The following is a 115,343-nucleotide window of genomic DNA, read 5'->3' as shown; positions in this document are numbered from 1 at the left end:
ATGGGTATGGTTGAAGCGGGCTGGCTCTCTGCTGTGCCTTATCTGGCGGCGACTATTGCGATGATCGTGGTTTCCTGGGCCTCTGATCGCATGCAAAATCGTAAGCTGTTCGTCTGGCCTCTGTTGCTGATCGGCGCGCTGGCGTTTCTCGGTTCCTGGCTGGTGGGTTCCAGCAACTTCTGGCTCTCCTATAGCCTGCTGGTGATTGCCGGTGCGGCAATGTATGCGCCGTATGGCCCTTTCTTCGCGATTATTCCTGAAATGCTGCCGCGTAACGTGGCGGGTGGCGCAATGGCGTTAATCAACAGCATGGGCGCGCTCGGCTCGTTTGTGGGTTCCTGGATCGTCGGCTACCTTAACGGAGCGACCGGCAGCCCGGCAGCCTCCTATATCTTTATGGGCGCGGCGCTGCTGGTTGCGGTTTTCCTGACGCTGATTGTGAAACCAGCGGAGAACAAGCAGCCCCCCTCGCCCGGACGCACGGCCAGGCATGCCTGATTAACCGTGCGTAAAGGCCGGGTTCGCCCGGCCACAAATTTATCCTTTCGTTTTACCGCCTGACAGGCGGATGGAGCCTGATATGAAGCCTGAAGTGGTGTTGTACAAATCTTTGCCTGATGACTTACGTGCCCGCCTTGATGCGCATTTTAGCGTTACGACCCTGAAAGGTTTGACGGCGGAAAGCGTGGCAGAACATGCGGATAGCCTGGCACGTGCGGAAGGGATCATCGGTTCCAGCTGCAAAGTGGATGAGGCGCTGCTGGAAAAAATGCCAAAGCTGCGTGCCGCTTCAACCATTTCTGTGGGCTATGACAATTTTGATGTTGATGCGATGAGTCAACGCGGTATCGTGCTGATGCATACGCCGACCGTGCTGACTGAAACCGTGGCCGATACCATGATGGCGCTGGTATTAAGCAGCGCCCGCCGCGTAGTGGAAGTTGCTGAGCGGGTTAAAGCGGGAGAATGGCAGCGCAGCATTGGTCCGGACTGGTTTGGTATCGACGTCCATCATAAAAAGATGGGCATTCTTGGCATGGGCCGTATCGGCCTGGCGCTGGCGCAGCGCGCCCATCACGGTTTCGGCATGCCAATTCTGTATAACGCGCGTAAGCATCACGAAGAAGCGGAAACGCGCTTTAACGCGCAATATTGCGATCTCGATACGCTATTACAGGAATCTGATTTCCTGTGTATTAGCCTGCCACTTACAGAGCAAACGCACCATATGATCGGACGCGAGCAGCTGGCAAAAATGAAGCCGAGCGCCGTTTTAATCAATGCAGGTCGCGGCCCGGTAGTGGACGAGCAGGCGCTGATTGCGGCGCTGAAAGATAAAACCATTCATGCCGCCGGGCTGGATGTGTTTGAACAGGAGCCGCTGCCGGTTGATTCAGAATTGCTGAAGCTGCCTAACGTTGTGGCGTTACCGCATATTGGCTCTGCGACCCATGAAACGCGTTACGGCATGGCGCGCGATGCGGTAGAAAACCTGATTGCCGCGCTGGCGGGTAAGGTAGAAAAGAACTGCGTTAATCCGCAGGCGCTGCGCTAAGCAGCTGGCTATCGCCGCACTGCGGCGATAGCCCCGTTATCGACTGTTTAGCGGTGAAGCCAGGTAGGGCTAGCGGTATTGATAGTATTAACCGCTTTTACTCGCTGAAGCATCAAAATGATTAGACGGGGATCTGGCGTCAAATAAACAGCAGCGATTGCCTGAACCGGCATTCAGAATGATTTTCTGTTGATAATAATAAATACCTCCCTTAACTTATTCCTTTCTCGTTCTTTTACTCTCGCGCATAAAATTCCACGATCGCTATGTAGCCTCTTGATAAATCCTGACAACTAGTGATATATACTTTAATGCTTGTATGCCCGCATGGCTAACGCTCCCCGACATTATCGTCACTAAAATAACGTTAAATTAACATAAGATATAAACATGAAAATAAACAAAGTGAACGCTATTATTGCAAAGTGTGCATCAGTAAAACCCGCTGACATTCATCCGGATCTATCGCTGGTTTATGACTTGCATATGGATTCAATTATGTTTACTGAAATGATCTGCTTTTTGGAAGATGAGTTTTCAGTTACGGTTGCCGAAGAAGACATCATGAAATGGTATTGTGTCCAGGATGTCTATAACTACTTTAAAATAGCGCAATAACAATCTAAAAACTGTGCAAAGTAATCTTGTGGGCTGCTATATCATCTTTTTCCCAGCGTTATGCCTTCAGATTATTTATCCTGCTTTTTTTTTGATCTCCAGCAACCTATAAAGATACAACGTATATTTATAAAGCCAGAAAGGTTCATGTGATGGCTATGGTTTTACTGACAAGAGCAAACCTTAAATTGGCATTATTGATGGTTCTTCGTGTAGCGAGGAACTATCAATCTTAGGATAACTCACTACCATCAACGGAAGAAGGCTTCAAAACGCAGACGTCATTGGATATGGAGGCATTGTCTTAATGTATAATATTCGTTTATTTTTCACCTAAACTTTTGTGAACAATTACAACATTATCCCCAGGAAAAGAATTATTACGCGCCCCTAAACCAAGAATTACAATCTTATAAGAAAATGGAGCAAAAAAATCAACTCTATGATTATAAATGATTTTTTGTTTTATATGAATTTAGATTGATATTAAACACTTTTAATTAAGCCCAATCTATTGGAAATTACTTGTTTTCTGCATCATCCTTAGTTCATTATCGCGTTACTTAGAAGACAAGCGGTGGAGCTGTGTGTATGAATAAGTATGTTTTTGGGGGTTTTACGCTATGCCCCCGTAACGGACTATATTATAAAGAATCCCAGTCTGTTCACCTCGGTCCAAAAGAGTTAAAGGTTCTTGAAGTTCTGGTTAGCCGTCCGGGCGAAATAGTAACTAAAAGCGACATCATTGAAATGGTGTGGAGTAGAGGCATTGTTTCTGATGAATCTTTATGCCGATGCATCTATGTAATAAGAAAAGAACTTAAAAATCATAGCTCCATAAAATTTATCAAAACGGTTTATGGTCGTGGCTATCAGTTTATTAGCAATGTAACTATCGTTAAACCAGAAAGAGATAAAAACAGGCCTGGTTGCGCCACCAACTTCACGCCGCATTCGTGTGTGGTAGTGGGAGCCGATAACATAAGTTATAAATTCAAATATGTAGAATCATCAATAGAACAGGATTAGCACAAATCAGCTTATCAGCATGTACACTTAAAAAACCTGCTGAGGCTTTCATATTCCAGTACGCATTTCACATCCGGAAATGATCTATTTTTTCATCGAACGCGCATTCAATACCTCTAAGCATTTAACATCCCCATAGCACCTAAGCCAGTAAAATAACCAAAGCAGTTCTGACCCTTACTATCAGATTAATGAATAACTCAAACAATCTATAAAGACACATATATAATTAACATATCAGAAGTATACAAATAGTCAGGACTATGCGACGGCGATTTTACTACCGTCGCATAATTTTATTTACGCGATAATGTCGCTTTTTCTTGCGCTAGTTAAACTTTTTAGCTTTAACGTTTGGGATATTCATTCCCCGGTACGTAACTCCCGCTTCAGAGAGGCTTACCTTTACCCCCTGTCGTTCATTAGTCCACAATGTTTTGCCGTTTTTTATTACTTTTTGCCAGGGGCCATTCTGAACTTCCGCCCCTGAAGTGCTTTCTGAAAGCGGCTGAGTTGCATCCGCTGCTGCAGATTCGGTTTTAAGGCTGGCTGCTGCGGGATTACTGCCACGGGCGTTATCGGTCTGAACAACCTGCCTGGCAATACTTCCTGACGGCCTCTTTGCTGCATTTAACACTGCAGACCTGGCTTCACGGTTGCCTGTTGCAGGATTGCCGCCACGGGCACCGTCAGCCTGAACCGTCGATCCTGATAGACTTCCTGACGGCCTCTTTGCTGCATCCGTCACTGCAGACCTGGTTTCACGGTTGCCTGTTGCGGGATTGCTGCCAGGGGCGCCGTCAGTCTGAACTGACTGGCGCACGGTGGGTTTATCAGCCGTCGCACCTTGACGGGAAACAACCATGCCCCGGTATGACCGCCCGCCCTCAGACAGGAACAATGGCGGATTTTCCTGGCCGATTTTGACCCACGACGTTTTGCCGTTTTCTGTTATCTGCTGATAGCCACCCTTCTGGATTGCCTGTTGTGCAGTGCTGCCTGACGGCGACGGGGCTGTATTCGTCGTCGCAGATTTGGTTTCACTGTTGTTTGTTGCAGGATTGCTGCCTCGGGCGCCGTCAGTCTCAACCGTCGAGCCTGATAGACTTCCTGACGGCCTCTTTGCTGCATTTAACACTGCAGACCTGGCTTCACGGTTACCTGTTGCGGGATTGCCGCCTCGGGCACCGTCAGTCTCAACCGTCGATCCTGACATATTTCCTGACGGCCATTTTGCCGCATCCGTCATCGTGGACCTGGTTTCACGGTTGCCTGTTGCGGGATTGCTGCCAGGGGCGCCGTCAGTCTGAACCGTCGATCCTGATAGATTTCCTGACGGCCATTTTGCCGCATCCGTCACCGCAGACCTGGCTTCACGGTTACCTGTTGCGGGATTGCCGCCAGGGGCGCCGTCAGTATGAACCGTCGAGCCTGACATATTTCCTGACGGCCTCGTTGCTGCATCCGTCATCGTGGACCTGGCTTTACGGTTGTCTGTTACGGGATTGCCGCCACGGGCGCCGTCAGTCTCAACCGTCGATCCTGACATATTTCCTGACGGCCATTTTGCCGCATCCGTCATTGTGGACCTGGCTTTACGGTTGTCTGTTGCGGGATTGCTGCCACGGGCGCCGTCAGTCTGAAGCGTCGAGCCTGATAGACTTCCTGACGGCCTCTTTGCTGCATTTAACACTGCAGACCTGGCTTCACGGTCGCCTGTTGCAGGATTGCTGCCACGGGCGCCGTCAGTCTGAACCGTCGATCCTGACATATTTCCTGACGGCCTCTTTGCTGCATTTAACACTGCAGACCTGGTTTCACGGTTGTCTGTGACGGGATTGCCACCACGGGCGCCGTCAGTCTGAAGCGTCGATCCTGACATATTTCCTGACGGCCTCTTTGCTGCATTTAACACTGCAGACCTGGCTTCACGGTTGTCTGTTACGGGATTGCCGCCACGGGCACCGTCAGTCTGAACTGACTGATGTGCAGTGTTTACTGACGACTGTTGAGCAGCATCCCTCATTGTAGATCTGACTTCACTGTTGTCTGTTGCGGGATTGCCGCCACGGGCACCGTCAGTCTCAACCGTCGATCCTGATAGACTTCCTGACGGCCTCTTTGCTGCATCCGTCATCGTGGACCTGGCTTCACGGTTGCCTGTTGTGGGATTGCTGCCACGGACACCGTCAGTCTCAACCGTCGAGCCTGATAGACTTCCTGACGGCCTCTTTGCTGCATTTAACACTGCAGATCCGGTTTCACGGTTGTCTGTGACGGGATTGCCACCACGGACACCGTCAGTCTGAACCGTCGATCCTGATAGATTTCCTGACGGCCATTTTGCCGCATCCGTAGCTCCGGGGTATGAACCTGGTTGATCAGTCGCCGTGTTGTTATTAGGAATTATCATGCCCCGGTATGACCGTCCGCCATCAGACAGGAACAACGGCGGATTACCCTGACCAACCTTGACCCACGACGTTTTCCCGTTTTCTGTTACCTGCTGATAACCACCCTTCTGGATTGCCTGGCGTGCAGTGCTGCCTGACAGCGGCTGAGCCGCATTCGTCGTTGCAGATTTGGTTTCACTGTTGTTTGTTGCGGGATTGCTGCCACGGGCGCCGTCAGTCTGAACCGTCGAGCCTGACATGTTTCCTGACGGCCATTTTGCCGCATCCGTCATCGTGGACCTGGCTTCACGGTTACCTGTTGCAGGATTGCTGCCACGGGCGCCGTCAATCTGAACCGTCGAGCCTGATAGACTTCCTGACGGCCTCTTTGCTGCATTTAACACTGCAGACCTGGCTTCACGGTCGCCTGTTGCAGGATTGCCACCACGGACACCGTCAGTATGAACCGTCGAGCCTGACATATTTCCTGACGGCCATTTTGCCGCATCCGTCATTGTGGACCTGGCTTTACGGTTGTCTGTTGCGGGATTGCTGCCACGGACACCGTCAGTCTCAACCGTCGAGCCTGACATATTTCCTGACGGCCATTTTGCCGCATCCGTAGCTCCGGGGTATGAACCTGGTTGATCAGTCGCCGTGTTGTTATTAGGAATTATCATGCCCCGGTATGACCGTCCGCCATCAGACAGGAACAACGGCGGATTACCCTGATCAACCTTGACCCACGACGTTTTCCCGTTTTCTGTTACCTGCTGATAACCACCCTTCTGGATTGCCTGGCGTGCAGTGCTGCCTGACAGCGGCTGAGCCGCATCCGTCATCGTGGACCTGGCTTCACGGTTACCTGTTGCGGGATTGCCGCCACGGGCGCCGTCAGTCTCAACCGTCGAGCCTGACATGTTTCCTGACGGCCATTTTGCCGCATCCGTCACCGCAGACCTGGCTTCACGGTTACCTGTTGCGGGATTGCCGCCACGGGCGCCGTCAGTCTGAACCGTCGAGCCTGACATGTTTCCTGACGGCCATTTTGCTGCATCCGACATCGTGGACCTGGCTTCACGGTTGTCTGTTGCGGGATTGCCGCCACGGACACCATCAATTTGATCCCTCGACTCTGAAGCACTCACTGACGGCTGTTGAGCCGCGTCTGGCTCTGCTGGCACGTGAGCATCAGTTGATGCTATACGCTTATTAGCCTCCTCATTAAATGAACCTTTCCTATCTCTAAATGAATCAGACTGTTCGGTTTTCGAGGCTACGACAGGATTAAAAGTTGTGGTTTTAGGGACATCATCGTTTTCTTGCCTTACGACAAAATTATCCGCTACTGACAACCCATCAGGCTGATCAACTGAATCTGCATTACTCTCTGATAGAGGATGACCGGGCCCTACATCTACGTCAGTCACAGCTTTAAGATGACTAACTATATTTTTAGCGCCATCATTCTGCTCTCCCGAAGATGTAAGATTATCCGTAAGGTGCTGAGCAATCGTCTTTTGTGCAGGGTCATAACCAGCAACAAATACTTTTTCTGGCAGAAAGGTAGAATTTACGTCATTCGTGCTCGGCTCTGAAAAGTTAAAATTATTCTGATTATAGATTGGGTAATTATTAAATATACGGTTGTCATTGTTAATGTTATTAAATATATTTGTGGTATTTGGTGCTGTGCCCCTTGGATGAGGCGTATTTTCTTTATCGTCGAAAAAATTGTTGCTACTCGTTCCCGGTATAGAATGCGGATTATCATCGTGCGGTTTAATATCATCAGGATTCGGTAGCATCCCTTCGGATAACTGAGGACTAATTAAGGCATTGTCTTTCGGGCTTGTGGAAACAGGCGCACCATAGGGAACCTCTTCGCTGGAGACATAATTACTCCTCTCAGGTTTAACAAAAAGATATAGGTGTTCTCCAATGATATCAGATGTCACTTTGTCTTTAAGTAAAAAATCTACCAAGCCGATATTTAATTTAAAATCGCTTACAATATATTTATTATTAATAATATTTCTTGGATTACCAGTCAAGTCAGTTAAAACTCCATTCTCACGAAATTCATCGATAAACCTTATTGCACTTGATTTAAGCTTCTCACGTTGCTCCCGTCTTATAGCATTGTTTTTATTTTTTTTAACTTTCGAACTCTTCGAACCTTCAAGCATTAAACTTTTAGGTTCTGAACCCAATCCTTGCCGAACAAAATTTTGGAAATGTATAAACTGGCCTTCTGTTGACTCCGTCGTTGATTGAGGATCATTTACAGAGGTTGGCTGGAGTGCAGAATTTCTTACATTCGTCAAATTACCAGCGGCTCCCCCTCTGAGATCAGAGAATGTTTCTACAATTGGTTGCTGAATTGAAAGAAATCCTTGCGAAGAAGAAATTCCTGACATAATATTCCCTTAAATGAAAACAATCCTTCCTAAAACCACGAAGTATAAGATTATTTATACTCGCAAAAAGTTAAGCGCGACATCGGCCATTTGTTTAGAAAATTCAGATAGCCTCTCCTGTAATTGCGAGATTAATTTATTATAGTAATCCAGTTGGTTAACGATTTTATTCATTTTCCCCTGTTCTTTTTGCAAAAATGTATCCACTGAGGCCATGAGGTTATTGTAAACAGTTTGAGAAATTTTACGGACTGTGACAAAGTTTGCATCAATGGCTTTGTAATCTTCAAAAACTTTCAAAATATCTTCCAGCGGAGTTTTTTCAATAATCACTTTATATTTACCCGAGCCAGCATATTCCACTTTTCCAACCCCCATTTTTGCACACCAGTCTTGCGCTTCATCTTTACTGACCCCAAGGCCTGCCGTTGGATAAAGAGCGGAGCCTCCCCATTTTTTAAGGAAATCTTTTATGCCAATATAAATCGTTGAATTAATAACGAGCGTGCCTTTATTATCTTTATCATCCGGATCGGGTTTAATGTTACCGCTTAATAAATTACGTAAATTACTAATATCATTGTAATAATCAGTCATTTTTTGCGAAGCAGTCATAAACGGATCCATAAATTCCTTTTGTGTGCCATTTACAATGCTTTGAATCTGTTGCTGAATTTCTATATCTGACCTCTCTTCACTGTTCATGTAATTACTTACATAATGTTTTTTCTGTGCCAGTGAATAATTAAGATTTTCGGAAACCTCGTTATAATTTTCATCAGAAACCGGAATGCCACCCTGCTTTAATTCAACCAGAGCCTGTAACAGTCCAACTCGGTTTTGCAGCGTGGGCGATGAGCCATTATTTTTTTTGCCGTCATCCACCACTCTTTCTTTGGCTTGTTCTAACGGTTGCTGCAGATCGCTATCCTCTGAGTTAAAGGACATCGCATCTTTTTCTTTAGAGAGTGGGGCTAAACTCATTCCTTTGATTGCTGAGGTGTACCCTGGTAAGATTTGTGTCATAATAACCTCGTGATAAAGAGTTGGTTTATGAAAACCAACTCTACCGTTAAAAGAGATTTTATTTACTCATCAGATTTTGCTGGCTGTTTCTAATCTGTTGAATATAGTCCATAACCGCCTGAAAGTATTTCCTTAATGAAGCGGTAAACTGTTCGAGTGTTTTCTGCGCGACATCTCTCTGGAACTCGATATTTTTCCCTTCATTTTCCGTCAGCTTAGATTCTTTATTTCCTTCAGCTTCCTGCATCTTAATAGCAGAATCTGATACCATTTTACCCGTCTGATATTGTGTACTGCTCTTAGTAAACGTCATATCTTTTGCTTTAAGATATTTTGCGATTTCGTCAGCTTTTCTTTCAAGTTCGCTTGCAGTAAATTTAGCGGCCGTTCTGTTATTAGCTCCATTGCCATTAATGTCAAACTTAGGTGCCTTACCTTGCATTTCAACCAGGCTGGCCTGTTTTTTATAATCCAGCATCTCGTTATGCGCCTTTTCAGTTTTGTTAATATGCTTCGCTGTCTTAACGGTTAGTGCTCCGGTACCCCCAACTTCTTTAACAATACTTAATGCCGCCGCACTAATCGCAGCCTTACAGGCCTGTACAGCACTTTTCTCTGTTTTTTCACGCGCAACCTTATTTAGCATTTCATACAGCGTATTTAGCTGAACCATCATTGCAACTAAACTGTAAACGGCATCTTCAATTGCCTTGGTGGTGTCATTCAATATTTCTCTCAAAGCAGATGCTGCTGCGCCGAAATTAGCAAACTTCGCCAGTAACTCTCTGCCATCAGCCATCTCTTGCAGCGTTTTCTCCTGATTTCCAGGCGTTCCCTGCAACGCAAGCGCAGCATTTGATTGCTGGGTTTTATCCCCTAGCGACTTAATGAGAGTCTCGAAGGAACCCTGTAATTGCTGAAAAGCGCTATCCATGCTCCCAATATCACTCCGCTGGTTAACAACGTGAATAATGAGCTTTGTCAAAGCGGACCCATTAATACCGTTGCTATTCTCATTAACATTTCTTACCAGATCTTCAAATTTTAATTGTTCAGCTATTTTTTGCTGTGAGTCATTTTTTTTCTGACTGGCATTATTATTTATAGCGGAGTTATCTGTAGTAAACTCATTTTCCGACGTTATGTTCATACTGTCTAAATGAGTTCTACCTGCATTAGTGGCATTGAGACTATTTTTCATTTTAATTTCATCCTATAACATTTGATTTGAGCTGAAGAATTTTCTGTCCGGCAAGCATGTTGTCATTAATAATTTTCGCCAGCATCTCACTCAAGTTAGCAATAAACTTCTGCAAGCTTTCAAGAGATTCTTGTAAATTCTCTGTCATTTCATTTTGCTTTTCTCTGAGCTCCCATAACTGCGCCAGGTCGTTTTGTGATTTAGCAAAATCAACACGCGTCTCAGCGACATTAATTTTCGACACGCTGCTTTGCACAACATTTCCTACGCCCAATCCAGAAGTTGCCAACTGACCAGCTTTAAGTATGTTTTGATGATTTTGCAATGTTACTTTATTGCCAGCATTCGCTATTACATTACCTGCCTTACCTGCCATCTTTTTAAGGAGTTCAGGAATGTTTTTAGCGATCGTTTCCAGCATTTTTGACGCATGTTTCATTGTTGCATTTACAATTGCCTGGCCTATTTTGGTGTTTTTTATCAATCCACCGGCACTTTTCATTAAATAGCCAGCTGCAATGATGGCTGCAATCGCATTTACTACTTTCAGCACTTCTTTTAAAGTTTTGAAAATATTTTCAGGTAGGACGGTTTTAAGAAGTTTACCTAATGGTCCATGTTCAAACAGGAAATCCATTGCCTCAGAAATCATATTAAACAATGGCATAAACACATGGTTCATTAATGGTTCCAGCGCCTTGGCCATAAACGACTGTCCTGTAGCGGCAGTTACAGCCAGATCGGCCACGGTTAAAGCAAGCAGCGCAGCCGTAACAGGTGAGGCCAGCCCACCGGAAGCGACAGTAAGTACAATGCTCACGGCCGCAATAATGTAATTCAGAATTTTAGAGATACAATCGCTTTTCTTGGCTGCTTCCTGCGCTTTTTCATATTCTCTTTCTGATTTTTCTGCCTGTTTTGTGCGCTGCTCGCCCATCAGCTGGGTGTTTATAAGCGCTCTTTCTCTTTCAGCTTCAGCACGTTTTATCGCCTCTTCAGTACGATTTTTGATGCTTTCATTAAGCAGATAAATCAGCCGATGGCTGGCTTTCAGTTGCTCATCGCCGCGCAGCTGCATTTTATCCATATCTAATAACTTGCTGAATCGCGGATTATTCAACGCTTGCGCCATTTCGCTATTGAACTTACCCTGTAGCGAAGTGGCTTTCTCGGTCAGCGCCTCATAGCTGACTTTTGCTGCGTCAAGCTCAGTGCCCAGCTTGATTAAACGGTCTTCGGCATCTTTGATCTTTGCATTAATGGCTTGATAACGTGCATCATTCTTCGCTACGCCAGCATCTTTCAGCTTTTGCTTGTCGTCGTTCAGTGATCCCAGCGTTTTCTTTAGCGTTTCAGCCTGTGACTGCAAATCTTCCAAATCTTTCCCAGCGACTTCCATTTCATCCATAGCGCCAGTAAGCTGTTCTGCTAAAGCATCAAGTTTTTCTCCAAGCTTTTTGTTAAAGGCCTGATAGCTTGTTGCAAAAGTTTCCAGTGAACGCTGCATTGAGCTGAGAAAATCTACGCCCTGACGCAGCAGTATGTCTTTCATATTGTTAAAGATGGAATAAATATTATTTCTGTCGAGTTTTTTTGTCGGCTTGGGTAACTCCACGCCGTCATCCAGCATAGATTCTGCGAATATTTTGTCCTCTTCGGTCAGCACCATTCCTTGCATAGCAGCAATACTGCTATTAACATTCTGCTTATTTTCATTAGGCCGGTTTGGCGGGGAATAAATGCGGGCTGATTCAACCTTTTCATTTTCCATATCCGGCGTTTTAATTAGTGCTGGCGTAAGGTGATTATTAATGTCCATATGTTATCCCTACTAATATTTATATAGATTTTGAATGTTACAGGCGTTTTTCTTTAATCGCTTTCATGTAAAGTTGGGCTTTAGCGACCAGGCTTTGATCGCTACATTTTTTCACGACGGTATCAAAACACTGTAATGCCCGACCAGAGTTGCCCATTAGCAGCTGACACTGCCCTCCATACATCATTGGAAGAAAGTTATCATCTGCCATTACATAAGCCAGCGCATAAAAATCGCAGGCTTTTTGGTAATTTTTTCTGAACTGATGGACTGCCCCCAGGCCAATAACATAATTGGCGTTGGTTAAATCATACATGCACAGCAGTTTAAAGAGACTTTCCGCTTCGTCGAGCTTTCGCTCCTGATAAAAATGGTATGCACAGGCATACATCTCTTCCATTTGTTCATCAGAAATACCTTCAATATCCTTCAAAGTGATCCCTTTGTGGACATACTCCAGTAGCTGATAGGCCGCACTTTCTACATCATATTCATGTAAATTCTTCGTTTTTTGAGCCATGTCTGTCTTCCTTTCCCATGACGCGGGCTTTATTTAATCAAAAATGTTCTGTGGGTTCTCATAAAAAAAGCTCATTTCCCACTTATCTTACTTAAAAGCTTAACGATAATGATCCGGTACATCCGGCATCAGCGTTTCGGCTTTTCATCCTCCGGCGGCGGCGACAGGTTGGACTGTAGCCAACTCATTTCCACAATATCCAGCCAAAGGAGGATATCCATGATGGGTGGAAAACAATCAAGATCGACAAAAGTATTTACTTTATGTGTTGCATATAACTTCCTTGCCAATGCAACATCCTCAATCACAGGCACACCAACTTTCTTAGCATAGCGTCTGACTGCCAGTGCTTTATTCTCAACTTCTATCAATGAAATAAATGGAATAAATGTAACCTCTTTATTTATATAAATCCCGATAGTAATATGGGTTGGGTTGGCAATGATAGCACTGGATTTTTTGATTGTTTCCTTCGTTGCTTCTGAAAGCAGTTCCTGATGTAATTGCCGGCGGCGGCCCTTGATTTCAGGGTTACCGTTTAGTTCTTTATATTCGCGCTCAATTTCTTTCTTGTCCATTTTGAGCTCTTTTATATACAAAAAGTATTCGCAGATACAATCAAAAAGAATTATTATAAGAATACAACTAATAAAAATCGTCAATAAAGAATGCAGTAGCTTGCCCCACATAAAAAAAACAAACTTTGCCTCACCGTAAACCATCCTGATGATATCGGGGTGATTCAGCTCCCAGAATATCTTTGCCGCAACCAAAAAGGCCGAAAGAAAAAGCAACGCTTTAACCAGCTCTTTAATGGTTCGTAAATTGAATATTTTCTTTATACCTTTAACGGGGTTAAGTGAATCGAACTTGATTTTCATCGCTTTGAGTGCAAGCTGGCCGCCAGTTTGCATCATACCCGGTAGCACTGTTGCCATAATCCCCATGATCAGCACCGGAGCCAATATTTTAGCGCCTGCAATTATGCAAACTAATATATATTCGTGGGCAGGTATATCATAGTTGGCATTAACGACGTTATTAAATATATGGATAAGGCCATCTAATGATATGAAGTTAAGCATAATCTCGATGCCGATTAAAATCAGACAGGTAGCAATAAGATCTTTACTTTTAAACGTCTGCCCTTCTTTCGCCGCATCTCTCTTTTTTTTCGGCGTTGGTTTTTCTGTTTTGTTACCAGACATAGCATCAATTATTCCATAGCCGTTCAGGGAAGAAAGTAATGCTGCAGGTTAATTATCTCTGCGGGCAGAATGGGTGACATATAAAGCAATAAAACTCCAAATCCGACGGCACTCTTGACCGTAAGGGCAACAGAAAAAGCGTTAAGCTGTGGTGTATAACGCGCCAGTAGCCCAAGTAACATTTCGGTTGCCAGAAACATAGTGATAACCGGGCTGGCTATGCGAACAGCCTGAGCTACCATAGTGTCAATAAACCGCAGCACATCTAATAGCGGCGGAAAATCCCAGGTTGCTGAGGGCCATAACAGATAACTGCTCTGCATTACATTAAGTAAAACGGTAGCGCCTCCCGCTTCAAGAATTATGACTACCGCCATCAGGTTAAAGAAGTTGGCCAGTTCCGATGAGTCAATGCCGGTTAACGGGCTCAGCGAACTACTAATGGTGGCGCCACGCTGGTTATCGATAAAGCTTCCTACGGCATGGATAACCCAATAAGGAAAGCACAGGAATATAGCAATAATTAGTCCTGTAACCAGTTCTTTAACCAATAACCCCACATACTCAAGAATGGTTAATTGCTGAATAAAGGCACCAGATTGAGGCCAGAGCGTAGCACCCAATAAGAAAATTAACGGAAACTTAAACAGGCCCGATACGGTGGAATGGTTCAAAAATGGCAATAGCATAAATGCCGGAAACAACCGTGCAGACGCCAGCACTGTGCCATAAATCCAGTAATGAAACTCAGTAAAGAAATGGAAACCGGTATTCATGTCGGCCGTAATGCAAAATTAATAATTTCAGAAAAGTACTCCCGTAATGTATCACCGAACCAGCCTGATAGCAGAAACAAGCAAACGCATACACCCAATAGCTTGATACCAAAAGGTAATGTTTGTTCCTGTAGCTGCGTCACCGTCTGAAAAAGCCCTACTAACAGGCCAATAAGGGTGGCTACGACTATCGGTACCGCTGAAAGCATTAGCACTAACCAAATAGCTTTATTACTGGCATAAATAACTTCATTCATCGAATTATTATCCTGCCAGTGAGAGATATTGCTCTATTAATCCTTTGGAAATCAGGCTCCAACCATCCATTGCTACAAAGAGCAATAATTTTATCGGTACAGAAATGGTGATTGGGCTCATCATCATCATGCCCAACGTCAGCAAAATACTGGAAACCAAAAGATCGATCACGACAAAAGGTAAATAGATATAAAATCCTATCTTAAATGACTCTTTTATTTCACTTAATGCATAAGCGGGCAGTAAGGAGAACAGCGAAAGCGACTTTTCCTCATCGTCATTATATTGCTCAGCCGCTTCATCGTGCTGCCTTGCTTTTTGCGCGCGTTCAAAAAAGGCAGCGAGATCAGGATCGGTATAACGCTGTAGATACTCCCTGTAACTGATAAAACCATCGTCGACGAATTTGACAATATCGTCCGCTGAACTTACCTCGATATGGTTACTTTGATAATAATTATAACCATCCTTCATTATTGGCATCATCACAAAGACAGCCATAACAAAAGCTATGCCATTTAGTGTCATGTTCGAAGGGATTTGCTGTAAGCCAATGGCATTTCTAATCATGACAAAGACGATAGAAAATTTTACGTAACAGGTGCCGCAAGCGATGAGAAAAGGCGCCAGCGAAGCGCATGCCAGCACCGCAATAAGGGAAATATCATTTTCCATCTATGGCACCATCAATCAATGTCTGGATTTCAACACAAAGATTGTCATCAATCCATACCAGCTCGCCACGGCCGATCAACATTTTATTCGCACATATCGTCACGCTATTCTTGCCGTGCCCACCGGTTGCGATGACATCGCCAGGAGAAAGATGCCTGAGTTCAGAAAGCGTCACTTTTTTTTCATGAATAATGAAATCCAGCTTTACCGGTATTTTATTTAACCCGCTCTCTTGTTGTTCAATATAGGGTTCTTCTGTACCCAGCGAATCACTATTTTCTTCAAAATCGTCTAACTCTTCTTCAAACACAAATTGTTCCTCCTGACATTGAAATTTACCCAGCCGGTAATCACCAACCAGCACCTCTTCGCGAAACTGACTGATAATCAGCACATCGCCAGGCTTAAGTTTTTTAAGATAACGAAGCCTGAGATAGCTCTCTCCCAGCAGCAACCGCAGATGGAAAGTGAGATGTCTGGGTTCGAAGGTTGCCCAAACGGGTTTGATATCCGGTGCTACGGTGATAAGCCAGCCATTCCCCAGGCTGGTTGTTATATCGAGCATCAATGCGTAACTCTCATCGCTTCCTGTTTCAGGGGCACTACTGTCAAAACCCAAGCGCCCCCCGTCCGGCAAGTACATTTCGCAAGGGTTATCGCCGTAGCTAAAGAAATTGCGGAGATCCTTATCGGACATATACTCCAGAGCAAGCTGACTACACTCTGGATGGTGCTGAGCAAACCAGACGCGAAGATCGATGAGAATGCTGTAGCCGGATGCCGCCGAAAAACGGTGTAGTACCGCTCCCGGTGGCGGTACTGATTGAGTGACGTTCTGGCCGCATGATGTCATCCATGCTTTATATTTGCTGATCCCTCCTGCTCTGGGATCATAGCGACGAAGCTTCTGGCGGATCATGTCTCTTCCTCATCATAAAATCGCCAGACGTTTCTGCGGTTGCTGTGCTGCTCTCCTTCCTCACGTAAAGAGAAAACGGGCGCGCCGGGTGTATCCCTTGCAATGTCGATCCGTTCCCGAACCTCGCGCGTTGTTGGCGTCATGATTAAGGGCTGTGTCAGCTGATCTTTGGGTACGGTAAATTCAACGGCATGACGATTTGAGGCATCCCAGCGCCTGAACGTGTAAGTAATTTTGGTTTCACCATGCTCAGGCCGGGAGGAAGCCTCCGTCTTCAGCATTGATGACAAATCCTGATCTGCATGTCTTATTTGCTGCGTAAAGAGATTCTCTACCTTACTTTTTACGCTGGCATCCGACTGTGGCGAACCGCTGAGGCCCAGCGCACCATGAGGTAAAATGTTATTAATTTCGCTGCGAACATCTTTGACTTTTTTTTCAACCGCCGCTGTCATAAATGAGTCCGCAGCGATAATGCCGGGTTGCGGTAGTGCTGCTGCTGTTTTTGCGGGCGTTACTGCTGTTTTTGCTGACGTTGCTGTTGTTTTTGCTGGCGCTGGCGCAGCTGTTAACAAGGGTGTGTCAATCGCCCTTAGCTGACTTGCCGTTGACGCTGTGGAAGATTGCAGAGTAGTACTCTTGCCGCAGAAATCAGAGGAATCAGAAGCAGCAGACAGCATCGCTGCCGTTTTCACGTCTCCACTGCTCACAACTAAACGTGGACTCTCTGGCGATGTGTCAGAGACCAGCTGACGGAAAAACGTTAAATAAGGAACAAGGTCCACTTCATCAAATTCTTTTTCTTCGCGCATTTTTTCATCAAGTCTGCTGGCAGGTTCAGAAATAACGCTATTTTCGGCAGCAGGCAGTGAGCTTATTAGCTCCGCTTTTACATTTTCCATTGAAGCTGCTCCTCCAGTTCATTATCAAGCTGGTTCAATTGTTTTAGGGCGAGTTCTTTATTCAGTTCACGAATACGATTTGTAAACTTATCTGCCTTACGCAGTACTATTTTTCTCTTTTCCTGTGCGGCATTTAGCGCACTCTGACGCTCAGTTTTTTGCTGACTTAATTCTTTTTTATGCATTACCGCCATTGCAATTTTTCTTTTGATTACTGCCTGGCGAGTTTTAGACTCAAGTATTTCAGTCAGCGATGCCGCACCGATAATGCTGAAACTTAGCAGGTGTAGGTTTGCCTTAGTAATGATCTCATGACATTCGTTTATACGCGCATCGAGATCCTCTATCTCATTTTTTATCCCTGCAATTTCAGCTTCTATTGTCCGTATATTTACTGCAGTCCTTTTATTAATTATTTTTAAACTAATTAATAATCTCATGCATCATCCTGAGAGAATGATTAAGCTCTTCTCGCTCATGCATACCCTGGCAAAGAAAAGCCCGAACGTCAGGCATTGAGCGCCAGGTTTTATCGTTATCTTCATTGCTTCCCGGCTTGTACTCACCGAAATCGATAAGCATCTGCAGCTCGTCAATTTTAGCGATTAGATCCCTCACATTTCCGGCCACCGATAAATGCTCCTGAGTACAGACACGTGTACTTACACGGCTGAGACTTTTAAGTACATCAATTGCAGGATAATGATTCTTAGACGCCAGCTTGCGGCTTAAAATAATATGACCATCGAGTATTGAACGGATCTCTTCCGCTATCGGGTCGCTCTCATCTTCGCTTTCCAGAAGAATAGTGAAAAATGCCGTGATACTGCCATTATGGGTGACGCCAGGGCGTTCCAGAAGCGCAGGTAAACGCTCAAAAACGGATGCCGGATACCCTCTGCGTGCCGGAGGCTCTCCCGCCAGCAATGACACATCACGTAGCGCACGGGCGTAGCGAGTAATCGAATCCAGAAAGAGCACAACATTTTTCCCCCGATCGCGAAAATATTCTGCAATCGTCATCGCCACCGCCGCCGAGTTCATGCGGTCTGATGCTGAGAGATCGGAGGTCGCGTAAACCACCACGCAGCGATGTCCTTGCCCCGATAATTTTAGCTCCTCTACAAATTCAGTTACCTCACGCCCACGCTCACCAATAAGCGCCACGACAAAGAGATCGGCTTCCGCATTGTTAATAATCATCTGCATCAGCGTTGTTTTCCCGCAGCCAGCAGAAGCGAAGATCCCCATGCGCTGCCCCTGGCCAACGGTAATAAGAGCATCAATCGCTCGAATACCGGTAATGAATGCCGTTGAGATACTCGCTCGATCGTGATAGTCGGGCGGCGTCGCGTTAATGGTTCGCGTTTCCGTGACGCCTGAACCCTGCGGCTCGCAGAGCCGTTCGGTCACAACGCCAGAGGCATTGATCACACAGCCAGTAAGCTGTTCGGACAAAGGCAGAACAACATCCCGTCCGGTAGGGCTAATCACCACCTCACGTGTCAGCCCCTGTGCAGAACCAATCAGCGTAAGTAATGTCTTCTGATGGTGAAAACCAAGCACCATTGCGCGAGCAATCACTGTCCTGTCTTTCCAGCTACGGCGAATCTCACAGAGCTCGCCGATGCGGACACCTTTCAACGGCGCCTCAATCAGGGTACCGGTAATCCGCGTCGGATGAGCCTGATAACGCACCAGATCGGCAAATGACATTACTGGAGAACCTGCAAGAAATCCTCGATAGATTGATAAAATTCTTCCAGAGTGCGACCAAAATCGTCAGGATTCAGGCAGGAGGGATGCAATACCGCCTTCAACACCGTGTAGTCACTGTCTTCAGCTAGTTGCAGCTGGCCGGTGACAGAATAAAATACGGGCATCATAAGCATTGGCAGCAGGCGGTCAGCGCACTGTTCCAGCAAGCCAGGGTTATGCTCAAGCAGGCGACACCAGACAACAACCTGCTCGTCTACTAACGATACAAGAATGTCCGGGATGCCATTAAATTCCAGCGCGATAGTACTGTGCCCATCAAAACTCTCAAGCATGTCTGGGGCACATCCCTGAGAAAGAAGCGTATCACGGACTAAATCTCTAATATCGAAATTCATTTTATCTACCTTATTGAATAGTTTTAATTACATTGATGTTAATGCTTTCGGTTATTTCACCAAAAGAAAGGACCTCAAGGCTTTTAAACTTATTTTCCAGAAAACGTTTAACGAAACGGCGAATATCAACGGATACTAAAATCACATAGTCTTTTTGCGACATTAAAATATCGTTGAGCGCCAGTTCGAAACGATCCATCAACTCTTCAGATTCAGCCGGCTCAAGGTTCAGGAAAGAACCTGAAGACGTGCTGCGAATGCCCCTACGCAATGTATCTTCTATATCATTAGAGATGAGTACCACACGTAACGTCTGATGTGATGAAAATTTATGGCTTATATAACGCGACAGCGCGCCTCTTATATGCTCAACAAGCGAAATAACATCTTTTTCTTTATTTGCCCAGATCGCTAAGGTTTCAATAATAAGCTTAGTATTACGAACAGAAATCTTTTCATTAAGCAGACGCTGGAAAACTTCTGCGATGCGCTGAACGGTGGCATGACGGGTCACTTCTTTTACTAAATCCGGATAATCTTTTTCCAGCTTATCAAGATGCGTTTTCGTTTCCTGAACGCCAAAATATTCATTAACGTTACGTACCAGTGTCGTCGCCATGCAGTAATAGAGCTCATCTGTCGGTGTACGGGTAAAATAGCCCATCTCATTCAGCTGAGAGGCGTGCTCTGCATCAACCCATAGCACATTATCCTGATTTACTGTCTCAATGCCTAAATGCTCAAGCTCATCAGTACCATTGATAATGGTCAGCTTGTCAAAATAAATAATATACTCTTCAGCGCGAATTTCGTTGATCAATAAAGAGACAGTATTATCGAGCAAGCTTTTTGAAGATTTAATAATGATATCAGGCAAATGAATACCGTAATCCATAAAGAACTGACTACGGAAACGCTCCGCCGCCTGGACTCTATCCAGGATGGTTGCCACGTTGCTGCTGACCACTAACATCAGCGGGATGGTTACCGGAGTAACTTCATTCAAATTATCAATCAGCCCCAGCCTTGTTTCATTTCCATGACTATCGGTTTTTCTGCCGGGATCGGTCTCATCAGAATATTCATCGTTGAGGACATTATTATCATTAGCAGATGCAGACTTATTGCTTTTATTTTCAGCATAATATTTATAAATATAGAGCCCACCAGGGATCATTGCTAACAGCATGAAAATAAGCAATGGGAAGCCAGGTAAACTACCAATCAAAACGGCGATAATCGCGGCAATAAGCAGCACAAATTTATTGTTAAAGAGCTGGGACATCATGGTGGTCCCCATGTTATTCCCTTCGCCACTTACTCGCGTTACAATAAACCCGGCGCTAATAGCAATTAGCAGTGAAGGGATTTGTGCAACTAACCCATCACCAATTGTCAGCATGGTATAGGTTGACAATGCACTAGACATTGTCATGCCATGCTGACTAATACCTACGCTAATGCCACCGATAAAGTTAATGAAAATAACAATAATGCCTGCGATAGCATCGCCTTTAATAAATTTCATCGCCCCATCAAATGAGCCATAGAGCTGACTTTCTTTTTCCAGTATTGATCGACGTTCTTTCGCTTCTTCAGCTTCAATGATATTTGCCCGCAGATCCGCATCAATACTCATCTGCTTGCCTGGCATACCATCCAATGAGAAACGCGCAGCAACCTCGGCCACGCGCTCGGCCCCTTTGGTTACCACCATAAACTGCACAATAGTTACAATCGCAAAAATTACGAAACCAACAACCAGATTATCGCCTATAACAAATAGGCCAAATGTAGCGATGATATCTCCAGCATCAGCATCGTTAAGAATTAACCGCCTGGTACTGATAGAGAGTGCCAGCCTGAAAAGCGTCGTGATCAGCAGTACTGCCGGAAAAGTTGAGAAGTTTAGTATGCGATCAATATAAAATGATGATAAAAAAACCAGCGCTGAAATAATAATATTTAAACCAATCAAAAAATCCACCATAAACGTTGGTAATGGAATGATCAACATTGAGATGATCACCATAATCAGTATCAGAATGAATAATTCCGGATGGTTTTTGATTTTTATTAAATATTGGTTAATCACGACCCGTCCCTCGCCTTATTTTCTATAAGCATTTCCTGCTGCGATTTTTTCACCTCATGCAATGTGATATCGCTGATTAAAATGCGAAGGTTTTCCAGTAGTTTCTCCCTGTCGGCAGCTTCAAGAAAAATTGCTTCAGGAACTTTCGATAATGCTATAAATATTGACTGTAAAAACTCTACCTTTTCTTTTTCTGTGGCAGCCAGGAGATGATCCCCACCAACTTCTTCAATGCTTTGATAGATTTCATCAGGCTCATAGATAGCCGACAGCAGGAAAAACAACCATTTATCAACAGATTGATTCCATTGCGCTAACACAGAATTGGCATTAACCCCTTCGATAAACACAATGTCACCAGAACGAATCAGTTTTATATGTGATAGCCTGCTTAACAGATAACCAAACTCTGCGTCATTACAACTCGGATCGCTGGCTTCCAGATCGGTTAGGACAGCCTTCTCAATAAAATCAATCAGAATATGTCTGCGCTCAGCGCCATAAAAAGCCAGCCATTTTTCATAAATCACCAGTTCAGGGTCTTCGCTCTGGATAAAATCACGATATGCACGGCGAACCGATACCGGGGACATCTTTAATTTTTTACTGTAGAGCCGCGCTTTTAGCGCAATGTTGATGCCTGCTTTAGTAGGCTTAGGTTCCGCCTGCTCCTCTGCCAGTTCAAGTGCCAGTGAGATGGTTTCCACCTCATCCAGAATAAACTTACGTATACGTAACAGCACGCGTAATGCGGCGATAAGGCAGCTATCATCCGGAAAGGCTTCACGAGCATAGTGAAGCAGTATGCCAGGGTTATTTTTTGCTTCATTTTTCAGCAACGGAATTAGCGCATCTATCTTTTCATGCGCTTGCTCGTCAAGAACGTAATCCAGCCCAACATCGGTAAAAAAATCTGCGCGTTTTTCCAAATCCCGGCGATTACGAATTTGCGTAATAAATGCCGTCATTTCATCAACGGAGTTCAGAAACTTCTCTGCAGTCGCGATAATGACATCATTAGGCTCATCGGCCACGGGCTGATTGGCCGTCGAGTAAGCTGAGGCAGAGCTATCACTTTCGAGCCGCTTTTCTTGCGCTCCCGGCGGTGTATAGCGTGCTATTGGCGCCGCTCCGTTTGACTGGACAGTCATTCTTTTCCATCCAGAAAGTTTTCCATCCAGTCGAAAAGTGCGCCCGTCGCCGGCTTACCACGGATGTCATCAATAAATTGTGTGCTGTTGAAGGCATTTTTTGCAGAGATCTCTTTGGGCTGAATCAAAAATACGCGCACCATCTCAGACGTTCTCGCTGACTGGGTACGGAATAATCCACCGATCCACGGCAGATCTTTCAGGAAGGGAATGCCTGATTCAGTTTCACTATTTTCTACGCGCGTATAGCCGCCAATCAGCAAACTCTTTCCTTTTGGTACCCGCGCTATGGTATTAATATTCGTTCGCCCGACTTCAGGCAGATGATCGCCTGCCTGGCCATCGTTAAGCTGATTACCATCTTCAACGCTCAATAAAAGTTCGACTTCATTTTGTTCAGTAAAACGCGGAAGAACATTCAATGATGTTCCATACGTAACATGCTCAAGGTTAGAAGTGCGTTCGCCAATGAGACGAGTATAAAAAGTACGGTTGTTATCAAAAACTGCCGGAACATTTTCTTGAGTAAGAATCATTGGCCTGGAAACAATATTGGCTTTATTGTTTTGAACCAGCGCCATTACTGAGGCCATAAAAGATGCGCCGTCAACGGTACTGGTGCCTCCGCCGTTAAATGAAACGCCAACCTGGTTGCCCATATTAAACGTACCATTCCAGGACACGCCTAATTGGTCAAAAGCATCCTTTTGCAGATCAACAATCCAGACGGACATTTCTACATGCCTTCTGGGAATATCCAGCGCTGCAACAAGCTGGCGAACGTTGCTGACCTGACGAGGATTCCCTCTTACCAGTAAACTGTTATTTTGTGGACTGGCGATGATAACCACACGCTCTGTTTTGCTGTTTTGCCAGGTCTCAGACGTAGCAGGCGGCAGCAAAGGCCCAGGAATACCGAGAGCCTCAGGGAATACAGCCTGAAGCGGGTTACGTTGTACGCTAGTTTCGTTTACCGAATTATTATCCTGTTCTGTATATGCCAGGACGCCTTTAGCCGTTTTTTGCGCACGCTCCATCAACTGACGAATAATCGTCGCTATACCAGGAATAATTAATGTTTCATCCCGATAGCGATAGGTGCGATCGTCAACAAAAGTGTTATATAAAGGAATCACATTAAGTGTATTATCAGAGGATAAAACCTCTTCCTTGCCATCCAGTAACGCCGCTGTTTCATTCACTAATTTAATATAAACAGGCGGGCCCGACAGATAAAATGTTTTGCTGATACCATCTGAACGCATCGGATAGCGCGAGTCATAAAGGCCGGATGACTGCAAAAAATTTTTCAATGTCGCTGCTGAAATATTTTTCAGCGTTACCACAACGTTTTTCATTTCGCTGGCGTCATAAACATAAATGGCCTGCCCATCGTCATACCATATAAGACCAAGCTTTATGGCAACACGCCGCAGTAATGCTTGCGGATTGGCCATATCAAAATTACCCGTAATGCGCTTTTTAGACGCCAGCGGGCTAACGATGATTGACTTTTCAAGGTTAGCTGAAAGCGCATCAAAAAAGGTGCGCATATTGTCTTTTTCAGCAACATAACTCGGGTCATCTGATTTGACAGCTTTTCTTTTTTCAGCCGCGAATAACGGAGAAGAAAGCGTTGTCATAATAAAAAACAGAACAATGGCTTTAATGAAATTCGGTTCTTTTAAATTCATAATCTAAAAGCTTTTTGAGCTCGCGAGGAGGAAATCCCATAATATTTTTAAATTCACTGGAAAAATGGGAAACAGAAGCATAACCATTGTTCAGCGCAATAGCGGTAATGCTGTCATTCGTCTCTATTAAATCGAACAACGCTTTAGTTAAGCGCCAGCGGCACATCTCTCCTTTAGTGGTATTACCTAGCGCCAACTTAGTCAGTCGCCTAAAATGAGATTGTGAAAAACCATACTTTTCACCTAACTCTTTGAGTAGCGCCGTATTATCATAATTTAACAGATAGCTGACCAACCAATACCATTCTGTTGAACGTAAAATAGCAATAACTGTGTTTTTCTCTACTTCCCCGGTCACATTTTCCCTAATCAGCCAATTTTCCAGAACCTGGGCCGTGGGCACTGTTTCATCATCAAAAGGTAGAAAAACCGCTTGTCTTTTGGTCGGTATTTTAATATTAGGTTTTAGCGCCGTGTCAATAAAGGCCTGGATTTTAGCAAGGGCAATTAAATCCAGCGGATAAACTGTCATCGTCCCTGAGCGGATCTTCAGCTCAGCGTCCTTTATAGCTAAAATCCCTGCAGAAGATGATGCAATATCGATTACACCCTCATCATTCTGGCTATGAAAAAAAACAGCGCTGCCTTGTTCAGGATGCGGCATTACCCACCAACATACACTGGCCGTAGAGGAATATTTATCACCTGCTTCAAGAACAAAATTATCTTTTCTCGAATTCATATTGCCTCCCTTCCAGTTTAAATAAACTCACTGTTGCCAGGGTTGCTTATCAGTTTCACTTTGACAGGCCGGAGAAATTCTCTATTAACTCGCTAATAACAACTGGAGTTATCCTTTTCTGTCCCCAAATAACAATTAATTGATATTCGATCAGACCGCCATGATAGAAAATATTTATCAGGCAATCATGATAGAATTATCATTAAATTATAATTAAACCGGATTAAGTTTAATAATATTTATGCGTATTACGAAAAATGGGTAACCCGATCACTATGACAGTGTAAATATCCTTTCACCGCTTTGTTCCAGGCAATATCATCAAACACTTGGGTCTGCCGTCGAACCTCCGCAATCTGTTCCATATAACTACAGACTTCAGCTAAAGATTGTTTATTACGTAGCATTTGGCTAAAGCTTTCCCAGGCATCATTCTGTTCGCTTTTACTTAAACCAGATAGTGCTTGCTTCATCAAATCTTTATGTCTAACGATATTTTTCTCTACTGGCCGCACAACTGCATCATACCAGGTTGTAGTACCTGCAACGGCAAAATGGTTCAAGGCAAAACGTTTTTCGTTAGCTTTTAAACAAGTAACCATATTATTATAGCTGGCTTCTGGTGTCAGGGATGCTTCCTGCTGTGGGGTGCCAGTCGCGCAGCTCCCCGGAATAACTAACTTAATGACATCGAGATGTTTACAGCCTGATAGCATGAGTAATATTAAAGTCATTAAGGCTTTTTTCTTCATTGACTCACCACTCTTGGTCTTCTGGCTGCGACGTTAAAATGTCGTTTCGCCATTGAATAATTATATTATCCAGCATCATTTTTTTCATAATCTGCTGGTAATCTTCAGTGCTGTTGTTGAATGCTTCAAGCACATCCTGCTGCCTGTTATTCTGATCTACTGGAAAATTGCTATTCTTCAACGTCGTATAGGTTTGCAATTGAAAAACCGTATTGTCTTTTCTCCTTATACTTCTTACAGGCATTCCTTTGCCTCCGTTGTTAGTCTGATTTTAATTTTCTCACGCGTTTCTTCACTTAGATAACGTATCCGTTCGATAAAATCGTCTTGTGAATTTATGATATCCAGGGCCAGACGTTGCGAAAAAATATCAGTAGATAATTCCAGAACAAAGTCACCAGCCTTAATATGGCATCCTGGCTCGTCATCAATATGAACCTGAACATTGCATCCTTTCTCTTCAAGAAATTCCTTAACAGGATGCTCCAGTTTTTTATATGAATGATGTAACCTGACGCTTGCTGTGCTCACACTTTCTGTAATTTGCTCTTGCCACCACTGCGCGATAAGGTGATTAATAATTAGGTTATCGCTGAATAATTGCTCAATGTTATTGCGTAATGTATTCATACACGATGCCATTAGCGCCTGGCTACTGTCATTAACTGTGGTGACAAACTCTGAAAAGATATCCAGCAGAGCTAACAGACCCTCATCGCGACCTTCAGCCTGCGCATTTTCCCTTATTCTATCCGCTTCTTTTTCAGCAGCGCTTAAAATTTTCCTGGCCCTTTCTTTAGCATCTTCATAGATATTGAGTGCTCTTTTTCGCTGCAGTAGATGTTCCTTCGTTAAAAGTACGCCATCCAGTGGCCGAAGCGAAAACTCAGATTGGGTAATTTTTTGCATGTATCAGCGCCATAGAAAACAGATTAATATCAACGGATGGTATAAGTTCATCATCCTCTGCAAGATAATTAAACATCAATGCTACTCTCTTTTTAACTGATTCCGGTAACCCGGCGGCAAGCGTCATTACTTCACGACAGGCGAGAGCTTCGATATTAATTTGATACCGATGATTTATCTGTACAGCACCGTTCGCAGTTAAAGAGCATTGCATAAAAATCCTGGCCCCTGCGCTAAGCGAATGCCAGGTTATAGATTGCATAATTGCGCTACGATGGCGATAACAAGCCATGTAGTAAGCTGCCTGCCTAAGATAAAACCAGTTTTCACAAAACAAATTAACCTTTGGCAGCGAAAAATGCTCCTTTGTAATGACGTCTAAAGAATACTTTCGCATTAACGCCGAATTCAAAATAGCTTGTCTGATACCCGACTGCTGGCGAATGACATCCTGAACAAGCGATTGATGCAACCATAATAGCGGCCGGAAGTTGATTACATCATTGATTGATAACGGTTCCATTTATTTTTTTGTTTTTTTCCTGAAATAAATAAAAGCAGCGGCCGATAGCAGTAAAGCCACCAAACAAGCCATCAGGATAATAAATAGTGGTGTAACTACGCTATCTTTTCCCTTTATTGCTAATGGCGCCACCTGCTGTATCTCCGGCGCTGGCGTTAACACCACCGAGATATCTTCATATTCCAGTTTATTAAAACTATTACGCAGCAGCCGCTTTACATCCGCAATCAAATTGGTTTCTGAAAATGCTTCTCCCTTTACTTTCAGCAAAGCTGAAACATGCACCGGTTTGTTATCTTTATGAGCATCGGTATTGCTCATATCATAGCTAACATGTACACGAGACGAGACCACTTCAGCTATTTGATCCAGCGTCTGTTCAAGCCTTTGTTCAATAGCTGAATAGATGCGTGCAACTTCAGCCCGTGGGGAAGAAATTAATGCATCAGCGGGAAACATCTCGGCAATTTCCACGCGTGGCTTAGAGGGAAGATTATATATCTCGATTAAATCAACAGCGGTGGCAAAATCATTACGAGCAACACTGACGGAATACCCGACTTTCGCCACGCTATTTTTTTCCGCTTTAATATTATTTTTCTGTAATAATGCGACTACTTCATTGGCCTGAACCTGATCCAGACCAGTAAGCAGCAGCTCCATCCTGCACCCCGTCAAGAAAAACACAGAAAAAAACAGAAAAACTTTAACAATTTTCATAGTCAGGCTAGGCGCGAATAACGGTATCAATCGCAGTGACCGCTTTTCTGGTCAATGCTGAATAAAGAGAAACCGTAAGGTTGTATTCAGACGCTCGGCTTTGATAGACATAGAGATCTTCAGGCGTGATCGTGTTGCGGTAATCTTTAACACGCTCAAGCTCACCCAGCTTAACTGAATATTGCTCTTCGCTGGCTTCAGAAAGCGCCTTTTTCAGCATCCCTTCAAGCGAAAGGCCAAATTCTGGCTCCTGCTCTGGCATAGCTAACTTGCTGATATCTGAAATAGTAATACTCATAAAGACTCCTTTTAGCGGAAGTTTGAGATAATTGCAGAAGAGACGTCTTTATAAGTTTTTGTAATATTTGATTGTGCATTTCGATAAAGCGTATACTCAGACAATAATGCCTGATATTTAGACAGGGTAGCTGGGTTTGATGGATCGTCATGCACTTCCTGCAATGCCTGCTGCAAGTCAACATTCAGCTGCGAGACTTTATCATTAAATAAACCGGTTTGATCCGTCAGATAACCATCCCATGTTGGGTCAGTAACCGTTTTTAATTGCACTGCATATTGTTTCATTTTTTTACCTTTATATCATTTGAAAAATCCCAGTGTCGCGGGGTCAATTTTATATAACCACCGGAACCATACTGATATGATTTACCTTTAAGCCAGTCATTTTCTAATTCAATTTTAAAATGGACATAATGGCGCTGCCACTTTTTATTAAAAGAGACGATAAACCCTTTCAAATCATTCAGCTCGCTATCATTTAAATAGCCGCGAACGGTAAAAGAGACCAGATCACGTTGTTTATCTTTAGAATATACCTCGGCTATTTCACGCAGGCCCTGTTCAGCCTGGTTGACTATCACCGCATCGCTTATTATTGAGAAGTGAACATTCTTTGCGTATGGCAGTAAACTAAGTAAACCATTGCGAAATGCGTCAACTTTCGCCTTGTCCTTGAGATCTATCCCGCCTCGCTCTTTACTTAGCACGAGCTCTGGTTTCTCAGGATTATCAAACCGAATGAGGTGAAAACGTATTTGTGGCCAGCGACGGTAGATTTCATTCGCCAGCCGTGTTGCCTCACTGCGTTTGTTGATAATGACGCTCTGACTAAAATCAGCAGATTTTTGCAGCGCTCTTGCAGCCCAGTTACGCGCCTCTTCATCCTCTGCAAAAACGTACCATTGCGTATTCTTACCAAGAGATACGCTATAGGATTGCTCATCGCCCCCCAAAACCTGGATTAATGAAACCTTCCTTTTATCTTCTGAATCCAGATAATACCCAGCGAAAACCATTGCCAGAACAATAACTATCCCTAAACCTAACAAGCTAAAATAGAGTGTTTTTTTGTTGCTTTTGTTAACCGTATCCGGTTCATTCAACGTCGGTAGCTCAAAATTATCAACGTCATCATGCCATTCAGTATCTTTCGTTTCGCGCAGGGCGAAATAGAAGCCGCAGTAATGGCATACTTGCTGATAGTTTAATGTTATTTCTACAGGCTCTTTTTCTGCGATCGCTACGAGCCTGGGTTTCTCACCTTCTTCACCAACGATAATATCAAATGAAAGTGATAACGCTTCATCAGGCACAAAAATATTAGCAGGAGAAATCAATAGATCCTGCTGGCGTTTTAACTCATCTTGTTGTTGTATAAAATAGTGCGTTTCAGCTTCAGTTATACGATATTCACACCCTTTGAGCTGTGTATTTAAAAAACGTATAACATACAGCCCTTTTTCTTGCTCATCTTCTATATAAATAGACATGTTATTTATCTGGATCAGCTGGAACCAACATTAAGGTATAACGTTAACCGGCACCAATCATGATTAAATTTCGATGTTTTCATCATAATGATGAAGCAAAAGGCAGGCAAAACGGGGTTAATTTGCAGATGCTGTGTTGGGCAGCACGTCAATGAAAGCGATCGCCTGGACGATCGCTCGTTTCACGTTTATTCCACCGCCAGCGGTTTCTCTTCCAACTGCGGCGCATTATCACCCTGCAACGTTTTTACTCGTTGCTCAACTTTCTGTACCGCCTGTGCATCTTTTAGCAGCGTATAGGTCAGTGTAAAGGCCTGACTTTGTCCCGGCTGAAGCTGTTTCACGCGTCCCTGCTCTTTCTCAATGGTGACGGGATAAGCGTAATTCGTGCCTGGCTCAATGCCGGTAACATAGCCCTGCTTCAACGTATCGGTATTTTTCCACAGCGTCAGCAACGGCAGCTGCTGGATATCGAATTCAATGGCCGCCCCCTTATCGCCTTTACTGTTAATCACCGCCGCGACCGTTTTGCCCTGCGCATCCGCCAGCGGCATCAGGTTAAACACCATCTCATCAAAGCCTTTGGTCGGCGCATCGTAGCGGTTCCAGTTTTTCAGCCCCTGTTTTGCGTAATCATTAAAGGGAGAAACGCTTTTCACCGGCGCGATAAAGCGAGCATCTTTCTCCAGTATCGGCGTGCCGAAGTTGCTGTGATAGATGATTTGATAATCCTGCGGATAGTCGCTGTGATTGGTTAGCTCATCATGAACGGTAAAGCTTTCACTGCCCGGAATGTAGCGCAGCTCAGTCCAGGTGCTGAAGTTCGCTTTTTTAAAGGTATGCTCTTTCAACAGGCCGCGAATACGAATCTCATGCGGCGCCTGGTCATCAATCACAATCTCAACGCGCGACGCTGGCGTGTTCCCTGCCTTACCGTGCAGCGTGTAGAGCATGCCATCCTTGTTCACCGGATGGCCGGTCCATTCAAAGCCGCAACGCACCATCATTTCGTTAAAACCATCCAGCCAGCCCAGGCCGTTACGGCTCTCCAGATTGATATAAGCGGGATTGACCACCTCATCGACCGGCGAATCCCAGCCCATACGCACGCCGTGGCCATTAACATGCAACAGATCCATGCCGCGACTTGGGCTAAGGGCGATGGTCAACCCATTTTCGCTACGCAGCGTGATGACTTTTGAACCTTCCTGTTTGCCGCCGTGCAGAACTTTTTGTTCAATGCTGAAGGGCTGACCATCTAGCTTCAGCTGTTGACTGCTGATCGCCCAGTTGCCTTTCTCCATGCCGCTTTCAGAATCCGTCAGCAGCCAGGATTGCGCCAGCACGGGCGTGGAAAACAGCGTCGCGACCGTTATTGCCACCAGAGTTTTTTTCATTGTCTTGTCCTTTAGCTGAATTGATTTAGCCAAACAGCCAGCAGGTTACAAACCACAGCGATGGAAAACAGTGATGACAGTCACCCGCAGAATTTTTCGCCTTGTTTCCGCAAAGAAATGAGATTGTTAACGCATTTTTATAAAGCTTGTTACAGAGACTCGCAGTAAAAGTGTGATCAAAACCAATACTAGCTTGATACGTTTCAGCTACGGCTTAACGGGTTCAGCTGTGATACGGGTCAGGTAAGCTGTTTGCATCGGCATCCGCCTGACGGTAAGGTAGAACCAATCTTGCCCATCACAATTGATTTACAGCTATGAGCTTTTCTCTCTTCGGTGACAAATTTACCCGCCATACCGGCATTGCCCGTTTAATGGAAGATATGGATGAAGGATTACGTACGCCTGGGGCAGTGATGCTTGGCGGCGGCAATCCTGCGCAGATCCCGGCGATGGAGGATTATTTTCATCAGCTGCTGCTACAGATGCATCAGCAAGGAAAGCTAACCGAAGCGTTGTGCAATTACGATGGTCCGCGCGGCAAAGGCCTGCTGCTGGAGGCGTTGGCCACGCTGCTGCGTGAGGAGTTGGGCTGGCAGATTTCGCCAAAGAATATAGCCCTGACCAACGGCAGCCAGAGCGCCTTTTTTTACCTTTTCAATCTGTACGCCGGACGCCGCGCCGACGGCAGCAAAAAACGCGTACTGTTTCCGCTGACGCCAGAATATCTTGGCTATGCTGATGCCGGGCTGGATGACGACCTTTTTGTCGCAGCCCGACCGAATATTGAGCTGCTGCCGGAAGGCCAGTTTAAATATCATGTCGATTTTGATCATCTGTCGATTACCGATGAAATTGGTCTGATTTGCGTGTCACGCCCAACCAATCCTACCGGCAACGTGATTACCGATGAGGAGCTGCTGCATCTGGATATGCTGGCGCAGCAGCATGATATTCCGCTGTTAATCGATAATGCTTATGGCCTGCCTTTTCCCGGCATTATCTTCAGCGAGGCGCGTCCGCTGTGGAACCCTAATATTATTCTTTGTATGAGCCTGTCGAAACTGGGCCTGCCGGGGGCGCGCTGCGGAATAATTGTGGCGGATGAGAAGGTGATTGACGCCATCAGCAACATGAATGGCATTATCAGCCTGGCACCGGGCAGCATTGGCCCGGCTATCGCTACGGAAATGATTCAGCGCGGCGATCTGCTACGGTTGTCGGAAACGGTCATCAAACCCTTCTATCAACAACGCGTGCAGGAAACCATTAGCATTATTCGCCGCTATCTGCCGGAAGATCGCTGCCTGATTCATAAGCCAGAGGGCGCGATCTTCCTCTGGCTGTGGTTTAAAGAATTGCCTATTACCACCGAACTGCTTTATCAGCGCCTGAAACAACGCGGCGTGCTGATGGTGCCGGGTCACTTCTTTTTCCCAGGGCTGGTGCAGGACTGGCCGCATATGCACCAGTGTATGCGCATGAACTATGTACCGGATGGCGAAAAGATTGAGCGGGCGGTCGCTATCCTGGCGGAAGAAATTGACCGCGCCTGGGGCGAACGAGCATAACCGATACGCCAGGCAGCAGCACCGCCGATCGGAACGGCCAACCTGAAGGGGCTTCTGGCCCCTTACGTTTATCGATAACAGAACGGCCAGGCGCTTTGAAGGCAATATCCTTTTCCCTCTCGCCTTTGTCTGGAATAGCAGCCACCTTTCCTGAGCATTCACACTCTCCTTTTGTTCTCTCCATCAGATCTCTCGCTTATGGCTGCAAACTCTGTCTGGTCAACCGTCGGCGATGCGCGTAAGTTAATTAACAATTCGTTAACTATGAATGGCGGGAGAGGGGATGTCCGTAAAAGATCTGTTGCTGGCGCTTTGTGTCATTGTCGCCTGGGGCGTTAACTTTGTTGTGATTAAGGTCGGGCTGCACGATATGCCGCCCTTTCTGCTGGCCGCCCTGCGCTTTGCGCTGGTGGCGCTGCCCGCGATCTTTTTTGTGCGTCCTCCGAAGGTTCCGCTGCGCTGGCTGGCGCTTTATGGGCTCACTATCAGCTTCGGGCAGTTCGCCTTTCTGTTTTTAGCCATCAACCTGGGGATGCCCGCCGGGCTGGCGTCGCTGGTGCTACAGGCACAGGCCTTCTTTACGCTGCTTCTTGGCGCGCTGCTGCTGGCGGAAAAGCTGCGCTGGCACCATATCGCCGGGATTGTGATCGCTTCGGGCGGCATGTTTTTGTTGGCAACCACCGCCCATGGCGTACAGGCCGCCAGCGGCGTAACCATAACCACAATGCTGCTGACGCTGGCCGCCTCACTCTGCTGGGGCATGGGTAATATCACCAACAAAGTAATTATGCGTAACGGCAGCGTACCCGTTATGTCGCTGGTGGTCTGGAGCGCGCTGATCCCCGTCGGGCCATTTTTGCTTTGTTCATGGCTGTTTGAAGGCCAGGCGGCCATCGTTCACAGCCTGGTGCATATCCACCTGCAAACCATCCTGGCGCTGATTTACCTGGCCTTTATCGCCACCGTGCTCGGCTACGGTATCTGGGGATCGCTGCTGAGCCGGTATGAAACCTGGCGCGTGGCGCCGCTTTCGCTGTTGGTGCCGGTGGTGGGTATTCTTAGCGCTGCGCTGCTGCTGGGCGAAACGCTTTCAATGCGTCAGGTTGGCGGTGCCATCGTTATTGTGTTCGGGCTGGTAATTAATGTCTTTGGCGGGCATTTAAAGCGGCCGCGTACCGTACGCGCCTGACATGATTGCACTTAGCAAAACGCAGAGACAATAACGCCGCGTTTCCGCGGCGTCAGGTTTGCTTATTAGCTTAAGATTTCGATACGGCGGGGTTTCATCTCTTCCGGGACAATGCGTTCCAGATCGATATACAGCAGGCCATTTTCCAGACGCGCATCGCGCACGACGATATGGTCAGCCAGCTGGAATTTACGCTCGAAATTACGTTCGGCAATGCCCTGATAAAGATATTTGCGCTCATTCTGTTCTTCAGGATGTGCGCCACGCACGATTAACACATTGTCATGCGCGGTAATATCGAGTTCGCTCTGTGCAAAACCCGCAACGGCAATGGTGATACGGTAATGGTTTTCCGCCACCAGCTCAACGTTGTACGGAGGGTAACCGCCGTTGCTCTGATTCTGGTTAGATTCCAGCATATTAAATAAGCGATCGAAACCGATAGATGAACGATACAGCGGAGAAAGGTCAAAGTTACGCATAAAGCAAAGCTCCTGATTTTCAGCGAGTAATTTAATCGTCGCCTTCCACAATGGACAGGCTATTCGGTCGCGCTGGCAAACCCATTCGGCGGATGCCGCGCTGGCCGTAATAGGAAAATGGGGCTGGTTAAGAGGCTTTCAAGAGGGGTTTTGCGATTTTTTAAAGCAAACACCAGAGAATGTCATACACTCAGGGGAAAATGTCGTCATACATCAGACGTGAGTCACCACAGAGTGATCGGGATATTCCCCGTCGCAGATAATGAATCTCAGCAAGGCAATTCGCTATGGCTGAAGGGATAACAAGATGAAAGCGATAATGAAATACCGTTTGGCAGGGCTTTTGGCCTGTAGCGCATTACTGGGTACTTCTGGCTGCTCCAGCATGATGTCACACACCGGCGCCAGCCAGGGTTATTACCCCGGCACGCGCGCCAGCGCAGAAATGCTAACCGATGATCAAAGCAGCTGGGCGCTAAAGCCGCTGGCGCTGGTTGATCTGCCGTTTTCAGCCGTACTGGATACGCTCCTGCTACCCTGGGACTATATGCGTGCCGACGACAGTCCATCGATCGACTCGCCGCGCGCACGCGTCATAGAAGCAGAAAAGCTGGCGCATACTCAGGAGCACCTGGCGGAAGCCGCGCCGCTGGCAATTAACTCACCGCAACGGTAAAGATCTGCCGATAGCCGTCCAGGTCGCGCATAAAGGCCACCTGGCGGCCATCGGGCGAAAACACCACCGCGTCGCCTGAGGGCGGCGTTTCACTTCGCGGCGTAAGACGTCGCAGCTGCCCGCTTTGCCGTTCGCACAGCATCACGCTGTTATCGCAGATAAACGCCAGCCGATTGCCATCAGGATGCCAGCTAAACGCCGACTGGATATCATGCTCGCTATGCGTAATCTGACGCGGTTCGCCGCCGCAGGTTGGAATGCCCCACAGCTGTACCACACCTTGCTCGTCGCGCATCAGACAGGCAATTTCACTGCCATCCGGCGCGCTGCGCAACCAGTGACGCGGCGTTGTTGCCAGCCCTGGATAGCGGCGCTGGTGGGTAAAGGTCAGGCGGCGTTGCACCACGCCACGCGGCGGCGCAGGCAAACGGGTTTCGCTGCCTTCCAGCGGCGCATCGCCCGGCTGAGCATAATCCTTTAGCGTTTCCGGCAGATCGACAATAAAGACTTCCGGCACCGTGCTGCCATCCACTGCCTGCGTATCGCCAATAAACGCCAGCGCCCAGCGTTGGCGGCTGCCGTCCTCCCGCAGATAGCCCTGCTGACCGATCCAGCCCTCTTCATAGGCGCGATTGATCTCATCGCTGCCAGGCCGCGGTGCGGAGGTCGTATTGCTGACCAGCACGCAAAAATAACTGCCGTCATACTCACGCGGATGCTGTTTCACCGGGCAAACCGCATGCAGCGGTACGGCAACGCCCACGTTACGCAAATCTTCTCGGCGATCCCATTCATGCATCACGTGATCGTTATAGGTAAAGCTGAGACGGCTGCCGTCCGGACTAAAGACATGAACATGCGAGCCGCCGCGCAGCGCGCCCGGCGTAAAGGGCGGTGTGATATCGCAGGCATCAAGGTTTTCCGCTGTACCGTGCTGAATAATCACGCCACGCCGATGGTGAAAATCATAGCGCCAGCTGGCGTCTGGATGCTCCGGCCCATGGATACAAACATAGCGCGGCGGCATATCGGGACTAACGGTCACCACGCCAACGTGCGCGCCATCGCGTGCCTGATAAAGAATCTCCGTCGCGCCGCTTGCTGCGTTAACGCGCTCTATGGTCAGGCCGGTAAAAGAGGCGCCGGAAGGCCGCACATCATACGCCAGCCACTGGCTATCGGCAGTCCAGACGTTGATGTTAGTCAGCTGATGATTACGCGAGGCGAAGGTAAGCTGTTTCATAAGTAAAAAACCTGAAGCGACGAAGTATCGCCTCAGGGTAAAAGATTCGTGCGTAAAAACCTATTGGGAAACCGGGGTAATGAGCGGCTGACCGCTAAACCAGGCGTTAACATTCTCCAGCACCAGCCGCGACATCTCACGACGCGTCTCCCAGGTCGCGCTGGCCATATGCGGCGTAATGACAACGTTATCGCGCTGCTGCAATGCAGCGGGCACGTTCGGTTCGGCGGCAAATACATCCAGCCCCGCACCCGCAATGGCCGCTTTATCCAGCGCGTCGATAAGCGCCGCCTCATCGACCACACTGCCGCGTGAAATATTGATTAGCATGCCCTGCGGCCCCAGCGCGCTGAGAATCGCCTGGTCTATCTTTCCCTGCGTCTGTGCGCCGCCCGGCACGCAGATCATCAGGAAATCGCTCCATTCTGCCAGCGTGCGCAGGTCATCGATAAAACGCCACGGCAGGCTGCTATCCGGCCGCCGGCTGTGATAAGCGATATCCATTTCAAAGCCCTCGGCGCGGCGGGCAATCGCCTGACCGATGCGGCCCATACCGAAAATGCCGAGACGCGCGCCGGAAACCTTACGCGTCCACTGAAAGCCGCCGTCCCGCCACTTCTCCTGTTCGATAAACTTCTGTGCGGCGACAATTTGCCGTGACGTCGCCAGCAGCAGACCGATAGCGAGATCGGCAACGTCATCCGTCAGCACGCCTGGCGTGTGGGTCACGGCCACGCCGTGCTCACGCGCCGCCACCACATCCACGCCATCATAACCGACGCCAAATACGGCAATCAGCTTTAGCGCAGGCAGCGACGCGATGAATTCACGCGTCACGACCGCTTCGCCGTTGGTGATAACCACCGTCACCTCATCAGCGATAGCGGCAATATCGGCCAGTTCGTGCAGATCGTAACGTTCACTCAGCGCGGCGGTGAGCGCATCTGGCAGACTGGCCTGTTTTAATACTTTCTGTTTCATTTTCACTCCTGCGTTAAGAGAGGCGGGAAGCGGTTTGTCCAGCCGGACGCGTCGGACGCGATACCAGCACGCCAATAATGCCGCCGAGTATCAGCGCCACCGCCACAATCAGCAGCCCATAGTGATAGCTATTCGTCATATCTTTGATTTTGCCCAAAAGCGGCGGCAGGCCTAGCCCGACGAAGTTCGCCACCGTATTAATAAAGGCGATAGACGCAGCAGCGGCGACGCCTGCCAGCTTTTCGGTGGTAACGGCCCAGAAAATCGGAGTCAGCGCAAAGTTAAACCCAACGGTTAACACCAGCAGCAGCCAGGCCACCAGCAGATTGCTGGTGTAGATAGCCGCAGCCAGCGATAAACCGGAAAGGATCAGCGGCAGGCCAAGGTGCCAGCTGCGCTCGTTGGTGGTGTCAGAGTGGCGGCCGTTAAGATACATAAATAAACAGGCGGCGATAAAGGGCGCGGCAGAAAGCAGGCTCACGACCAGGTTGCTTTGCTCGCTCGCCATGCTTTTGATAATCAACGGCAAAAACAGCGTGATACCAATAGAGCCGAACGCCTGCAGAAACCAAACCAAACTCAGCAGCAGGACGGTTTTGTTTTTTAGCGCGCTGTACCAGCTATGGTTTTTATCGACTTCCACGCCGGCGTTATCGCGTTCAAGCTGTGCTTTCAGCCATTGTTTTTGGGCGCTGGAAAGCCATGCTGCGTGATCGGGCGTTTGCGGCAGGCGCCACAACACCAAAATCCCCAGCACCACCGCAGGCACGCCTTCAATGGCGAACAACCAGCGCCAGCCCGCGATATCGGCAATGCCGTGCATATTTAACAGCGTGCCGGAAAGCGGCAGGCCGATAATCGACGCCATCACAGAACCCATATAAAAGAAAGACATCGCGCGCGCGCGGTTGCTTTTCGGAAACCAGCAGGAGATGTAATAGATGATGCCCGGCGTAAAACCGGCCTCCGCCATGCCAAGTAAAAAACGCATCACGTAGAGCTGCGTTGGCGTCTGCACCAGGGACATCCCCGCGCTGACGATGCCCCAGGTAATCATGATGCGCGCAATCCAGACGCGCGCGCCTACCTTTGTCATGATCACATTGCTGGGAATTTCAAAAATAATGTAAGAGATATAAAACATCCCTACACCAAGGCCGTACATGCTGGCACTCAGGCCAAGATCGGCGTTCATTTGCAACGCCGCGATAGAGATGTTGGTTTTATCGAGGTTAGCGACGAAGTAGCAGATGATAATAAAAGGAATAATTTTCGCGTTTAGCTGTCGTAACGTTGTAGTGTACAGATCGGTATTCATAGCGGAACCCTCGCGATACCGTTTATAAGCAACTGATTAACGGTTAGTTTTTATCATATTAAGCCGTTACCGTCCGCTGATGCCGGACGGTAACGCACCTGATGCGCTCCGTCGCTTTTCTGTTTCCGGCGGGGCTTAACCCACGCGCTTCACCTCCCCGACCAGCAGGATATAAGAGAGCGCACCAATCAGCGCCACCACGGAGATATAAACCAGCGCCGGGCCGAAACCGTAATCCTGCGCCAGATAGCCAATCACCAGCGGCACGGTGATCCCGCCCAGACCGCCGACAAAATTAAACACGCCGCCGGTCAGGCCGATCAGGCGCATCGGTGCCAACGACGAAACCAGCGACCAGGTAATGGAAGCAAAGCCGTTGCCAAAGAAGGCCACAGCCATCAGCGTCATGATCCAAACCGGATCGTTGGTGTAGTTTGCCGCCATGATGCAGGTAGAGATCAGCAGCCCGCAGATAATCGGCGTTTTGCGCGCCACGCCGAGCGAGCGCCCTTGCCGCACCAGACGGTCTGCCACCCAGCCGGAGAGCAGCACGCCAACGAAGGCGGCGAGGAACGGCACGGTGGTCATAAAGCCCGCCTTGAGCGCGGTGATGCCTTTTTCCTGCGTCAGATAGTTTGGAAACCAGGTCAGGAAGAACCAGAGCGTGGAGGTTACGGCGAACTGGCCGAGGTAAACGCCGATCAGCTTGCGATGGAAAACCAGCTTCCAGTCAGCACGGGAGAGCGGCTGCCGCTCAGCCCTGGTTGCTGGCGCATCGCCATCCACCAGCCCGCCGCCGTCGCGAATGTACTCCAGCTCCGCCTTGCTGAGGCTTTTAGTCAGGCGCGGCGGCTGATAAACCTTCAGCCAGATCAGCGACCAGATAATGCCGATGCCGCCGGTGATGATAAACACCCAGTGCCAGCTGAGTATTTCCTGGATCCAGATCAGCAGAGGCGTAAGAAAGGCCAGCCCGACAAACTGTCCGGAGGTGTAAAAGCCTACCGCCGAAGCGCGCTCCTGCTCTGGAAACCAGCTGGTTACCATGCGGTTGTTGGTGGGAAACGCAGGGGCTTCAAAAATCCCGGTGATAGCACGCAGGCCAATAAGCGACATCAGCCCGCTGGCGAAACCCTGGAATAGCGTGGCAACCGACCAGCCGAAAATAGCGATGAAATAGGTCAGACGCGACCCGACCCGATCGAGGAACCAGCCGCCGGGGATCTGGCAAAGCGTATAAAGCCAGGCGAAGGCGGAAAACACATAGCCCATTTCCGCCTTGCTGATGCCGAACTCCTGCTGAATATGGGCCGAAGCCACCGCCAGATTAGCGCGATCAACGTAACAGATGACGACGGTAATAAAGATCATTACCAGCGTAAGATAGCGCCGACGCCCGCCCTTTGCCGTCGTTAAGGGTATATCCATAATAAACTTTCTCCAGATTTTGGCATGGCGAGGCCAGTCACCATGCCCTGTGGATTACAGAGGGTGTTCAGATATGAATTTTTTTATTTATTAAGCTCAGGCGTTAACTATGTCGCTAGCGTACGGCGACAAATAGATAGTAGCCTCGCTTTTATGCCGCTAAACAGGGTGCGACTTTACCATTCGGCAACCGAGCCATCATCGTGACGCCATAGCGGGTTACGCCAGTCGCTATTATTTTGGCTGCGGGCAATGACCTGCTCCTCGTCAATTTCCACGCCCAGACCCGGCTTCATTAACGGCAGGAAATAACCCCCTTCCATTTTGAAGTCCTCTTTGTTTTTTACAAAGTCGAGCAGCTCAGCGCCCTGGTTATAGTGGATGCCCATACTCTGTTCCTGGAATACGGCATTGCGTGAGACGAAATCAACGTGTAAACAGGCTGCCAGCGCAATCGGCCCCAGCGGACAGTGCGGCGCAAGCCCGACGTCATAGGCTTCCGCCATCGCCGCGATTTTATAGCACTCGGTGATACCGCCTGCATGCGACAAATCGGGCTGCAGAATAGCCAGGCCGCCCGCTTCCAGTACGCGCTTAAACTCGAAGCGCGAGAACATGCGCTCGCCCGCAGCGATAGGAATAGAGGTTTGCGCCGCCAGCCGTGGATAATATTCCGCCTGCTCCGCCAGCACCGGCTCTTCAATAAATAACGGACGATAGGGTTCCAGCTCTTTAATTAATATTTTTGCCATCGGCGCGCTGACGCGACCGTGAAAATCAAGCCCGAATTCGATATCCATGCCGAAGGCTTCACGAATCTGCGCAACGGTATTTACCGCCGCATCGACTTTGCGTGCGTTATCAATAACGCCCAGCTCTTCGCAGCCGTTTAATTTAAAGGTGTCGAAGCCAATCTTGCGCAGCGTCTGAATACCATCAATGACTTCTGCGGGGCGATCGCCGCCAACCCAGCTATACGCTTTGATTTTGTCTCGTACCAGGCCGCCCATTAACTGCCAGACCGGCGCATTTAATACTTTTCCTTTAATATCCCACAGCGCCTGATCGATACCGGCGATCGCGCTCATTAAGATCGGACCGCCGCGATAAAAGCCGCCGCGATACATCACCTGCCAGAGATCGTTGATGCGGGACGGGTCCTGACCAATCAGGTATTCGCTTAATTCGTGCACCGCCGCCTCAACCGTGCGGGCGCGTCCTTCGATCACCGGTTCGCCCCAGCCGACCACGCCCTCATCGGTTTCGATCTTGAGAAACATCCAGCGAGGAGGTAAACGCCAGGTGGTGATTTTGGTTATTTTCATTGCACGGCCTCTTGATATGCTTTAACGAATGCTTGCGCCTGTTCAACAGTGCGTTTTAACGGCTGCCCGGCACGGTATAAATCGCTACCCAGTCCGGCGCCGATACAGCCCGCCTTCAGCCACTGCGCCAGATTGTCAGGCGTCACGCCGCCCACGGCGAAAACCGGGATTTCCGGCGGCAACACCGCTTTCAGCGCCTTGATGTAATCGGGCCCAAAGGCGGAGGAAGGGAAGATTTTCAGCGCCTGCGCGCCCGCCTCAATGGCGTTAAACGCCTCTGTCGCCGTGGCGCAGCCGGGGCAAACGCTCATGCCGTAATTTACCGCGCGCCGGATAAGCTCCGGCTGGATATTCGGGGTGACGATAAGTTTGCAACCCATCTCCGCCAGCTCATCGACCTGTTCCGGTTTGAGCACAGTCCCTGCGCCAATCAACGCCTGGTTACCAAACGCCTTCACCATCGCCGGAATGCTGGTGCGCCATTCCGGCGAGTTAAGCGGGATTTCTACGGCTTCAAACCCGGCCGTAATTACCGCCTCGACGTGCTCGTACGCCTCTGCTGGCGTAATGCCGCGCAGGATAGCGATAAGCGGAAGTCTATTTTGCCACTGCATGAATGATGCTCCTTATACCTGCCTGAAATGCGGTATCGCCTTCCAGCACCTGTGCGCTGATGTTTAGTGCGCTGAGCGCCTGTTGGTAACGTTCAGCAAGCGCCTGGCTGGCGACAATGGTGATAGGTTGCTGTGCGTCTGGCCGCCACTGGCGCACCATGCTGGCCACTTCGTTGCCAATCAGCAGCCCGGAGAGATATTCACTGACCTGCTCGCGCGGTAGCTCGCCGAGTACGTGGGCGGCACGCACCTCAAACAACCGGGCCAGCGGCGCATCGGTTTCCAGCCCCTGCGTCAGTCCGGCGCGAAAAGCTTCAGCGCTTGCCTGCTGGGCGGGCAGTCCGGCACCGACTAATGAATGCGTCAACAGCAGATGATGCAGTTCACCGGTCATAACGGTACGGAAATCAGAGACCTGCTCACTATCGGCGCGTACCCATTTGCAGTGGGTGCCGGGCATGACATAGAGCGGCGCAGGCTTGAGCGCCCGCGCGCCAAGCAGCTGCGTCTCTTCGCCGCGCATCACGTTACGGTTGTTTTCCTGCTGTACGCAGAGGCCTGGGATAATAAAAACATTGGGTGCCGCCACAGTGAGCTGTTGACCAAAATCGCTGAAGCGAGCCGGACAGGGCAAATAAGGCGCGGTTTTCCAGCCAGCGTTGCTGCCAACCATCCCGGCCATCATCACCGGCGTCGCCGCGTTGCGCCAGCCCTGGGTAACCTCCGCTAACACCGCTTCGGGGGATCGGCCGTTAAGACGGGTGACGCCCGCCTCCGATTTCCGGCTCTCCTGACACTCGCCATCCTGAAAAAGCCAGGCGCGCAGATTGGTCGAACCCCAGTCGATAGCGATATAGCGTGATGTCATGTGATTTCCTTGAGTCTTTGGGTAGAGCTGGCGATCATCGTAAGCGCCGCCTGCTCCGCCGCCTGGCTGTCCTGGTGCCGTATCGCATCGTACAGCGCCTTATGTTCCCGCAGGGTTTTTGGCATATTGGCCTCGTCACCCATCCAGGTTCGTTCAAATACTGCGCGTTGCAAAGAGCTAATCGCCACGCTCAGCTGCTGCAGCAGAGGATTATGTACCGAGGCCAGCACCGCTTCGTGATAACGGATATCCGCTTCGTTGAAGGCCTCACGGTTCTGGTTGTTGGCGATCATGTCATTAAGCGCTAATTCAATCTGCGCAAGGTCGCTGGAGGTGGCGCGCTCCGCGGCCCAGCGCGCGATAGCTGGCTCAACCAGGTTACGCACTTCGCTCATGGCGGCGATAAGTCGCGGATCGTCGTCATGCTCCAGCACCCACTGCAACACCTCGGTATCCAGGTAATTCCACTGGTTACGCGGTGCGACAAAGGCCCCGCGATAACGCTTCATTTCAATCAACCGCTTCGCCATCAGCGAACGGAACACTTCACGAATGATATTGCGTGAGGTAGCGAACTCTTCGCACAGTTCAGCCTCCGCCGGAAGCGCCGCGCCAGGCACATATTTGCCGCTGATAATCTGGCGGCCCAGCGTAACGATAATGCGATCGGTTTTTGTGAGGGTCATGGTGCATCCTTATCCAAAGGGGTCATGCTCTCTACTTTACCGTGACTGTACTTTTTCGCCTCTGTTTTGCAGTACAAGCGCAATGCGTTACTGCGTGCAACGGGTGCTACTGTAGTACAATAAATATATGTTGTACTACAATCCTGATCACAAAAACGGCAGAAGATAAAAGAAGAGTGGTGATAGCAAAAAGGCGAGAAAAGGAGCAGTTAACGGAATTTGGCGCAGCAAAAAGGCCATCAGCGTGCAGACTGATGGCCTTTTTGCTACCGGGAGCGTAAGCGCGTTTAGCGCAGTACAAATTTCTCAATAGCGTGTGCTACGCCATCTTCTGCGTTGGTTTTGGTGACGAACTGACTGATGGCGATCACGGAATCAATGGCGTTACCCATCGCCACGCCGGTGCCCGCATACTCAATCATGGCCAGGTCGTTTTCCTGATCGCCAATCGCCATCACTTCATCTCGCGCCAGCTTGAGCTGCTGCGCCAGCGCATGCACGCCGGTGCCTTTATTGACCTGCGGATGAAGGATTTCGAGATAAAAAGGCGCGCTTTTCATCACGGTGTAATGCTGCTTCACTTCCTGCGGCAGGCGGGCAATCGCCGCGTCCAGCCGTTCGGGATGATCGATCATCATCAGTTTCGGGAAGGTCAGCGAACGATCCATCTCTTCTACCGCGCGATAGCGTACCGGGATGCCGGTCAGGTAAGCCTCATGAATGGTATATTCGCTGATGTCTTTGTTCGGGGTATAGAGCGACGATTTATCCAGCGCCTGAAAATGAACGCCCAGTTCGCGCGCCAGCAGTTCCAGTTTCAGATAATCATCAAACGCGAGGGTGGTTTCCGCCACGCAGTCGCCGTTGACTGCCCGCTGCACCAGCGCACCGTTGTTGGTAATGCAATACTGGCCTTCCTGTTGCAAATCCAGTTCCATCAGGTAACGTTCCACACCGATATAAGGACGTCCGGTGGTGAGTACGATATGCACGCCCTGGTCACGTGCCTGGCCAATGGCCTGCTTAACGCGCGGCGAAATCTGGTGTTGGGGATTAAGCAGCGTACCGTCCATATCAATCGCAATTAATTTTATCGCCATAACGTCCTCTTGGTTTCTGGTTTGTTTTCATGCTAGCGCGATCCCACCCGCAATGACCAGTATGACGCAAACTTATGGCAGTTCAGATAAAAAAAACGCCAGTCACGATGACTGGCGTTAGGCAGCAGATAAACCCTGAAGCGATTAGATATCGATATTGGCGGCTTTCAGGGCGTTCTCTTCGATAAAGGCGCGACGCGGTTCTACCGCATCGCCCATCAGCGTGGTAAACAGCTGATCGGCGGCAATCGCATCTTTAATGGTGACGCGCAGCATACGGCGGCTATCCGGATCCATCGTGGTTTCCCACAGCTGTTCCGGGTTCATCTCGCCCAGACCTTTATAGCGCTGTACCGCCAGGCCGCGACGTGACTCTTTCACCAGCCACTCCAGCGCCTGCTCGAAGCTTTCTACCGGCTGACGGCGTTCGCCGCGCTCGATATAAGCATCTTCTTCCAGCAGCCCGCGCAGTTTAACGCCCAGCGTACAAATTTTGCGGTATTCCGGCCCCTGAATAAATTCGCTATCCAGCGGATAGTTAGTATCCACGCCGTGCGTACGCACGCGCAGCACCGGCTCGAAAATATTCAGCTCGCGGTTTTCACGCACGCTGGCAACGTAGGTGCTGCCGTGCACCTCTTTTTCATTCAGCGAGGTAACCAGCGTCTCGATCCACTCGGTAACCGCCTGTTGGTTATCCAGGCTTTCCAGCGTCGGATGGTAAACCAGCGCCTTAAGCAGCGCCATCGGGAAGCGACGTTCCATACGCTTGATCATGCGCTGCGTGCTGTTGTACTCGGAAACCAGGCTTTCCAGCGGCTCGCCGCCCAGCGCCGGTGCGCTGGCATTGGTGTGCAGCGTCGCGCCATCCAGCGCGATAGCGATTTGATACTGATCCATCGCTTCATCATCTTTGATGTACTGCTCCTGCTTGCCTTTTTTCACCTTGTACAGCGGCGGCTGCGCGATATAGACGTGGCCGCGCTCGATGATTTCCGGCATCTGACGATAGAAGAAGGTCAACAGCAGCGTACGAATGTGCGAGCCGTCGACGTCCGCATCGGTCATGATGATGATGCTGTGATAACGCAGCTTGTCCGGGTTGTATTCGTCACGGCCAATGCCGCAGCCCAGCGCGGTGATCAGCGTGGCGACTTCCTGTGACGCGAGCATCTTATCGAAGCGCGCTTTCTCTACGTTGAGGATTTTACCCTTCAGCGGCAGAATCGCCTGATTCTTACGGTTACGCCCCTGCTTGGCGGAGCCGCCTGCGGAGTCACCCTCCACCAGGTAGATCTCAGAGTGGGCCGGATCGCGTTCCTGACAGTCAGCCAGTTTGCCCGGCAGGCCAGCGAGGTCCAGCGCGCCTTTACGGCGGGTCATCTCACGCGCACGACGTGCAGCTTCGCGCGCGCGCGCCGCGTCGATAATCTTGCCCACGACGATTTTCGCATCGGATGGGTTTTCCAGCAGGTATTCCGCCAGCAGTTCGTTCATCTGCGATTCAACCGCCGATTTCACCTCAGAAGAGACCAGTTTATCTTTGGTCTGTGAGGAGAATTTCGGATCCGGCACCTTCACGGAAACCACCGCAATCAGGCCTTCACGCGCATCGTCGCCGGTGGCGCTGACTTTCGCTTTTTTGCTGTAGCCTTCTTTATCCATATAGGCGTTCAGCGTACGCGTCATCGCCGCGCGGAAGCCCGCCAGGTGCGTGCCGCCGTCGCGCTGCGGAATGTTGTTGGTGAAGCAGTAGATGTTTTCCTGGAAACCATCGTTCCACTGCAGCGCCACTTCCACGCCAATGCCATCTTTCTCGGTAGAGAAGTAAAAGACGTTCGGATGGATCGGGGTTTTGTTCTTGTTCAGGTACTCAACGAACGCTTTGATGCCGCCTTCGTAATGGTAGTGATCGCTTTTGTCGGTGCGCTTATCTTCCAGGCGGATAGAAACGCCGGAGTTCAGGAACGACAGCTCGCGCAGACGCTTGGCGAGGATTTCATATTCGAAATCCACCACGTTGGTAAAGGTTTGATGGCTGGGCCAGAAACGCACGCGCGTACCGGTCAGATCGGTTTCGCCCGTGGTCGCCAGCGGCGACTGCGGCACGCCATGCACATAGGTCTGCTGATGCACTTTGCCTTCGCGACGGATCGTCAGCTCCAGCTTTTCAGACAGCGCATTCACCACCGAAACGCCCACGCCATGCAGGCCGCCGGAAACTTTGTAGGAGTTGTCATCAAACTTACCGCCTGCGTGCAGTACGGTCATGATCACTTCCGCCGCCGAAACGCCTTCCTCCGGGTGGATACCGGTAGGAATACCACGGCCATCATCCTGCACCGATACGGAATTATCAGCGTGGATGGTAACAACGATCTCTTTACAGTGGCCTGCGAGCGCTTCGTCGATGGCGTTATCCACGACCTCGAATACCATGTGATGCAGACCGGTGCCGTCATCCGTATCGCCGATATACATTCCCGGGCGTTTGCGTACCGCATCAAGCCCTTTCAGGACTTTGATACTTGAGGAGTCATAAGAATTCGACATCAACGTTTCTCGCTCATTTAATCTTCAGGTTGAACCGCTATTTTACCCTGTTCTACGCGGAACATCTTGCCCTTTTCGTCAGTCATATCGGTGACATGATCGGCACCAATGGCGCTGACAAAAACCTGGGCATGCGTGGCTTTAAGCCGGTCCGCCAGCAGGCGGCGACGGCTCTCATCCAGCTCGGAGGCAAAATCATCGATCAGGTAAAGGCAGCGGCGTCCGTTTTGCCGGGTAAGAAACTCACCCTGGGCCAGACGCAGCGCGCACATCAGTAGTTTCAGCTGTCCGCGAGACAGTAAATCTTCGACCGGCGTCCCTTCGGCGCGAATCCGAAAATCGGCTTTGTGGGGGCCGCTGGCGGTATAGGTCAGCGCCCGGTCGCGCTCAAACTGCCGCTTCAGCAGTTCGGCGTAGTCACTCTCTTTATCCCAGCCGCGCTGAAAAGAGAAATCCAGCGCGAACTCCGGTAAAAACTGGCTACAGGTGGCGGTAATATCCGCCGCGATGGCCGTGCTGTACTCCGCACGCCAGCGGCTAATCTGCTCCGCCAGCGGTGCCAGCTCACGATCCCAGGGTTCGATTTGCTGGTAACGCGATACCTGACGCAGCGCGGCGTTGCGCTGCTTTAACAGACGCTTCAGGTTACTCCACGCCAGGAAAAAGCCGGGCGTGTTGTGAAAGCAGCCCCAGTCAACATAGGCGCGGCGGTATTTCGGCCCGCCGTTCAGCAGCGTAAAGCCTTCCGGCGTAATCAGCTGCATCGGCAGTAGCTGCGCCAGCTCCGCGACCTTATGACCATCGCTGCCGTCAATGCGCACTTTGCTGTCGCCCACGCGATTTTTTGTCAGGCCCACCGCCGTTTCCCGCTCGCTGCCGTCAATCCGGCCATGCAGAACAAATGCCTCCTGCTCATGACGAATCACGCGGCCCGCCTGCAAGCTACGAAAGGCGCGTCCGTGGCCCAGCGTGTAGATGGCTTCCAGCACGCTGGTTTTACCGCTGCCGTTCGCGCCAATCAGAAAATTGAAGCCCGGCGCCAGCGCCAGGTCAGCTTGTTCGATATTACGGAAGTCTTTAATCAGCAGGCGGGTTAAAGCCATGAAATAATCCAAAGAGATGGAGTGACAGCAGGCGCCTTATTTCAAGGCTGACTTGTCATCAGAATATGGGGGTGAACCGGCATTTTACAAGGGCGGAACCCGCATTGGCAGCGGCAAAAACAGCGCCAGAGCCGATGAGCCCAGCCTGCTTTTGCTGTGCCTGAACCAACCTGATGCGCTGGAGCCACTGCGCCAGCGCATCAACTTGCTAGAGGCGCATCGGCATCACCACGTAAGCGGCGCTTTGGCTGGCCTCATCCTCAATCTGTACGCTGGAGACGGAATCCGTCAGCAGCAGACGCACGTTTTCGCATTTCAACGCGTTCAGCACGTCCAGTACATAGCTGACGTTAAAGCCGATTTCCAAATCGCTGCCGCCGTAGGTGACGTCCAGGATCTCTTCCGCTTCTTCCTGTTCCGGGTTGTTGGCCGTGATTTTCAGCTGGTTTTGGCTGATATAAAGGCGTACACCGCGGAATTTTTCATTGGATAAGATCGCGGCGCGGGCAAACGCCTGCTTCAGCAGATCGCAGCCCGCTTCCAGCGTTTTGTCCGGGTTCTTCGGCAGCACGCGGCGATAGTCCGGGAAACGACCATCCACCAGCTTGGAGGTAAAGATATAGTCGCCGACGTGCGCACGAATATTGCTGCTGCCGATCCGCACCTGCAGCGGCGTATCGCCACCGTCCAGCAGGCGTAACAGCTCAGACACCCCTTTACGCGGCACGATCACCGAATGGTTCGGCAACGACTGACCAACCGGCATTGAACAGACCGCCAGGCGGTGACCGTCGGTAGCCACGGTACGCAACTCTTCCCCTTCGGTTTCAAACAGCATGCCGTTAAGGTAGTAACGGACATCCTGATGCGCCATGGAGAACTGCGTTGCTTCGATCAGACGTTTCAGCGTCGCCTGCGGCAAGGTGAATTCAACGTCACTTTGCCAGTCATCAAGGTTCGGGAAGTCGCTGGCGGGCAGGGTAGAGAGCGAGAAACGGCTGCGTCCTGAGCGCACCAGCATCCTGTCGCCTTCCAGCACCACGCTGATTTCCGCGCCTTCCGGCAGGCCACGGCAAATATCCAAAAACTTACGCGCCGGTACGGTGGTCGCGCCCGGCTCGTGCGGCTGCGTTAAGGCTACGCGCGCCACCATTTCCATTTCTAAATCCGTTCCGGTCAGCGCCAGGCTGCCCTCATTCACCTGCAGCAGCAGGTTGCCAAGGATGGGCAGCGTCGGACGGCCGCCTAACGGACCGCTCACCTGCTGTAGCGGTTTAAGTAATTGCTCGCGTTCTACAATAAATTTCATAGCGTCAGGAAGATAATGTTCTGATTAAATTTGAGAAATCTTCTTTAATGTCGTGACTTTCTTCACGTAGCTGCTCGATTTTACGGCAGGCATGCAGCACGGTTGTATGGTCGCGACCCCCGAAAGCATCACCAATTTCCGGCAGGCTGTGGTTTGTCAGCTCTTTCGCCATCGCCATCGCCATCTGACGCGGGCGCGCTACCGAGCGCGAACGACGTTTAGAGAGCAGATCGGCCACCTTGATTTTGTAATATTCCGCTACCGTTTTCTGAATATTATCGATGGTGACCAGCTTTTCCTGCAACGCCAGCAGATCGCGCAGCGCTTCGCGCACAAAATCGATGGTAATGGCGCGGCCGGTAAAGTTGGCGTTAGCGATCACGCGGTTCAGCGCCCCTTCCAGCTCACGCACGTTAGAGCGCAGGCGCTTGGCAATAAAGAAGGCGACTTCACCCGGCAGACGTATATCGTTTTCATCCGCCTTTTTCATCAGAATCGCGACGCGCGTTTCTAACTCCGGCGGCTCAATGGCGACCGTCAGGCCCCAGCCAAAGCGCGATTTCAGGCGATCTTCCACGCCGTTGATCTCTTTAGGATAGCGGTCTGAGGTTAAAATAATTTGCTGATTGCCTTCCAACAGCGCATTGAAGGTGTGAAAAAACTCTTCCTGCGAGCGCTCTTTATTCGCAAAGAACTGAATATCATCGATCAGCAGCGCATCTACCGAACGGTAATAGCGTTTGAACTCTTCGATGGCGTTGTTCTGCAACGCTTTAACCATATCCTGTACAAAGCGCTCGGAATGCATGTAAACCACTTTTGCATTGGGTTTACGGGCGATGATGCCGTTGCCGACCGCATGTAACAGGTGCGTTTTACCCAGGCCAGTGCCGCCATACAGAAACAACGGGTTATAAGCGCCGCCGGGGTTATCGGCAACCTGACGCGCCGCCGCGCGCGCCAGCTGGTTCGATTTACCTTCGACGAAATTATCAAAGTTATGTTTGGCGTTAACGTTCGAGCGCCAGGAGCGCTCAGCCGGAGCGGGAACGCTGTCCCAGCTGGGACGCACCGCTGGCGTCACGGGCGGTATGCTCGCCATCACCGGCGCGGCCACGCTGGCGCTGGACATCGAAGCCTGCGGCATCGTCTGCACTACCGGCTTGCTGCCCACCTCAAAACGCAGCTGCGGCGCCTGGTTGCCGCAAAAGTCATTAAGCAGAGCGTTGATATTATGGAGATATTTATCTCTTACCCAGTCGAGTACGAACCGATTCGGGGCATATAAGGCCAGCGTATTGTCGTTCAGTTCAGCCTGTAGCGGACGGATCCACATGCTGAATTCAGTGGCAGGTAGCTCATCCTGCAAACGGGCAAGACACTGTTGCCAAAGCGAAAGTGACACGGCGGACTCCACTCGAACAAAATCGATAAGAAAATAGGCGCTGAAACAGATCAATCATCATTGTTGACGTATGCCAGTGACAGACATACGAACCGCTGTCCGCGGTTGCTCCGATCCCGATCGCAGAGAGGATCGTTAGCGGAAGGGCGGATCATAGCGCAAAGCGAGACAGAGATCTTCACTTTCTACACAGTTTTGATCCATTTTATCCACAGGCATTAAACGAGGCTAAGTTTACTCCAGGCTGGATGAAAGGCCTGGCGGGATCGCGTCTGATGATGCAAATTTTCGGCAGCCGTCACGTTATTAACGCAACGTTGCTGCAAACGATCGGCAGAAGATCCCGCGCGATCCTTGCGCTTTATTATGGACCCCGTATAATTCTCGTCCCGGCGTGATGCGCCTTGTCGATTTCGACAGGATTTGCAGGTCGATTCGGGCAGCCAGGCGCGCCAACAAGCGAAGTAAATTGACTCCGGACTGTACAATTATTACAATCCCGCCTCTTTATTAAAGATACACTGAGGCGTCGGCCAGTTTTACTGAACCGGGTACGCGTCACCACGTGAAATTTTTCAAGTTTAGGTAGAAATCGCCATGAAACGCACTTTTCAACCGTCCGTACTGAAGCGCAACCGTTCTCACGGCTTCCGTGCTCGTATGGCAACCAAAAATGGTCGTCAGGTTCTGGCACGTCGTCGTGCTAAAGGCCGTTCTCGTCTGACCGTTTCTAAGTAATAAAGCTAACCCATAGTGGTTAAGCTCGCATTTCCCAGGGAGTTACGTTTGCTAACTCCCACTCATTTCACTTTCGTCTTCCAGCAGCCACAACGGGCTGGCACGCCGCAAATCACCATACTCGGCCGCCTTAATTCGCTGGGGCATCCCCGTATCGGTCTTACCGTCGCGAAAAAAAATGTTAAGCGTGCGCATGAGCGTAACCGGATCAAGCGATTGACCCGCGAAAGCTTTCGCCTGCGCCAACACGAACTCCCTGCAATGGATTTTGTGGTCGTGGCCAAGAAAGGGGTCGCTGACCTCGATAACCGTGCGCTAATGGAAGCGTTGGAGAAATTATGGCGTCGTCACTGTCGCCTGGCGCGCGGCTCCTGATTGCGCTGATCCGCGTTTACCAACGCGTCATTAGCCCTCTCCTGGGTCCTCACTGCCGTTTTAACCCGACCTGCTCGCAATATGGAGTTGTATCATTGCGCAGGTTCGGAATGATAAAAGGCAGTTGGTTGACGCTCAAACGCGTATTAAAATGCCACCCCTTAAACCCGGGTGGCGATGATCCGGTGCCGCCAAAAACCGACGATAACAGAGAACATTAACGATGGATTCGCAACGCAATCTTTTTCTCATCGCTTTTCTGTTCGTGTCTTTCATGATCTGGCAAGCCTGGCAAACGGACCACGCTCCGCAGCCGCAGCAAACTCAGACCACGCAAAACACGACAGCAAGCGGTGATGCCGCTAATCAGGGTGTGCCTGCCAGCGGTCAGGGCAAAACGATCACCGTTAAGACTGATGTCCTGTCTTTACATATCAACACCCGTGGTGGCGATGTGGAGCAGGCGCAGCTGCTGACTTACCCGGATAAACTGGGTTCTTCTCAGCCTTTCCAGCTGCTGGAAACCTCCCCAGGCTTCCTGTATCAGGCACAGAGCGGCCTGACCGGCAGAAACGGGCCGGATAACCCGAATAACGGCGCGCGTCCGCTGTATAACACCACTCAGGATAGCTTCCAGCTGGCTGATGGTCAGAGCGAACTGCGTATTCCGATGACCTTCACCGCAGAAAACGGCGCGATCTATACCAAGACGTTTGTGCTGAAGCGCGGCGAATATGCCGTTAACGTTGAGTATCAGGTCAACAACACCACCCAGCAGCCGCTGGAAGTGGCGATGTTTGGTCAGCTGAAGCAGACGATCGATCTGCCGAAGCATCGCGATACCGGCAGCAATAACTTTGCTTTACATACTTTCCGTGGTGCGGCGTACTCCACCAGCGAAAGCAAATATGAGAAGTATAAGTTTGACACCATCGCTGATAACGAAAACCTGAGCACCACGACCACCAATGGCTGGGTAGCGATGCTGCAGCAATATTTCGCCACCGCATGGGTGCCGGGTACCGCGGGCAGCAATACGCTGTATACCAGCAACCTGGGCAATGGCCTGGCGGCAGTGGGCTATAAGTCTGCGCCGGTCGCCGTGGCACCGGGCGCGCAGCAGACGCTGGCCGCGACGCTGTGGGTTGGTCCGGAAATTCAGGACAAAATGGCGGCAATCGCGCCGCATCTTGACCTGACAGTGGATTACGGTTGGCTGTGGTTTATCTCTCAGCCGCTGTTTAAGCTGCTGAAATTCCTGCATAGCTTTATCGGTAACTGGGGCTTCTCAATTATCGTTATCACCTTTATCGTACGCGGCATCATGTACCCGCTGACCAAAGCGCAGTACACCTCGATGGCGAAGATGCGCATGCTGCAGCCGAAGATTCAGGCGATGCGTGAGCGTTTAGGTGATGATAAGCAGCGCATGAGCCAGGAAATGATGGCGCTGTATAAGTCAGAGAAGGTTAACCCGCTGGGCGGCTGTCTGCCTCTGGTTATTCAGATGCCGATCTTCCTTGCGCTTTACTACATGCTGATGGGTTCAGTAGAGCTGCGCCATGCGCCGTTCGCACTGTGGATTCACGACCTTTCTGCGCAGGATCCGTACTACATTCTGCCGATTCTGATGGGCGTGACGATGTTCTTTATTCAGAAGATGTCGCCGACCACCGTGACCGATCCGATGCAGCAGAAGATCATGACTTTTATGCCGGTTATTTTTACGGTGTTCTTCCTGTGGTTCCCGTCAGGTCTGGTGCTGTACTACATCGTCAGCAACCTGGTCACCATTATCCAGCAGCAGGTGATTTACCGCGGTCTGGAAAAACGTGGCCTGCATAGCCGCGACAAGAAGAAAGCGTAACGGCCTGAGTTTATTCAGTTTCAGGCATAACCTAACAGGGGCGGATTTTACCGCCCCTGTTTATTTGTTGCCGTCCGGTCATCATAATTGGTGCAACGAGCGAACAAACTCAAGGCGCGGGGAGTGCAGGCAGAAGAGTAAAGCGTCCTGCGCCAGGGATGGCGCAGGCCGAGCTGTCAGGGATGACGTTTTTTGCGTCTTTACGATCTGCCTGCACTCCCCGCGCAGGCACCTTTTTATCTGAGGCAGCGACCTGACCTCCTTTTTTATTACCGTATTGAGAGAGTTTCCATGAGCCACAGCGATACGATTGTCGCCCAGGCCACACCGCCAGGACGTGGCGGCGTGGGTATTCTGCGTATTTCCGGCAGCAAAGCCGCAGAGGTGGCCCAGCAGCTGTTGGGTAAACTGCCGAAGCCGCGTTACGCTGACTATCTGCCGTTTAAGGCCGCAGATGGCAGCACACTCGATCAGGGCATCGCGCTCTGGTTTCCCGGTCCGAACTCCTTTACCGGCGAAGACGTGCTGGAGCTACAGGGGCACGGCGGCCCGGTGATCCTCGATCTGCTGCTAAAACGTATTGCCGCATTGCCCGGCTTACGCATCGCCAACCCCGGTGAGTTCTCTGAACGCGCGTTTCTGAACGATAAGCTGGATCTGGCGCAGGCCGAAGCGATCGCCGACCTGATTGACGCCAGCTCAGAGCAGGCGGCGCGCTCGGCAGTGAACTCGTTACAGGGCGCTTTCTCTACCCGCGTTAATCATTTAGTGGAAGCACTTACTCACCTGCGGATCTACGTAGAAGCGGCTATCGACTTCCCCGATGAAGAAATCGACTTTCTTTCCGACGGTAAAATCGAGGCGCAGCTGAACGTGGTTATGCAGGATTTGAACGCAGTACGCGCAGAAGCGCGTCAGGGGAGCCTGCTACGTGAAGGAATGAAAGTGGTGATTGCCGGGCGGCCGAACGCCGGTAAATCGAGCCTGCTGAACGCATTGGCCGGACGCGAGGCCGCTATCGTCACCGATATCGCCGGTACCACGCGTGACGTCCTGCGTGAACATATCCACATTGATGGCATGCCGCTGCACATCATCGATACCGCCGGTTTACGCGATGCCAGCGATGAAGTTGAACGTATCGGCATTGAACGCGCCTGGCAGGAGATTGAGCAGGCGGATCGCGTTCTGTTTATGGTGGATGGCACCACCACCGACGCCACCGAACCTGCCGCCATCTGGCCAGACTTTATTGCCCGCCTGCCGGAATCCCTGCCGATTACCGTTGTGCGCAATAAGGCTGACGTTACCGGTGAGAACCTTGGTTTGACAGAAGTAAATGGTCACTCACTTATTCGTCTTTCCGCTCGTACCGGTGAAGGTATTGAAGTGCTGCGCGATCATCTCAAACAGAGCATGGGCTTTAACGACAACATGGAAGGCGGTTTCCTTGCGCGTCGCCGCCATTTGCAGGCTCTGGAGTTAGCGGATACTCACTTACAGCAGGGCAAAGCGCAGCTGTTAGGCGCCTGGGCCGGTGAACTGCTGGCTGAAGAACTGCGGCTGGCGCAGCAGGCGCTGAGTGAAATCACCGGCGAGTTTACCTCTGACGATCTGCTGGGCCGCATCTTCTCCAGCTTCTGTATCGGTAAATAAGCGCCTCGCTGACCATCGTTAAAAAGCTGAGCGCAAAAAAGAGGCCGCAGCAGCCACCTGCCCGGCCTCTTTTTATCTGACAACGCGCTCAGAAGCGGTATTTCGCGCCCAGCATCAGGCTGGCGTCCTGATAGTGGTCGCGTCCCTGCTGCAAGGCTATGCTACCGTTGAGCTGTAAGTTATCACTCACTTTCCCTTCAACACCGGTTTTGATTTCCGCTAAATTACGGCCGCTGTTTTGCTGCACTTTAAGCTGATTCAGGCTCACCCGATAAGGATCGCTGTTATGCAACCAGTTGAGTTCAACATAGGGCCTCAGATCGCTTTCGCCGGGCTGCTTCGATTCCGTAACCCAGCCACGAATCCCGACGCGGCTGATTAAGTTATTATTTTTATTTTCGATCTGCGTGCCGTTCTGCTCGGTTAAGCGCACGGTTTTCAGGCCGTTAAAAATAACTTGCGCATGCGGCTGCAGGTAAAAACCGTAGCGACGCTGATTCTTGCCCTGCCGCGCCAGCACCTGCCATGCATAACCGCCCTCCAGCGAAGCGCTGATCCCCTGCATATGATAACTTTCGCTGCGCAGCCCTTCCCCCGCTACGCTGCCGCTAAACCAGTTATATTGCAGCCAACTATCCAGCCACAGTCCGTTATCGCTGTTTTGCTGCGCAAACCAGCTGGCATACGCCCCCAAACTGTAACCGGAAATCGTACTGCTGGCGGTATAGCGGCTGAGCGTTGAACCGAGATTAGTCGCCTGTCGACCATAGCCCAGCATCGGGCCGATATGCAAACGTCCCTTGCCTGGCGTCAGCTGCCAGAGATCGCCGCCTAACTGTACGCTATAGCGATTGCCCTGCGCTTCCAGCGTATCCGCCATGCGGGAACGATGATGCCCCGCCGTTTGACGCAACCACACGCTGTTTCCCTGCGGACGCTCGCTATCGCTCAGGCTGCGGTTGCCCAGACGATCGTGCAGGCTGAGGTTAAATAGCGTGGCCGCCGCCGCGCTGTTAGCGATATAGCCACCCACTTCGGGACGAAATACCGGCGTGTTGTCAGCAGTATGGTTCATCAAATACCAGTTACCCGCGTTGGTGCCTGCGCCCCGGCTTAAGTGATACTCATAAGCGCCCGCAACTATCCTTCCCTGCTGGATAAACTCACCTTCAGACTTCCCGTTAACCTCGATCAGCTTAATGCCGTTAAGCGTTTTAGCACCGCTGCCACCGGCGTTAAGCACGTTCACCCAGGTAGAACCTGCGCTGTTGCCATTAACGATCAGGCGATTAGTCACTGAACTATCATCGCCCAGGCGCGTATTAAACATCAGCGTGCCGTCATCACCGGCGTAATCACCGGCGACGACCAAATCATCGCCAACGCTGCCTTGCTTAAAGGCCACCGTGCCCTGGTTGATAAGGTTATTTACCTGCGAGCCGCGCGGCATCTGCCACAGGCTATGAGAATAGAGGGCGATATCGGCTCGGTTAACCGCGCCGTGAAGCTGTGAATGGTTCTGCAACACCAGTGAGGCGCTGCTGCCTGCATCAACGTGCACATCTCCGTTTAACGAGGTGCTGTCGCTGGCTTTCAGCTCAACGTGAGAACCATAAACAGCGCCGCTATCGTTAACCGTTATCACATTCAACAGCTTCTGGTTGCCACCCTGCAAATAAGCGCCGTTGCTGACCTGCATGTTAAGGCTGGCCGCCGTGACGTTGATCGCTTCGCGCGTTGCGCTGGTGAGCTTGACGTTATTCAGGCGAACCTGGCTGGTGGCCGCTCCGCTTCGGACTGCCAGCGCGGGGGCATCTCCTGCGCTGGCTAACGCGCTGTTATCCAGCGTCACGTTACCGGCGCGCATAAACAAGGCGCTGGCATCCTTGCCGTGTGTGGTTACGTTTACCCCGTTGGCCTCTACGGTTGCCTGATGAAACGCCCCGATTCCAGCAGCCGCTGCGCCTTGGGTGGCGATCGTACTGTTATCCAGCTTAAGCTGCCCGTAGCCAGCGCTGATTGCCCCCCAGCTATTGTCGCCTTGAGTTTGCACGGTAAGATGCTTACCGGTGGCCTGATTTTGCGTATAGATGCCGTGGCTCGCTGAACCGGTGGTGGTTAACGTTACCTTTTCCGCCTGCGCCGTGCCATCCAGCACATTTAACGCATGGGATCGCTCGCCAAACGTCGCCAGCGCCGCGTTGTTAATGGTTAAGTGAGTATCGTGATTCGGCAGCCAGACCGCGTCGGCATCTTTACCGTAGGTAGTATAACTGCCGCCCTCCACCGCCACGCTGGCGTTCTGATTAATATCTAACGCCCTGACATAATCGCCGGTAGCGGTAACATCCACGTGGGTCAGATCCGAACGCGAATTGCGAATCAACAGAGCATATTCGTTTTCAACCTGAACCGTGCTGTTGGATAAGATCGTTCGGGTCATCCGGCCCCAGTCGCCAATACGTATACCGCCGCTCAGGCCTTTGGAAATAACGGTGATGCCGTCAGCGATCAAATTGCCAAGGTTTTGTTGAATGCCGTAGCTCACCGAAGCGCCGTTGAGATAAAACTGGCTATTAGTGATCCTGGCCGTGGTACCGGCACCGTTGAGCGTCACGCCCGCTGAAACTGACGTTCCCCTTACATCAACCTTTAAGCCATCGGCAACCAGAGACGAATTATCTTTTAGCTCAACGCCATAGCCTTGTGTGCCTGACAGGGTCATATCAGTGTTGTTGATTTTCACCACCGAATTGCCGCTGGCCTCGACCCCGCGAGCACTGCTTTGCCAGGTACGAATGCTGCTGTTATTAAGGTTTAAATAGCCCGATGAAACAGTAATCACCGGATAGGATTCCGCATTATTTTCCAGGCTTGCCCCGTTAATGGTTAGCGTCCCGCGGTTTTCGACCCAGGCTGCTGAATCTTTTTCGCTATAAAAATTCAGCGCGGGCTGAACCACCAGTTCGCTTCCTGCACCTGAGACATACAGCGGAATATCCCCATTCTCACTGCTGGCGTAACCGGCAGTAACCTCCGTGCGCTGTCCGCTGCTTTCATGCCAGGGCGAAGCGCTGCTGGCCGACAAAGGCAGCAGCGTGAGAAGCAGGCACGCGTTGCTCACGCCAGTATGAGAACAAGAAAAGTAACGTGGAAGTTTTCTGCTCATAATCATTCCTTTGCCTTTATATTTTCCATTAATAAAAAGCCAACAAACTCATCGGCTATTTACACATTCGCTATCTGACGCCTGAATATAATAAATGTCAAATATCTATTTTCACGCCTTTACATATAATCAATGGTATAAGTTACGCTACCTGTTAATTCCCCCGGCGTCACTTTTTCCTGCGTGCGGTAATAGGCCGCGCGTAAAGGAACCGTTAACATTGGATTTGCCGATGAGAAATCACCTATTTTAAACCACGCATTATTTTCCGTTTCAACAAATACGCCCGCGCTATTCTGATGCAATATCTGGAAGCCGATACCTTCAGCGATATTACCGAGGCGATCAAAAAAGGGATAAACACCACGACTTTCTAAACCGGCGACTGGCGTACCGCTAAGCGCCATATTAATAGAGAGCGTACTCCATACATTACCGTTACATTGCAACGAAATTGAGAAATCGGTAGTGTATTTATCCGCCCGCCCATGTTGTGGTAACGCCGAAACCTTCAGGCCCGGCAGCGTTTGATAGATATTGGGCGTGGTGGCGTTGCAGGTATATTCAGAGAAAGAGAGTTTTCTGACGTTAGTAGCGCGATAGCGCATATAGCCTAAGCCCGCGTCACCGATGGAAAATAGCCAGACATCGTTGCGAAACGGCGTGATCGCCTCCGTTTTTCCGGTTTTCACCAACTCGATGCGTACGGAAACGCTGACTTTTGTGTAGTAAGAGGTCGACAAGCCCTGTACAAAAATCGCATCCGTGGTGTAGCCGCTGTCGTAGCTTTTACTCACTGTATCTCTGTCGCCATTGATGGTGACAAAAAAGGATAATCCGCTTTTATTCCCTAACGAATTCTCCACCGTGTTGCGATTGATATAGATCTTTTCTTTGCCGGAATTAATGGTACTGCTATTCAGCTCCTTGGCGCACCAGAGATCAAGATTCATGGTAACGTCATAAATCGTCGTTCCTACAGGCAGGTTATTAGGGATTTGATTTGGCAGCTTATTAAAATCAAACGCGGTAATGCTATTAGAGATACTTGAATCAGGGCCGCAGCGGATGGTTGCGGCATAACTTATCTTGCCGACAAAACAGCAAAACAGCAGAAAAAGCGTTTTGCCGTAGCGGCAAAAATATATTTTCATCCGGTCATTCATTATTTTCTCCAAAAACCAGCGCTGATGTTATCGTACCGCTTTTGCTAGCATTTCTTGTCTGGCGGCCGGTGTAGGGTAACGACATGTGGTATTGAAACGCTGAAATTGGCGTTGCCTTTTATTACTCTTTTCCGGCAGGTTAATATCAAACAGGCAGGTATAGCGACTGTGCGGACCCCAGCTAACCTGTAACCGATTGATGCTCTGCTCAAGGCGGATATACATTTGACCGCCCTGGGCCACGACGCCCACATCACGTCCATCTTCGGTTTTCACACTGGCACCGAAAGGCAAGGCTTCGCCATCCGGTAGCTGTGCCCGAATTAATATCGCGCGGCCCTGTTTAGTTGGATAATCAACTTTGACTATCGCCCCGGCACGTGGCACGACCTGCTTAACGGTGGTTTCCAGTTCAACATCCAGCGGCATGCCGGTGGGATTAATGGCAATTTTATTGATGCGATAAGGCGTGAGCCAGGGAACCAGGGCATAGCCCGCATCGTTGAAAATCACCCCTGGATACCCGTCAATCGACGCACCGGCTGCGCCTTCAGCTTTAATCACCGCCTGCGTATCGCCGGTATAGGGGCTGGCGACCAGCGCATCCGGTAATATCAGCAGGCTGCCGTTCAATCCGGCGGTATAAGCGTGATAATTCTTACCCTGCGCATAGCTGGCTTTCAGCTGCGTATTCCTGAAACGATAAGAGCCCGCTATATTTCCCGAACTGTCGCCGTTATTTTCACGCGCAACGCCGACGTTGTAATCCATCTGATCTTTTTCTCCCAGCACGCCGCTTAACGCCAGTTGGGTAGCCACGCCTTCATCGCTGCGCGTGAGATAGCTGTTCATGTACGGCGCATGTGAGCCCTTGCCTAACGGCAGCGAGAAAGAGAGAAGATATTGCGTTTCGCTATAGAAAGCCGTTTTAGCGCGATGAATGCTGATGCCGTAATTAAACGACTTAAAACGATTGGTATAACCCAACTGATACTGCACATCGCTTCCCTGCCTGTCCCAGTAATTTTCAACATAACCGCTGGTATAAATACTGCCGCCGCGCTCGCCCAGCTGCTGGCTTAGCGTAACGGACAACCGGTTATGTGGCCGGTTTAACTGAAATTTCTGCGCCCGATCGTTTTTTTGGTGATGATTCACTAATTGCGTGGCGCTGGTTAAATCGAGATAACCTGAAGAGGAAAACCGGTAGGCGGCAACGGAAATGGTGCTGTTGGTGGTGGAAATAAATTTGCTATAGCTGCCGCGCACGCTTACCCCGCTTTGCGCGCTGATGCCGTCATCAAAGCTGGCACCGGTGATATCCAGAGCAAATGCCCCTGCCGAGGTGCCGATCGCGCCGCCGACCAGCCCGGCAAGGTAATCACCGGAACCCAGCAGGCCGCTATAACCCGTTAATCCGTTATTGATGCCGTATTGCACCGTCGTCTGAAATACTTTCGGGGTGTAGCTGACGCCTTGATTACGTAGCGTTCCCAACAGCAGGCTATAGCGGTAGCTGCCTGGGCGAATCATTTCCGAAACCGCCGCATAAGGCACGATAAACGTTGTTTCCCGCCCATCAGATTCTGTTACCGCCACATGAAGGTCGCCGCCATAGCCGGAGGGATAAATATCATTGATAACAAACTCACCCGGCGGCACCGTGGTTTCATAAATCAAAGCGGTATTTTGTCGGATCTGCACGCGCGCATTGCTTTGCGCAATACCGCGCACCACGGGAGCATAGCCGCGCTGCGAGTCAGGTAACATCTGTTCGGACGAGGCCAGCCGCACGCCTCGGAACATAAAGGAGTTAAACATTGAGCCTGAGCTGTTGGCATCGCCAATTAACACCCTGGCGCGTAATGGCGTGATATCGCGTTGCAGGTTATTACTCAAAACGGTATAGCGGCTGCCGTTACGTTGGTCCCACCGCCACGCGCCAGAATGACGAAACATCCAGCCGTGAAAATTAATGTTTCCACCCAGCTTGCTGTAAAAAGATTCGGAGCTTACCCTGCCTGAGCGTTGTTTAAAGTAACTATTGTCATAACTGACATACAGCGCATTACTTCCCGCGTCCCATCGTTCAGGATCCACATAGCCACGTACGGTTTGGTTAAGCCATGCCTGCGGTATGTGTAGATTCAGGCGCATATCGGCAAGCACCATCTGCGCTTTAGATGAGGGCTCGATCGATTCCAGTTGCGTGCAGCCTGTCTCATGAAGCAGGGCTTCCTGCTGCGCGGTGGTAAGCCGACTGATACGGAAACCCGCCAGGTTAGCCAGCACTGGACTAAAACAAATAACCGATTTCCCCTGTTTCTCCTGAACGGTGACATTTTCACGCCCCAGCAGCCGATCGTTTAAATAAATATCGCTGGCATAGGTGCCTGCCGGAACCTTAAATTCACCGTTAAATCGGGAAATATCGATCGTGTCCCCCGCTGCCTGGTCGAGAAATATAGGATCAAACGTAACCGCTGCCCATACCGGCACGGGTAAACACCAAAACAGCGCAGCGGTAAATGGCCATGAAGGCACCCTGATTTTTTTATGATAAAAGCAAGCATAAAGGGAGGAAAAAGATGACATAAGGATGCCCTTTTTTATAGTGAGTTATTTAAATGCATTAAATCTCTCTTTCTATCGGAACGCTGGCTCCATAATCATTAATATAAAAATATTTAAATTTACTCACGGAAATATTATTATCATCAAAAGCATAAGTCGCCTTAGAAAAAGGCGCGATCATTTTCCCTTCGGTGTTAACGGTTTTATTTCCTGACCTGGCTTCTACTGACGTAATTGAAACATAGAAAGGCGAGTGGTTCTCGGCTTCAAGCAAAGCCTTGTTATGATCTTTAACCCGCCGCCAAATAACCTTTTCCGCAGCATCGGAAGACGAGCCGCCTTTAAGCGCCTTTGGACGGAAAAAGAGTTTAATACGGGTACGGATCGCCATTTGCAAAAGGTTTTCCGCCTTGCCTGACGAACGGGGCGGAATATCCAGAACGTTTAACCAGAAAACAGATTCTCTGTCGGCGGGCAAAGTAAAACCCTCCCCCAAATAGTGAATGCGTAAGGTTTGCCCCTGGTGTGGTTCGATACGGGTAATCGGCGGCAGCAGAAGAAAAGGAACCTTGATTTTTTTAATGGATTGATCTTTATTTCCGCTATCAATCCATGACTGAACCAGCGAGGAATGATCATTCTCACTTTCCAGCCGTACCGTAACTTCACTTTTTTCCTCAGGATAAATGACGCGGGTGTTATTAATAACAATACCGGCCAAAACTGACGTTGCATTTAATAACAGACCGGAAAAGAGCAGTAAAAGAAGCTTTATATTCATTCCTGATGCTATTCCTGAGCTTAAATATATCGGATAAATAAATGCAAGAGCCTGGCTCCTGCATTTATTATCAACACACAGACGCGCTAATTACTGGTAATCAAGGGAATAGGTCACTGAGGTAGCGAGGTCACCCGCGGTTGCCGCACCGGTGGCATAATAGTATGCGCTGTACAGCAGGTTGGCATTACCCGCTGCCGAGATCGCAGTCGCTGGGTTCTTGCGCTGGCTGGTGTTGCCCACATACACATCATTTTCCTTCTCGTCCCTTAACTGAATCTGAACATTTTTCGCACCAGAGCTAATGGTGTTATTCAGGCGACCGGTTGCGGCATCAACCGTTGGGCCATGTTCAAAATAGGCGCGTACGCTACCCTTAGCTGGCGTACAGCCTGTCAGGTTCATGATAAAGGCCGTTCTGCCCGCGAGCTTACCCGCGGTATCCAGCGCCGAGGTAGAGAGTGAAGGCAGACTAACGGTGGCGTCAGCGCTGCCACCATCAATTTTTACGATACATGTCTGCTGGGTCAGTTTCCCGTTAATCGTAATTGTACCGTCCGCTGCGCTGGCCGGTAGTGCCATAGCAGAAACTGTTAAAGCAATCACGGTACCTAATAATGTTTTCTGCATCTTAAACTCCATTTTATTTTCAGTGAAAGATCGATTGCGAACAATAAAACCCGCAAATTTTTTCGCGATTAATTAAGCCAAATAAATAAAAACCAGCCCATAGCATTTTGTTTAATAACTTAATCATCAATAGTGAAATTATCTTCACAACGAAATTGGTTAGTTGGCTTGTTAGCGATACTCTGAAAGGAAACAGCAGCCTTTATATTAAATAAAAAACGCAGTTGTATATTAAATTCTATTTCATTAACTATTTTCCACCGCCCACTTGCGGCATATAGCACGCCGGCGCCTTAAGCGAGTTAACGAATTCATTTACAACAACCCTTAAAAATAAACAGCATCGCTATTTCAGATGCCATTTTTATTTAGGCAACGGCGCGATCAAATCAAACCATTGCTCAGCGGTTGCGTTAAACCATTCGCATGTTTTATCCCAGTTATTGACCATGCCATACATCGCGCCAAGCAATCCACCGGCCACACCGCCAACTATCACGCCGCCAAGATTGCCAATAATGCCGACGCCCAGTATCCCGCCGCTATTTCCTCCAACCGTAGCCGCTTTTAATATGCCGGATGAGGCGCCGGTAAAGGTGCCGATAACCATCGCGCCTATGGTTTCGAAAAAATTACCGCCGGACACCTGACTAATTTCATCTATTTGTAGCACTCTCATAATTAACGCCTTTCTCCCGGTAAAATAATAGAGTTAAACAAACCTGACGCTAAGCCAGAACTAAGCTTGATATATTATTTACAGCAAAGGAATGCAACAATAGTAAACAGTCCATTATCAATAATACGTAAATTCTGCGGCGGGCATTTTGAACAGTTGTAAATTTATATTTTCCAAACCCAGAAAACGCATTTATTCTCTTTGGCTAAATTAGCTGTTCTTTTTACAGGCTTGCATATATTGGTGCTTATCAATTTCTACGGCGCTTTTCTGATTCAATAGAATAATTCTGTCAGCACTACAGATGGTTTCAGGCCGATGAGCGATAATAATTCGTGTAACGTGCATATTCTTTATTGCCTCATTAATGCTACGTTCACGATCGATATCAAGGTGACTGGAAGCTTCATCGAGAATAAGCAGCGAAGGCTGACGATAAAGCGCGCGCGCTAACAGCACCCGTTGAATCTGGCCGCCGGAGAGAGAAGAGCCCATATCGCCCACCAGGCTATGGTAACCCATCGGCATAGCGGCAATCTCCTCATGGATTTGTGCGAGTTTTGCGGCGGCTTCGATCTGCTCTTGTGCGGGAGCGGCATCGAAAAAGCTGATGTTATCGGCAATGGAACCGGCAAACAGAATATCGTCCTGCATGACGCAGCCAAGACGATCGCGATAGTTACGCATGCCCAGCTTTTTAATGTCGATGCCGTTTATCTCTATGCAGCCTGATTCAGGTTTCAGCAAGCCCATCATCAATTTGGCCAGGGTAGTTTTGCCCTGTCCGGAAGGGCCAATAATCGCCACCGACTCGCCTGCGGCCACCGCGATATTGCAGTGCTGGATAACGTACGGCTCGGTTTCCGCATAGCGAAAACCGAGATCGCGCAGGGTTAACGCAGGCGGCGCATGGTCATCGCGTGTCACGGCGGGCAACAGCGTTTCCATATCGGCCTCCGGCTCGGTTAACACGATATCGGCCAGGCGTTCGCCATGCAGACGCAGCATAGAGAAATCAATCACGGCATCCACCAGACCTGACGCGCGCGCAATAAACTGATCGGAAAAGCTGATAAACGCAACCAGCATCCCGCTGGTAAAATTCCCTTCAAGCACCTGTAAAGCCGCCATCCATACCAAAACGATACGCCCGATACCGGAGATCAAACCCTGTAAGGTACTAAAACCGATCGACAGACGTTGAATCGCTATCCCTTTATTGGTGCTCTCAACCAGCGCGTTCGCATAGGCCGCAACGCGGATCTCCTGTTTGTTATTAAGCTTAACCGCCTTCACACCGCGAATTGATTCCAGCAGTTGGGTCTGCGCGCGGGCCGACGCGGTGATCTGATCTTCATTGGCTTGGCGGAAAGGACGAAATGAAATCCAGCGGATTGCGGTATAAGCCGTCAGCAAAGCGAGCACCAGCCAGGCCAGCTTAACGTTGTAAATAAACAGCATACCCAGCGTGATAATGGCCATTACGCCATCCAAAATCGAACTAATAAAACGTCCGGTGAGCGTACTTTGTATGGTGCCAATTGAGCCAAAGCGTGAAAGCACATCGCCCACGTGACGCGACTCAAAGTAAGTCAGCGGCAAACCAAGCAGATGCGAGCAAACGTTGGCCGTCCACTGCACGCTCAGCAAGCTTGAAAACCAGGTTGTTACCCAGGAGCGTAACGCCGTAATAGCAACGCTTAGCAGCGTCACGATAATAAAACCGCTGCCCAACAGGGTAAGAAGATCATGATCCGCCGAGACCAGAACCTGATCCATCACCCACTGCATATAAAAAGGCATCAAAATGCCAAACAGTTCCAGCGCCACCGACAGGATTAAAATCTGCGAAAAAGCTGAGCGGATACCGGTGACGTTACCGATCAGCTTCAGCATGGAGATAGATTGTTTTTCCTGTACTCGGGTAAAGGTGGCGCCAGGTAAGAGTTCCAGCGCAATACCGGTAAAGCAACGGGAAACCTCTTCCATAGGCACATCACGTCGGCCTCTGGCTGGGTCGTGAATGGTGATCTTATCTTTCGCCACGCTTTTCAATACCACAAAATGGTTCATTTCCCAGTGTAATATGCAGGGGCGCCGCAGCTTACCCAGCTCATCCAGCTCCAGGCGTAGCGCCCGGCCCGCCATGCCCAGCTGATGCGCAATCAACATGACATCCGCCAGCGTGGCGCCCTTTAGCGAAGTGGGAAACCGCTTGCGTAGCGTGACCATATCTATGCCGTGACCAAAATAGTTCGCAATCATGCCAACGCAGGTCAGGCCGCACTCGGTAGCCTGCGTTTGCTGCATCACCGGTAATTTCCGCTGCCAGCCAAAATTAAGTGCCGCTAAAAACTTCATAAACAATACCACTCCCTGTAGTAAGCCGATGGCGAATTGAATTAATTTCCTGAACGACGGCCAAGCGCGTAAAGCGGTTCCAGAACCCATTCATAAAGGCGTCGGTTATCAATCAGGAAATCCGCCTCCAGCGCACTGCCGGGACGCAGTTTTTCCTTATGCCCATACACATTGATATCTTGCTTATCCAGCGCCACCACTACGCGATAGTGCTGTTCCTGCACATTGTTATTACCGGTCAACGTAGCGACCTCCTGCGGCGACAGCGCAACGCGAGAGACATCAATGACGTTGCCGTATTGCTGACCAAATTTCTGGAAAGGAAACGCCTGATAGCGCAGCACCACTTTTTGACCGGGTTGAATAAAACCGATTGCCCGGCTGCTGACCATAATACGCGCCTGAAGCTCGCCATCGTCCGGCAACAGGGAAAACAGCGTTTGTCCGGCACTGACCATTTGCCCGGTTTTGACCATCACCGATCCCACCATGCCATCCGCTGGCGCCCGCAACACCACCGAGCGTCGCGATTCATTTTCTGCCAGAGACTGCTCGATTTCGGACAGGCGGCGTTCTATTTCGTTTTGTTTATTGCGCGCATTCATCGGCAGCTCGCGTAACTGCTGGCGCGTCTGGGCAAGCTGCTGCTGAATATCAAGCCGCTGCCGGGCAATGTCCTGTAAACGCGTTTCGGCATCAATAACCACTGCCTCCTGCTGTTCAACCTGGCTATTAGAGGCGTAACCCTGCTGGCGCATCAGGGTGATTTTCTCCTGCTGCCGGTGCGCCAGTTTGACCTGCCGGGAGCGCTGCCGCTGCTGAACATTGAGCTGTTCCAGCTGGGCGCTTAGCAGCCTTTCACGCTCTTTAAGCCCTTTTATCTCTTCGGCAAACAGCTTTTCCTGGTTTTCCGCATCCGCTTTCAGGCGAGCCCGCTGGATATCCAACTGCTGCGCGACCCTTTCCCGCGTCAGTCCCAGCGCCGTATAAACCTCCGAAGAGATAGCGGCGATGGTCTCGCCTTTTTTTACCTGCTGGCCTTCTTCCACGCTAATATCTACTACGGTGCCGGTAGCGATTGCCGCAATATTCATAATGCCTTTCGCTGGCAACAACTGCCCCAGGGCGGTTTCACGCTTGGTATAACTGCCAAAAATAAAGAAAGCCGCTATCACCAGCGTGATTACACCCACCAAAGAGACAATTAGCCAGCGCCAGGGCGGGCAATAAAGCGCCACGGTGCCGATCGCGGTGGTTTTATTCGCCTCCAGTGCTTCCTGACGAAATAAGGATTCACTCATGCAATTAACGTCCTTGTTTAGTTAACGGAGAACTTTATTATCCGCAGCGCAGTGGTAGCGATCTAATTGAGAATAATCCAGCTCGCCCAATTCCATAGAAAGTTTTAATCGGGCGTTTAAATAGTCATATTGTAATTTCGCCAGCATCTGCAGAGATTTATAATATTCCTGCTCTGCGTTTAATTCGTCGATAATGGTTCTTAAACCTACTCTTCTGCCATAGGCGGTGGAATCCGCTTTATTTCTGGCAGAGGCCAGCGCCTTTTTTTCCGCCAGATATTGGCTGCGTCCATTTTTTAATTTAAGCCAGGCGGACTGCGTTTCCTGACGCGCCTTACGCCGCGTGTCCTCCAGCAAATCCTTGCCTCGATCGCGGCGGCGAACAGCTTCAATCGACTGCGAAATTTGCGATCCGCCAGCAAATAAAGGGATGGAAACATTAATACCGATATTGCTGGAGCGCGTTCTTGAGGTGGTGCCAAACACCACATCAAGCACATTCGACTGCTCCGCCTTGCTCCAGTTGGTGCCATAACCCGCCTGTAAGGTGATGACCGGCAGATGTGCGCCATGCGCGGCCAGCAAATCCGCCTGGGTTTGCTCCAGTTGGAAAAGCGCAGCGCGAACCTGAAGATTATTTTGCGCTGCCCGCTGCTGTAAGGCTTTGAAATCATCAGAAACGGGAAAACGCATCACACAGGATAACGTAACCGGCTCTATTTCTTCTGGCGGGTGTCCGGTAAGGCGCGAGAAAACCATCCCAGCCTCCTCCAGATCGTTTTTAGCGGCGATCGCATCCGCCATTGCCCGGTCGTAATTAGCCTGCGCTTCATCGCGTTCAAGACGCGTGCCTTCACCCACCTGTAACGCAACCTGCGTTTGACTCAGCTGTTTACCGTAGGCGGCTTTGGCAGTGATTGCGCTCTTTAAAACATCCCGTTGATAGATTACCCGGAAATAGGCTTCCGCAACGCGGGTAATCAGCGTTTGCTCCGCCTGCATCAGTACTACGTCAGCATTGTCAGCGATGGCGTCGCCGCGCTTCCATGCCGCATATTTTGCTATATCAAATAGCGGCTGCGTCAGGTTAACGCTGTAGTTATGCCGCGTGACGCCTGCGGCATAGGTCGCACCGGGCTGATCCTGCTTACTATAAGCGCCGTTTAAACTAACAACCGGTAACAGGCTGGCAAAACCCTGGAGCCTTTTTTGGCTATCTGCCCGCTGCGCGTTGCGCGCCGCGCTGATTTCACTGTCATAAACGCTGCCTGCCAGTACCGCTTCCTGTAGCGTCAGGCTATGTGCGCTGCCTGGTATGATGATCAAGGCTGAAAAAAACGCTGTGATAACAGCGTTTACCCTCCTGAAGTACATGACCAAAATCCTTTTTTTATCGCCGGGATCAATCAAATAATATTATTTATGCAGGCATATTGAATAAGCTCGCTATTCGTATTGACATTAAGCTTTTTCATCGCATTATATTTTTGCGTGGCAACGGTACTGACCGCGCGGTTTTGCTTTTTAGCAATACTGGACAGCGATAACCCCATGGAGTAAAGCTGAATAATTTCCCACTCCTTTGCCGTTAAGCGGCTGGTTTTTTCAATACCGCTTTCGGTGATGGATTTTATTTCTTTTGAAACCCAGGCCACGCTGTGCTTCTTAATAAAAATTTCACAAAACGCCTTTTTTATTTCGCTCACTGCATCATACTTGCTGACAATAGCATCCACGCCATAATTAAGCGCCTTTTTCAAAATGGATACATTATTGAACTCCGTATAAAGAATGATTTTAGCCGTCGGGAAGCGTTGTTTTATTGCTCTGATTTTTGCTACGCCATAAAGATGGCCGCCATCGCTATAGTAAGCCAGATCGGTGATTATCGCGTCTACGGGCGTGCGGCTTGCCGGTTGAAGCGTGCGCTCCTCGCTTAACGAAATGTCAGATATAATATTGCAACCCAGCTCTTCCTTAATATAATTGCACAGAAAATAGTGAACAGCAGGGTACTTATCTGATATAGCCACGTTAATTTTCAACATAATGATATATCCCTTATCTGTTTGCCCAGCTACAGCCGACTCCATACGTTTACTCTAATACATCATGTAAGCAGTAGCACCATATGGATTTATTAATGTCTTTTTGCTCAACTACTGTGAGAAAGGCTGGTGGTTCCCTGATTATCCACAAGCCAAAATCATGGTAGAGCTAAAAATAAAAAAGAGTAAATGAAATATATAAAATCTAATATTAATTATTAATTTTATAGCTAAATCGATAAAATCGTGAAATGCACCAGAGCGCGTTGTTTTTATTACCTACGCGTCAGTTAAAGAAAAAATGAAGCATGCCGTTTCGCCTGAAGCTTTCTCGGCGCGAGCCAATCCTCTTTGGTGCAGTTTTATAGCCCTTATTTAAACCTATTCCTAAAAGCATCGCGCAAACAGTAAAGCCGGGTGCAAAAGCATCGGAAAATTCTTACAATACCATTGATGATTATCCGACCATTTTCACGGAGCGACAGATGGCAAGTCATTTTGTACGCTGGACGCTTGCCCAAAACCGGGCAGATGTGCAGCGTATTCCGGCAGATATAGTGGAAAAAGCGCAATGTCTCAGCGACAAACGTCGTAGCCGTTATCTGGCAGCGCGTATGCTGCTGGCTGAACTCATGCTGCGTATTTACGGCATGTCGCAGCTTCCCGCCTTAACCACCACCAGCAGTGGCCGTCCTTGCTTTACCGATCCCGATCTACCTGATTTCAGCATCGCCTATGCTGGCAATATGGTTGGCGTGCTGCTGGCTGAAGAACAGAGCCGCGCCGGGCTGGATATGGAAATCGTACGCGCGCACAGCCGCCAGACGCTGGAACATCATCTGCAACATCTCTCTTCCGGCGAAAAAGCGTGGATTAATGCCCAACAGGATCCGCTGGAAGCAATAACGCAAATCTGGACGCTGCGGCAAAGCGTACTCAAGCTGACTGGAGAAGATAACGGCTGTGAGGGTTCCCTGCGTTTGCATCCCGCCTCGGGCCGCTTACGCTCGCACGTGTTTCCTGACGTTCAGGCAGTATGCGATGTTGAACCACTGCTTATCTGGTCTTGTGCGCTGTCACGCGCCAGCAGCCGTCTGCGTTTGTGGGAAATCGATGAGCAGCAGAACTGGAATGCGCTCAGGGATATTGAGCTGAATAAAGCGAATATGGGGCCGCACACGTTAAGGCTTACCAGTATGCCGACAGAAAGGCAGCTGCAGCCGTAAAGCTGCAGCGCCATTTGATTAATGTGAATCAATAAAAGCAATTTTCAGGACAAACAGCAGCGCCACCACAACCACGCAGGGGTTGATTTCGCGCCAGCGCCCGGTACCAGCTTTCATCACGCACCAGGAAATGAAACCCAGCGCGATGCCTTCGGTGATTGAGAAGCTGAACGGCATCATGGCGGCGGTAACAAAAGCAGGCACCGCCTCGGTCAGGTCGTCCCACTTTACGCGCGCCAGGCTTGAGGTCATCAGTACGCCAACATAAATCAACGCGCCTGCGGCAGCGTAGCCCGGCACCATCGACGCCAGCGGCGACAGGAACATCACCAGCAGGAACAGCACGCCGGTTACCACCGCCATCAGCCCGGTACGTCCGCCAATGGAAACGCCTGACGAACTTTCAATATAGGCGGTTACGGAGGAGGTACCGATGGCGGCACCCGCTACGGAGCTAACGCTATCCACCAGCAGCGCCTGCTTCATACGCGGGAATTTACCGTCTTTATCCGCCAGTCCGGCTTTGTCCGTTACGCCGATCAGCGTACCGGAGGAGTCAAACAGGTTAACCAGCATAAAAGAGAAAATCACACCGGCCATATTGAGCGTAAATGCGCCGCCTAAATCAACCTGGCCGATCACCGAGTTAATCGCGGGCGGAGCGGAGAAGATGCCGTTGTATTTAACGTCGCCTAATAACAGGCCCGCCAGCGTGGTAATGACAATGGAGATCAATACCGCAGCGTGAATATTGCGTGAAGCCAACACGGCGATAATAAAGAAGCCCAGCGCGCCCAGCAGCACGCTATGCGAGGACAAATCGCCAACCGTTACCAGCGTCGCTTCATTCGCCACGATGATACCGGCATTTTTCAGCCCCATCATGGCAATAAACAGGCCGATCCCGGCGGTAATGCCGGTACGCAGAGCAAGAGGAATATTGGCAATCATCCAGTAGCGCACGCGGAATAAGGTCAACAGCAGCAGCCCCGTCGCGCCCCAGAAAATAGCGCCCATGCCGACCTGCCATGAATACCCCATTGCGCCAACCACCACAAAGGCGAAAAAGGCGTTCAGGCCCATCGCAGGCGCCAGCGCCACCGGTAGGTTCGCGACGACGCCCATAAGTATGCTGCCCAACGCGGCAATCAAACAGGTCGTCACAAATACCGCCTGGGTATCCATGCCAGCGGCACCAAGAATCTGTGGGTTTACAAAGACGATATAAACCATGGTTAAAAAAGTCGTAAAACCGGCAATCACTTCGGTACGCACCGTCGTGCCATGCTCCTGTAGCCGGAACAGGCGCTGTAATAAGCCTTGTTTAGTCATCTGTTACATCCGAACGGAAAAGGGGTCGCCGCGTATGCTAGCGATTTTGGCGCAACAGTACACGGATTTTTCGCAATCGGTTGCGGTTTCCTGCGGGCGGCAGGGTCGCATTTTGTGTTGAGTGGGGTAAAGTGACCTTTTCCCCTGGTTAGGATGAGGCAGGATGACGATTGAATGTCTGTTTTTCGACTGTGACGGGACCCTGGTGGACAGCGAATTGCTCTGTACTCAGGCGTATGTTTCCACTTTTTCCCGCTACGGCGTGCAGTTGCCATTACAGGAGATGTTTGAAAAATATAAGGGCGTCAAACTCTACGATATTATCGCCGACGTTAACCAGCAGCATCCACTTGATGTTGCGGTAGAAACCTTCGAGCAAGAGTACCGCGCGGAAGTTGCACGTCTTTTCGAGGCGCAGCTGCAGCCGATTGCGGGTGCCCGTGCCCTGTTGGATCAAATCGCCGTACCGGCGTGCGTGGTCTCTAACGGCACGGTGAAAAAGATGCAGCATTCGCTGGGGCTAACCGGCCTGCTTCCTTTCTTCGGCGATCGCCTGTATAGCGGCTACGATATCGGTCACTGGAAACCGGATCCACAGCTGATGTTTCATGCCGCGGAGCAAATGCAGGTACCGATTGAGCGTTGCCTGCTGATCGATGACTCAGAGGCGGGCGCGCGGGCGGGCATCGCGGCGGGTATTCCGGTGTTCTATTATTGCGCCGATGCGCATAACGCGCCGCTCGATCACCCGCTGGTCACCCCATTTAACGATCTGGCTCAATTGCCCGCGATGTGGCACGCGCGCGGCTGGCGCCTCACCCGTTAAGTTGTTGCCGCCAATAAAAAACCCCGGCGCTGTTGCCAGAGCCGGGGCTTGATTACGTTAAAACTTATTTCTCGATCCACGCCATCTGCCAGGAGGAACCTACGCCAGGTTCAAACTGCCGTGCGGAAGGCGACCACTGGGAACAATAGCCGGAATAAGGCAGAGGCTTACACTGGTAAACCTTGCCGTTTTCAGGTTGCAACACCAGCGTGCCCGCTTTGTAGCTTGCTTTGTTATTCGGGAAGATGGCGTCATATTTGGCATTATCCGACGCCGGTTTGTCCGTTTCTGCGCCAGCAGCAGCCTGCAACGTAAACTGCTGCGGCGCTGGCTGGATCACTTTGCCTTCTGCGGTGCTGCCAATAACGCTTAACGTATAAGGTTCATTTGCTGATACGCCTTCCAGTTTAAAAGAAACGCGCTGATCGGCATTATCCACCGCCATTTTGGTGTATCCCTTCACCGTGCCGACGCGGTCATACACCTTCGCTTCCAGTGACATTTTACCGACGGTCCAGAGATTAAACGACAGGGTCGATGTCCCCTTTTGCACATCGCTGGTTGTCAGGCTGCTGATCTCAATGCGCTCATTGGTGTTTGAGACAACTTCTTCATAGGAAATCGCGATGGATTTCATCTTACGTATGGGATCCGGTGTGCCCGCTTTGGAGGAGATATAGATCTTATTCGCACCAAATGCCGGCTCGACTTCACCACGCGCATCTTTTACCCCGGCACGGAAACCCCATAACTCCGCATTGGCGTTTTCGTTTACTGCCGCCGCCAATGCTTTCGCCCAACGGTTTTTATCCGTTAATTCCTCAGTGATGGTCAGCGAGGTGGCAAAAGAGAGCACTTCTGATTTATCCTGGAAGAAACGTACTTTTACTTTGTCGCCCGGTCGCAAATCTTTGCCGTAAATCTGACCATCCAGGGTTTTGGCCCAGCTATCAGACGTCTCGACCTGCCCGGTATTTTCTCCGCCGAAGTCAACGTCGGCGACGTGATAGAAGCTGTTCACGGTATCGGCAATCTGCCACACGCTATAGATTAGCTGATAGCCGGTGCGCGCAGGAACATCACATTCATGTTCCACGCGTGTTCCCGGCATCGCGCCAAAACCATTAATTTCACAGAAGGGCGTTTTTTCAAACGCATCGCGGCTTAGAGGCGCGTTAGGATTCCAGTCCTGTTTAGTGATGTAGTACCGCCAGTTGGTGGTTTTATGGGGCGCGGTATGAAACCAGGCTAAGGTTTGTTTCCCAGCCTTCATGGGCGTTTTATACCAGCTATCAATGCTTTGGCGGTCAAGTTCATAATAGCCGGGCAATCCTGCGCTGGCTAATTTGCCGGTTTGCGTCGAGGCCTTATCAAAATATCCGGTCTTCTGTTCTAGGCTTTGTGGCTCATAGTTAGACTTGTCGCCGCATGACTGATTCTTGCCTTTCTGACATTGATGAGCACGACTTGGTGGATCGATTAAATAACCATGCGCCCATGCGCCACTCATGGTCAGTGTTGATACGGCTAATGCTATTAATTTTACTTTCATAAGTTTACTTCCCCTGTAATAAAACCAGAGGAAGTTATATATTTACCACCAATAGCTGGGAATCTTTTTACTTTTAATTAAGGGAAAGTCTTTATCAGGTCAGCCTTATTTTTATTGCGCATCTTTATGATATTTTATTAAATACGCAACAGACAGGCTTTAATGCTGAGGTAAAAGAGATATAAGCGCAGCTATATTTTATTGCGGCGTTTCTGCTATGTAAAATCCACTATAAAAGAGATATTGCACACTAAAATCCACAGGGAAAACGGCGTTAGCGTATGGCGATATCTTATTAACGCTCTTATTTTCATGCTATTTGGGCCGCCGGGGTGTCAAATAAGCGGCATTATCAGCACGATATGATGAAAATTACCCGCAGACCGTAACGATCTGCGGGTAACGACGATCAGGCGGGGCTGCTGCCGTTTTCTTCGCCAGCCAGCAGCTTGTCGAGACGGTCGCCGCCAACGTGACGGAAATCCTGCCCCTTAACGAAATAGAAAATAATTTCGCAGATGTTCTGGCAGCGATCGCCAATACGCTCAATGGCACGAGCACAGAACAGGGCGGTCAGCACGCTGGGAATGGTACGGGGATCTTCCATCATATAGGTCATCAGCTGACGCACGATGCCTTCATATTCCTGATCGACTTTTTTATCTTCCCGATAAATTTCCACCGCCGCGCTCAGATCCATGCGCGCAAAGGCGTCCAGGACATCATGCAGCATCTGAATCGTATGGCGACCCAGCGACTCCAGGCTTACCAGCAGCGGCTGATGCTGCTGGCTGAACTTCTCCAGCGCCGTGCGGCTGATTTTATCCGCCACATCGCCAATGCGCTCCAGCTCAGAAATGGTTTTGATGATCGCCATCACCAGGCGCAGATCGCTGGCGGTGGGCTGCCGCTTAGCGATAATACGCACGCAGGCTTCATCAATATCCACTTCCATCATGTTGACCTTCTGGTCACCATCAATGACCTGCTTCGCCAGCTCAGCGTCCTGATTATGCATCGCGGTAATCGCATCGGTAAGCTGCTGCTCTACCATGCCGCCCATGATCATGACCTGGGTGCGGATATGCTCAAGCTCAGCGTTAAACTGGCCGGAGATATGCTTGTTCAGGTTTAAATTGTCCATACCGATCTCCAGTTAACCATAGCGGCCAGTAATATAGTCTTCAGTTTGCTTTTGATGAGGTTTAGTAAACAGCGTGTCGGTATCGCTAAACTCGATCAGTTCACCCAGATACATGAATGCGGTGTGGTCGGAACAGCGTGCCGCCTGCTGCATATTATGCGTCACGATGACCACAGTATAATCCTGTTTCAGTTCGGTAATCAGTTCTTCGATACGGCCCGTTGAAATAGGATCCAGCGCCGAGCAAGGCTCATCCAGCAACAGCACTTCTGGACGAATAGCGATGCCGCGAGCAATGCACAGGCGCTGCTGCTGACCACCAGAAAGGCTATAGCCGCTCTGATGCAGTTTGTCTTTGGTTTCATTCCACAGCGCAGCTTTGCTCAATGCCCACTGTACGCGCTCATCCATTTCGGCGCGCGGCAGCTTTTCAAACAGGCGGACGCCAAAAGCGATGTTGTCGTAAATCGACATCGGGAAGGGCGTCGGCTTCTGAAATACCATGCCGATGCGCGCGCGTAACAGTGCGATATCCTGCGCCTCGGCGAGAATGTTATCGCCATCCAGCAGGATTTCGCCTTCGGCGCGCTGCTCCGGATAAAGCGAGTACATTTTGTTAAAGGTGCGCAACAGGGTCGATTTGCCGCAGCCAGATGGGCCGATAAAAGCGGTAACCTGATTACGGGCAATTTCCAGGTTAATGTTTTTCAGCGCATGGAATTTGCCGTAATAAAAGTTCAGATCGCGAACCTGCAGTTTGCCGGGAGTCTGATTAACCATAGTCTTCTCTTTCTCTTAACGCCGCGCCGTCGAAACCACGCGGTAATTAGTGTTTCGATTTGGCGAAAATCACACGCGCCAGAATATTCAGCACCAGCACACAGAGCGTAATCAACAGTACGCCCGCCCAGGCCAGGCTCTGCCATTCCGCAAACGGGCTCATGGCAAATTTAAAAATGGTGACCGGCAGGTTAGCCAGCGGCTGCATCATGTCGGTGCTCCAGAACTGGTTCGACAATGAGGTAAACAGCAGCGGGGCGGTTTCGCCGGCAATACGTGCCACGGCCAGCAGCACACCGGTGATGATGCCGGAAATGGAAGCCTTCAGCGTAATCGCGGAAATCATCTTCCATTTTGGCGTGCCCAGCGCATAAGCCGCTTCGCGCAGGCTATCCGGCACCAGCTTCATCATGTTTTCCGTCGTGCGGATCACGATAGGAATCTGCAACAACGCCAGCGCAATCACCCCGGCCCAGCCGGAGAAGTGCTGCATCTGCGCCACTACGATGGTGTAAACAAACAGACCAACCACAATCGACGGTGCCGACAGCAGGATATCGTTGATAAAGCGAATGATTTCCGCCAGCCAGGATTTGCGGCCATATTCCGCCAGATAGATCCCGGCCATAATGCCCAGCGGCGTACCGCCCAGCGTGGCCCAAAAAATTAACAGGCCGCTGCCCGCAATAGCGTTCGCCAAACCGCCACCGGCGGTGTTGGGCGGCGGCGTCATTTCTGTAAATAGCGCCAGCGAGAAGCCATCGATACCGCGCGTGATGGTGGTAAACAGGATCCATACCAGCCAGAACAGGCCAAACGCCATGGTAAGCAGGGAGAGCGTCAGAGCAACCTTGTTACGCATGCTGCGACGCGCCTGCATTTTACGGCGTGACGCTTGCAGCTCGGTACGAGCATGTAAATCCAGCGTGGTCATGAACGCGCCCCTTCATTTTTCGCCAGCCGTAAAATCATCAGCTTGGAAATCGCCAGCACGATAAACGTGATAACAAACAGAATCAGCCCCAGCTCCATCAGCGCGGCGACATGCACGCCTGATTCCGCTTCGGCAAATTCATTGGCCAGCGCGGAAGTGATGCTGTTGCCCGGCATATAAAGCGAAACGCTGTCGAGCTGGTAGGTGTTACCGATAATAAAGGTCACCGCCATGGTTTCACCCAGCGCACGTCCCAGACCCAGCATAATGCCGCCGATCACGCCATTCTTGGTAAAGGGCAGTACGATGCGCCAGATTACTTCCCAGGTCGTACAGCCAATGCCATAGGCTGACTCTTTCATCATTACCGGCGTTTGCTCGAAAACATCGCGCATCACCGAAGCGATGTAAGGAATAATCATAATCGCAAGGATCACGCCAGCGGCGAGGATACCGATACCGAATGCCGGGCCTTCAAACAGGGCGCCAACAAACGGAATGGTAGAGAGGACGTTGCCTACCGGCGTCTGGAAATATTCAGCAAACAGCGGCGCAAAAACAAACAGCCCCCACATGCCGTAAACAATACTGGGGATAGCCGCCAGCAGTTCTATCGCCACGCCCAGCGGGCGACGCAGCCAGCCTGGTGCCAGCTCGGTTAAAAACAGCGCAATGCCAAAGCTAACCGGTACAGCGATCAACAAGGCGATAATTGACGTAACCACGGTGCCATAAATCGGCACCAGCGCACCAAAATTCTCGTTAGGCGCATCCCACTCTTTGTTCCACAGGAACGAGAAACCGAATTTCTCAATACTGGGCCAGGAGGAGATAAGCAGAGAGATAATGATGCCGCCCAGCAACAAAAGCACAATCAGCGCAGCCAGCTTAACCAGCGCACCGAAAATAATGTCACCTTGTTTTCCTGGGGCCTTAAAAGACGGCCTGGATTCAGCCATAGAAGTCTCGACAGAAGAAATTCACAGGGGCGGCATTCAGCCGCCCGGATACTGCGGGTCGGCGTTCAGCCGACCCCTGCGACGGTGTGAACACCGTTAAAGCCATTACTGGTAGAGCGCTTTGCCAGAACTGTCTTTGATCTGCGCTTTCCAGTCAGAGCGAATCTGCTCTACAACTGAATCAGGCAGCGTCGCGTAGTCCAGGCTGGTGGCGGTTTTATCGCCATCTTTGTATGCCCAATCAAAGAATTTCATTACCTCAGCGCCTTTTGCCGCGTCAGCCTGTTGTTTTTGCATCAGGATGAACGTGGTGGTGGTGATCGGCCAGGCATCTTTGCCTTTCTGATTGGTCAGGTCCTGAGCGTAGCTTTTGCTCCAGTCTACCCCTTTCGCCGCGTTGCTGAAGGTCTCTTCCGTTGGGGAAACCGGCTGACCATCCGCGTCGATCAGTTTGGTATAGCTCAGCTTGTTCTGTTTCGCGTAAGCGTATTCAACATAACCGATTGAGCCAGGCAGACGCTGAACGAAAGCGGCGATGCCATCGTTACCTTTACCGCCAAGACCGGTAGGCCAGTTAACGGTGTTGCCTTTGCCTACTTTCTCGCTCCATTCTTGATTCACTTTAGCCAGATAGCTGGTGAATACGAATGAAGTGCCTGAACCATCAGCGCGGCGAACCACGGCGATATTGGTTTCCGGCAGTTTAAGGCCTGGGTTCAGTTTGGCGATGGCCGGGTCGTTCCACTTTTTGATTTTGCCGAGGTAAATGTCACCCACGGTTTGACCATCCAGCGTGAGCTGACCAGACTGGACACCCGGCAGGTTTACCGCCAGTACTACGCCGCCAATCACAGTAGGAAACTGGAACAGGCCATTTTTTTGCAGATCTTCATCTTTCATTGGCGCATCAGACGCACCAAAATCCACTGTTTTCGCGATTATTTGCTTCACGCCGCCAGAAGAGCCAATGCCCTGATAGTTAATTTTACTGCCGGTCGCTTGCTGATAATCCGCTGCCCACTTGGCATAAACCGGAGCCGGGAACGTGCCGCCTGCGCCAGTCAGGTCAGTTGCTGCAAAAGCAGAAACCGCGCTCAGCGAGAGGGTGGCGGCAACAAGTTTGGCTACGGTGCTACGCATCAGTGTCATATTCCCTCCAGGGGAGTAAAAGTCAGGGTGTATGCCGTTGTAGTAAGAATCTGTATTGCTGCAGGAGGGAAAATAGGACAGTTTAGTGACAGCGAGATGTAGGAAATATGACAGTTTTATTACATGCAGAAACTGACCTTCAAAGTAAAATAAGAAATTTCGTACTATATAAAATAATCATCATCATTAAATTTGACGATGACATTTTTTTACACTGGTAAAAACCACATTACATATTCCATTATAGGTTGTTCATCCCTCCTGGAAAATAACGAAACGGGAGGGTGATTCTCATGGTTATTTAACCATGAAACTGTTAAGCAAATATAAATAAAGGGAATTTATGAAAAAAATTATTAATGTTATTATGTTATCTTCTGCTTTTGTCATGCTTACGCCCGTTGCACATGCGCATACAATTATCTGCTGGGGAAAAACCTGCGTAGACATTTCTGATGCCGGTACCCACCCCTAATATAGATTAAATGACTCACAAGGGAATGAAATATAATCATTCCCTTTTTAGTCACTGGATTGCGTTAACTCGATATGGATCGGCAAGGCCTGAACGTTATCATGCTCTATCTGTGCATCGATGACTTTCAGGCGACCTGTTTTCGCCACTAGCGCCAGCACTGACAGCAGGCCTGCTACACAGATAGCGAGATAATGAAGCAGAAGCAAACCGAGGCGGGAAAGCGCACGAAACAGAAAAGCATGCTTTAACAATGGAAAAAAACGCACTGAGGGAAACAGTCGCGCCTCGCTTATGAATCGCAGACACAAAAAAACCCGCTCAAGGCGGGTTTTTTATCACTAACGCTTAACTGCTCAGGCTGTTGCCTTCATCGCTATCGTAAGGGTTAGCGAGCTGTTATCAACGCTTACAGCGCAACAACATTGGTCGCTGAAGGACCTTTAGCACCGTTCTCGATAGAGAACTCAACTTTCTGACCTTCGTCTAAGGTTTTGAAATCGTTGCTCTGGATTGCAGAGAAATGTACGAATACATCTTTGCTGCCGTCCTGAGGAGTGATAAAGCCGAAACCTTTCTCAGCGTTGAACCATTTTACTAAACCAGTCATTTTATTAGACATTGATATTTCCTTGCTTGTTTTTTGAGCCACTCTTGGTGACGAATATGGTCTGCTTTGCAGATTTTTACTTATGGGGCACTTAGGAGGAGCTCACGAGGAAGGGTATCAATAGATAACGCTTGAACTGAGGACTGCTTTACTAAAACTGCTTACATAAGGTCTGTGTTTCAAACCGATGACGCTATACTAGCCTGGGTCTGCTCCCCATTGCAAGCGTTAAGTTTATTAATATTACTGTGCCGTACGGCGCGCAAAAAAAGCCGGTCTGCTGACAGAAAACATTACCGGCCTTTTCGTTTTACGCTTTCAGAACATCGTTACGTTAAAGCGGCCTTCCGTTGCCGCCTGCGGTAAGGCGTGCAGCCTTACTCCACGGTAACCGATTTCGCCAGGTTACGCGGCTGGTCCACGTCGGTGCCTTTAATCAACGCGACGTGATAAGAAAGCAGCTGCAGCGGCACGGTATAGAAGATCGGTGCGATAACCTCTTCAACATGTGGCAGAGAGATAATCTTCATGCCTTCGCTGTCGTTGAAACCCGCATCACGATCGGCAAAAACATACAGCAGACCGCCGCGTGCGCGTACCTCTTCGATGTTGGATTTCAGTTTCTCCAGCAGCTCGTTGTTCGGCGCCACCACAATGACCGGCATATCGGCATCAATCAGCGCCAGCGGGCCATGTTTTAACTCACCGGCGGCGTAGGCTTCCGCATGAATATAAGAGATCTCTTTTAACTTCAGCGCCCCTTCCATCGCGATAGGATACTGATCGCCACGGCCCAGGAACAGCGCGTGGTGCTTATCGGAGAAATCTTCGGCCAGCGCTTCAATCAGCTTGTCCTGCGCCAGCATCTGCTCAATGCGGCTCGGTAACGCCTGCAATGCATGAACAATGTCATGCTCAATCTGCGCATCGACGCCTTTCAGACGGCCAATTTTCGCCACCAGCATCAGCAATACCGTTAACTGAGTAGTAAATGCCTTGGTAGATGCAACGCCGATCTCCGTTCCGGCTTTGGTCATCAGCGCCAGGTCAGATTCACGCACCAGCGACGAGCCCGCAACGTTACAGATAGCCAGCGAGCCCAGATAACCCAACTCTTTCGACAGACGCAGCGCGGCCAGCGTATCCGCCGTTTCGCCCGACTGCGACAGGGTGATCAACAGGCTGTTTTTCCTCACCGCCGATTTGCGATAACGAAACTCAGAGGCGATTTCCACATCGCAGGGCAGGTTAGCCAGCGACTCAAACCAGTAGCGCGCCACCATACCGGAATTGTAAGAGGTGCCACAGGCAATAATCTGCACATGCTCAACCTGACTCAGCAGATCGTTGGCGTGCGCGCCCAGCTCAGACAGATCAACCTCGCCGTGACTAAAACGACCGTTCAGGGTATTTTTAATCGCGTTCGGCTGCTCGTAGATCTCTTTCTGCATGTAATGACGGTAGCCACCTTTATCGCCTGCGTCATACTGCACGGTCGATTCGATTTCGCTACGCTTGATCGCCTTGCCGTCACGGTCAACGATAGTGACTTCACGACGCGTAACCTCAGCAATATCGCCTTCTTCCAGGTAGATAAAGCGGCGGGTTACCGGCAGCAGCGCCAGCTGATCGGACGCAATAAAGTTCTCGCCGACGCCACAGCCGATAACCAGCGGGCTACCGGAACGCGCTGCAACCAGCAGTGACGGATCGCGGCTGTCCATGATCACCATGCCATACGCGCCGCGCAGCTGAGGGATCACGCGCAGTACCACTTCGCGCAGGCTGCCGCCCTGTTTCTGTTCCCAGTGGACCAAATGCGCGACGACTTCCGTATCGGTTTCTGAAGCGAAGTGATAACCGCGTTCGATCATCAGTTCACGCAGCGGCTCATGGTTTTCAATGATGCCGTTATGCACAATCACAATATGTTCGGAAACATGCGGATGCGCATTTGCTTCAGATGGCTCGCCGTGCGTTGCCCAACGGGTATGAGCAATACCGGTGCCGCCAATCAGCGGATGCTGCTCAGCAGCCTCAACCAGTTTCTGAACCTTACCGACGCGACGCAGGCGAGTGACATGCCCTTGTCTGTCGACCACCGCTAAACCCGCGGAGTCATAGCCGCGATACTCCAGGCGGCGCAAGCCTTCCAGCAGTATCTCTGCGATATCACGTTGCGCAACCGCGCCAACAATTCCACACATAAGTTCTATTCCTGACTCATGGCGCTCATGCGCCTAACGTTGTCATGACCTGATATACCAGCGGTGCTGGTTTCCCCGAGCCTTGTAGAGAGTGGGGATTAAACGCGTCATACTTCAGGCCATATGTGCGTTGGCTTTACTCAGCTCTTTGAGCCTCGCCCTAAAGGGCCGGCGATTCGCTGCGTTGCCGCCTTCATACAGCCCGAATTATTTAGCGTTATTTTTTTATGTTTACTTCTTCTTCACCGGGCGTTGCCAGCCCGATTTTTGAATTTGTTCTTTACGGTTATAGACCAGTTCACCGGCGGTGACATCTTGCATGATGGTGGTGCCCGCCGCGATAGTCGCGCCGCTGGCGACCGTTACCGGCGCCACCAGCTGCGTATCGGAGCCGACAAAAACGTTATCCCCGATCACCGTTTTAAATTTATTGGCGCCGTCATAGTTGCAGGTAATGGTGCCTGCGCCGATATTTACGCCCGACCCGATTTCGGCATCGCCCAGATAGCTCAGGTGTCCGGCCTTCGAGCCTTTGCCCAGTTTCGCTTTTTTCATCTCAACAAAGTTGCCGACGTGCGCGGCTTCGCCCAGCTGGCTGCCCGGACGCAAACGCGCAAACGGCCCAACGGTACAGGCCGCGTCCAGCTGCGCATCTTCAATCACGCTGTACGGGCTGATTTCACAGCCGTCGCCGATAACGCTGTTTTTAATGACGCAGCCTGCGCCGATCTTAACGTTGTTACCCAACGTAACCTGACCTTCGAGGATCACGTTGCTGTCGATCTCGACATCGCGGCCGTGTTGCAGCGTGCCGCGCAGATCGAAGCGCGCCGGATCGCGTAGCATAACGCCAGCCAGCAACAGTTTTTCTGCCTGTTCGGCCTGGTAAATCCGCTCAAGCCGCGCCAGCTGCAAGCGATTATTAACGCCTTCCGTTTCGCTAATGCGTGATGGCTGAACGGTAGCGATAGCCCGACCTTCTGTCGAAGCCAGCGCAATGATGTCGGTAATGTAATATTCGCCCTGAGCGTTGTTATTGGTGAGCTGACTCAACCAGCGTTTTAAATCGCCGCCGTTAGCGACCAAAATACCGGTGTTGATCTCATGAATCGCCAGCTGCTCAGGCGTTGCATCTTTTTGCTCAACGATGCCGGTGACCTCGCTGTTTTCACGCACAATACGTCCGTAACCGGTGGGATTATCCAGCGTCACGGTTAACAGGCCGATTCCGCCTGCAGGTTTCGCGGCGCACAGGCGCGTCAACGTATCCATGGTGATTAACGGTACGTCGCCGTACAGCATCAGAATATCTTCGTCATCGGCAAAGAAAGGAGCGGCCTGCTGCATTGCGTGTCCGGTTCCTAATTGCTCAGCCTGCAACACCCAGTTCAGCGCATCGTCACCCAGCGTGGCTTTCAGCCGATCGCCGCCGTGACCGTAAACCAGATTGATGGCGCGCGCGCCGACGCCTTTAGCAGCATCGATAACGTGTTGAACCATGGGCTTTCCCGCCAGAGTGTGCAGGACTTTAGGAAGATCGGAATACATGCGTGTTCCCTTGCCGGCAGCAAGGATCACCACGCTCATTGCGCTGTTAGACATAGCCATCCTGATAGAATTTTTACAGAGGAAAGTTAAACGGTTTCATCCTGAGATTACTACATTTTTCTCCTGGCGAAATTAACCGGCTTTCCGATTATAACCATGACAAAGAATGCACCGCCGTTGCTGATAAATACAACGAAAAAAGGCGTTTTTTAGTTGCTTAATTTTAGCTGTGTAGCAAGAAGGGGAGCGGGGCGGAGAACAAAAAAAATGCCAGCCCGTTTGGGCTGGCATTATTCGCTGCTGTTAAGCCTGATTACATCGCTTTCTTGGTCAGTTCGATGACGCGCAGCTTGGCAATGGCTTTCGCCAGTTCTGCCGAGGCCTGAGCATAGTCCACGTCGCCGTGTGCTTTGTGAATATGCTCTTCCGCTTTGCGTTTCGCTTCTAACGCACGCGCTTCATCAAGATCTGTGCCGCGAATCGCCGTATCAGCCAGGACGGTAACCGTACCAGCCTGTACTTCCAGCACGCCGCCAGAGAGATAGATATACTCTTCTTCGCCGTGCTGTTTAACGATGCGCACCATGCCAGGCTTAATGGCGGTCAGCAGCGGCGTGTGGCCAGGGAAAATACCCAGCTCACCTTCGCTACCTGACACCTGAATTTTCTGTACCAGACCGCTGAACATCTGCCGTTCTGCGCTGACAACATCCAGGTGATAAGTCATAGCCATTTTCAACCTCCCGAAAAACTCCCCGCACTATTAAAGACTGAGCCGCCTGGAAATTCCCGAATCACCGTCTTAAGCCAGCGATCCGGGAAATCTGTGCCGTCCCGTCCTAATAGTCAGAGGGAAGTCATTACAGTTTCTTCGCTTTTTCCACGGCTTCTTCGATGGCACCAACCATGTAGAAGGCCTGCTCTGGCAGGTGATCGAACTCACCGTCCATAATGCCTTTAAAGCCACGGATGGTGTCTTTCAGCGTAACGTATTTGCCCGGAGAACCGGTGAATACTTCTGCCACGAAGAACGGCTGAGACAGGAAGCGCTGAATTTTACGCGCGCGCGCCACCAGCAGTTTGTCTTCTTCAGACAGTTCGTCCATACCGAGGATGGCGATGATGTCTTTCAGTTCCTGGTAACGTTGCAGAATAGACTGCACGCCACGCGCGGTGTCGTAGTGCTCCTGACCAACAACCAGCGGATCCAGCTGACGGCTGGTGGAATCCAGCGGGTCAACGGCCGGGTAGATACCCAGAGAAGCGATTTGACGGCTCAGGGTAACGGTAGAGTCAAGGTGGGCGAAGGTGGTCGCCGGAGACGGGTCAGTCAAGTCATCCGCAGGAACGTAAACGGCCTGTACAGAGGTGATTGAACCAGTCTTGGTGGAGGTAATACGTTCCTGCAACACGCCCATCTCTTCTGCCAGCGTCGGCTGATAACCTACGGCAGATGGCATACGACCCAGCAGCGCGGATACTTCAGTACCGGCCAGGGTGTAACGATAGATGTTATCGATGAACAGCAGAACGTCGCGGCCTTCATCACGGAATTTTTCCGCCATGGTCAGACCGGTCAGTGCCACGCGCAGACGGTTACCCGGCGGCTCGTTCATCTGGCCATAAACCAGCGCAACTTTGTCGATTACGTTGGAGTCGGTCATTTCGTGGTAGAAGTCGTTACCCTCACGAGTACGCTCACCCACACCGGCAAATACCGAGTAACCTGAGTGCTCAGCCGCGATGTTACGGATCAGCTCCATCATGTTTACGGTTTTACCTACGCCCGCACCACCGAACAGACCAACTTTACCGCCTTTAGCAAACGGACACATCAGGTCGATAACCTTGATGCCGGTTTCCAGCAGTTCCTGCGAGTTTGACTGATCTTCGTAAGAAGGCGCAGCACGGTGAATAGAGGCGATCTCTACTTCAGTGCCGTCTTCATCTTTCAGCTCGCCTTTCATATCGATCGGCTCGCCCAGCACGTTCATGATACGGCCCAGGGTAGCTTTACCCACCGGTACCTGAATCGGCTTTTGAAGGTCAGCGACTTCCAGGCCACGTTTCAGGCCATCAGAAGTACCCATAGCGATGGTACGAACCACGCCGCCGCCCAGCTGCTGTTGAACTTCCAGCACCAGACGCGCATCACCATTTTTAACCTCAAGGGCGTTGTACACCTGCGGTACAGCGTCCTGAGGGAACTCGACGTCAACTACGGCGCCGATGATCTGGACAATCTTTCCAGTTGCCATCTTGAATCCTCTACCTAATTCGTTTCTACCCATCGTCATGGTCGTCGCAGCATTGATCGCGCGTTACGCTCAGCTGCCCGGTCAACCTGTCGGCAGCCGCGCCAGTGACGGGGTATACCTGGTTAAACCGCGGAGGCCCCCGAGACGATCTCGGTAAGTTCCTGGGTGATGCTGGCCTGACGAGCTTTGTTGTAAACCAACTGCAGCTCTTTGATCAGGTTGCCGCCGTTGTCGGTCGCCGCTTTCATCGCCACCATACGTGCGGCCTGTTCGCTGGCCAGGTTTTCCACAACACCCTGATAAACCTGAGATTCGACATAACGACGCAGCAGGGTATCCAGCAGCGATTTCGGATCGGGTTCATACAGGTAATCCCAGGTTTTTTTCTTCAACTCTTCTTCCTCTTCCGCTGGCGGTAACGGCAGCAGCTGGGTAATCGTTGGAGTCTGGGACATGGTGTTGTTAAATTTGTTGCTGACCACATACAGCTTGTCGAGACGACCTTCGTCATAGGCCTGCAGCATGACTTTTACCGGGCCGATCAGTTCAGACAGGGAAGGGTTATCACCCATACCGGTCACCTGTGCCACGACATTGCCACCTACAGAACCGAAGAAAGCCAGCCCCTTGGAACCGATAATCGCCAGATCGCTCTGAACGCCTTTATCAGACCAGGCTTTCATCTCTGCCAGCAATTTTTTGAACAGGTTAATGTTCAAACCACCACAAAGCCCGCGGTCGGTAGAAACGACCAAATAGCCGACGCGCTTAACGTCGCGCTCTTCCAGGTAAGGGTGCTTGTATTCCAGATTACCTAACGCAATGTGACCAATCACTTTGCGCATGGTTTCTGCATACGGACGGCTGGCCGCCATGCGTTCCTGCGTTTTACGCATTTTGGAGGCGGCGACCATTTCCATCGCTTTGGTGATCTTCTGCGTGTTTTTCACGCTTCCGATCTTGGTACGTATCTCTTTTGCGCCGGCCATTAGCTTCTCCTCAAAGCCTTGCGGCCTGCCTTTTCAGACAAGCCGCCAGACATTACCAGGACTGGGTTGCTTTAAACGTTTCGAGGAGGCCTTTCAGCTTCTCTTCGATATCGTTGTTGTAGTTACCAGTTTGGTTGATTTCCTGCATCAGCTCGGCGTGTTCGCGATCGGCATAGGCCAACAGCGCAGCTTCAAAGCTACCCACTTTCGCCAGTTCGACGTCGTTCAGGTAACCACGCTCAGCGGCGAACAGCACCAGACCCTGTTGGGCTACGGACATCGGCGCATACTGTTTCTGCTTCAGCAGCTCGGTCACTTTCTGACCGTGGCTCAGCTGTTTACGGGTCGCATCGTCCAGATCGGAAGCGAACTGAGAGAAGGCTGCCAGTTCACGATACTGTGCCAGCGCGGTACGAATACCACCGGACAGTTTCTTCACGATCTTGGTCTGCGCGGCACCACCAACACGGGATACGGAGATACCCGGGTTAACAGCCGGACGAATACCGGAGTTGAACAGGTTAGATTCCAGGAAGATCTGACCATCGGTAATAGAGATTACGTTGGTCGGAACGAACGCGGAAACGTCACCCGCCTGCGTTTCGATAATCGGCAGGGCAGTCAGGGAACCGGTTTTACCTTTAACTTCACCTTTGGTAAACGCTTCAACATATTCAGCGTTTACGCGGGAGGCACGCTCCAGCAGGCGAGAGTGGAGATAGAACACGTCACCCGGGAATGCTTCACGGCCCGGCGGACGACGCAGCAGCAGAGAAATCTGACGGTAAGCAACGGCCTGTTTAGACAGGTCATCGTACACGATCAGCGCATCTTCGCCACGGTCGCGGAAGTATTCGCCCATAGCGCAACCTGCGTATGGAGACAGATACTGCAGCGCAGCGGATTCAGAGGCAGAGGCAACCACCACGATGGTGTTAGCCAGTGCGCCGTGCTGTTCCAGCTTACGCACTACGTTAGCAATGGTGGACGCTTTCTGGCCGATAGCCACGTACACGCATTTGATGCCGGAATCGCGCTGGTTGATGATGGCGTCGATAGCCAGAGCGGTTTTACCGGTCTGACGGTCGCCGATGATCAGCTCACGCTGGCCACGGCCGATTGGAATCATCGCATCAACAGATTTGTAACCAGTCTGAACCGGCTGATCAACGGATTGACGATCGATAACGCCAGGCGCGATCACTTCTACCGGAGAGAAACCGTCATTTTCAATCGGGCCTTTGCCGTCGATCGGTTCACCCAGGGTGTTAACCACGCGGCCCAGCAGGCCACGGCCAACCGGAACTTCCAGGATACGGCCGGTGCATTTAACTTTCATGCCTTCGGCGAGGTCAGCATACGGACCCATAACCACTGCACCTACGGAGTCGCGCTCCAGGTTCAGGGCGATAGCGTAGCGGTTGCCCGGCAGCGCGATCATTTCACCCTGCATGACATCGGCCAGGCCGTGTACGCGGATGATGCCGTCGCTGACGGAAACAATAGTACCTTCGTTGTGAGCTTCACTCACGACATTGAACTGAGCAATGCGCTGCTTGATCAGTTCGCTGATTTCGGTGGAATTCAGTTGCATATGCTCCAGTCCCCTTAAGACTGCAAGACGTCTGCCAGACGCTCAAGACGGCCGCGTACGCTACCGTCAATGACCATATCACCCGCCTGGATGATAACGCCTGCCATTACAGACTTATCGATTTTGCAATTCAGCTTAACTTTGCGTGACAGACGCTTTTCCATTGCGGTGCTGATTTTAGTCAGCTGCTCGTCGCTCAGCGCACTGGCAGAGATGACATCCACTTCCGCGGTCGCCTCCCAGGCGTCACGCAGGTGGATGTACTGCTCCAGTACTGCCGGCAGCGCGGACAAACGTCCGTTTTCTGCCATAACCTTGATAAGGTTCTGACCTGCTTCGTCGAGTTGGTCACCACAGACTGCGATGAACGAGGCAGATAAGGTTTCCGGCGCCAAAGCACCGGAAATCAATTCGGCCATCTGTTCGTTGCTGGCGACAACTGCCGCGAATGTCAGCATTTGCTGCCAACGATCGATGCTTTGATGCTCAACGGCAAAGTCAAAAGCTGCTTTGGCGTAGGGGCGAGCTACAGTAATTAGTTCAGACATCAGCCCCTCCCTCCTTACAGTTCAGCGACCAGTTTATCTACGATGTCGCTGTTAGCAGCTTCATCCACGGAACGTTCGATGATTTTCTCGGCGCCGGCCACAGCCAGCATCGCGACTTGCTTACGCAACTCTTCACGCGCACGTTTACGCTCGGCATCAATTTCCGCCTGCGCCTGTGCCACGATCTTGTTACGTTCCTGCTCAGCTTCAGCTTTCACTTCGTCCAGGATCTGAGCGCGGCGTTTGTTCGCCTGCTCGATGATAACCTGAGCTTCTTCTTTGGCTTTTTTCAGCTGGTCGGTCGCAGTTGCCTGTGCGAGATCCAAATCTTTTTTGGCGCGTTCTGCAGAAGCAAGGCCTTCAGCGACTTCTTTCTGGCGCTTTTCGATGGCAGCCATAATCGGCGGCCATACGTACTTCATGCAGAACAGGACAAACAGGACGAACGCGATGGCCTGGCCGAGGATTGTTGCGTTAAGGTTCACAGCACAATGCCTCTTGTTAAGTTAACTTACTCTGCCGTTATCAGAGACAACCCGCAGAATCTGCTCATCGTCTGGGGCTTAACGCGCCAGGCCGATGAACTCTTGTTTGGCCCTGTCGCTTAACCCGCGACAGCAAACATCACGTACAGACCCAGACCAACAGCGATCATCGGGATTGCATCCACCAGACCCATAACAACAAAGAACTGCGTACGCAGCAGAGGGATCAGATCCGGTTGACGCGCAGCGCCTTCCAGGAATTTACCTCCGAGGATGCCGATACCGATCGCAGCACCGATTGCCGCCAGGCCCATCATCACAGCGGCAGCCATGTACAGCAGATCCATATTCAGGTTTTCCATGACAGTCTCCAGTTTGTTTCAGTTAAAACGCAGTAGTGTTAATAAAAAATCAATGTTCTTCGGATGCCATCGACAGATAGACAATCGTCAAGACCATGAAAATGAAAGCCTGCAGCGAAATGATCAGGATGTGGAAAATGGCCCAAGGCACACTCAGAACCCACTGTGACCACCACGGCAACAGACCCGCAATCAGGATAAAGATCAGTTCACCCGCATACATGTTGCCGAACAGTCGCAGACCGAGAGAGACCGGTTTAGACAGCAGGCTTACCCCTTCCAGAATCAGGTTGATGGGAATGAAAAGCGGATGATTAAAGGGTTGCAGGGTCAGCTCTTTAGCGAAACCACCAACACCTTTCATTTTGACGCTGTAGAACAGGATCAAAATAAAGACGCCCAGTGCCATTGAGAGCGTGACGTTAACGTCAGCGGACGGCACCACGCGCAGCGCAGGCAGACCAAATACATGCTCACCAATATATGGCAGGAAATCGATGGGTAGCAGATCCATAAAGTTCATCAGGAAAACCCAGACGAAAATGGTCAGCGCCAACGGGGCGATAAGTTTGCTTTTACCGTGGTACATATCGCGGACGTTGCCGTCAACGAAACCCACCACCAGCTCAATAGCAGCCTGTAATTTCCCCGGAACACCGCTGGTGACGCTATTCGCCACTTTGCGGAACAGCACCAGGAAAATCAGACCCAGCACCACGGAGAAAAACATGGAATCAATATTTAATACCCAAAACGTCGCCGGAGCGTCGTGCGGATTCACCAGCTCGAAAGTACGCAGGTCCAGCTGAAGGTTATTCAGATGGTGACCTATGTATTCTTGCGGAGTAGAGATTTCTCCTGCAGCCATGATGCCTCTTACCCTTTGTTGTTAATTACAGCCGGTGCCACAATCTGAACCACCAGCACCGATAACCAGGTTAGCCCAACCGGCACAAATACCGCGTTAAGCACGCCCAGCGCCAGAATGAGCAATAAAATGGTGACAAACACTTTCACCGCTTCACCGAGCGCGAAGCTCCAGGCTATACGCCCTTTTGCAGGGGCTTGCGCGCCCAGGCGCCAGGCCAAAATCACAAACAACACGTTTGGCAGCCAGGCTGCCAGTCCACCGGCGATGGCAGATGCGCCCCACGTGAAATCTTTAAGGGCAAAAAACAGCGCGCCGATAACGAGCAAAGTCGCCAGCTGCCATAGCAGCACGGTTCGGGCTAATTTCACACTGTAAAGAGACACTGACATGACGCTGATACTCTCCTGCCCCGTTCGGGGTATGTCGCGTGTCGTATAAAACTGCCTTTGCTCTTTTGAGTCAAGCAGCAAAAAACGAGCAAATTATACGGGCAGCACCTGCAATTTCAATCGATAAGTAGCGAAAAGGTGAACAATTATTTAAATTTCTTTCGACAGCCCTATTTTTTAAAAGTCGCTTTCAGACGAAACCGCCTGCTTATTACAACAATTCCGTCAAATTTGCGCTCATAAAGCGTGCGTTAGATCACATTTCATTAATATAATGCTGGGAAATTAAGCAGGAATAATCCTAAATAACCCGCACAAATAAAAAATAAATCCTTTATATTCAGCGGCATAATAAAGGAAAAATGCGCATATGCCGCTAAAGATAATAAATCGCTTAATTTGACACCACGATTAAAACTTCCATCAACAATATATCGTTACTTTCGCCAGGCGATAAAGTCGATATATTTTCAACTCTGGCGACTTATTGCAGTTTTGTTCGATAAGCACGTGATCACCATGATAAACATTTGTAAAATTCAGGTTAAATATTACTGAAAGTTTCAGATAATGACCACGGACCTATTTAACGCTGTTGCAACAAAAACAGTAGAAAATATGTGGGAATATTGGCAATCAAGCGACCATTTTTTAATCAGATTTAAAGCCCAGAAAGTCCCATTCAGACATCATCAGGTGGCACAAAAAGCTAAAGCGACTGAATAATCACCAGATGACGTTCGCCTTCTAACTGTGGAACGTTTAACGCCACGACGTCTGTCACCTTAAACTGCGGCGGTAATGCAGCAATTTCATCCGCAGGATGCTGCCCTTTCAACGCATAAAAGCGCCCTTCCCTGCCGGGAAGATGGTGACACCAGTTCACCATGTCGCTCAACGAGGCAAATGCCCGGCTGATCACGCCATCAAACGCCGGTTCGCCGCTAAAATCTTCTACGCGACTCTGTACCGGTTCAATATTCTGTAAGCCCAGCGAAAATTGCACCTGACGCAGGAAACGGATGCGTTTGCCGAGGCTGTCCAGCAGCGTGAAATGCGCATCAGGACGCACGATAGCCAGCGGGACGCCGGGTAATCCAGGACCGGTGCCAACGTCAATAAAGCGGTTACCGGTGAGCGAGGGGTTCACCACAATGCTGTCGAGAATATGGCGCACCAGCATCTCCTGTGGATCGCGTACCGACGTGAGGTTATACGCCTTATTCCACTTATGCAGCAGTTCAACATAGCCTACAAGCTGCTGTTTCTGCTGATCGGACAGAGAAATGTTGGCTGCGTTGAGCAGCTGAGTCAGTTTATTAATCACAAAATATTCCAGTCGCTAAAGGCGGAGCAGGCTTCTGGCAAAATTTACCTCAGCCATCAGCGTACGCATGTAAAAATAAGGCGGTTTCCCGCCTTATCATCAGGCGCTTTTACGCAACAAGCCTTGCTTTTTCAAGTAAATCAGCAAAATAGAGATGGCCGCCGGGGTAATACCGGAAATACGTGACGCCTGGCCAATCGACGTGGGTTTGTGATCGTTTAGTTTGGCGATCACTTCATTCGACAAGCCGTTAACGTTGCGGTAATCGAGATCCACCGGCAACAGGGTATTTTCATTGCGCTGCTGGCGATCGATCTCTTCCTGCTGACGCGCAATATAGCCTTCATATTTCACCTGAATTTCAACCTGTTCCGCCGCCTGCGGATCGGCAAGCGCCGGGCCAAAGCCTTCCAGCTCCATCAGGCGCGCGTAAGTCAGCTCCGGACGACGCAGCAGATCTTCTCCGCTCGCCTCTTTGGTCAACGGCGTGTTCAGCGCCGCGTTTACTAGGTCGACATCCGCAGATTTAGGATGAACGTGGATATCACGCAGGCGCTGACGTTCCAGTTCAATGCTTTCCAGTTTCTGATTAAAGCGCGCCCAGCGCGCATCATCCACCAGGCCCAGTTCGCGCGCGGTTTCCGTTAAACGCAGATCGGCATTGTCTTCACGCAGCATCAGGCGATACTCGGCGCGTGAGGTAAACATGCGGTACGGTTCTTTGGTGCCCAGGGTGCAGAGATCGTCAACCAGTACGCCAAGGTAAGCCTGATCGCGACGCGGCGCCCAGGTCTCTTTATCCGCCGAGAGACGTCCGGCATTCAAACCCGCCAGCATGCCCTGTGCGGCCGCTTCTTCGTAACCGGTGGTGCCGTTAATCTGTCCGGCAAAGAACAGGCCCTGGATAAATTTGCTTTCCAGAGTCGGTTTTAAATCACGCGGGTCGAAGAAATCGTATTCAATCGCATAACCCGGACGTACGATTTTCGCGTTTTCCATCCCCTTCATTGAGCGCACGATTTGCATCTGCACATCAAACGGCAGGCTGGTGGAAATTCCGTTCGGGTAAATTTCGTTGCTGGTCAGGCCTTCCGGCTCAAGGAAGATCTGGTGCGCGTTACGATCGGCAAAGCGCATCACTTTGTCTTCGATCGACGGGCAGTAGCGTGGGCCGATCCCTTCGATCACCCCGGCATACATCGGGCTACGATCGAGGTTTTGACGGATCACCTCATGCGTTTGCTCATTGGTATGGGTGATGTAGCAGGGTACCTGCTGTGGATGCTGAGAAGCATCGCCCATAAACGAGAAAACCGGCATCGGGTTGTCGCCATACTGCGGAGCCAGCACGCTGAAATCGATAGTACGGGCATCAATGCGCGGCGGCGTGCCGGTTTTCAGACGGCTAACGCGCAGCGGTAGCTCACGCAGACGACGTGCCAGTGGGATCGAAGGCGGATCGCCAGCCCGGCCGCCGCTGTAGTTATCAAGGCCAATATGGATTCTGCCGTCGAGAAAGGTGCCGACCGTCAGCACAACGGCGCGAGCGCGGAACTTCAGCCCCATCTGGGTTACTGCGCCGACGACACGATCGTTTTCCACGATCAGATCCTCTACCGCCTGTTGGAAGATCATCAGGTTGGGTTGATTCTCCAGCGCGGTGCGTACCGCCTGGCGATACAACACCCGGTCAGCCTGCGCACGCGTTGCCCGCACCGCAGGCCCTTTGCTGGCGTTTAGTATCCTAAACTGGATGCCGGCACGATCGATCGCGCTGGCCATCAGGCCGCCCATCGCATCCACTTCTTTCACCAGATGTCCCTTTCCGATGCCGCCGATCGCCGGATTACAGGACATTTGTCCCAGCGTATCGATGTTATGGGTTAACAGCAGCGTTTGTTGACCCATCCGGGCCGCAGCCATAGCGGCTTCAGTGCCTGCATGACCACCGCCAATGACGATGACGTCAAAAGGATCGGGATAAAACATGGGAAATACCTCGTTAGTGTTCGGATCAGGGATCATTGCCCTGGGGCGTGGATTCTACTCAAATTCATAGCGTGACGAAAGCGTCGGGATCGCAGGGTAATTAATAGAAGATCTTTATTCTTTTAAAGATCTCTTTGTTAGATCTCTTATTAGGATCGCCATTTTCTGTGGATAAGCCGGGCTTTGCTTACCAGATCAAGCAGTTGTTGAGGATCATTAGCTGTGAATGATCGGTGATCCTGATCCGTATAAGCTGGGATCTAAATGGCCATTTATCCACAGCGCAAAAAAGCATCACGGGTTATACCTTGGATAACTACCGGTTATCAGACCCTTTCTAGCATGGTTATCCACAACTTACCCTGAGATCCTGGGATAAAAAGAGGAGAAAAAACTGGGGATCAACCGAAAAAAGTGCGGAGATCCCAGCTTCGATCGCGTCTTTTATAGCAGTGAGCGCCAGTTTTCCACCCAAACCTCGGCTGGATCTTCCGGGATCTCATGCTCGAGCACATTAATTTCCAGGCGCTCGCCGATACGTTTTGCCCCCAGGCTCACGATCAGCTGCTCAAACTGCTTAATGGCGCCGCAAAAAAGATCGTATTCACGGTTGCCAATGCCCACTGCGCCAAAGCGTACGCCTGCGAGATCCGGACGCTGCTGTTCCAGCGCTTCATATAAAGGCAGCAGGTTATCTGGCAGTTCGCCAGCGCCGTGGGTGGAACTGACAATCAGCCACAGACCATTTAAAGGGAGCGCATCCAGCGTCGGGCCGTGCAGCGTCTCGGTTGAAAAGCCCGCTTCTTCCAGCTTATCAGCTAGATGTTCGGCGACATATTCCGCACTGCCCAGAGTGCTGCCGCTAATAAGAGTGATATCTGCCATAGGTGCGATCCTGCAACGCGCGGTCATCAAGAGCGAGCATTGTACGCTGTGATCAGGCTGGGATCTACCTGTGGAAAACAGGAAGATTAATGTGGGTTAATGCGTGGATCCGCCTGTCCGGCGCGGCTCCACGATCGGGATAAGTTTATGCACAACTCAGGGCTTGATGGTACGCATGATCGGGTTCTGTAAGGAGATCAGCGTTTCGGTGGACTGGATTTCATCAATGGTCTGGATCTTGTTGATCAGCACCAGCTGTAGCGCGTCGATCGAGCGGCACATCACTTTAATAAAGATGCTGTAGTGACCGGTGGTATACCAGGCCTCCACGACTTCATCCAGCGCTTCCAGCTTCGCCAGCGCCGCCGGATAATCGCGGGCGCTTTTTAGAATAATGCCGATAAAGCAGCAGACGTCATACCCCAGCTTTTTGGGATCGATCTCGACGCGCGTGCCTTTAATAATACCGGCCTGGCGCATCTTCTCTACCCGCACATGAATGGTGCCGGGGCTGACATTAAACTGTTTGGCCAGTTCGGCATAGGCGGTACGGGCATTGTCCAGCAGCGCATTGAGAATACCGCGATCCAGATTATCGAGTTGTAGCGTTTCTGCCACGTTACGCTCCATGGTTGGCTAAGAATAAAGAGGGAAGGGACGTTTGCTGAGCCGGACAATAAGATGCGCGGCTGGCCTGAGGCATCCTACCGTTGCCGCCGCGGAAAGCAAAGGCAAACTGCCCTCAATGCTAACGCTGCCAGCGCCGCAGCAGGCGCTGCTTCAGGCCCGTATCGAAACGCCAGATGTAATCGAAAATGCGCAGAATGCCCGGCTTGCCGTGTGCCGACATCGCCACGGCATGAAAGCGCTGCTGCTGCTGTTGCTGTTGTTGCCTGAGCGTTTTGATCAACGTATCCGGCAGGCGTTGCGCGATAAAGTCTGAGACGATCACGGCATCCGCTTCCTGCCACGCTTTTCCCTGTAAGCGTTGCAAGACCGCCTCCAGACAGGCCGCAAGATCGGTGCCGCCGCGAAAGCGCTGGTTAAGAAAGCGGATCGCCTGCGTCAGGCCATCTTCCGCTGTGAGTTCATAACCCACGACCTGATGCGCAAACAGCATAATGTAGCAGCGGCGTTTGTCGGCCAGCGCCACTTTTAGCAGCGCAAGGCAGAACGCTTTTGCGCAGCGCTCATTAAAGCCGCCCATGGAGCCTGAGGTATCAACGCAGACAATAAACGGACCGCGCGGACACGCTTCCTGTTGCTGATGCGTGACCGGGCGCTGCGTTATTTTTTCATGCCAGCTTTCGCCCTGTAGGCGATAGGTCAGCAGGCGTTTCTCCACCAGCCGCCGGTAAAATTCCAGCTCCAGTTCGCTGATGCCCAGCGTTGCCAGCTCGGCAGGCAGCAATCGCAGCACATCTCCGCTTTGATGCAGGCCGTCAACTTCTTCCGGCACGCTGGCGGGTTCGCGTACCTGCTGACGCAACGCTTCCGGTGGCGCCTCTTCCGCCGGAGCCGCTTTCGCCGCGCGGCTGCGTCCCAGCTGTTGCGCCAGTTTCATCAGCTCCGGCTGTCCGGCAAGGAACTCGCCATATTCCACCAGCCGCTGATAATCCTGATGCTGTAACGGCGCGGCGCTCATATCCCACAGGCGACCGGCGGAAGCCTCTTCGTTCTCGGTCAGGAGCGGTGCCAGCTGCCCGCTGAGAGCCATACGCCGTTGCAGTTCAGCCAACAGCGCTTCGCGCTGGTGCTCCAACAGCTGTTCGTTAAGCGTCATGGTTTGCAGCGTCAGACTGAGCCGCCAGCGCTGAAGAAACAGCATATGCTGCGCCGGACTTAACTGCTGGCTGTCGCTGTTATCCACCAGCATCCGCGCCTGAGCGGCAAAAGGCGAAGCCAGCGTATCCAGCTGGGTTAACAGCTCGGGCAATGCAGCGGTGAAATGCGGCGGATCGAGGGTTTGATGATGCTGAAACAGAGTAAATTCCTGGGTCAGCGCAATGGGCACCGGCGTTGCTTTTAGATGCGCAACGATCTCCGCTTTCCAGCGTGGCATATCACGCATCAGCGCCTGTTTCATGCCAGGAAATTTTTCAAAAAACAGCACCAGCTGCGGCGTAGCCAATAGCGCAATCACCAGATCTTCAACCAGATCCCCTTCGCTAATCGATAACAGCGCGCTGAGCGTATCAAGAGAGATCATCGTCTGGCTTGTTTTAGCTGTTCGGCCACATCCTGCAGGCTGTTTTCAATACGGGCCAGCCAGTCATCGCTGATAAACAGGCAGCGTTGATACTGCGTAAAGAGCGAGCGCTGGCTGCGCAGCTGGTCTTCCAGCTCATCCAGCGCCGCGCTGATTTCCGCTGGCAGTGTCTTCTGCTCAACGTTGCCCGGCAGTGTCAGCCGCGATGACTGTAGGCTAATATCGCGTAGCGCCAGGCAATCGCTACTATCCACCTGTAAATCCAGCGTCTGGGCGAACCCGATGCCGTTCAGCTTGCCGCGCACCTCACCACCTTTTTGCAGCCACTGTTGCAGCGCGTCACGGGCGATGGTGACATGCGTGACCTGCATCTCATGCAATACCAGCGGCTGTTGCAGCATCAGCGTCAGCGACTCGGCGGTCAGCGAAGCGGGAAGCTCATAATGCGCTTTACGGCTGAACATTCCGCCATGCTTTTCCAGCCGAATCGCCTGGTCGAGGCTTTGCTGCTGCGCCAGCGCCATGCGCCGCGCTTTAATATGCTGCAGGCGAATCAGCATAGGCTGCTGCTGCCACGCTTCCTGCGTCATTAACGTTTCGATTTCACGATCCAACAGCTTCATTGAGGGCAGATCGTGCCAAAGGCAATCTTTCAGCAGAATCAGATCGATCGGCGCAATGGCCTGTCGGCCGCTGAAAAAAGCGCACGCCTGCAACAGATGAATCGCCTTTTTCCAGCGACGGTCGGAAATATAGGGCGCATCCGGTAAGGTTTCCAGCCGCTGACGCAGCTGATAAACCAGTTCAAATACCGGCTCCGGCAAAGCAACCTGGCTGATGCTTGCCTGCCACTGGTGGTACTCTTCGTCACTGATGCACAGCGTGCTGTCGACGGGATTCGCGTTTTCATCCTGTTGATGAACCAGCATGTTACGAAAGTTATGCTTTTCATGGACGTTATCCAGCCACAAGCGAATCAGCATACGATCGTAAAGCGCCTCCAGCCCGCTGTCCGCTTCGGGCAGTTCGTTAGAGGCGGTTACCAACAGACGCATAGGAATGGGTTCTTCGCTGTCGCCGTTGCGAAAGCGGCGCTCATTGATGGCGGTGAGCAGCGTATTGAGAATGGCCGGCCCTGCTTTCCAAATCTCATCCAGAAAAACGATTTCGGCGTCAGGCAGATAGCCTTTGGTCAATCGTTGATAGCGGCCTTCATCTTTCAGCGCCTGAATAGAAAGCGGGCCGAACACTTCCTCCGGCGTGGAGAAGCGCGTCATCAGATATTCAAACGCACGCGCATGCTGAAAAGCGAATTTCAGGCGACGGGCGATCAAACTTTTGGCGATGCCCGGCGGGCCCAGTAAAAAAACGCTTTCCCCGCTGAGCGCGGCCAACAAGCAAAGGCGAATAGCGTGGTGACGTTCATATAAGCCTTTTTCTAACGCATTGCTGAGACGTGAAATTCTTTCCGCCAGTAAATGTGGTTGAGCCATAATCAGTCAATTATCCTGTCACTACTGCACATGCTATACCCGGTTAGCGCGTGCAAACACTACGAGCTATCATGCTTGAAAGCGTTGATAGTCGTCAGCTTTTTTATTGTGAAACGGTGAAGCGACGCTTTTATTGCCCAAAATTGTCAAAAGCTGCTCAGGCGTGGGGGGTAGGCTTTTACAGAAAACCAGGCATACTGTGCGCTTTTGGATGGCATGAGCCGGGCGCAGAGATGCGTCACTTCGCTCCAACAAAAGATAACCTTATGAGCTCTGATAAGAAGCAGCCTCTCGCCGCCGTCACGCTGGCGGCAATTGGGGTGGTTTACGGGGATATTGGTACCAGTCCGCTTTATACCTTACGTGAATGCCTGTCCGGGCAGTTTGGTTTTGGCGTAGAGCGCGGAGCCGTATTTGGCTTCCTGTCGCTGATTTTCTGGTTACTGATTTTAGTGGTGTCACTGAAATACATTAGCTACGTCATGCGCGCCGACAACGCCGGTGAAGGCGGCATTCTCACGCTGATGTCGCTGGCGGGCCGCCATACCGGCGGACGCGCTACCGCGGTGCTGGTGATTATGGGGCTGATTGGCGGCAGTTTCTTTTATGGCGAAGTGGTGATTACGCCCGCGATCTCGGTGATGTCGGCAATCGAAGGGCTGGAAATCGCTGCGCCCTCGCTGGATACCTATATTGTACCGCTGTCGATTACCGTGCTGACGCTGCTGTTTATTATTCAGAAACATGGCACCGGCATGGTCGGTAAGCTGTTCGCGCCGGTGATGCTGTTGTGGTTTGGCGTTTTGGCGGTGCTGGGCGCACGCAGTATTTTTCACAATCCCGAGGTGCTGCAGGCGCTAAATCCGGCCTGGGCGGTGCATTTCTTTCTGGAATACAAACAGGTCTCTTTCTTTGCGCTGGGCGCGGTGGTGCTGTCGATTACCGGCGTGGAAGCGCTGTACGCCGATATGGGGCACTTCGGTAAAATACCGATTCGTCTGGCCTGGTTTAGCGTCGTGGTGCCGTCGCTGGTATTGAACTACTTCGGTCAGGGCGCGCTGCTGCTGGAGCATCCCGAGGCGATTAAAAACCCCTTTTTCCTGCTGGCGCCGGACTGGGCGTTGATCCCCATGTTGATTCTGGCGACGCTGGCCACGGTAATCGCCTCGCAGGCGGTGATTTCCGGCGTCTTCTCTCTGACGCGTCAGGCGGTGCGCCTGGGCTATCTGCCGCCGATGCGTATTATTCACACTTCGGAAGAGGAGTCCGGCCAGATCTATATTCCGGTGATTAACTGGCTGCTCTACTATGCGGTGCTGATTGTGATCATCAGCTTTGAGCATTCCAGTAATCTGGCGGCGGCTTACGGTATCGCCGTGACCGGCACCATGATCCTGACCTCGATTCTGGTCTGTACGGTGGCGATTAAAAACTGGCACTGGAATCGTCTGCTGGTGGGCTGCATCCTGCTGGGGCTGCTGTGTATCGATATACCGCTCTTTTCCGCCAACCTGATCAAGATTTTTTCCGGTGGTTGGCTGCCGCTCTGCCTGGGCCTGGTGATGTTTATCATCATGACCACCTGGAAAAGCGAGCGTTTTCGTCTGCTGCGCCGTATGCATGAGCATGGCAACTCGCTGGAGGCGATGATCGCCTCGCTGGAGAAATCGCCGCCGGTACGCGTGCCGGGCACCGCCGTTTATATGTCGCGTGCGCTGAATGTGATTCCCTTTGCCTTGCTGCATAACCTGAAGCATAACAAGGTGCTGCATGAGCGCGTGGTGCTGTTGACGCTGCGCACTGAAGATGCGCCTTACGTGCATAACGTCCGCCGCGTGACCATTGAACAGCTTTCGCCAACTTTCTGGCGCGTGGTGGGCAGTTACGGCTGGCGGGAAAAGCCCAATATGGAAGAGATTTTCCACCGCTGCGGACTGGAAGGGCTTAACTGTCGGATGACGGAAACCTCGTTTTTTATGTCGCACGAAGCGCTGATTATCGGCAAACGGCCCTGGTATCTGCATCTGCGCGGCAAGCTGTTCCTGACCTTGCAGCGTAATGCGCTGCGCGCGCCCGATCAGTTTGAGATCCCGCCGAACCGGGTGATTGAGCTGGGCACGCAGGTAGAGATTTAGCAGCAAATATGGCGTTCAGGTAACAAACCAGGAAAAAGATGGCCGGATTTATGCGCCTGTCAGGCACCCTGTGCTGTACTTAGGGGCATCTGTTCGAGCCATTAACCCACGAGGGAAATCCGATGAAGAAGCATGCTGCAATGGTTGCAATTGTCGCTCTGTTTACGATGCCGGTGCTGGCGGCACAGCCCGGCGGGTTTGTCGATCCGAATGCGCCACAGAATCAGCAACCTGCCAGGAAGGGCGGCTTTAAAGGGCCGCAAAATGTGGTCACGGTAAAAGAAGCGAAAGAGCTGAAGGATGACAGCTGGATTACCGTACGCGGCAATATCGTTAAGCGCCTGAGCGATGACAACTATCTGTTCCAGGATCCAACCGGTACGCTTTCCGTGGAAATCGAGGAGGAAGACTGGAAAGGCCAGAACGTTGCGCCTGGCGATAAAGTGGAATTGCAGGGCGAGCTGGATAAAGCCTTTAATGATGCGCAGCTGGATGTTAAACAGGTGCGCAAAATTCAGGGCTGATGTTCGACGTTCAGCTGCTGCGTTAGCGTATCCAACAGATGCTGTAACGTCGGTGAGCGATCCCAGCGTCGCCAGGCCAGCGCAATATCGGTGGTCAGCGACGCTTCCTGACAGGGATGGTAGCTGATATTCGGCATGGCGACGCAGCTGAGCGAGTGCGGCACCAGCGCAAAGCCAAAGCCCGCTGAGACCATGCCGATTATCGACGAGAGCTGCGGCGCATGCGGGCCGGTTTGTGGCTGAAAGCCCGCCCGCACGCAGGCACTGATAATCGACTCATACAGGCTGGGCGCGATCTCGCGCGGAAACATCACCATCGGCGTATCGCTGAGCTGCGCTAATGAGATCTTCTTTTTTGCGCTGAGCGGATGAGCGTCATGCAGAACGATTTGCATCTTCTCGCTGGCGATCAGCTTCAGGTTAAACGCTTTGCTGGTTTCACAAGGCAGGCGGACAAAAGCGGCATCCAGTAAACCTTCCTGCAAATCCTGCATCAGCGACGACATACTCGCCTCGCGCGGCAACAGCGTGACCGAAGGAAACTGCTGCTGGAAGGTCTGAAGCAGACGAAAAATATCCTGATGAAAGGCGACGGAACTGGCAAAACCCAGCGACAATTTTCCTGTCACGCCACGCGCAATCCCTTTCGCTTTTTCCAGCGCATGCCCGGTTAAATCAAGAATCTGACAGGCATCCTGATAAAACGCTTCACCCGCTTCGGTTAACTCCACGCCGCGCGTCAGCCGCTTTAGCAGCGGCGTCCCAATTTCTCGCTCCAGGCGCAATATCTGCTGGCTTAACGGCGGCTGAGAAATACCCAGCATTTCCGCCGCGCGCGTAAAGTTACGCGTCTGTGCAACGGCGACGAAATAACGAAGATACCGTAGTTCCATATCTAAAACGTCTCAAAGTGAAGTGCTTTCTATATTGGATTCTCCCACTGAATCGCGCCAACATATAGTTAAACAGTGTTAACCTTTGGTGTGAAGGGGATAATCATGTCACATTCTGTAACTGATTGTTCGTGCGAGGAACAGCTTGCTGAAACCATCAGTACACTGCGCAATGAACAACCAGAAAGCGTAATCTATCAGACCTCGCTAATGAGCGCCTTGTTGAGCGGGGTTTATGAAGGTTCCCGAACCATTGCCGACCTGCTGAAAAAAGGGGATTTCGGTCTGGGTACCTTTAACCATCTCGATGGCGAAATGATCGCCTTTAACCGTCAGGTGTATCAGCTGCGTTCCGACGGCAGCGCCAATGCGGCTCAGCCTCACCAGCGTACACCCTTTGCTGTGATGACCTTTTTCCGTCCCCAGTATCAGCATCGTTTTGACGGCGTGGCCGATCGTGATGCGGTGCATGAGATCATTAATCAGCAAATCACTTCAGATAACCAGTTCTGCGCGTTGCGTATCGACGGCCGCTTCCAGCAGGTGCAGACGCGTACCGTACCCTGCCAGCATCGCCCTTATAAACCGATGATGGAGGCGATTGAACAGCAGCCGACCTTCCATTTTAACCAGCGCGCAGGGGTGCTGATTGGCTTCCGTACGCCGCAGTATATGCAGGGCATTAACGTCGCGGGCTACCACGAACACTTTATTACGGACGATCGTCAGGGCGGCGGGCACGTACTCGATTATAGCCTGGAGTCCGGCGTGCTGACCTTCGGCGCTATTAGCAAGCTGGTGGTCGATCTGCCGGAAGATCGTGACTTTTTACAGGCCAATCTTAACCCGGACGATCTCGACAGCGCCATTCGCGCCGTAGAAAGCTAAATCCCGCCACAGGAGAAAAAATGAAAAGCGATATGCAGAAAGAATGGGCGCACGGCGCCGATTTGATTGTCGCCCAGCTTGAGGCGCAAGGCGTGAAACAGGTGTTTGGTATCCCTGGCGCTAAAGTGGATAAAGTTTTCGATTCGCTGGTGGATTCCACCATTCAAACCATTCCGGTGCGCCACGAAGCCAACGCCGCGTTTATGGCCGCCGCGGTTGGACGTTTGACCGGCAAAGCGGGCGTGGCGCTGGTCACTTCCGGGCCCGGCTGCTCCAATCTGATTACCGGTATGGCCACGGCGACCTCAGAAGGCGATCCGGTGGTGGCGCTGGGCGGGGCGGTGAAACGTGCGGACAGCGCCAAGCTGGTTCATCAAAGCATGGATACCGTTGGGATGTTCCGTCCGATCACCAAATATGCTGTAGAAGTTGGCGCGCCGGATGCGCTGGGCGAAATCATCGCGAACGCCTTCCGCTATGCGGAACTGGGTCGCCCCGGCGGGGCGTTTATCAGTCTGCCGCAGGATATCGTTGACGGGCCGGTACGCGGCAACGTGTTGCCGCCTGCGAACGAACTGTTGCTCGGCTCCGCGCCGGACAGCGCCATTAGTCGCGTCGCTGACAAAATCGCTAGCGCGAAGAACCCGATCATCCTGCTGGGTCTGATGGCCAGCCAGCCGCACAATGCGCAGGCGTTGCACCGCCTGCTGGAGCGCAGTCATATTCCGGTTACCAGCACCTATCAGGCGGCCGGTGCCGTATCGCAGTCGCACTTTTCGCGTTTCGCCGGGCGTGTCGGCCTGTTTAATAATCAGGCGGGCGATCGTCTGCTGCGTCAGGCGGATCTGATTATCACTATCGGCTACAGCCCGGTGGAATATGAACCGGCAAAATGGAACAGCGGTCACGCTGAGCTGGTACATATTGATGTGCTACCGGCGGAAACCGACAACTGCTATCAGCCGGATGCCGAACTGATTGGTGATATCGCCGCCACGCTGGATAAACTCGCCGGACGTATTGGCTCGCCGTTGCACCTCAGCCCTGAGTCTGCGGAAATTCTTAAAGATCGCCAACATCAACGCGAACTGTTAACAATGCGTGGCCATCAACTGAACCAGTTTGCGCTGCATCCGCTGCGGATCGTGCGCGCCATGCAGGACATTATTAACAACGATGTAACGCTCACTGTTGATATGGGCAGTTTCCATATCTGGATTGCACGCTACCTTTATAGCTTCCGCGCTCGTCAAATCATGATCTCTAACGGACAGCAAACCATGGGCGTAGCGCTGCCGTGGGCCATCGGGGCCTGGCTGGTGGATCCGAGCCGCAAAGTGGTGTCGGTATCGGGCGACGGCGGCTTTATGCAGTCCAGCATGGAGCTGGAAACGGCGGTGCGCCTGAAGGCGAATGTGTTGCACATTATTTGGGTCGACAATGCTTACAACATGGTGGCGATTCAGGAAGAGCAGAAGTATCAGCGCCTTTCGGGCGTGAACTTTGGTCCAATCGATTTTAAAGCCTACGCGCAAGCTTTTGGTGCCGCTGGTTTCGCGGTGGAAAGCGCCGATCAGCTGGAGCCTATCCTGCGCCAGGCGATGGATGTAGAGGGGCCTGCGGTGGTTGCGGTGCCGGTGGATTATGCCGACAACCCCAAACTGATGGGGCAGCTGCATCTGAGCCAGATCCTGTAATAACGGTTTATCAACTCAGCAAGGAGCAGTTATGAAAAGCAAAGTTGCACTAGTGACCGGTTCCGGTCAGGGCATTGGTAAAGCTATCGCGCTGCGGCTGGCGAAGGATGGATTTGCTGTCGCGGTCGTGGATTACAACGCTGAAACCGCGCGTCAGGTCGCCGATGAGATTAATCAGCAGGGCGGTAAAGCGATTGCGCTGAAGACAGATGTCTCCGATCGCGATCAGGTATTCGCAGCGGTTGAGCAGACTCAGCAGCAGCTGGGCGGCTTTGACGTTATCGTGAATAACGCGGGCGTCGCGCCGACCACCTTGATTGAAGATATTACGCCGGAAATCGTCGATAAGGTGTACAACATCAACGTGAAAGGCGTGATTTGGGGCATTCAGGCCGCGGTTAAAGCCTTTAAAGCGCAGGGGCACGGCGGCAAAATCATCAATGCCTCTTCGCAGGCGGGCCACGTTGGTAACCCGGAACTGGCCGTTTACAGCTCCAGCAAGTTCGCCGTGCGCGGCTTAACCCAGACCGCCGCGCGCGACCTGGCGCCGCTGGGCATTACCGTTAACGCTTACTGTCCAGGCATTGTCAAAACGCCCATGTGGGATGAAATCGACCGTCAGGTCTCTGCCGCAGCGGGCCAGCCGTTAGGCTACGGCACCGCCGAGTTTGCTAAACGCATCACGCTGGGCCGTCTTTCTGAGCCGGAAGATGTGGCTAACTGCGTTGCTTTCCTGGCAGGCCCGGATTCAGACTACATGACCGGCCAGGCGCTGCTGATTGATGGCGGCATGGTCTTTAGTTAATCCCTTGCGACGGGCCGTCATCGGCCCGTTTCGTTGCCTAAATCAAATTTCCCCGCGCATCAGCGAAACGTTTCGATAGCGATCACAGTTTCGCGACCTTCCTGTTGTCATCCTCTCAGCTTTTTCTGACACTCCCGTCTGGCGAAACGTTTCGCTCAGGAGCGCATCATGAAAAAAGGCACCTTACTTAACGCTGAAATTTCCACGGTCGTGGCTCGTCTTGGGCACACCGACAGCCTGACGATTGGCGATGCCGGACTGCCGATTCCCGCCGGACCACAGCGTATCGATCTGGCGATAACGCACGGCATTCCGAGCTTTTTACAGGTGACGCAGGTCGTCACGCATGAAATGCAGGTAGAAAGCGCCATTATTGCCGAAGAGATCCGCACGCATAACGCCGCGCTGCACAGCGAGCTGATCGCGCTGCTGGACGTGCTGCAACAGCAACAGGGCAACCAGATCGCTATCGCCTATGTTCCTCATGAGCAATTTAAAACCTTAACGCAACGGAGCCAGGCGGTGATTCGCAGCGGGGAATGTACGCCCTACGCGAATATTATCCTGACCGCTGGCGTGACCTTCTGAGGCTGCTATGCAACCGCTACTGCAACTAAAAGGCATCGAAAAATCCTTTCCCGGCGTGAAAGCGTTGAATGGCGCGTCGCTTGCCGTTTACCCCGGCCGGGTCATGGCGCTGGTCGGCGAAAACGGCGCGGGCAAGTCCACCATGATGAAAGTGCTGACCGGCATCTATAAACGCGACGCCGGATCGTTGCAGTGGCTGGGCGAAGAGACCCACTTCAGCGGGCCAAAAGCGTCACAAGAGGCGGGCATCGGCATTATCCATCAGGAACTGAACCTGATTCCGCAGCTCTCCATTGCGGAGAATATTTTCCTCGGGCGCGAGTTCGTGAACGCTTTTGGCCGTATCGACTGGAAAAAGATGCATGCCGAAGCGGATGCGCTGCTTAAACGCCTTAACCTGCGTTTTACCAGCCATCGGCTGGTGGGCGATCTCTCCATTGGCGATCAGCAAATGGTGGAAATTGCCAAGGTGCTCAGCTTTGAATCAAAAGTGATCGTCATGGATGAGCCCACTGATGCGCTCACCGATACTGAAACGGTGTCGCTGTTCCGGGTGATTAATGAACTGAAAGCGCAGGGCTGCGGCATTGTCTATATCTCGCATCGCATGAAAGAAATTTTTGAAATTTGCGATGACGTCACGGTGTTCCGCGACGGCCAGTTTATCGCCGAGTGCAGCGTCGCTACGCTGACGGAAGCCTCGCTGATTGAAATGATGGTGGGGCGCAAGCTGGAAGATCAATATCCCCGTCTGGATAAAGCGCCGGGCGAGATCCGTTTGCAGGTCGAAAACCTCAGCGGGCCGGGCATTGAGGATGTCAGCTTTACGCTGCGCAAAGGCGAGATTCTGGGCATTTCCGGGCTGATGGGCGCGGGACGCACCGAACTGATGAAAATGCTGTACGGCGCGCTGCCGCGTAGCGCGGGCAAAGTGGTGCTGAACGGACGCGCAATCAATGTGCGTACACCGCAGGATGGCCTGGCGAACGGCATCGTTTATATCTCTGAAGATCGTAAGCGTGATGGCCTGGTGTTGGGAATGTCGGTAAAAGAGAACATGTCGCTGACCGCGCTGGGTTATTTCAGCAACGGCGGCGGCGGCCTGAAGCACAGCGCCGAGCAGCTGGCGGTAAGCGATTTTATTCGCCTGTTTAATATCAAAACGCCCGGCATGGATCAAACCATTGGCCTGCTTTCCGGCGGCAATCAGCAGAAAGTCGCTATTGCCCGAGGTCTGATGACGCGCCCTAACGTCCTGATTCTGGATGAGCCCACGCGTGGCGTGGATGTCGGCGCCAAAAAAGAGATTTATCAGCTGATCAACCAGTTTAAAGAAGAGGGGCTGAGCATCATTCTGGTCTCTTCTGAAATGCCGGAAGTGCTGGGAATGAGCGATCGCATTCTGGTTATGCATGAAGGCCGCCTGAGCGGCGAATTTTCCACCGAACAAGCCACGCAGGAAGTCCTGATGGCTGCCGCCGTAGGCAAGCAACACAGCGAGGAGTTAGCCCATTTATGAGTACCCAATCCTTACCCGCTCGCCGCCGCTGGTTCAGCAAGGCCTGGCTGCTGGAGCAGAAATCGCTGATTGCGCTGATTGTGCTGATCGCCGTGGTGGCCAGCCAGAGCCCGAACTTTTTTACCGTGAATAACCTGTTCAATATTCTGCAACAGACCTCGGTGAACGCCATTATGGCGGTAGGCATGACGCTGGTTATTCTCACCTCCGGCATCGACCTTTCCGTTGGCTCGCTGCTGGCGTTGACCGGCGCGGTCGCGGCCTCGATTGTTGGGCTGGAAGTGAATGCATTGCTGGCCGTTGCCGCCGCGTTGGGACTGGGGGCCGCGATTGGCGCGCTGACCGGCACCATTGTGGCGAAGGGGAAAGTGCAGGCCTTTATCGCCACGCTGGTAATGATGTTGCTGCTGCGCGGCGTCACCATGGTCTATACCGATGGCAGCCCGGTAAATACCGGCTTTAATGATAATGCCGATCTCTTTGGCTGGTTCGGGATTGGCCGTCCGCTGGGAATTCCGACGCCGGTCTGGCTGATGGCGGTGGTGTTCCTCGCCGCCTGGTACATGCTGCATCATACGCGCCTGGGCCGCTATATTTATGCGTTGGGCGGAAACGAAGCGGCAACCCGGTTATCAGGCATTAACGTCAACCGCGTTAAGATCATTGTTTATGCGCTGAGCGGGATGCTGGCGGCGCTGGCGGGCACCATCGAAGTGGCTCGTCTCTCTTCCGCGCAACCTACCGCAGGCACCGGCTATGAGCTGGACGCCATCGCCGCGGTAGTGCTGGGCGGAACCAGCCTGGCGGGCGGTAAAGGACGCATTATGGGCACGTTGATCGGCGCGCTGATCCTCGGCTTCCTGAATAATGGCCTCAACCTGTTGGGCGTCTCTTCCTACTATCAGATGATCGTCAAAGCGGTGGTGATTTTGCTGGCGGTGCTGGTGGATAACAAAAGCAGTAAATAGCGCTTACCTCTAAGGATATAAAGATGAAAATGACAAAACTGACGGCACTGGCGGTATTACTCGGTGCCACCCTCAGCGCCAACGCCCTGGCAAAAGATACCATCGCGCTGGTGGTTTCTACCCTGAATAACCCCTTCTTCGTGTCACTGAAAGAAGGCGCGCAGAAAGAAGCCGATAAGCTGGGATACAACCTGGTGGTGCTGGACTCGCAGAATAACCCGGCGAAAGAGCTGGCCAACGTACAGGATCTGACCGTACGCGGCACCAAATTGTTGCTGATCAACCCCACCGACTCGGATGCGGTAGGGAATGCGGTTAAAATGGCGAACCAGGCCAATATTCCGGTGATTACGCTGGACCGCGTTGCGGCGCAGGGCAAGGTGATCAGCCACGTGGCGTCAGATAACCGTTTCGGCGGCAAAATGGCCGGAGACTTTATCGCCAAAAAGCTGGGCGAAGGCGCCAAAATCATTGAGCTGCAGGGCATCGCCGGCACCTCCGCCGCACGTGAGCGTGGCGAAGGGTTTAAACAGGCTTCCGATGCGCATAAGTTTCAGATCCTGGGTAGCCAGCCTGCCGACTTCGATCGCACCAAAGGTTTGAACGTGATGCAGAACCTGCTGACGGCGCATCCGGATGTGCAGGCGGTATTCGCGCAGAATGATGAAATGGCGCTGGGTGCGCTACGCGCATTGCAAACTGCCGGCAAATCTGATGTGGTGGTGGTGGGCTTCGACGGCACCGCTGATGGGGTTAAAGCCGTAGAAGGCGGCAAACTGGCCGCGACCGTGGCGCAGATGCCGGAAAAAATTGGTCAGGTAGGCGTACAGATCGCGGATAAAGCGTTAAAAGGCGAGAAAGTACAGGCTATCAATCCGGTTGATCTGAAGCTGGTCACCAAATAACAAAGAAAAGCATGGCAACGCGCCACCGTTCAGGTGGCGCACTTTTCTGGATGAACCCCGAATGACGCAATCCGCTAAACTCGCTGTACTTGGCAGTATTAATGCCGATCATATTTTAAATCTGTCACAGTTCCCGCGGCCCGGTGAAACGGTGATCGGGAAACAGTATCAGGTGGCTTTTGGCGGTAAAGGCGCGAACCAGGCGGTTGCTGCCGGTCGCAGCGGCGCAGATATCGCATTTATCGCCTGCGTGGGCGCGGATGATATTGGCGAACGTATTCGCCAACAGCTAGCCGCTGACCGCATTGATACCTCTCCCGTTACGGTTATTGATGCCGCCACGACTGGCGTCGCGCTGATTTTCGTCAACGGCGAAGGTGAAAACAGCATTGCTATTCATGCCGGAGCAAACGCGGCGTTAACGCCAGAGGTTGTTGCGCAGCACCAGCAGGTGATCGCTGACGCCTCCGCCTTGCTGATGCAGCTGGAATCACCGCTGGAAAGCGTGCTGGCAGCGGCGAAGGTAGCCCGACAGCATCAGACACGCGTTATTTTGAATCCCGCACCGGCGGCGCCGTTGTCAGATGCGCTGTTGGGGCTGGTGGATATGATTACGCCTAACGAAACTGAAGCGGAAATGCTGACCGGCATTGCGATAAAAAGCGATGAGGATGCGGCGCGGGCCGCCGCCGTGCTGCATGAGAAAGGCATCGCGCAGGTGCTGATTACCCTCGGTAGCCGTGGCGTTTGGCTCAGTGAACAAGGAAAAGGACAGCGCATTCCTGGCTTCCGCGTGCAGGCGGTGGATACCATTGCCGCCGGGGATACGTTTAACGGCGCGTTGATTACCGCGCTGTTAGAACAGCAGCCGATGGCGCAGGCGGTGCGTTTTGCCCATGCCGCCGCGGCCATTGCCGTGACGCGTCCCGGCGCGCAACCGTCCGTGCCCTGGCGCGAAGAGATCGACCGCTTTTTACAGCAGCAGGGGTAAGCGGATTGGCTACCATGAAAGATGTCGCTCGTTTAGCGGGCGTCTCGACCTCCACGGTCTCGCACGTCATTAATAACAGCCGTTTTGTCAGTGAAGCGATTAAGGAAAAAATCGAGGCGGCGATTCATGAACTCAACTATGCGCCCTCTGCGTTAGCGCGCAGCCTGAAGATCAATCAAACCCATACCATTGGTATGTTGCTTACCGCCAGCAGTAACCCGTTTTATGCCGAAGTAGTGCGGGGCGTGGAAAACAGCTGCTACGAGCGCGGTTACAGTTTGGTGCTCTGCAATACCGAAGGCGATGAAGAGCGCATGAATCGCAGCCTGGAAACCTTGCTGCAAAAGCGCGTCGATGGTTTGCTGATCATGTGTACCGAAAGCCATCTCCCTTCTGCCGATATTCTGACGCGTTATCCAGGCATCCCTTCGGTGATGATGGACTGGGCGCCCTTCGACGGCGGCAGCGATATTATTCAGGACAATTCGCTGCTCGGCGGCGAGCTGGCGGCGAGCCATCTTATCGCGTGCGGTTATACGCGCATCGCCTGCATTGCCGGGCCGCTGGATAAAACCCCGGCGCGGCTGCGGCTGGAAGGATTTAAGCAGGCAATGGTCGCCGCCGGTCTGCCTTTACCTGCAGAATACATCGTTAATGGCGATTTTGAGTTTCAGGGCGGATATAACGGTATGATGGCGCTGCTGGCCTGTAAATCGCCGCCGCAGGCGGTATTTACCAGCAATGACGCGATGGCCGTGGGGGCTTATCACGCATTGTATCAGGCAGGGTTACGCGTTCCTGACGATATGGCGGTGATGGGATATGACGATATTGAACTGGCGCGCTATATGACGCCACCGCTCACCACCATTCATCAGCCAAAGGATGAACTGGGCGAACTGGCGATCGATACGTTAATTCATCGCCTCAAATCGCCCGGCGGCAGCCAGCAAAGGCTGGTGCTGACGCCGGAGCTGATCGAACGACAGTCAGTGGTGCAACGTTAAACTTTTTTACGGCGCTTTTCGCGATCGCTAATCAGGTGGCGTCCATCACCTGGTTTTAACAGCATAAATACCAGCGCCGACAGCACGGTGACCACGCCCATGGTCAGGAACGTAGAGTGGAATTGTTCAACCGTGGTACCGCCGAAGTTTTCATAGAAACGCAGTACCGCGGCGCTCACCGCCACGCCAAAACCGATCGCCAGCTGCTGGGTTACCGCCAACATGCTGTTGCCGCTGCTGGCATTCTCATCGGTCAGATCGGCCAACGTGATGGTATTCATGGCGGTAAACTGCGTGGACATCGCCATTCCCAGCAGAAACAGCGGCAGCAGCAGAACGTAAATTTGCTCGCCCGGTGACTGCAGCGCAAAGCTGGCAATAAACAGACCGATGATTATCGTAATCGCGACCAGCGTAGTGCGGTAGCCCAGCTTGCGCAGCACGCCGGTGACCGTGGATTTAGCCAGCATTGACCCAATCGCCGTCGGCGCCATCATACAGCCAGCAATAATCGCCGAATAACCAAACCCTACCTGCAGCATCAGCGGCATAAGGAAAGGAACGCAGCCGGTGCCAAGCCGGGAAGCCACGTTCCCCAGAATACCGATAGAAAAGGTGCGCGTCTTAAACATGGGCAGGCCAATCAGCGGCGTAGGATGACGGCGCGCATGTACTATATAAAGAAGCAGTAAGAGTATGCCCGCCAGCAGTACGGCGGTGGCGACCATACTGGCGACGATTTTCTCCCCGAACAGCTCTATTCCGCATGACAGTAGCACCAGACCAAATCCGAACAGCATAAAGCCCAACAGATCGAAGCGGCGACGCGGCGTGGTGAAGTCCGGCATATATTTGCGCGCGTAGACGATACCCAGAATGCCGATAGGAATGTTTATCAGGAAGATCCAATGCCACGAGGCGTAGGTCACCAGGATGCCGCCCAGCATGGGACCCACTACCGGGCCGACCAGCCCTGGCAGGGTAACAAAGTTCAATACCGGTAACAGCTCGCTGCGTGGATAGGCTCTTAACAGAGCAAGGCGCGCTACCGGCATCATCATCGCTCCGCCAATTCCCTGAATAATGCGTGAGACAACCAGCATCGTTAACGAGCCGGAAAGCGCGCAGATCAAAGAACCAAAGGTAAAGAGGAAAACGGCAACGATAAACACCTTACGCGTACCGTAGCGATCGGCCAGCCAGCCACTGACCGGGATTAACATTGCTACCGTCAGGGTATAGCTGATCACCGCAGACTGCATAGCAAGTGGAGAGCGCTGGAGGCTGTCGGCTATTGCCGGAAGGGCGGTGTTCAATATTGTTGCGTCGAGTGACTGCATGAAAAAAGCCATCGCAGCAATCCAGGGGAGGCCGGCCATACTGCGCGCAGATTTGATCATCAAGCATCCTTCTTCTTTATTGTTTACGCGGGGAAAAACAAAAATCAGCAGAGCAATAGAGAATAGCACCAGCCGGAGAACGACATGTGGACAAAAGCGGGTAATGCAAAACGGCTTTTAGGCTAAGATGTGTGCAATGGGCGGCTGCTATTTGCGCATTTGGCGAAAAAAGAAACGCTCAGTCATTTTTTTTAAATTAGCGCTTGCGAGGTTCTGAGAACTCCCTATAATGCGCCTCCACTGACACGGCAAAGCAGCTTAGGCAGCGTCGAGTCAGGCGGTTCAGCGAAGTCTGAATCGCCGGAGAAAAACTTCTGAAAAAGAGGTTGACTCTGAAAGAGAGTAGCGTAATATACGCCACCTCGCGACAACGGCAACAAACGCTGGTCGCACCGCTCTTTAACAATTTATCAGACAATCTGTGTGGGCACTCACGGACGGGATATCGCAAAAAATATTGCAGTATCAAGTCTCAGAGTG

At 51.2% G+C, this 115,343-nt stretch carries 103 protein-coding genes and 1 pseudogene (1 of these 104 running past the window's edge); 26 read left to right on the top strand and 78 right to left on the bottom strand.

The features are described 5' to 3' along the window. The 4 genes from J2X14_RS10670 to J2X14_RS10655 all read left to right on the top strand — a co-directional run. A protein-coding gene (locus tag J2X14_RS10670; protein WP_352411195.1) for an MFS transporter crosses the window boundary here: on the top strand, positions 1-498 show its final stretch. The gene continues 789 nt to the left of window position 1, outside the view; the window shows 498 of its 1,287 coding nt (coding positions 790-1,287); its start codon lies beyond the left edge, outside the window; its stop codon occupies positions 496-498. 82 nt (positions 499-580) lie between these two features. After that, positions 581-1,555: a glyoxylate/hydroxypyruvate reductase GhrB gene (ghrB, locus tag J2X14_RS10665; RefSeq protein ID WP_352411194.1), complete on the top strand. Its 975-nt coding sequence runs from the start codon at positions 581-583 to the stop codon at positions 1,553-1,555. A gap of 390 nt (positions 1,556-1,945) precedes the next feature. Then, entirely contained in the window at positions 1,946-2,173 is a 228-nt protein-coding gene (locus tag J2X14_RS10660) for an acyl carrier protein (RefSeq protein ID WP_352411193.1), read from the top strand. 591 nt (positions 2,174-2,764) lie between these two features. Next, complete coding sequence (locus tag J2X14_RS10655) at positions 2,765-3,202, top strand: winged helix-turn-helix domain-containing protein (protein WP_352411192.1); 438 nt, start codon at positions 2,765-2,767, stop codon at positions 3,200-3,202. Between the two features lie 328 nt (positions 3,203-3,530). Here the strand turns inward: J2X14_RS10655 and J2X14_RS10650 are convergent, their stop codons facing one another. The 27 genes from J2X14_RS10650 to J2X14_RS10520 all read right to left on the bottom strand — a co-directional run bounded on the left by J2X14_RS10650 (position 3,531) and on the right by J2X14_RS10520 (position 31,206). Continuing rightward, complete coding sequence (locus J2X14_RS10650; protein WP_352411191.1) at positions 3,531-8,015, bottom strand: hypothetical protein; 4,485 nt, start codon at positions 8,013-8,015, stop codon at positions 3,531-3,533. Positions 8,016-8,069: 54 nt separating this feature from the next. After that, positions 8,070-9,041, bottom strand: a complete 972-nt coding sequence (locus J2X14_RS10645) for an IpaD/SipD/SspD family type III secretion system needle tip protein (protein WP_352411190.1) — start codon at positions 9,039-9,041, stop codon at positions 8,070-8,072. A 58-nt stretch (positions 9,042-9,099) separates the two neighbouring features. Beyond that, positions 9,100-10,242 carry a hypothetical protein gene (locus J2X14_RS10640; RefSeq protein WP_352411189.1) on the bottom strand — a complete coding sequence of 381 codons (1,143 nt, stop codon included), beginning with the start codon at positions 10,240-10,242 and terminating at the stop codon, positions 9,100-9,102. Between the two features lie 7 nt (positions 10,243-10,249). Continuing rightward, positions 10,250-12,061 (bottom strand): type III secretion system translocon subunit SseC family protein, encoded by a 1,812-nt coding sequence (gene sctE, locus J2X14_RS10635; protein ID WP_352411188.1) that lies wholly within the window; start codon positions 12,059-12,061, stop codon positions 10,250-10,252. Between the two features lie 37 nt (positions 12,062-12,098). Beyond that, positions 12,099-12,581 (bottom strand): SycD/LcrH family type III secretion system chaperone, encoded by a 483-nt coding sequence (locus J2X14_RS10630; protein WP_352411187.1) that lies wholly within the window; start codon positions 12,579-12,581, stop codon positions 12,099-12,101. 128 nt (positions 12,582-12,709) lie between these two features. Next, entirely contained in the window at positions 12,710-13,789 is a 1,080-nt protein-coding gene (locus J2X14_RS10625; RefSeq protein WP_352411186.1) for an EscU/YscU/HrcU family type III secretion system export apparatus switch protein, read from the bottom strand. Between the two features lie 23 nt (positions 13,790-13,812). Beyond that, positions 13,813-14,565: a type III secretion system export apparatus subunit SctT gene (gene sctT, locus J2X14_RS10620; RefSeq protein ID WP_352411185.1), complete on the bottom strand. Its 753-nt coding sequence runs from the start codon at positions 14,563-14,565 to the stop codon at positions 13,813-13,815. Further along, complete coding sequence (locus tag J2X14_RS10615; protein ID WP_352411184.1) at positions 14,562-14,822, bottom strand: EscS/YscS/HrcS family type III secretion system export apparatus protein; 261 nt, start codon at positions 14,820-14,822, stop codon at positions 14,562-14,564. The genes sctT and J2X14_RS10615 overlap by 4 nt, the downstream gene beginning before the upstream one ends. Positions 14,823-14,829: 7 nt before the next feature. After that, positions 14,830-15,498, bottom strand: a complete 669-nt coding sequence (locus J2X14_RS10610) for an EscR/YscR/HrcR family type III secretion system export apparatus protein (RefSeq protein WP_352411183.1) — start codon at positions 15,496-15,498, stop codon at positions 14,830-14,832. After that, on the bottom strand, positions 15,488-16,417 hold the full coding sequence (locus tag J2X14_RS10605) for a FliM/FliN family flagellar motor switch protein (protein WP_352411182.1): 930 nt from the start codon (positions 16,415-16,417) through the stop codon (positions 15,488-15,490). The genes J2X14_RS10610 and J2X14_RS10605 overlap by 11 nt, the downstream gene beginning before the upstream one ends. Further along, positions 16,414-17,319 carry a SpaN/EivJ family type III secretion system needle length determinant gene (locus J2X14_RS10600; protein WP_352411181.1) on the bottom strand — a complete coding sequence of 302 codons (906 nt, stop codon included), beginning with the start codon at positions 17,317-17,319 and terminating at the stop codon, positions 16,414-16,416. Before J2X14_RS10600 ends, J2X14_RS10605 begins: the two co-directional genes overlap by 4 nt. Next, positions 17,307-17,759 carry a SpaM family type III secretion system protein gene (locus tag J2X14_RS10595; RefSeq protein ID WP_352411180.1) on the bottom strand — a complete coding sequence of 151 codons (453 nt, stop codon included), beginning with the start codon at positions 17,757-17,759 and terminating at the stop codon, positions 17,307-17,309. Before J2X14_RS10595 ends, J2X14_RS10600 begins: the two co-directional genes overlap by 13 nt. Further along, positions 17,743-19,035, bottom strand: coding sequence for a type III secretion system ATPase SctN (sctN, locus tag J2X14_RS10590; RefSeq protein WP_352411179.1), 1,293 nt, complete (start codon positions 19,033-19,035; stop codon positions 17,743-17,745). The genes J2X14_RS10595 and sctN overlap by 17 nt, the downstream gene beginning before the upstream one ends. Further along, the gene (locus J2X14_RS10585) at positions 19,035-19,433 is read right to left on the bottom strand and encodes an InvB/SpaK family type III secretion system chaperone (protein ID WP_352411178.1); all 399 of its coding nucleotides are present in this window, start codon (positions 19,431-19,433) and stop codon (positions 19,035-19,037) included. The genes sctN and J2X14_RS10585 overlap by 1 nt, the downstream gene beginning before the upstream one ends. A gap of 10 nt (positions 19,434-19,443) precedes the next feature. Further along, the gene (locus tag J2X14_RS10580; protein ID WP_352411177.1) at positions 19,444-21,528 is read right to left on the bottom strand and encodes an EscV/YscV/HrcV family type III secretion system export apparatus protein; all 2,085 of its coding nucleotides are present in this window, start codon (positions 21,526-21,528) and stop codon (positions 19,444-19,446) included. Further along, entirely contained in the window at positions 21,525-22,679 is a 1,155-nt protein-coding gene (gene sctW, locus J2X14_RS10575) for a type III secretion system gatekeeper subunit SctW (RefSeq protein WP_352411176.1), read from the bottom strand. The genes J2X14_RS10580 and sctW overlap by 4 nt, the downstream gene beginning before the upstream one ends. Then, entirely contained in the window at positions 22,676-24,373 is a 1,698-nt protein-coding gene (gene sctC, locus J2X14_RS10570) for a type III secretion system outer membrane ring subunit SctC (RefSeq protein WP_352411175.1), read from the bottom strand. Before sctC ends, sctW begins: the two co-directional genes overlap by 4 nt. Further along, positions 24,345-25,115, bottom strand: coding sequence for a helix-turn-helix domain-containing protein (locus J2X14_RS10565; protein ID WP_352411174.1), 771 nt, complete (start codon positions 25,113-25,115; stop codon positions 24,345-24,347). The genes sctC and J2X14_RS10565 overlap by 29 nt, the downstream gene beginning before the upstream one ends. Before the next feature lie 248 nt (positions 25,116-25,363). Further along, positions 25,364-25,867 carry a hypothetical protein gene (locus J2X14_RS10560; protein ID WP_352411173.1) on the bottom strand — a complete coding sequence of 168 codons (504 nt, stop codon included), beginning with the start codon at positions 25,865-25,867 and terminating at the stop codon, positions 25,364-25,366. A gap of 4 nt (positions 25,868-25,871) precedes the next feature. Continuing rightward, entirely contained in the window at positions 25,872-26,111 is a 240-nt protein-coding gene (locus J2X14_RS10555; RefSeq protein WP_352411172.1) for a hypothetical protein, read from the bottom strand. Beyond that, complete coding sequence (locus tag J2X14_RS10550; protein ID WP_352411171.1) at positions 26,102-26,776, bottom strand: HrpE/YscL family type III secretion apparatus protein; 675 nt, start codon at positions 26,774-26,776, stop codon at positions 26,102-26,104. Before J2X14_RS10550 ends, J2X14_RS10555 begins: the two co-directional genes overlap by 10 nt. Further along, positions 26,754-27,299: an OrgA/MxiK family T3SS sorting platform protein gene (locus tag J2X14_RS10545; RefSeq protein ID WP_352411170.1), complete on the bottom strand. Its 546-nt coding sequence runs from the start codon at positions 27,297-27,299 to the stop codon at positions 26,754-26,756. Before J2X14_RS10545 ends, J2X14_RS10550 begins: the two co-directional genes overlap by 23 nt. Beyond that, complete coding sequence (sctJ, locus tag J2X14_RS10540; protein WP_352411169.1) at positions 27,300-28,019, bottom strand: type III secretion system inner membrane ring lipoprotein SctJ; 720 nt, start codon at positions 28,017-28,019, stop codon at positions 27,300-27,302. It lies immediately after the preceding gene. 7 nt (positions 28,020-28,026) lie between these two features. Beyond that, entirely contained in the window at positions 28,027-28,317 is a 291-nt protein-coding gene (sctI, locus tag J2X14_RS10535) for a type III secretion system inner rod subunit SctI (protein ID WP_352411168.1), read from the bottom strand. 11 nt (positions 28,318-28,328) lie between these two features. Further along, positions 28,329-28,604: a type III secretion system needle filament subunit SctF gene (gene sctF / locus J2X14_RS10530; protein ID WP_352411167.1), complete on the bottom strand. Its 276-nt coding sequence runs from the start codon at positions 28,602-28,604 to the stop codon at positions 28,329-28,331. Continuing rightward, positions 28,601-29,809, bottom strand: a complete 1,209-nt coding sequence (locus J2X14_RS10525) for a PrgH/EprH family type III secretion apparatus protein (RefSeq protein WP_352411166.1) — start codon at positions 29,807-29,809, stop codon at positions 28,601-28,603. Before J2X14_RS10525 ends, sctF begins: the two co-directional genes overlap by 4 nt. A gap of 188 nt (positions 29,810-29,997) precedes the next feature. Next, complete coding sequence (locus tag J2X14_RS10520; protein ID WP_352411165.1) at positions 29,998-31,206, bottom strand: aldose 1-epimerase family protein; 1,209 nt, start codon at positions 31,204-31,206, stop codon at positions 29,998-30,000. A 317-nt stretch (positions 31,207-31,523) separates the two neighbouring features. On the opposite strand from J2X14_RS10520, the gene J2X14_RS10515 reads away from it, so the two are divergent. Both J2X14_RS10515 and J2X14_RS10510 read left to right on the top strand, forming a co-directional pair. Then, the gene (locus J2X14_RS10515; RefSeq protein WP_352411164.1) at positions 31,524-32,777 is read left to right on the top strand and encodes a valine--pyruvate transaminase; all 1,254 of its coding nucleotides are present in this window, start codon (positions 31,524-31,526) and stop codon (positions 32,775-32,777) included. Positions 32,778-33,060: 283 nt separating this feature from the next. After that, the gene (locus J2X14_RS10510; RefSeq protein WP_352411163.1) at positions 33,061-33,966 is read left to right on the top strand and encodes an EamA family transporter; all 906 of its coding nucleotides are present in this window, start codon (positions 33,061-33,063) and stop codon (positions 33,964-33,966) included. A gap of 65 nt (positions 33,967-34,031) precedes the next feature. Here J2X14_RS10510 and ibpA read toward each other — a convergent pair whose 3' ends face one another. Next, complete coding sequence (gene ibpA / locus J2X14_RS10505; RefSeq protein WP_352411162.1) at positions 34,032-34,448, bottom strand: small heat shock chaperone IbpA; 417 nt, start codon at positions 34,446-34,448, stop codon at positions 34,032-34,034. Between the two features lie 307 nt (positions 34,449-34,755). Between ibpA and J2X14_RS10500 the strand changes: the two genes are divergently transcribed. Continuing rightward, positions 34,756-35,124, top strand: coding sequence for a YceK/YidQ family lipoprotein (locus J2X14_RS10500; RefSeq protein WP_352411161.1), 369 nt, complete (start codon positions 34,756-34,758; stop codon positions 35,122-35,124). Here J2X14_RS10500 and J2X14_RS10495 read toward each other — a convergent pair. From J2X14_RS10495 to dnaA, 13 genes and pseudogenes are all read right to left on the bottom strand, one after another. Continuing rightward, on the bottom strand, positions 35,105-36,367 hold the full coding sequence (locus tag J2X14_RS10495) for a YidR family protein (protein WP_352411160.1): 1,263 nt from the start codon (positions 36,365-36,367) through the stop codon (positions 35,105-35,107). The genes J2X14_RS10500 and J2X14_RS10495 overlap by 20 nt on opposite strands. A gap of 60 nt (positions 36,368-36,427) precedes the next feature. Next, positions 36,428-37,348 carry a 2-hydroxyacid dehydrogenase gene (locus J2X14_RS10490; RefSeq protein ID WP_352411159.1) on the bottom strand — a complete coding sequence of 307 codons (921 nt, stop codon included), beginning with the start codon at positions 37,346-37,348 and terminating at the stop codon, positions 36,428-36,430. Between the two features lie 13 nt (positions 37,349-37,361). After that, positions 37,362-38,666 (bottom strand): MFS transporter, encoded by a 1,305-nt coding sequence (locus J2X14_RS10485; RefSeq protein WP_352411158.1) that lies wholly within the window; start codon positions 38,664-38,666, stop codon positions 37,362-37,364. Between the two features lie 135 nt (positions 38,667-38,801). Continuing rightward, positions 38,802-40,138, bottom strand: a pseudogene (locus J2X14_RS10480) (MFS transporter). 132 nt (positions 40,139-40,270) lie between these two features. Continuing rightward, positions 40,271-41,419 carry a galactonate dehydratase gene (gene dgoD / locus J2X14_RS10475; protein ID WP_352411157.1) on the bottom strand — a complete coding sequence of 383 codons (1,149 nt, stop codon included), beginning with the start codon at positions 41,417-41,419 and terminating at the stop codon, positions 40,271-40,273. Next, positions 41,416-42,033, bottom strand: coding sequence for a 2-dehydro-3-deoxy-6-phosphogalactonate aldolase (locus tag J2X14_RS10470; protein ID WP_352411156.1), 618 nt, complete (start codon positions 42,031-42,033; stop codon positions 41,416-41,418). The genes dgoD and J2X14_RS10470 overlap by 4 nt, the downstream gene beginning before the upstream one ends. After that, positions 42,017-42,901, bottom strand: coding sequence for a 2-dehydro-3-deoxygalactonokinase (locus J2X14_RS10465; RefSeq protein ID WP_352411155.1), 885 nt, complete (start codon positions 42,899-42,901; stop codon positions 42,017-42,019). The genes J2X14_RS10470 and J2X14_RS10465 overlap by 17 nt, the downstream gene beginning before the upstream one ends. Then, positions 42,898-43,587: a D-galactonate utilization transcriptional regulator DgoR gene (dgoR, locus tag J2X14_RS10460; RefSeq protein ID WP_352411154.1), complete on the bottom strand. Its 690-nt coding sequence runs from the start codon at positions 43,585-43,587 to the stop codon at positions 42,898-42,900. The genes J2X14_RS10465 and dgoR overlap by 4 nt, the downstream gene beginning before the upstream one ends. A gap of 287 nt (positions 43,588-43,874) precedes the next feature. After that, on the bottom strand, positions 43,875-44,687 hold the full coding sequence (yidA, locus tag J2X14_RS10455; protein WP_352411153.1) for a sugar-phosphatase: 813 nt from the start codon (positions 44,685-44,687) through the stop codon (positions 43,875-43,877). 144 nt (positions 44,688-44,831) lie between these two features. Further along, positions 44,832-47,240, bottom strand: coding sequence for a DNA topoisomerase (ATP-hydrolyzing) subunit B (gene gyrB, locus J2X14_RS10450; protein WP_352411152.1), 2,409 nt, complete (start codon positions 47,238-47,240; stop codon positions 44,832-44,834). A 17-nt stretch (positions 47,241-47,257) separates the two neighbouring features. After that, the gene (recF, locus tag J2X14_RS10445; protein WP_352411151.1) at positions 47,258-48,343 is read right to left on the bottom strand and encodes a DNA replication/repair protein RecF; all 1,086 of its coding nucleotides are present in this window, start codon (positions 48,341-48,343) and stop codon (positions 47,258-47,260) included. A 208-nt stretch (positions 48,344-48,551) separates the two neighbouring features. After that, on the bottom strand, positions 48,552-49,652 hold the full coding sequence (gene dnaN / locus J2X14_RS10440) for a DNA polymerase III subunit beta (RefSeq protein ID WP_352411150.1): 1,101 nt from the start codon (positions 49,650-49,652) through the stop codon (positions 48,552-48,554). 4 nt (positions 49,653-49,656) lie between these two features. Continuing rightward, positions 49,657-51,057: a chromosomal replication initiator protein DnaA gene (dnaA, locus tag J2X14_RS10435; RefSeq protein ID WP_352411149.1), complete on the bottom strand. Its 1,401-nt coding sequence runs from the start codon at positions 51,055-51,057 to the stop codon at positions 49,657-49,659. A gap of 597 nt (positions 51,058-51,654) precedes the next feature. Between dnaA and rpmH the strand changes: the two genes are divergently transcribed. From rpmH to mnmE, 5 genes are all read left to right on the top strand, one after another. Continuing rightward, on the top strand, positions 51,655-51,795 hold the full coding sequence (rpmH, locus tag J2X14_RS10430; protein WP_003849659.1) for a 50S ribosomal protein L34: 141 nt from the start codon (positions 51,655-51,657) through the stop codon (positions 51,793-51,795). Positions 51,796-51,810: 15 nt separating this feature from the next. Continuing rightward, complete coding sequence (gene rnpA, locus J2X14_RS10425) at positions 51,811-52,170, top strand: ribonuclease P protein component (protein ID WP_038629327.1); 360 nt, start codon at positions 51,811-51,813, stop codon at positions 52,168-52,170. Beyond that, a complete protein-coding gene (yidD, locus tag J2X14_RS10420) occupies positions 52,134-52,391 on the top strand; it encodes a membrane protein insertion efficiency factor YidD (protein ID WP_352411148.1) in 258 nt (85 codons plus the stop codon). Before rnpA ends, yidD begins: the two co-directional genes overlap by 37 nt. Before the next feature lie 2 nt (positions 52,392-52,393). Beyond that, positions 52,394-54,037 carry a membrane protein insertase YidC gene (gene yidC, locus J2X14_RS10415; RefSeq protein WP_352411147.1) on the top strand — a complete coding sequence of 548 codons (1,644 nt, stop codon included), beginning with the start codon at positions 52,394-52,396 and terminating at the stop codon, positions 54,035-54,037. Between the two features lie 291 nt (positions 54,038-54,328). Further along, entirely contained in the window at positions 54,329-55,693 is a 1,365-nt protein-coding gene (gene mnmE, locus J2X14_RS10410; RefSeq protein ID WP_352411146.1) for a tRNA uridine-5-carboxymethylaminomethyl(34) synthesis GTPase MnmE, read from the top strand. Between the two features lie 88 nt (positions 55,694-55,781). Here the strand turns inward: mnmE and J2X14_RS10405 are convergent, their stop codons facing one another. From J2X14_RS10405 to J2X14_RS10360, 10 genes are all read right to left on the bottom strand, one after another. Further along, complete coding sequence (locus tag J2X14_RS10405; protein ID WP_352411145.1) at positions 55,782-58,862, bottom strand: autotransporter family protein; 3,081 nt, start codon at positions 58,860-58,862, stop codon at positions 55,782-55,784. 119 nt (positions 58,863-58,981) lie between these two features. Beyond that, positions 58,982-60,016, bottom strand: coding sequence for a fimbrial protein (locus J2X14_RS10400; protein WP_352411144.1), 1,035 nt, complete (start codon positions 60,014-60,016; stop codon positions 58,982-58,984). A 39-nt stretch (positions 60,017-60,055) separates the two neighbouring features. Beyond that, on the bottom strand, positions 60,056-62,572 hold the full coding sequence (locus tag J2X14_RS10395) for a fimbria/pilus outer membrane usher protein (RefSeq protein ID WP_352411143.1): 2,517 nt from the start codon (positions 62,570-62,572) through the stop codon (positions 60,056-60,058). A gap of 88 nt (positions 62,573-62,660) precedes the next feature. Beyond that, positions 62,661-63,383 (bottom strand): fimbria/pilus periplasmic chaperone, encoded by a 723-nt coding sequence (locus J2X14_RS10390; protein ID WP_352411142.1) that lies wholly within the window; start codon positions 63,381-63,383, stop codon positions 62,661-62,663. Positions 63,384-63,473: 90 nt separating this feature from the next. After that, positions 63,474-64,013 carry a fimbrial protein gene (locus J2X14_RS10385; protein ID WP_352411141.1) on the bottom strand — a complete coding sequence of 180 codons (540 nt, stop codon included), beginning with the start codon at positions 64,011-64,013 and terminating at the stop codon, positions 63,474-63,476. A gap of 364 nt (positions 64,014-64,377) precedes the next feature. Next, positions 64,378-64,692, bottom strand: coding sequence for a hypothetical protein (locus tag J2X14_RS10380; RefSeq protein ID WP_352411140.1), 315 nt, complete (start codon positions 64,690-64,692; stop codon positions 64,378-64,380). A gap of 210 nt (positions 64,693-64,902) precedes the next feature. After that, positions 64,903-67,053 carry a peptidase domain-containing ABC transporter gene (locus J2X14_RS10375; RefSeq protein ID WP_352411139.1) on the bottom strand — a complete coding sequence of 717 codons (2,151 nt, stop codon included), beginning with the start codon at positions 67,051-67,053 and terminating at the stop codon, positions 64,903-64,905. Positions 67,054-67,094: 41 nt separating this feature from the next. Further along, positions 67,095-68,354, bottom strand: coding sequence for an HlyD family secretion protein (locus J2X14_RS10370; RefSeq protein WP_352411138.1), 1,260 nt, complete (start codon positions 68,352-68,354; stop codon positions 67,095-67,097). 21 nt (positions 68,355-68,375) lie between these two features. Next, entirely contained in the window at positions 68,376-69,680 is a 1,305-nt protein-coding gene (locus tag J2X14_RS10365; protein ID WP_352411137.1) for a TolC family outer membrane protein, read from the bottom strand. An 80-nt stretch (positions 69,681-69,760) separates the two neighbouring features. Beyond that, the gene (locus tag J2X14_RS10360; RefSeq protein WP_352411136.1) at positions 69,761-70,402 is read right to left on the bottom strand and encodes a LuxR C-terminal-related transcriptional regulator; all 642 of its coding nucleotides are present in this window, start codon (positions 70,400-70,402) and stop codon (positions 69,761-69,763) included. A gap of 485 nt (positions 70,403-70,887) precedes the next feature. On the opposite strand from J2X14_RS10360, the gene J2X14_RS10355 reads away from it, so the two are divergent. Further along, complete coding sequence (locus J2X14_RS10355) at positions 70,888-71,628, top strand: 4'-phosphopantetheinyl transferase family protein (protein WP_352411135.1); 741 nt, start codon at positions 70,888-70,890, stop codon at positions 71,626-71,628. Between the two features lie 18 nt (positions 71,629-71,646). Here the strand turns inward: J2X14_RS10355 and J2X14_RS10350 are convergent, their stop codons facing one another. After that, positions 71,647-72,960, bottom strand: coding sequence for an NCS2 family permease (locus J2X14_RS10350; protein ID WP_352411134.1), 1,314 nt, complete (start codon positions 72,958-72,960; stop codon positions 71,647-71,649). 163 nt (positions 72,961-73,123) lie between these two features. On the opposite strand from J2X14_RS10350, the gene yieH reads away from it, so the two are divergent. After that, complete coding sequence (gene yieH / locus J2X14_RS10345) at positions 73,124-73,786, top strand: 6-phosphogluconate phosphatase (protein WP_352411133.1); 663 nt, start codon at positions 73,124-73,126, stop codon at positions 73,784-73,786. Positions 73,787-73,850: 64 nt separating this feature from the next. On the opposite strand, the gene gbpA is transcribed toward yieH, so the two are convergent. The 6 genes from gbpA to pstS all read right to left on the bottom strand — a co-directional run bounded on the left by gbpA (position 73,851) and on the right by pstS (position 80,304). Beyond that, the gene (gene gbpA / locus J2X14_RS10340) at positions 73,851-75,338 is read right to left on the bottom strand and encodes an N-acetylglucosamine-binding protein GbpA (RefSeq protein ID WP_352411132.1); all 1,488 of its coding nucleotides are present in this window, start codon (positions 75,336-75,338) and stop codon (positions 73,851-73,853) included. 409 nt (positions 75,339-75,747) lie between these two features. After that, complete coding sequence (phoU, locus tag J2X14_RS10335) at positions 75,748-76,482, bottom strand: phosphate signaling complex protein PhoU (protein WP_352411131.1); 735 nt, start codon at positions 76,480-76,482, stop codon at positions 75,748-75,750. 12 nt (positions 76,483-76,494) lie between these two features. Then, the gene (gene pstB, locus J2X14_RS10330) at positions 76,495-77,262 is read right to left on the bottom strand and encodes a phosphate ABC transporter ATP-binding protein PstB (protein WP_352411130.1); all 768 of its coding nucleotides are present in this window, start codon (positions 77,260-77,262) and stop codon (positions 76,495-76,497) included. Between the two features lie 46 nt (positions 77,263-77,308). Next, on the bottom strand, positions 77,309-78,196 hold the full coding sequence (pstA, locus tag J2X14_RS10325; protein WP_352411129.1) for a phosphate ABC transporter permease PstA: 888 nt from the start codon (positions 78,194-78,196) through the stop codon (positions 77,309-77,311). After that, positions 78,193-79,155: a phosphate ABC transporter permease PstC gene (gene pstC, locus J2X14_RS10320; RefSeq protein ID WP_352411128.1), complete on the bottom strand. Its 963-nt coding sequence runs from the start codon at positions 79,153-79,155 to the stop codon at positions 78,193-78,195. Before pstC ends, pstA begins: the two co-directional genes overlap by 4 nt. Positions 79,156-79,260: 105 nt before the next feature. Continuing rightward, complete coding sequence (gene pstS / locus J2X14_RS10315; RefSeq protein WP_352411127.1) at positions 79,261-80,304, bottom strand: phosphate ABC transporter substrate-binding protein PstS; 1,044 nt, start codon at positions 80,302-80,304, stop codon at positions 79,261-79,263. A 343-nt stretch (positions 80,305-80,647) separates the two neighbouring features. On the opposite strand from pstS, the gene J2X14_RS10310 reads away from it, so the two are divergent. Beyond that, on the top strand, positions 80,648-80,779 hold the full coding sequence (locus J2X14_RS10310; RefSeq protein ID WP_352411126.1) for a hypothetical protein: 132 nt from the start codon (positions 80,648-80,650) through the stop codon (positions 80,777-80,779). Positions 80,780-81,188: 409 nt separating this feature from the next. Here the strand turns inward: J2X14_RS10310 and cspG are convergent, their stop codons facing one another. The 18 genes from cspG to ravA form a co-directional block, all read right to left on the bottom strand. Further along, complete coding sequence (cspG, locus tag J2X14_RS10305; RefSeq protein ID WP_085069158.1) at positions 81,189-81,401, bottom strand: cold shock protein CspG; 213 nt, start codon at positions 81,399-81,401, stop codon at positions 81,189-81,191. Positions 81,402-81,766: 365 nt separating this feature from the next. Further along, complete coding sequence (gene glmS, locus J2X14_RS10300) at positions 81,767-83,596, bottom strand: glutamine--fructose-6-phosphate transaminase (isomerizing) (protein WP_352411125.1); 1,830 nt, start codon at positions 83,594-83,596, stop codon at positions 81,767-81,769. A gap of 231 nt (positions 83,597-83,827) precedes the next feature. Next, complete coding sequence (gene glmU, locus J2X14_RS10295; RefSeq protein WP_352411124.1) at positions 83,828-85,198, bottom strand: bifunctional UDP-N-acetylglucosamine diphosphorylase/glucosamine-1-phosphate N-acetyltransferase GlmU; 1,371 nt, start codon at positions 85,196-85,198, stop codon at positions 83,828-83,830. A gap of 259 nt (positions 85,199-85,457) precedes the next feature. Further along, positions 85,458-85,877, bottom strand: a complete 420-nt coding sequence (locus tag J2X14_RS10290) for a F0F1 ATP synthase subunit epsilon (RefSeq protein ID WP_352411123.1) — start codon at positions 85,875-85,877, stop codon at positions 85,458-85,460. 127 nt (positions 85,878-86,004) lie between these two features. After that, complete coding sequence (gene atpD / locus J2X14_RS10285) at positions 86,005-87,402, bottom strand: F0F1 ATP synthase subunit beta (protein ID WP_352411122.1); 1,398 nt, start codon at positions 87,400-87,402, stop codon at positions 86,005-86,007. 122 nt (positions 87,403-87,524) lie between these two features. Next, complete coding sequence (gene atpG, locus J2X14_RS10280; RefSeq protein WP_352411121.1) at positions 87,525-88,391, bottom strand: F0F1 ATP synthase subunit gamma; 867 nt, start codon at positions 88,389-88,391, stop codon at positions 87,525-87,527. 52 nt (positions 88,392-88,443) lie between these two features. Further along, positions 88,444-89,985: a F0F1 ATP synthase subunit alpha gene (gene atpA, locus J2X14_RS10275; RefSeq protein ID WP_352411120.1), complete on the bottom strand. Its 1,542-nt coding sequence runs from the start codon at positions 89,983-89,985 to the stop codon at positions 88,444-88,446. A gap of 14 nt (positions 89,986-89,999) precedes the next feature. Then, a complete protein-coding gene (gene atpH, locus J2X14_RS10270) occupies positions 90,000-90,533 on the bottom strand; it encodes a F0F1 ATP synthase subunit delta (RefSeq protein ID WP_352411119.1) in 534 nt (177 codons plus the stop codon). A 14-nt stretch (positions 90,534-90,547) separates the two neighbouring features. Further along, complete coding sequence (gene atpF, locus J2X14_RS10265) at positions 90,548-91,018, bottom strand: F0F1 ATP synthase subunit B (RefSeq protein ID WP_103060313.1); 471 nt, start codon at positions 91,016-91,018, stop codon at positions 90,548-90,550. Between the two features lie 119 nt (positions 91,019-91,137). Then, a complete protein-coding gene (gene atpE / locus J2X14_RS10260) occupies positions 91,138-91,380 on the bottom strand; it encodes a F0F1 ATP synthase subunit C (protein ID WP_038629267.1) in 243 nt (80 codons plus the stop codon). A 49-nt stretch (positions 91,381-91,429) separates the two neighbouring features. Further along, complete coding sequence (gene atpB, locus J2X14_RS10255; RefSeq protein ID WP_085069185.1) at positions 91,430-92,248, bottom strand: F0F1 ATP synthase subunit A; 819 nt, start codon at positions 92,246-92,248, stop codon at positions 91,430-91,432. Between the two features lie 8 nt (positions 92,249-92,256). Then, positions 92,257-92,640 (bottom strand): F0F1 ATP synthase subunit I, encoded by a 384-nt coding sequence (gene atpI, locus J2X14_RS10250; RefSeq protein WP_103060315.1) that lies wholly within the window; start codon positions 92,638-92,640, stop codon positions 92,257-92,259. A 709-nt stretch (positions 92,641-93,349) separates the two neighbouring features. Further along, positions 93,350-93,967 (bottom strand): 16S rRNA (guanine(527)-N(7))-methyltransferase RsmG, encoded by a 618-nt coding sequence (rsmG, locus tag J2X14_RS10245; RefSeq protein WP_352411118.1) that lies wholly within the window; start codon positions 93,965-93,967, stop codon positions 93,350-93,352. A 99-nt stretch (positions 93,968-94,066) separates the two neighbouring features. Continuing rightward, positions 94,067-95,956 (bottom strand): tRNA uridine-5-carboxymethylaminomethyl(34) synthesis enzyme MnmG, encoded by a 1,890-nt coding sequence (gene mnmG, locus J2X14_RS10240; RefSeq protein ID WP_352411117.1) that lies wholly within the window; start codon positions 95,954-95,956, stop codon positions 94,067-94,069. Between the two features lie 444 nt (positions 95,957-96,400). Continuing rightward, positions 96,401-96,841, bottom strand: coding sequence for an FMN-binding protein MioC (mioC, locus tag J2X14_RS10235; protein ID WP_352411116.1), 441 nt, complete (start codon positions 96,839-96,841; stop codon positions 96,401-96,403). A 156-nt stretch (positions 96,842-96,997) separates the two neighbouring features. Further along, a complete protein-coding gene (gene asnC / locus J2X14_RS10230) occupies positions 96,998-97,471 on the bottom strand; it encodes a transcriptional regulator AsnC (RefSeq protein WP_352411115.1) in 474 nt (157 codons plus the stop codon). 118 nt (positions 97,472-97,589) lie between these two features. Next, complete coding sequence (viaA, locus tag J2X14_RS10225) at positions 97,590-99,050, bottom strand: ATPase RavA stimulator ViaA (RefSeq protein WP_352411114.1); 1,461 nt, start codon at positions 99,048-99,050, stop codon at positions 97,590-97,592. Further along, the gene (gene ravA / locus J2X14_RS10220) at positions 99,047-100,543 is read right to left on the bottom strand and encodes an ATPase RavA (protein ID WP_352411113.1); all 1,497 of its coding nucleotides are present in this window, start codon (positions 100,541-100,543) and stop codon (positions 99,047-99,049) included. Before ravA ends, viaA begins: the two co-directional genes overlap by 4 nt. A 266-nt stretch (positions 100,544-100,809) precedes the next feature. Between ravA and kup the strand changes: the two genes are divergently transcribed. Together kup and J2X14_RS10210 are read left to right on the top strand one after the other, a co-directional pair. After that, entirely contained in the window at positions 100,810-102,678 is a 1,869-nt protein-coding gene (gene kup, locus J2X14_RS10215) for a low affinity potassium transporter Kup (RefSeq protein ID WP_352411112.1), read from the top strand. Between the two features lie 122 nt (positions 102,679-102,800). Then, on the top strand, positions 102,801-103,202 hold the full coding sequence (locus J2X14_RS10210) for a YgiW/YdeI family stress tolerance OB fold protein (protein ID WP_352411111.1): 402 nt from the start codon (positions 102,801-102,803) through the stop codon (positions 103,200-103,202). On the opposite strand, the gene J2X14_RS10205 is transcribed toward J2X14_RS10210, so the two are convergent. Next, entirely contained in the window at positions 103,193-104,095 is a 903-nt protein-coding gene (locus J2X14_RS10205) for a LysR family transcriptional regulator (protein ID WP_352411110.1), read from the bottom strand. The two genes, J2X14_RS10210 and J2X14_RS10205, sit on opposite strands and share 10 nt — an antisense overlap. A 105-nt stretch (positions 104,096-104,200) precedes the next feature. On the opposite strand from J2X14_RS10205, the gene budA reads away from it, so the two are divergent. The 9 genes from budA to rbsR all read left to right on the top strand — a co-directional run bounded on the left by budA (position 104,201) and on the right by rbsR (position 113,463). Then, the gene (budA, locus tag J2X14_RS10200; RefSeq protein WP_352411109.1) at positions 104,201-104,983 is read left to right on the top strand and encodes an acetolactate decarboxylase; all 783 of its coding nucleotides are present in this window, start codon (positions 104,201-104,203) and stop codon (positions 104,981-104,983) included. Positions 104,984-105,003: 20 nt separating this feature from the next. Continuing rightward, the gene (gene alsS, locus J2X14_RS10195; RefSeq protein ID WP_352411108.1) at positions 105,004-106,680 is read left to right on the top strand and encodes an acetolactate synthase AlsS; all 1,677 of its coding nucleotides are present in this window, start codon (positions 105,004-105,006) and stop codon (positions 106,678-106,680) included. A 31-nt stretch (positions 106,681-106,711) separates the two neighbouring features. Beyond that, positions 106,712-107,485 (top strand): (S)-acetoin forming diacetyl reductase, encoded by a 774-nt coding sequence (locus J2X14_RS10190; protein WP_352411107.1) that lies wholly within the window; start codon positions 106,712-106,714, stop codon positions 107,483-107,485. Between the two features lie 168 nt (positions 107,486-107,653). Then, positions 107,654-108,073 (top strand): D-ribose pyranase, encoded by a 420-nt coding sequence (gene rbsD / locus J2X14_RS10185; protein ID WP_352411106.1) that lies wholly within the window; start codon positions 107,654-107,656, stop codon positions 108,071-108,073. Between the two features lie 7 nt (positions 108,074-108,080). Then, on the top strand, positions 108,081-109,592 hold the full coding sequence (gene rbsA / locus J2X14_RS10180) for a ribose ABC transporter ATP-binding protein RbsA (protein WP_352411105.1): 1,512 nt from the start codon (positions 108,081-108,083) through the stop codon (positions 109,590-109,592). Further along, positions 109,589-110,560 carry a ribose ABC transporter permease gene (rbsC, locus tag J2X14_RS10175; RefSeq protein WP_352411104.1) on the top strand — a complete coding sequence of 324 codons (972 nt, stop codon included), beginning with the start codon at positions 109,589-109,591 and terminating at the stop codon, positions 110,558-110,560. Before rbsA ends, rbsC begins: the two co-directional genes overlap by 4 nt. 23 nt (positions 110,561-110,583) lie before the next feature. Continuing rightward, positions 110,584-111,465 (top strand): ribose ABC transporter substrate-binding protein RbsB, encoded by an 882-nt coding sequence (rbsB, locus tag J2X14_RS10170; protein WP_502889991.1) that lies wholly within the window; start codon positions 110,584-110,586, stop codon positions 111,463-111,465. A gap of 61 nt (positions 111,466-111,526) precedes the next feature. Further along, positions 111,527-112,456 (top strand): ribokinase, encoded by a 930-nt coding sequence (gene rbsK, locus J2X14_RS10165; protein WP_352411103.1) that lies wholly within the window; start codon positions 111,527-111,529, stop codon positions 112,454-112,456. A 5-nt stretch (positions 112,457-112,461) separates the two neighbouring features. Continuing rightward, complete coding sequence (gene rbsR, locus J2X14_RS10160; protein ID WP_502889990.1) at positions 112,462-113,463, top strand: ribose operon transcriptional repressor RbsR; 1,002 nt, start codon at positions 112,462-112,464, stop codon at positions 113,461-113,463. Here rbsR and mdtD read toward each other — a convergent pair. Continuing rightward, a complete protein-coding gene (gene mdtD, locus J2X14_RS10155) occupies positions 113,460-114,863 on the bottom strand; it encodes a multidrug transporter subunit MdtD (RefSeq protein ID WP_352411101.1) in 1,404 nt (467 codons plus the stop codon). The two genes, rbsR and mdtD, sit on opposite strands and share 4 nt — an antisense overlap. Between the last annotated feature and the right edge of the window lie 480 nt (positions 114,864-115,343).

Source organism: Mixta sp. BE291 (genome assembly GCF_031457955.1).
Taxonomy (GTDB): Bacteria; Pseudomonadota; Gammaproteobacteria; order Enterobacterales; family Enterobacteriaceae; genus Mixta.
This window is presented reverse-complemented; position numbering and strand designations above follow the sequence as displayed.

What these genes read in the sequence shown, in the direction of transcription:
- ghrB (WP_352411194.1), top strand. Translation starts at nt 581, where the DNA reads ATGAAGCCTGAAGTGGTGTTGTACAAATCTTTGCCTGATGACTTACGT.
- J2X14_RS10660 (WP_352411193.1), top strand. Translation starts at nt 1,946, where the DNA reads ATGAAAATAAACAAAGTGAACGCTATTATTGCAAAGTGTGCATCAGTA.
- J2X14_RS10655 (WP_352411192.1), top strand. Translation starts at nt 2,765, where the DNA reads ATGAATAAGTATGTTTTTGGGGGTTTTACGCTATGCCCCCGTAACGGA.
- J2X14_RS10650 (WP_352411191.1), bottom strand. Translation starts at nt 8,015, where the DNA reads ATGTCAGGAATTTCTTCTTCGCAAGGATTTCTTTCAATTCAGCAACCA.
- J2X14_RS10645 (WP_352411190.1), bottom strand. Translation starts at nt 9,041, where the DNA reads ATGACACAAATCTTACCAGGGTACACCTCAGCAATCAAAGGAATGAGT.
- J2X14_RS10640 (WP_352411189.1), bottom strand. Translation starts at nt 10,242, where the DNA reads ATGAAAAATAGTCTCAATGCCACTAATGCAGGTAGAACTCATTTAGAC.
- sctE (WP_352411188.1), bottom strand. Translation starts at nt 12,061, where the DNA reads ATGGACATTAATAATCACCTTACGCCAGCACTAATTAAAACGCCGGAT.
- J2X14_RS10630 (WP_352411187.1), bottom strand. Translation starts at nt 12,581, where the DNA reads ATGGCTCAAAAAACGAAGAATTTACATGAATATGATGTAGAAAGTGCG.
- J2X14_RS10625 (WP_352411186.1), bottom strand. Translation starts at nt 13,789, where the DNA reads ATGTCTGGTAACAAAACAGAAAAACCAACGCCGAAAAAAAAGAGAGAT.
- sctT (WP_352411185.1), bottom strand. Translation starts at nt 14,565, where the DNA reads ATGAATACCGGTTTCCATTTCTTTACTGAGTTTCATTACTGGATTTAT.
- J2X14_RS10615 (WP_352411184.1), bottom strand. Translation starts at nt 14,822, where the DNA reads ATGAATGAAGTTATTTATGCCAGTAATAAAGCTATTTGGTTAGTGCTA.
- J2X14_RS10610 (WP_352411183.1), bottom strand. Translation starts at nt 15,498, where the DNA reads ATGGAAAATGATATTTCCCTTATTGCGGTGCTGGCATGCGCTTCGCTG.
- J2X14_RS10605 (WP_352411182.1), bottom strand. Translation starts at nt 16,417, where the DNA reads ATGATCCGCCAGAAGCTTCGTCGCTATGATCCCAGAGCAGGAGGGATC.
- J2X14_RS10600 (WP_352411181.1), bottom strand. Translation starts at nt 17,319, where the DNA reads ATGGAAAATGTAAAAGCGGAGCTAATAAGCTCACTGCCTGCTGCCGAA.
- J2X14_RS10595 (WP_352411180.1), bottom strand. Translation starts at nt 17,759, where the DNA reads ATGAGATTATTAATTAGTTTAAAAATAATTAATAAAAGGACTGCAGTA.
- sctN (WP_352411179.1), bottom strand. Translation starts at nt 19,035, where the DNA reads ATGTCATTTGCCGATCTGGTGCGTTATCAGGCTCATCCGACGCGGATT.
- J2X14_RS10585 (WP_352411178.1), bottom strand. Translation starts at nt 19,433, where the DNA reads ATGAATTTCGATATTAGAGATTTAGTCCGTGATACGCTTCTTTCTCAG.
- sctW (WP_352411176.1), bottom strand. Translation starts at nt 22,679, where the DNA reads ATGACTGTCCAGTCAAACGGAGCGGCGCCAATAGCACGCTATACACCG.
- sctC (WP_352411175.1), bottom strand. Translation starts at nt 24,373, where the DNA reads ATGAATTTAAAAGAACCGAATTTCATTAAAGCCATTGTTCTGTTTTTT.
- J2X14_RS10565 (WP_352411174.1), bottom strand. Translation starts at nt 25,115, where the DNA reads ATGAATTCGAGAAAAGATAATTTTGTTCTTGAAGCAGGTGATAAATAT.
- J2X14_RS10560 (WP_352411173.1), bottom strand. Translation starts at nt 25,867, where the DNA reads ATGAAGAAAAAAGCCTTAATGACTTTAATATTACTCATGCTATCAGGC.
- J2X14_RS10555 (WP_352411172.1), bottom strand. Translation starts at nt 26,111, where the DNA reads ATGCCTGTAAGAAGTATAAGGAGAAAAGACAATACGGTTTTTCAATTG.
- J2X14_RS10550 (WP_352411171.1), bottom strand. Translation starts at nt 26,776, where the DNA reads ATGCAAAAAATTACCCAATCTGAGTTTTCGCTTCGGCCACTGGATGGC.
- J2X14_RS10545 (WP_352411170.1), bottom strand. Translation starts at nt 27,299, where the DNA reads ATGGAACCGTTATCAATCAATGATGTAATCAACTTCCGGCCGCTATTA.
- sctJ (WP_352411169.1), bottom strand. Translation starts at nt 28,019, where the DNA reads ATGAAAATTGTTAAAGTTTTTCTGTTTTTTTCTGTGTTTTTCTTGACG.
- sctI (WP_352411168.1), bottom strand. Translation starts at nt 28,317, where the DNA reads ATGAGTATTACTATTTCAGATATCAGCAAGTTAGCTATGCCAGAGCAG.
- sctF (WP_352411167.1), bottom strand. Translation starts at nt 28,604, where the DNA reads ATGAAACAATATGCAGTGCAATTAAAAACGGTTACTGACCCAACATGG.
- J2X14_RS10525 (WP_352411166.1), bottom strand. Translation starts at nt 29,809, where the DNA reads ATGTCTATTTATATAGAAGATGAGCAAGAAAAAGGGCTGTATGTTATA.
- J2X14_RS10520 (WP_352411165.1), bottom strand. Translation starts at nt 31,206, where the DNA reads ATGAAAAAAACTCTGGTGGCAATAACGGTCGCGACGCTGTTTTCCACG.
- J2X14_RS10515 (WP_352411164.1), top strand. Translation starts at nt 31,524, where the DNA reads ATGAGCTTTTCTCTCTTCGGTGACAAATTTACCCGCCATACCGGCATT.
- J2X14_RS10510 (WP_352411163.1), top strand. Translation starts at nt 33,061, where the DNA reads ATGTCCGTAAAAGATCTGTTGCTGGCGCTTTGTGTCATTGTCGCCTGG.
- ibpA (WP_352411162.1), bottom strand. Translation starts at nt 34,448, where the DNA reads ATGCGTAACTTTGACCTTTCTCCGCTGTATCGTTCATCTATCGGTTTC.
- J2X14_RS10500 (WP_352411161.1), top strand. Translation starts at nt 34,756, where the DNA reads ATGAAAGCGATAATGAAATACCGTTTGGCAGGGCTTTTGGCCTGTAGC.
- J2X14_RS10495 (WP_352411160.1), bottom strand. Translation starts at nt 36,367, where the DNA reads ATGAAACAGCTTACCTTCGCCTCGCGTAATCATCAGCTGACTAACATC.
- J2X14_RS10490 (WP_352411159.1), bottom strand. Translation starts at nt 37,348, where the DNA reads ATGAAACAGAAAGTATTAAAACAGGCCAGTCTGCCAGATGCGCTCACC.
- J2X14_RS10485 (WP_352411158.1), bottom strand. Translation starts at nt 38,666, where the DNA reads ATGAATACCGATCTGTACACTACAACGTTACGACAGCTAAACGCGAAA.
- dgoD (WP_352411157.1), bottom strand. Translation starts at nt 41,419, where the DNA reads ATGAAAATAACCAAAATCACCACCTGGCGTTTACCTCCTCGCTGGATG.
- J2X14_RS10470 (WP_352411156.1), bottom strand. Translation starts at nt 42,033, where the DNA reads ATGCAGTGGCAAAATAGACTTCCGCTTATCGCTATCCTGCGCGGCATT.
- J2X14_RS10465 (WP_352411155.1), bottom strand. Translation starts at nt 42,901, where the DNA reads ATGACATCACGCTATATCGCTATCGACTGGGGTTCGACCAATCTGCGC.
- dgoR (WP_352411154.1), bottom strand. Translation starts at nt 43,587, where the DNA reads ATGACCCTCACAAAAACCGATCGCATTATCGTTACGCTGGGCCGCCAG.
- yidA (WP_352411153.1), bottom strand. Translation starts at nt 44,687, where the DNA reads ATGGCGATAAAATTAATTGCGATTGATATGGACGGTACGCTGCTTAAT.
- gyrB (WP_352411152.1), bottom strand. Translation starts at nt 47,240, where the DNA reads ATGTCGAATTCTTATGACTCCTCAAGTATCAAAGTCCTGAAAGGGCTT.
- recF (WP_352411151.1), bottom strand. Translation starts at nt 48,343, where the DNA reads ATGGCTTTAACCCGCCTGCTGATTAAAGACTTCCGTAATATCGAACAA.
- dnaN (WP_352411150.1), bottom strand. Translation starts at nt 49,652, where the DNA reads ATGAAATTTATTGTAGAACGCGAGCAATTACTTAAACCGCTACAGCAG.
- rpmH (WP_003849659.1), top strand. Translation starts at nt 51,655, where the DNA reads ATGAAACGCACTTTTCAACCGTCCGTACTGAAGCGCAACCGTTCTCAC.
- yidD (WP_352411148.1), top strand. Translation starts at nt 52,134, where the DNA reads ATGGCGTCGTCACTGTCGCCTGGCGCGCGGCTCCTGATTGCGCTGATC.
- yidC (WP_352411147.1), top strand. Translation starts at nt 52,394, where the DNA reads ATGGATTCGCAACGCAATCTTTTTCTCATCGCTTTTCTGTTCGTGTCT.
- mnmE (WP_352411146.1), top strand. Translation starts at nt 54,329, where the DNA reads ATGAGCCACAGCGATACGATTGTCGCCCAGGCCACACCGCCAGGACGT.
- J2X14_RS10405 (WP_352411145.1), bottom strand. Translation starts at nt 58,862, where the DNA reads ATGAGCAGAAAACTTCCACGTTACTTTTCTTGTTCTCATACTGGCGTG.
- J2X14_RS10400 (WP_352411144.1), bottom strand. Translation starts at nt 60,016, where the DNA reads ATGAAAATATATTTTTGCCGCTACGGCAAAACGCTTTTTCTGCTGTTT.
- J2X14_RS10390 (WP_352411142.1), bottom strand. Translation starts at nt 63,383, where the DNA reads ATGAATATAAAGCTTCTTTTACTGCTCTTTTCCGGTCTGTTATTAAAT.
- J2X14_RS10385 (WP_352411141.1), bottom strand. Translation starts at nt 64,013, where the DNA reads ATGCAGAAAACATTATTAGGTACCGTGATTGCTTTAACAGTTTCTGCT.
- J2X14_RS10380 (WP_352411140.1), bottom strand. Translation starts at nt 64,692, where the DNA reads ATGAGAGTGCTACAAATAGATGAAATTAGTCAGGTGTCCGGCGGTAAT.
- J2X14_RS10375 (WP_352411139.1), bottom strand. Translation starts at nt 67,053, where the DNA reads ATGAAGTTTTTAGCGGCACTTAATTTTGGCTGGCAGCGGAAATTACCG.
- J2X14_RS10370 (WP_352411138.1), bottom strand. Translation starts at nt 68,354, where the DNA reads ATGAGTGAATCCTTATTTCGTCAGGAAGCACTGGAGGCGAATAAAACC.
- J2X14_RS10360 (WP_352411136.1), bottom strand. Translation starts at nt 70,402, where the DNA reads ATGTTGAAAATTAACGTGGCTATATCAGATAAGTACCCTGCTGTTCAC.
- J2X14_RS10355 (WP_352411135.1), top strand. Translation starts at nt 70,888, where the DNA reads ATGGCAAGTCATTTTGTACGCTGGACGCTTGCCCAAAACCGGGCAGAT.
- J2X14_RS10350 (WP_352411134.1), bottom strand. Translation starts at nt 72,960, where the DNA reads ATGACTAAACAAGGCTTATTACAGCGCCTGTTCCGGCTACAGGAGCAT.
- yieH (WP_352411133.1), top strand. Translation starts at nt 73,124, where the DNA reads ATGACGATTGAATGTCTGTTTTTCGACTGTGACGGGACCCTGGTGGAC.
- gbpA (WP_352411132.1), bottom strand. Translation starts at nt 75,338, where the DNA reads ATGAAAGTAAAATTAATAGCATTAGCCGTATCAACACTGACCATGAGT.
- phoU (WP_352411131.1), bottom strand. Translation starts at nt 76,482, where the DNA reads ATGGACAATTTAAACCTGAACAAGCATATCTCCGGCCAGTTTAACGCT.
- pstB (WP_352411130.1), bottom strand. Translation starts at nt 77,262, where the DNA reads ATGGTTAATCAGACTCCCGGCAAACTGCAGGTTCGCGATCTGAACTTT.
- pstA (WP_352411129.1), bottom strand. Translation starts at nt 78,196, where the DNA reads ATGACCACGCTGGATTTACATGCTCGTACCGAGCTGCAAGCGTCACGC.
- pstC (WP_352411128.1), bottom strand. Translation starts at nt 79,155, where the DNA reads ATGGCTGAATCCAGGCCGTCTTTTAAGGCCCCAGGAAAACAAGGTGAC.
- pstS (WP_352411127.1), bottom strand. Translation starts at nt 80,304, where the DNA reads ATGACACTGATGCGTAGCACCGTAGCCAAACTTGTTGCCGCCACCCTC.
- J2X14_RS10310 (WP_352411126.1), top strand. Translation starts at nt 80,648, where the DNA reads ATGAAAAAAATTATTAATGTTATTATGTTATCTTCTGCTTTTGTCATG.
- cspG (WP_085069158.1), bottom strand. Translation starts at nt 81,401, where the DNA reads ATGTCTAATAAAATGACTGGTTTAGTAAAATGGTTCAACGCTGAGAAA.
- glmS (WP_352411125.1), bottom strand. Translation starts at nt 83,596, where the DNA reads ATGTGTGGAATTGTTGGCGCGGTTGCGCAACGTGATATCGCAGAGATA.
- glmU (WP_352411124.1), bottom strand. Translation starts at nt 85,198, where the DNA reads ATGTCTAACAGCGCAATGAGCGTGGTGATCCTTGCTGCCGGCAAGGGA.
- J2X14_RS10290 (WP_352411123.1), bottom strand. Translation starts at nt 85,877, where the DNA reads ATGGCTATGACTTATCACCTGGATGTTGTCAGCGCAGAACGGCAGATG.
- atpD (WP_352411122.1), bottom strand. Translation starts at nt 87,402, where the DNA reads ATGGCAACTGGAAAGATTGTCCAGATCATCGGCGCCGTAGTTGACGTC.
- atpG (WP_352411121.1), bottom strand. Translation starts at nt 88,391, where the DNA reads ATGGCCGGCGCAAAAGAGATACGTACCAAGATCGGAAGCGTGAAAAAC.
- atpA (WP_352411120.1), bottom strand. Translation starts at nt 89,985, where the DNA reads ATGCAACTGAATTCCACCGAAATCAGCGAACTGATCAAGCAGCGCATT.
- atpH (WP_352411119.1), bottom strand. Translation starts at nt 90,533, where the DNA reads ATGTCTGAACTAATTACTGTAGCTCGCCCCTACGCCAAAGCAGCTTTT.
- atpE (WP_038629267.1), bottom strand. Translation starts at nt 91,380, where the DNA reads ATGGAAAACCTGAATATGGATCTGCTGTACATGGCTGCCGCTGTGATG.
- atpB (WP_085069185.1), bottom strand. Translation starts at nt 92,248, where the DNA reads ATGGCTGCAGGAGAAATCTCTACTCCGCAAGAATACATAGGTCACCAT.
- atpI (WP_103060315.1), bottom strand. Translation starts at nt 92,640, where the DNA reads ATGTCAGTGTCTCTTTACAGTGTGAAATTAGCCCGAACCGTGCTGCTA.
- mnmG (WP_352411117.1), bottom strand. Translation starts at nt 95,956, where the DNA reads ATGTTTTATCCCGATCCTTTTGACGTCATCGTCATTGGCGGTGGTCAT.
- mioC (WP_352411116.1), bottom strand. Translation starts at nt 96,841, where the DNA reads ATGGCAGATATCACTCTTATTAGCGGCAGCACTCTGGGCAGTGCGGAA.
- asnC (WP_352411115.1), bottom strand. Translation starts at nt 97,471, where the DNA reads ATGGAGCGTAACGTGGCAGAAACGCTACAACTCGATAATCTGGATCGC.
- viaA (WP_352411114.1), bottom strand. Translation starts at nt 99,050, where the DNA reads ATGATCTCTCTTGATACGCTCAGCGCGCTGTTATCGATTAGCGAAGGG.
- ravA (WP_352411113.1), bottom strand. Translation starts at nt 100,543, where the DNA reads ATGGCTCAACCACATTTACTGGCGGAAAGAATTTCACGTCTCAGCAAT.
- kup (WP_352411112.1), top strand. Translation starts at nt 100,810, where the DNA reads ATGAGCTCTGATAAGAAGCAGCCTCTCGCCGCCGTCACGCTGGCGGCA.
- J2X14_RS10210 (WP_352411111.1), top strand. Translation starts at nt 102,801, where the DNA reads ATGAAGAAGCATGCTGCAATGGTTGCAATTGTCGCTCTGTTTACGATG.
- J2X14_RS10205 (WP_352411110.1), bottom strand. Translation starts at nt 104,095, where the DNA reads ATGGAACTACGGTATCTTCGTTATTTCGTCGCCGTTGCACAGACGCGT.
- budA (WP_352411109.1), top strand. Translation starts at nt 104,201, where the DNA reads ATGTCACATTCTGTAACTGATTGTTCGTGCGAGGAACAGCTTGCTGAA.
- alsS (WP_352411108.1), top strand. Translation starts at nt 105,004, where the DNA reads ATGAAAAGCGATATGCAGAAAGAATGGGCGCACGGCGCCGATTTGATT.
- J2X14_RS10190 (WP_352411107.1), top strand. Translation starts at nt 106,712, where the DNA reads ATGAAAAGCAAAGTTGCACTAGTGACCGGTTCCGGTCAGGGCATTGGT.
- rbsD (WP_352411106.1), top strand. Translation starts at nt 107,654, where the DNA reads ATGAAAAAAGGCACCTTACTTAACGCTGAAATTTCCACGGTCGTGGCT.
- rbsA (WP_352411105.1), top strand. Translation starts at nt 108,081, where the DNA reads ATGCAACCGCTACTGCAACTAAAAGGCATCGAAAAATCCTTTCCCGGC.
- rbsC (WP_352411104.1), top strand. Translation starts at nt 109,589, where the DNA reads ATGAGTACCCAATCCTTACCCGCTCGCCGCCGCTGGTTCAGCAAGGCC.
- rbsB (WP_502889991.1), top strand. Translation starts at nt 110,584, where the DNA reads ATGAAAATGACAAAACTGACGGCACTGGCGGTATTACTCGGTGCCACC.
- rbsK (WP_352411103.1), top strand. Translation starts at nt 111,527, where the DNA reads ATGACGCAATCCGCTAAACTCGCTGTACTTGGCAGTATTAATGCCGAT.
- mdtD (WP_352411101.1), bottom strand. Translation starts at nt 114,863, where the DNA reads ATGATCAAATCTGCGCGCAGTATGGCCGGCCTCCCCTGGATTGCTGCG.